Raw genomic sequence first — 112,496 nt, 5'->3', positions numbered from 1 at the left:
GGAAGCCGTAGCCGCGGGCACGCTGGTAGAGCGGCAGCCGCGACTGGCGTTCGGTGGGCTCTGAGATGGCCCACTGGTTGTTCTGGCAGAAGAACACGAGCGGCGCGTCGTACACCGACGCCCACACGAAGCCCTCGTGCACGTCGCCCTGCGAGGTCGCGCCGTCGCCGAAGTAGCAGATCGTGGCTTCACCGTCGTCGTCGCCGACTTTGCCCTCGAAGCGCTGGCCCATGGCATAACCCGCCGCGTTCAGCACCTGGTTGCCGATGACGATCGTGTACAGGTGGAAGCGGTTCGCGAGCGGGTCCCAGCTGCCGTGGTCGGTGCCGCGGAAGATGCCGAGCAGCTCCGTCGGCTTGACGCCACGGGTCCACGCGACACCGTGCTCCCGGTAGCTCGGGAACGCCATGTCCTGCGGTTTGAGTGCCCGGCCGGACCCGATCTGCGCGGCTTCCTGGCCGAGCAGCGGCACCCAGATGCCGAGCTGGCCCTGCCGCTGCAGTGCGTTCGCCTCACGGTCGACCCGCCGCGTCAGGACCATGTCGCGGTAGAGGTTCCGCAGGTCCTCGGCGGTGACGTCGGAGACGTAGGGGTCCCACTGGCTGTTGGGCACCCGCTCGCCTTCCGGCGTGAGGAGCTGCACCAGCTCCGGGCCACCCTCACTCGTTGCGCGCAAACCGGCGATCACCTGCTCCGCGGTCGGCTTGGCCGCGGTGGCGGCCGGTCCGACGCCGGGTTCCGGGTGCGTCCACTGTTCTGGGGACGACATTCGTTCTCCTAGTTGTCGACGCCGGGCGTTCGCTTGTGGCGTCCGCACGGCCGCGCCACCGGCGGTCCACCAGCCCGGGTAAAGGGAGGCTCGACCGTCGTTGGCACTGACGGTTTCGGGGTTCATCCTGGCATGCGTTGGCTCGATCCGGTGAGGTCCGAACGTCGGCATCTTGGCGTCCGCGACGCGCTGAGCTGCGGAAACCGTAGGACAACCGACATTAGGGCGTTCATCGGCGGGTCTGTCACCACCTACTGGCGGGCAGTGAACGCGGCAGCTCAGAGCAGTCGTCGGTCGCGGGTTCCGCTGACCCGCGCGACGCCGGTTCCGGCGTCCGGCTCACCAACTCGCGCATGGAAAGTGATCTGCGTCACCTTCCATCGTAGTCGTCTCCGCTCGACGACCGCCGGAGGCGAACTACCCTTGGGTGATGGCCGACTGGCGAGACGAGCGCGTGCGACGGGCCGAGGCTGCCCTGGAGGAGGCCGCGGACGCGGCCGAGGAAATCCTCTCGTCGATCGCCCCCCGCCAGCTGCCCGAGCCGGAGCCGGAGCCGTCGGTGCTGCGCGACGCCTGGTAGTGGCAGTATCGCCGGAGTGGACAACGCACAGGTACGCACGACTGATGATTCGCTCGGCGAGCTCCGCACGACTGATGATTCGCTCCGCAAGCTCCGCTCAACGGTCGAACGGACATGGGACGCGGAGATCCTGCCGAGCCTGTCCGAGCTGGTGAAGATCCCCGCCGTGTCGGTGGTGTTCGACGCGAAGTGGGCCGAGCACGGCCACCTCGACGCCGCCGCCGAACACGTCCGCGCCTGGCTCGCCGCCCGCGCGATCCCCGGCGCGACCGTCGAGATCCTCCGCCTCCCCGAGCGCACCCCCGTGGTGCTGATGGACGTGCCGGCGTCCGACGGCATGCCGGAGGACGGCGGGACCGTCCTCCTGTACGGCCACCTCGACAAGCAGCCGCCGGTCGGCGGCTGGGGTGAGGGCCTCGGCCCGTGGACCCCGGTCATCCGCGGCGACCGGCTGTACGGGCGCGGCGCCGCCGACGACGGCTACTCCGGTTACTCGGCGTCGGCCGCGATCGAGGCGCTGCAGGCCGCCGGCGGCAAGCACGCGCGCTGCCTGGTGCTGCTCGAGCTGAGCGAGGAGTCCGGCAGCCCGGACCTGGACGCGTACCTCGAGGCGTACCGCGAGCGGCTCGGCGACATCTCGCTGGTCGTGTGCCTGGACTCCGGCGGCCAGGACTACGAACGGCTGTGGCTGACCACCTCGCTGCGTGGTCTCGTGTCGACGACGGTGACCGTGCACGTCATGGACGCCGGCCAGCACTCCGGCTCGGCGAGCGGCATCGTGCCCAGCTCGTTCCGGATCATGCGGCAGCTGCTGGACCGCATCGAGGACGCCCGCACCGGCGAGATCCTGCTGCCCGAGCTGCACGGCCCCATCCCGCCGGAGCGCGACGCGGAGATGAAGGCCCTCGCCGACCTCGCCCCCGGCGCGGCCAAGGCGGCGTTCCCGCTGGTCGACGGCATGTCCGCGGCGTCGGACGACGACTACGAGCTGATGGCGAACAACTCGTGGCGACCCACCCTGTCGATCATCGGCGCGGCAGGCCTGCCGCTGCCGGAGGACGCGGGCAACGTCCTGCGCCCGTTCACGACGCTGAAGCTGAGCTTCCGCCTGCCGCCGACGGCCGACCCGAAGACCGCGCTCGCCGCGGTCGAGCGGGTGCTGACCACCGACGTGCCGTACGGCGCGAAGGTCACGCTCTCCGCGCCGGAGGAGGGGCCGGGCTGGAACGCGCCGCCGATCGCGCCGTGGCTGCGGTCCGCGCTGGACTCGCTGAGCGAGACCGTGTTCGCGGGCAGCCAGTGGCAGACCATGCGGCTCGGCGGGTCGATCCCGTTCATGGGCTCACTGGCGGAGGCGTACCCGAAGGCGCAGTTCGTGGTCACGGGCGCGCTGGCGAACGACAGCAACCCGCACGTGCCGGACGAGTGGCTGCACATCCCGCAGGCCAAGCGCGTCACGGAGTCGGTGGCGCACCTGCTGGACGCCCACGCGTCGGCGCTGTGACGATGTTCGCTCCGCAAGCTCCGCTCAGGGACGATGTTCGCTCCGCAAGCTCCGCTCAGGGACGATGTTCGCTCCACATGCTCCGCTCAGGGACGATGTTCGCTCCGCAAGCTCCGCTCAGGTGAACGGGTAGCGGTCACCCCAGGCCGGGGGCGCGTCACCGAACTCGGCGAGCGCGTCCCTGGTCAGCTGCTCGATCACGTCCCGCAGTTCCAGCTCCGCCAGCCATTCCGGCGGGATCGTCGCCGTGCCCCGCATGGCGCCGAGGAGGTTGCCGCAGATCGCGCCGGTGGAGTCACTGTCGCCGGAGTGGTTGACCGCGAGCAGCAGCCCGTCCCGCATGTCCTCCGCGGCGAGCGCGGCGGCGACCGCGATCGCGAGCGCCTCCTCACCGGTCCAGCCACCGCCGAGCTTCTCGGCGATCGACTCGGGCGTCGGCCTGCCGTGCGCCACGGCGGCGTCGAGCGCGGCGACCTGTTCCTCGTGGCCGTCCCAGGTCAGCAGCTTCGCCCTGGTGGCGGCGATGGCGTCGGGCAGCGCGGCGTCCTGCAGCAGCAGGTGGACCAGGTGCGCGAGCGCGCCCGCGGACAGGTAGCCGCTCGGGTGGCTGTGGGTCAGCAGGCCGTTGCCGACGGCGAACGCGAACGCGTCGTCGCCCAGCAGTGCGTAGGGCGCGACACGCATGACCGCACCGCAGCCCTTGGAGTTGTTGAGGCGGTTGTCGAACGAGCCGCGTGGCTGGCCGCGGGAGAAGGCGCGGAGTGCCTGGGTGACCGTGTTGCCGGGGGCGCGCATGGCGAACAGGCCCTTGTTGGTGATCAGCCAGCCGTCCGGTTCGGGTTTCGTGGCGAACACGCCGCCGTTGTCGGCCCAGCGCGTCTCCATGCCCTGCGTGTGCAGCCAGCGCTGGTAGGCGTGCTGCATCGGCGCGAACAAGTCGTCGTGCTCGCCGCGGTGGCCCCGGATGAGCCCTTCGAGGGTGAAGAGGGTCATCTGGGTGTCGTCGGTGATGGTGCCGCGGCCGCCGTACTCCTCTTCGTAGCCGGTGGTGCCGTCCGGCCCGAACTGGCGGCGGATGGTCTCGATGGTGAGGAACTCGACCGGCGCTCCGAGCGCGTCCCCCACCGCACCCGCCAGGATGCAGCCCAGAAATCGGTCGTCATCGATCATGGTGCAAGGCTACGATCTTTTGTATGCGCGCATGGTTCCGACATTGATCTGACCTAGCACCGAGGTTCCCGGCGACGCTGGTGGCGTCGCTCCTCCTGGTGCGCTTTTTCGACGAGACGGTGGCCTACCTGCCGTACGCGGCGGTGGAGTCCATCCGCGCGGACGTCGACCTGACGTACGCACAGGCGGGGTTCCTGCTGTTCCTGTACCCCGGCATAGGCCTGCTGACCACGCCTTTCGGTGTCCTGGTCGACCGTTGCAACAGGCGAGTGCTGGCAGCGATCGGCGGCCTGGGTTACGGCGTGGGCCTGTTCCTGTTCGCGGCGGCGGGCGACTTCTGGGCGCTGTTCGTCGCGGTCTGCGTGATGGGGACCCTCGGCGACCTGCTGGTGACCGCGGGAGAAGTGTCGCTGGTGGAGATCGCGGGCGACAACGCGGAACCCGCGCTGGCACGCGCGAACCTCCTCGCGGCGATGGGGGACCTGGCGGGCCCACTGCTGCTGGCGACGGCGTTGTGGTCGGGCCTCGGCTGGCGCGCCGCGTTCTGGGCGGCGGGCGTGATGATGGTGGCCTACGGCGTGCTGCTGGCGACCAGGCCGCTGCCCCGCCCGGAACCGGACGACGAGGAAAGCGCGTTCGGCGCCCTGATGTCGGTGATCCGCGACCGCCGGGTGATCGCGGCCGGGCTGCTGGTGGCGGTCATCGTGGCGTTCGATGACACGTTCATCGGTTTCGCGGTGGCGTTCCTGATCACCGACCAGGACCTGAGCCCGGCACTGGCGACGGTGGCGACGGGCGCGGGCCTGACGGGTGGCGTGGCGGCGGCCGCGTGGGCAAGCCGGACCACGCGCCGGCGAGTGGGCCTGCGAACCTGCGCGGTGGCGCTGACGGCGGGGGTCTTCCTGCTGGTCCTGGTCCCGACAACGGTGACGGCGGCGATCGCGATGGCACTCGTCGGTGCGGCGGTGAACCTGGCGTGGATCATCCTGCAGGCGCGGTACATGACGCTGCGCCCGGGCCAGGCGGGTGCCACGTCGTCGGTGGCGGAAGCGGTGGCCCAGATCGGCGTGACCACGCCGCTGGTGATCGGCCTCCTGGCGGACCACACCGGCCTGGGCCCGGCAATGTGGCTGTACTGCGCGATAGCGGTGGTGTTCATCGCCTCAGCGCGCTAGCTCGAGCACCTTGTCACCGATGTGCTGATGCGTCCCGGGCGCCGCGCTGATCCACCGCTCCCCCCGAACCCGCGAAACGGACAGCGCCCACCGCCCGTCGACGAGATCGAGAACGGTGAGCCACCGCTCAGACCGCTGCCGAACCCCGCTCACGTCCCGCCTGGCGGTGTAGAGCTTGGCAACGGAGACGCGCGAGGCCTTGAGGAGGGCGTCCAACCGCCGAGCCCCATCCGGCCGGGCCGATGACGATCGCCGCATGACGCTGCCGTCGGCCCGCCCCCGGGGCGCGTGAAAGTCAGCGTGGCGAACGGAAAACGGCTCCCCGTGGGCCACCCCGACATCAGGCAACCGCCACACGAGCGTCTCGACCATGCGGTCGGGATCGCACCGCTCGAACCGGACCCGCTCCCCGGACCGCACGACCAGCACGGCCTGCCGCCCATGTGCGGCAACGAGAACGGAGTAGGCCTCGTCAGAGCTGGTGACCCACCCGTAGTACTCGACAGAGGCCCGCTGAACGACATTCACAAGATCGAGAAACGAGTCGAAATCCCCGCGCTCCCCAAGCCCGGCGTCCCGCAACTCCTGCTGAACAACCCGAGCGGCCTGATCGGCAAACCGAGGCGACACATAACGCTCACCCCCGGCGAAAACAGTGTGCGGCTCCCCGAGATTCTCCTTCTGCATCAGACTGAGCAGAGGAAAGACGGAAAGCTCAACCTTACTCCCGGTCCGCATCAGTCCTCGTATTCGTCGTCGCCGATGACCGGAGGAGCGGTCAGCACCGCACTACCGAAGATCTCCTCGGAGTCCACCTCGATGAGCACCTTCCGCTCATGCTCGGCATCCTCGTCACCATTCCCCTTGTTTCCCAGCGGCGCACCCACCGCCCCCACCCCGCCACGCGCAGAACCAGCCCCAGCGGCACCACGCCGAACAGCGTTCTCCTCAGCGGAAAGCGGCCCAACCCCGACAGCACCCCCAGGCCCACGAACAACCCCAGTACCGCCCGCGCCACCGCCCCCGCGACCGTCGCCACCCATCCGAGGCACACCCCCACCCCCACCGCCGGAATACCCACCGACAGGAACCCCGCCAACAACCCCACCGGGCCCCGCGGAAACAGACCCCCCAACCCCAGGCAAAGAAGAAGAATACCCAGAAGAAGGAGAACCACCAACCACCCCAGGCCGATAGTCATTGGCCTGGGTCACCCCGCCCCCAGAAGGCAGAACCCCAGAAGACCCAGTAACCCCACCAGAACCCTCTTGAGGTCCACCAGATCCGGCCGGTTCCCCGGCAGAAGACCTCGGATAACCAGAAGAAGATCCACCAGGCCCGCTGTCTTCCCCTGGCCCGCCAAGCACCCCGTCCCCAGGCTTACCCCCGGGATGAGGCTCCCCAACCTCAATGCTGTCAGCAGACTTCACCGACACATCGCCCCCACCCCGACCGCCAGCGTGAAACTCCTGAGGCATATTCGTCTCGTTGTACTCGCTGGCCCCGTCATACTGCCCGAACACATCCATGTTGTGCTGAGCAATCCCCTGGTAAAACGCGACTTCCTTGGCGTGATCCACATCAAAGGGAACCGGCTCGTCCAGCGACTGCTGAGGCACATCAGGCACCGGCAGCACACTGTTGTAAGCCCTCTCAAAAGACCCGGCTTGCCGCGAGAGCAGGTCTTGCACGCGTTCGAGCTTGTCCGCGTTCGCGAGCACGTGGTCCCTGAGTGGCAGCGCTGCTCCATGAGCCGCCGCGCTCGCCTGCCCCTGCCATCCCGTTGCGATCAGGTCGGCGAGAGACGCGAGCAACTCCGCTCTGTCAGTCTCCTCTGGAAGCTCCATCTGGGTGCTGAACTGCGCGTTGTTGAGCGAACCCGAGCCCTTGCCGTCACGAAGTTGGTGATAGATCTCAGCTGGTGTCAGGAACGGTGTGTATCCGTCAGTCGAGGTATTCATGAGTTCGCCTTGATCGTTTTCAGCATCTCGCGTGTTGCCATCACGCCTGCCTCGCACGGGTCCGTCTTGCCGATGTTGGCCCGCGACAGATTCGTCAACGTCTGGAATGCGAGGTCGTCCGAGAGGCCGACCGTTATCGAGCACTGGCTCGTGGGCTTGTCCGTTCCCGTGTCGAATATCGCGGCAGGGAAACCCTCGAGATCGTCGATGGGCTTGAAGTACCGGTAGTACCCGGCGCTCTCCTCCGCGTAAGCGATGCTCAACCCTCGCCTGACGCTCGAAAGGAAGGAGATCCCCGTCGCTCCGCCGCTGTCCGGGTTGCGCCAGATGCACCCTCCGCCGAACTCCGTGTCCGCGGCCTGCCCATCCGGCGGTACGTTGAGTCTGCTCGCCTGGGCCGGGGTCAGTGCATCGCACGGGTTCTGTTCGAAGTGGGTCGCGTCGATGGGGTTCTCTACCTTCGGGGCGCCGTTCGTCGGCAGCTCGTCGGGAGGTGAGTCCCCGCTGGTCGGGGTATCGGTGGAATTCACCCGATCGGGTATTGGGGTGCCCGGGGCCGCGGTGGTGCAGGCGGCCAGGCCGACCAGGCTGACCGCGACGACGGCGGCACCTGTGAACCGGATGCTCACAGTCAGATCCCCGCCTGCGGTCCGGACTTGTTGATCAGGAGGACCGACTGGTGTTCCTGGCCTCGGTAATCGTCCAGGGTGTCCTGCAGGAGTTGGGCCTGTTCGATGCAGTACCAGTAGTTCCTGACCACGTACTCGTAGTACTCCTTGGTCGCGTTCGTGGCGGCGTCGGCCTGGCCCCTGCTCGCGAAGTCGAGGCCGGGGGGTGCGATCGGGTCGGTGGAGACGCGCTGGCTGGACGCCAGGTAGCGGTCCGCCAGCTCAGTCCACTTCGTGACCAGCGATGTCAGCGTTGCCTCGTCGTAGGCGAAGCCGGCGCTCGTGGACTCGACGGGCGTCGGGCTGCCCATCTTCTCCAGGCGTCGGTAGCCCTCGCTCTGCTCGAGTCTTCCGCTCATTCCTCTCGGCCTCCCCCAGATCCGCCTGTGACGTGGCGGATGCGCTCGGTAGTCGAGAATACGACATGCCGGTGCGCGCTGTGACCAATTCGCCGTCGAACCGCTCGCTCGGGTCAGTCTTCGTACTCGTCGTCGCCGATTACCTGGGGGGCGGTCAGTATGTCGCTGCCGAAGGTTTCTTCCGCGTCGGTTTCGATGAGGATCTTGCGCTCGTGTTCGGTGTCCTCGTCGTCCTTGCCCCGGCCTGCTCCCATCGGGGCGCCCACGGGGCCTCCCGCGCCCCCTGGGCGGATGCCAGCCGCGGCTTGTGCGGCCCTTCTAGCTGCGGCTTCTTCCGCTGCTACGGCACCTGCCGCCGCGCCGGGGCCGGGGCCCGGGGTGGGGCCGAAGCCGCGTGGGCCGCCGCCTCCTGGGCCGCTGCCATAGCCGCCGCCACCGCCTCCGCCGCCACCCCGGGGGCCGAAGCCGCCTCCGCCGTACGGGGCACCGCCGGTGTAGTTGCCCGGGTCCGCCGAGACCGGGGACGGGCGGTGCACGGGTGGGTACGACGGCGGGTAGGAGTACGGCGGTTGCGGTGACGGACGGTAGTCGTTGGGGGTGGTCTGCTGGCCGCCGGACGGGACGGTGCCGGGGTGACCGCCGCCGGTGGACGGGCCGCCGGCAGCCGGGCCGCCGCTTCCCGGGCCGCCTGGGTAGCCGCTCGGGCCCGCGCCGTAACCGCTGTAGTTCCCGGGACCGCCGCTGTGCTCACCGGGGCCGCCGCTCCTCGGGCCGGAGTCGCCGACCTCGATCGTGTCCGCGGGCGGGGTCACCGTCACGTCGCCCGTGGCGCGGTTCGTCGTGTTGTACTCCTGCGGCATGTGTGTCTCGTTGTACGAGCTCGCGCCGTCGTAGTCGCGGAACACGGCGAAGTTGTTCTGCGCCGCCGACTGGTAGTCCGCCGTGTCCTTGTCGATGTCGGTGTCGAACGGGAACGCGTCGGTCAGCGAGTTCTCCGGCGGCTTCTCCGGCACCGGCCGCACCCGGTTCGCCGCGTCGACGAACGATGCGCTCTGCCTGCTCAGCAGGTCCTGCGACACCCGAAGCTGGTCGGCGCCCCGCAGCGCGTACTCCGCCAGCGGGCTCACCGCGCTGTAGGCCCTGCCACCTGCCTCGCCCTGCCAGCCGGCCTGGATGGCGTTCGACAGCAGCATGATCTGGTCGGCGCGCTGGTTCTCGCGTTCCATCTCGTGCTGGGTCGCGTTCTGCGCCAGGTCGAGCGACTCCGCGCCGGGCCCTTCCTTGAGCCACCGGTAGATGTCGTCGGCGGTCACGAAGAACCCGTACTCGCTCATCACGCCCTCCCCGCCTGCCAGTCACCTGGCGGCTGCGCTCGGTAGTCGACAATACGACATACCCCGGTTCGAGGTGGGCCACTTCGGGCAACCGGCATCATGGGTGCCATGGGCTCAGACCACACCTCCGAGCACGACCGGCTGGCCGAATCGGAGGAGATGGCCTCGCCATGGCGGTTCTGGGGGCCGTACCTCGCCGCGCGCCAGTGGGGAACCGTGCGTGAGGACTACTCCCCGCACGGCGACGCCTGGGGCTACTTCACCTTCGACCACGCCAGGTCGCGCGCCTACCGGTGGGGTGAGGACGGCATCGCCGGGATCTGCGACCGGCACGGGTTCCTCAACTTCGCCGTCGCCATGTGGAACGGGCAGGACGACATCCTCAAGGAGCGCTACTTCGGGCTCACCAACGGTGAAGGCAACCACGGCGAGGACGCCAAAGAACACTGGTGGGTGCTCGACGGCACCCCAACCCATTCGTGGATGCGGGTCCTCTACCGCTACCCGCAGGCCGCGTTCCCGTACAAGGAACTCCGGGCCCGCGCTGCCGAGGCGCGACGCGACGAGCGGGAGCCGGAACTCGCGGACACCGGGGTGCTGTCGGGCAACCGGTTCTTCGACGTGCAGGTGACCTACGCCAAGGCGGCGCCGGACGACATCTGTGTCGACATCACCGTCACCAACCAGGGCCCCGACGCCGCGCCGCTCCACCTGTTGCCGCAGCTGTGGTTCCGCAACACCTGGTCCTGGGGCCGGGACGCGCGGCGGCCAGCGCTGATCGCGTCCACCGCGCAGGGCTGGACCCGCGTCGTCGCCGAGCACTCGCGGATCGGCCGGTACACGCTGCAGGCCAGCGGTTCGCCGACGATGCTCGTCACCGACAACGAGACCGACGAGGTCGGGCTGTTCGGGCGCGGGCGCAACCCCAGCCGGTACACCAAGGCCGGCATCGACGACCACGTCGTGAACGGGCTGCTCGACGCGTGCCAGGTCGTCGAGCCGGGGACCGCGTCGCAGCCGGGGACCAAGGCCGCGGCCTGGTACCACTTCGAGTCCGTCGCGCCTGGTGAGTCGGTGTCCGTGCAGTTGCGGCTCATCGCCGGGAACGGGCACGGGCGGGCGTTCGGCAGCACGTTCCGCGACACGATGGCGGCGCGGCAGCAGGAAGCGGACGAGTTCTACGGCTCCGTCATCGCCAACCAGGACCCGCGGGAGCGGGCGGTGGTGCGCAAGGCGCTCGCCGGTCTGTTGTGGACCAAGCAGATCTACCGGTTCCGGCTGCGGCACTGGCTGGAAGGTGATCCAGCCAACCCGCCGTCGCCCGGCGAGCGGCTGCGGCCGGGCGCGCGCAACGTCCACTGGCGACACCTCGACGTCGCCGACGTGCTCTCCATGCCCGACGAGTGGGAGTACCCGTGGTTCGCGGCGTGGGACCTCGCGTTCCACATGATCCCGTTCGCGATGGTCGACCCGGCGTTCGCGAAGGACCAGCTGCTGCTGATGTGCCGCGAGTGGATGATGCACCCGGACGGCCAGCTGCCCGCCTACGAGTGGGAGTTCGGCGACGTCAACCCGCCCGTCCACGCGTGGGCGGCGCTGCAGGTCTACTTCGCGGAGCAGCACCGGACCGGTGTCGGTGACCGGGTGTTCCTCGCGCGGGTGTTCCACAAGCTGCTGCTCAACTTCTCCTGGTGGGTCAACAGGAAGGACCCCGAGGGCAACTACCTGTTCGAGGGCGGCTTCCTCGGCATGGACAACATCGGGCCGGTCAACCGGTCCGAGCGGCTGCCGGAGGGGTGGCGGTTCGAGCAGTCGGACGCGACCTCGTGGATGGCGACCTACGCGCTGCACCTCATGCGGATCGCGCTGGAGCTCGCGCGGCACGACGAGGCGTACGAGGACGTCGCGACGAAGTTCGTCGAGCACTTCCTGTCGATCGCGCAGGTGTCGTCGCGCTTCGGGTCGGCGGCCCGCGGGATCTGGGACGAGCAGGACGGTTTCTGCTACGACCTCGTGTCCCGCACCCACGGTGACGGTTCGGTCGAGTCCGCGCCGGTGCGGGTGCGGTCGATGGTCGGGCTCATCCCGGTGCTCGCCACCGCCCGGCTCGAGCCGTGGGTGTTCGCCGAGCTGCCGCACTTCGCGGCACGGCTGAACTACCTGCTGCACCACCAGCCGGAGTTCGGCCAGTTCATCAACTGGCGAGCGGGTGGGGAACGCAGCGCGCTGCTGTCCCTGTTGGACGAAGGCAAGCTGCGCCGCGTGCTGGCCCGCATGCTCGACGAGGACGAGTTCCTTTCGCCGCACGGCATCCGCTCGCTGTCCGCCGCACACCGCGACGGCATGGTGGTCGACGTCGCGGGTCAGCAGCACTGGCTCCGCTACGAACCCGGCGAGTCGCACACGCCCATGTTCGGCGGCAACTCCAACTGGCGCGGCCCGGTGTGGTTCCCGACCAACGCGCTGCTGGTCCAGGCGCTCCACACGATCGACGCGTTCCACCGCGGCGACCTGGCGGTCGAGCTGCCGACCGGCTCCGGCCGGACCATGCCGCTCGGCGACGCCGCCGACGAGCTGTCCCGCAGGCTCGCCGCGCTGTTCCTCCCCGGCGAGGACGGCCGCAGGCCGGCCGACGGGAAGCGCGTCGAGGCCAGTGACTCCCCGCTGTGGACCGAGCACGTCACCTTCAGTGAGTTCTTCGACGGGGACACCGGCGAAGGCCTCGGCGCCACCCACCAGACCGGATGGACCGCGCTGGTCGCGGCGTTGATCACAGGGTGGCCGCGCGCATGGTGACACGTCCGTAACATGCTGAACCTGTGCTCAGCGCATCCCAAATGGCAGGATGCGCTGAATTCAGACCGCCAGTAAGGCTCGAGGAGTGAAGAAGACGTGTCCCGTACCCGCCTGTCCGTGCTGACCGTGCTGTGCACCGCCGCGACCTTGTTCGCGGCCGGCTGCGGCGCCACGACCGAGAACCCCGCCGACCAGGGCGGCGGCAACGGTGGTGGAAGCGAGTGCACCCCGGGTGAGCCGTCGGACGTGCCCGACCCGAAGCCGCTGGACGTGGACGTCGCCGCCGACAGTGCGCTCGGTGGGCAGGTGCCCGCCTCGGTCAAGGCCGACGGCAAGATCGTCATCGCCACCGACGCCTCGTACGCGCCCAACGAGTACACCCTCGAGGCCTCCGACGAGATCATCGGCATGGACATCGACCTCGGCAAGGCGCTCGGCAAGGTGCTCGGCACAGAGGTCGAGTTCGTCAACGCCTCCTTCGACGGCATCCTCGCCGGTCTCCAGGCCGGCCGCTACGAGCTCGGCATGTCGTCGTTCACCGACACCAAGGAGCGCGAGCAGACCGTCGACTTCGTGACCTACTTCGAGGCGGGCACCTCGACGATGGTCCGCAAGTGCAACCCGAAGAACATCCAGACCATCGAGGACCTGTGCGGCAAGACGGTCGGCGCCCAGAACGGCACCACCCAGCTCGACCAGCTCACCCAGCCCGACGTCGAGGGCTCGGTCGTCAAGGCGTGTGAGGACGCAGGCAAGGAGCCGCCGACCTCCCAGGGCTTCCCGAAGCAGACCGACGTCAACGCCGCGCTCGCCGCCAACCGGATCGACGCCTACATGGCCGACAGCCCGGTGGTCGACTACGCCGTGAAGAAGACCGGCAACGCCTTCGAGAAGACCGGCGACGACACCGACACCGCGCCGTACGGCATCGCCGTCCCGAAGACCGCGGGCACCATGAAGGAAGCCCTCCAGGCCGCGGTCCAGAAGCTCATCGACGACGGTGCGTACCAGGAGATCCTGGACAACTGGGGCACCGGCGGCGGCGCCATCACCGAGGCCAAGGTCAACGGGGCCATCTACTGAGCATGACCTCCCCCGAGACCGACGAGCGAAAGAACCGGATCCCGCCCGAGCAGATCGTGGCGGTGCCCGTGCGGCACCCCGGCCGCTGGGTCGCGGCCGCGGCGCTGCTCGTGCTGGCCGCGATGCTGGTCAACAGCCTGGTGACCAACCCAGCCTGGAGCTGGGACGTGGTGTGGCAGTTCCTGTTCTCCGACCGTGTCCTCAAAGGACTCTGGGTGACCATCGAGCTGACCCTGCTCGCCATGGTCATCGGCGTGGTGCTGGGCATCGTGGTGGCGGTCATGCGGTTGTCCCGCAACCCGATCGTCTCCACGATCGCGTGGCTCTACGCGTGGTTCTTCCGGGGCACCCCCGTTCTGGTGCAGGTCATCTTCTGGTCGTACATCGCAGTCCTGTACCCGACACTGTCGCTCGGGATCCCGTTCGGGCCGGAGTTCGTCTACTTCGACTCGAACCTGCTCATCCCGATCTTCGCCGGCGCCGTGCTCGGGTTCGGGCTCAACGAGGCCGCCTACATGTCGGAGATCGTCCGCGCCGGCATCCTGTCCGTCGACCAGGGACAGACCGAGGCGGCCGAGGCGCTCGGCATGACCCGGCTCAAGATCCTGCGCCGGATCGTGCTGCCCCAGGCCATGCGGGTGATCATCCCGCCGACCGGCAACGAGACCATCTCGATGCTCAAGACCACCTCGCTCGCGAGCGTGATCGCGGTCGGCGACCTGTTCACCCAGGTGCAGCTGATCTACGGCGGTAACCTCAAGTATGTGCCGCTGCTCGTGGTGGCGAGCATCTGGTACCTGGTGCTGACCTCGCTGCTGTCGATCGCCCAGTACTTCATCGAACGCCGGTACTCCCGTGGTGCGATCCCGGCCCGCCAGGGCGGTTTCCTCGGGTTTGGCCGGCCGAAATCGGGGCTGGCATGACCGAGCCGACCATCACGCCCATGGTCAAGTCGGAGGGCGTGCACAAGTACTTCGGGCGCCTCGAGGTGCTCAAGGGCATCGACCTGGAGGTCATGCCCGGCGAGGTGATGTGCGTGATCGGACCGTCCGGGTCCGGCAAGTCCACGTTCCTCCGCTGCATCAACCACCTCGAGAAGCTCACCGCGGGCAAGCTCTGGGTCGATGGTGAGCTCGTCGGCTACCGGCAGAAGGGCGACAAGCTCCACGAGCTGCGCGACAACGAGGTGGCCGCGAAGCGCCGGGAGATCGGCATGGTCTTCCAGCGCTTCAACCTGTTCCCGCACATGACCGTGTGCGAGAACGTCATGGAGGCCCCGATCCAGGTCAAGGGCGTCGCCAAGGCCAAGGCCAGGGAACGGGCCCTCGCGCTGCTCGAGCGCGTCGGCCTCGCCGACAAGCCGAAGGCCTACCCCCGCGAGCTGTCCGGTGGACAGCAGCAGCGGGTCGCGATCGCCAGGGCTCTCGCCATGGATCCCAAGCTGATGCTGTTCGACGAGCCGACGTCCGCGCTCGACCCCGAGCTGGTGGGCGAGGTACTCGCGGTCATGCGCCAACTGGCCGAGGACGGCATGACCATGGTCGTGGTCACCCACGAGATGGGCTTCGCCAAGGAGGTCGGCGACTCGCTGGTCTTCATGGACGGCGGCGTGGTCGTCGAGCAGGGCAGCCCCCGGGACGTGATCAGCAACCCGCAGCACGAGCGCACCAAGGCCTTCCTCGGCAAGGTGCTGACGTAGTGCGACCCCTCCCGGTCGGCGACGGCCGGGAGGGTGCTCGGGCAGTGGCCGCGGGACTGCCGGCCTGGCCCTGTAGTTGACCTGGGGATTCCGGGCGTTGGCGCGCGGAGTCGATCTTCGGGAGCCCTCCCATGAGCGGTGTGCAATCTTTGATCAGCACGTTGCTGTCGAGTGGGAACCGTCCGTGATCGTGTCGCGTCGGAGTGTCGCGCCATGCAGGTGTCGTGTACGAGGGGCCTCTGATGACTGAAGAGCCGCCTGGTCGCAGGCTGGACCCGTTCGACCCGCAGCCGCCCGAGTGGGCGAGGGTGCGGGCCGAGGAGGTCGTGCGGCAGATCTTCGCCTTCGAGCCCGGGCCCGCCGGGTGGGGTCCGGCGAGTGGCTGGGGCCGCAGACGAGCCACCACGCCGCCGGTTCTCCGGTTCACGGACAAGCACATCGTCGGTGTCCTCGACCTGCGGGCCGTCGAGTTCCCGCACCTGCTCGAGTTCGTGCGCTGCCGGTTCGAGGAGCCGCCGGACCTGCGGCAGACCAACCTCGCGGGCTGCGAGTTCGGGACGTGCAGGCTGCCCGGGCTCGAAGGGCGCAACCTCTACAGCGACAACGACCTGCGGTTCGTCGGTGGCACCCGCGTAGAGGGGCGGATCGACCTCACCGACGCCGAGATCAGCGGCTCGCTCGAGCTGACCGGCGCGAAGCTGACCAACGTCGGCGGGTACGCGCTGCACGCCGACCGGTTGCAGCTCGCGGGCGCGCTCCTGGCCGCGGACATGCAGGTGCGCGGCCAGCTGCGGATTCCCGGCCTGCGTACCGGCGGCAACGTCAACCTGTCCGGCGCCCTGCTCGACAGCCCCGAGGGCTACGCACTGGACGGGAACGGCATCCAGATCGGCGGCAACCTGCAGTGCGTCGCGACGAGTACGCGGCGGTTCACCTCGATCGGGCGGCTGTACCTGCCGAGTGCGCGGATCGACAGCGACTTCTCCCTGCGCGGTGCGCTGCTGCGGCCCGCGGACAAGGACTACAGCGACGGTGGCAACCAGCGGTTCTTCGACCAGCGCGCCACGTTGATCGCCGACCGGATGCAGGTGTCCGGCAACGTGGACCTCGACAAGGAGTTCACCAGCACCGGCACGCTGCGGATCGTCAACGCGCGCATCGGCGGGTCGCTGCGGCTCTCCGGCGCGACCGTCGACCTGTCCGGCGGCGTGGAGCCGTTCGAGGAGCGGACCGGCAAGACGGAGGCCCCCGGGCCGTACCGCTACCGCGCGCTGCACCTCGACGGCACCGAGATCGACGGCGGGATCGACGCGAGGAACACCCGGATCGCCGGGCAGGTGCGGCTGGTCGACGTGAACGCGCGTGGCAGCGTCGTGCTGGACGGCTCGATCCTGAGCAACCGCAACGGGGACGTGGTCGAGGGCCGCAGGTTCACCACCGGTGGCAACCTCGACGCGCGTGGCGTCGTGGTGTTCGGCTCGGTGCTGCTGCCGGAGGCCGGCATCGGCGCCAACTTCGACCTGCGCGCCTCCCGGCTCGTCAGCCCCGGCCGGTACCGGCGCGACCAGTCCCAGAAGCCGTCGGTCGACCTGCGGGTGGCCCAGATCGGCCGGGACCTCGTCTGTGCCCGCGGCGACGGCAAGTCGTTCTCGGCGCACGGTGAGATCCGGATCCGGCGCGCGGAGATCGGCAGGCAGACGAACTTCCAGGGCGCCGAGCTCGGCTCGAAGCTCAACGTGACCGCCATCAACGGCTTCGGGCTGATCACCCAGGAGCTGCGCGTCGACGTGGCCGCCCCGCCGCGCGGCCACGTGAACCTGCAGCACGCCCGCTGCGCGAACCTCGCCGACAACGACAAGTTCTGGGACGCCTCTGGGCACATCTCGTTGCACGACTTCCGCTACGACGCGCTCGCCAAGCCGATCGAGCTGGACGACGACGCGCAGGTCAAGCACCGGCTCAAGCTGCTGCGCAACGCCATGGGCGACAACTACCGGCCCGGGCCGTACGACCAGTTCGCCACGATGCTGCGCGCCAACGGCAACGAGGAGCACGCCTCGACCGTGCTCATCGACAAGCAGCGCTGGCGGTACGCGGCCCTGGCCGACGGCTACCGCCTGCTCGGCCTGCCGGTGATGCTGTGGAGCTGGCTGCAGCGGTGGATGGTCGGCTACGGCTACCGGCCGATGCGCGCGCTGCTGTGGCTGCTGGCGCTGCTGGTCGCGGGCTCCGTCTGGTTCTCGCTGCAGCCGACGCCGGTCGAGGCCAACGCCGACGACAAGCTCGTGTGGAACCCGGTGCTGTTCACGATCGACCAGCTGGTCCCGATCGTCGACTTCGGCCACAAGAACCGGTGGCACTTCGACGGGGCGTCGCAGTGGATCACGGCCGGGCTCGTGGCGTCGGGTTGGATACTCGCGACGACCGTCGCGGCAGGCATCACCCGGATGCTGCGCAGGTCGTCGACCTAGGAGCGTGTCGCTGTCTCGTGTCACGAATCCATCGTCGGCACCGCGACCGGCCCGGCGCACCCCTCAGCCCGTACGAATGGACCGTTCGCTCGGCCTCGTGCTGGCGGTAGGCCCCCGGCCGCCGAAATACTCTCCGCAGCGGCGGCGAAACCGGCCCGCCGAGGTGGCAGGGAGGATCGATGGACGAGCCGAGCGCGGCGGCGCGCACCGAGGTGCACGCGTCGCCGGAGGTGGTGTACGCGCTGGTCAGCGACCCGCCGAGGATGGCGGAGCTGACCGAGGAACTGGCGCGCGTCAGCTGGCTCGACGGGGCGCGGGAGGCCGCCGTCGGCGTCCGGTTCCGCGGGCACAACCGGATCGCGTGGCGCCGCTGGAGCACCACGGCCACGGTCACCGACGCGGAGCCGGGACGGCGGTTCGCGTTCGAGGTCTCCTCGGTCGCGGGCATCCCTGTCTCCCGTTGGCAGTACGACATAGAGCAGACCGGGAAAGGGTGCCGGGTCGAGGAGTCGACCTGGGACCGGCGGCCCGTCTGGTTCCTCCCGTTCGCCAACCTCGTGACGGGCGTGCGCGACCGTGCGGAACACAACCGGCACAACATCGAGCGCACCCTGTCGCGGTTGAAGGCGGCAGCGGAGGCGGCACACGGTTAGCACGGGGTCGCGGTTACCATTCTTCGGTGCCAGAGCTCAAACTCGAGATCCAGATGCTGCACGACAGGGTGCTCGTGCAGCTCACTCCCGAGGAAGGGGAACGGCGCAGCACCGGTGGCATCGTCATCCCGGCAACCGCGCAGATGGCGCGGCGGCTGGCCTGGGGTGACGTGTTGGGGGTCGGCACGAACGTGCGGAACGTCAAGGTCGGCGACCGGGTCCTGTTCAACCCCGAGGACCAGTTCGAGGTCGAGGTCCAAGGACAGACGTACCTGGTGATGCGCGAGCGCGACCTGCACGCCATCGCAAGCGAGCGGATCGAGCACGGCACGGGTTTATATCTCTAGGGGAAGGCAAGTCGTGGAGCACCAATGGCCGGAGTCGCACGCCGAACAGACAGACGTGCTCACACCGATCACACGTACCCATACCCCTGGTGACGAGCCGACCGTCAAGATCCAGGCACCCGGACAACCCGACGGGGACCAGGGCGCCAAGAGCAAGAGGCTGCGCAAGGCGGGCATCATCGCCGGTGCCGTCTTCGGTGCGCTCGTCGTCCTGTACGGCGTCGACCTGCTGATGAGCAGCGGCGAGGTGCCCCGCGGGGTCACGGTGGCCGGTGTCGACGTCGGCGGCCAGTCGCACGAGGACGCGGAGCGGACCCTGCGCGAGGCCATCGAGCCGCGCCTCGCCGAGCCGGTCAAGCTGCGCGGCGGCGACGTCGACGCCGAGGTCAAGTCGGCCGACGCCGGTCTGTCCATCGACTGGCGGGCGACCCTCGACCACACCGGCGAGCAGCCGCTGAACCCGATCACGCGGCTGATGTCCCTCTTCGGCAGCAGCGAGGAGAAGGGCGTCATCACCACCACGGACGACAAGAAGCTGGACGCTGCCATCGAGGCGCTCCGGCCGAAGATCGACCGTGAGCCCGCGGAGGGCACGGTCAAGTTCGAGGGCGTCAACCCGGTCGCGGTCGACCCGAAGCCGGGCCAGAAGCTCGACGCCGCCGGCGCGCGGCAGGCACTCGTCGACCAGTGGGCCACCGGCAAGCAGGTCGCACTGCCCGTGTCCGTCACGAAGGTCAAGACGACCGCGGCCGGTGTGAAGAAGGCGGTCGACGAGATCGCGAAGCCCGCGGTCGCCGCACCCGTGATCGTGCACGGCGAGGGCAAGGACGCCACGATCGAGCCGGCGGTGATCGCGGGCTCTCTGGTGTTCAAACCGGCCGCCAACGGCGGGCTGACGGCGAGCATCGACCAGAACAAGCTGGTCGGCGCGGTCGGCCCGCAGCTCGCGTCCACCGAGGTCGAGGGCAAGGACGCGCAGATCGTGTTCTCCTCCGGCGCGCCGACCGTCGAGCCGTCCGTCGACGGCAAGGGCGTCGACTGGGCCAAGACGCTGACGCCGGTGATGGACGTGCTGAAGAAGACCGACGGGCGGGAGCTGAAGGCCGTGTACGCGCCGAAGCCCGCGAAGGTGACCACCGATGCCGCGAACAAGCTCGGCATCAAGGAGGTCATCGGCGAGTTCACGACGCGCGGGTTCGCCTCGGACTCCGGTGTCAACATCCGCACGGTCGCCGAGGAGGTCGACGGCGCGATCGTGAAGCCGGGGGAGACGTTCAGCCTGAACGGGTACACCGGGCCGAGGACCAAGGCGCAGGGTTACGTCGAGGCGGGCGTGATCAAGGAAGGCGCCCCGGGCCGGGAGGTCGGCGGCGGCATCTCGCAGTTCGCGACGACCCTCTACAACGCGGCGTACTTCGCGGCCATGAAGGACGCGGGGCACAAGGAGCACAGCTACTACATCAGCCGCTACCCGGCGGCCCGTGAGGCGACCGTGTTCCAGAACCACGACGGCAGCAGCGTGATCGACCTGAAGTTCACCAACGACTCCGACACCGGGGTGGCCATCCAGACGATCTGGACGTCCTCCTCGATCACGGTGAAGTTGTGGGGCACGAAGAAGTACGAGGTCGAGTCGATCACCGGTGGACGGTCGAACCAGACCCCTCCGCAGGAGAAGCCGGGGCCTGCTGAGAACTGCCACGCCAGCAACGGCGCGCCCGGGTTCACGACTTCCGACACCCGGATCATCCGGGAGGTCGGTTCCGGTCGTGAGGTTTCCCGGAACACGCGGACCGTGAAGTACAACCCGCAGCCGAAGATCGTCTGCCCGCCGCCTCCCCCGGCTGGGTGAGGTGGCTCCCGGACGGGCGGGCCGGGCCCGGTGGGACGCGCCGGCTGAGGTGAGGGCCGGGTTTCCTGGCGGGTTCTGACCGAATCGTGGCCCGCGGGTGCTGCGTGGGCCCCTCGGGTTCAGCGTTGCACGCCTGAAGCCTCCGGGGTTCCGGAGGCTTCAGGGGCTAGTCAATTCGGTTCTAGGCGTGTGTGCGTGCCTTCGGGTAGAGCGACGCTGCCAGGGTTACCGCAACAACGGCGGCGATGATCTGGAAGATGTGGCGCCACCAGTCGATGCCTGGTGTGTCCTTCACCCCTACCCAGCCGGCGATCAGGTTGCCTATCAGTGCGCCGACGATGCCTGCCAGGATCGTCAGCCAGAACGGGATCTTCTGCTCACCCGGTGCCAGGAGCCGTCCCAGGACGCCCAGGACGATTCCTGCGATGAGAAGTCCGATGATTGCGCCTACTGACCACATGAGTGCTCCTCAACCCAAGGTGTTGGTGCAATCAGCAGTACCACCGATCGCCCCAGCTCACACTTCGAGCGTGACCGGGCCGTTTCCTTGGCCGAGACGACACCAGCCGCGGGTCGAATGACCCGCGGCTGGTGTTTTCGATCAGTTCTTCGTCAGAAGGCCGACTCGTCGATCTCCATCAGGCCGTTGTCCGCCGCTTCGACGATCTTGCGGCCCGCGGACAGTTCCGGCAGGACGTTCTTCGCGAAGAAGGTCGCCACGGCGACCTTGCCCTCGTAGAAGGCCTTGTCCTTCTCCGCGGCGCCCTCGTCCAGGCGGGCGATCGCGATCTCCGCCTGGCGCTGGAGCAGCCAGCCGATGAGCAGGTCGCCCACCGCCATCAGGAACCGCACGCTGTGCTGGCCGACCTTGTAGAGACTCGCGGGCTCGTTCTGCGCCGCCGTCAGGTAGCCGATCAGCGTGCCCAGCATGCCCTGCACGTCCTCGAGGGCCTGCTTGAGCAGCTGACGGCCTTCCTTCAGCCTGCCGTTGCCGCCCTCGGACTCGAGGAACGTCGTGATCTCGCCGGCCACGTAGGTCAGCGCCTGGCCCTTGTCGCGGACGATCTTGCGGAAGAAGAAGTCCATCGACTGGATGGCCGTCGTGCCCTCGTAGAGGGAGTCGATCTTCGAGTCGCGGATGTACTGCTCGATCGGGTAGTCCTGCAGGAAGCCGGAGCCACCGAGCGTCTGCAGTGACTGTGCCAGCTGCTCGTACGCCCGCTCGGAGCCGACACCCTTGACGATCGGCAGCAGCAGGTCGTTGACCCGCTCCGCCAGCTTCAGCGACTCCTCGTCGCCCTCGCCCGTCCACGCCTGGTCCTGGAAGGTCGCCGTGTACATGTACACGGCGCGCAGGCCCTCGGCGTACGCCTTCTGCAGCATCAGGCTGCGCCGGACGTCCGGGTGCGCGGTGATCGCCACGCGCGGCGCCGTCTTGTCCAGCATCTGCGTGAGGTCCGCGCCCTGCACGCGGTCCTTCGCGTAGCTCAGCGCGTTCAGGTAGCCGGTGGACAGCGTCGCGATGGCCTTGGTGCCCACCATCATCCGGGCGTACTCGATGACCTGGAACATCTGCGCGATGCCGTTGTGCACCTCGCCGACCAGCCAGCCCTTCGCGGGCGTGTCGTGCTGGCCCAGCGACAGCTCGCACGTCGTGGACGCCTTGATGCCCATCTTGTGCTCGATGTTCGTCACGAAGGCGCCGTTGCGCTCGCCCAGCTCGCCCGTCTCGCTGTCGAAGTGGAACTTCGGGACCACGAACATCGACAGGCCCTTGGTGCCCGGGCCGCCGCCCTCGGGGCGTGCCAGCACCAGGTGGATGATGTTCTCGGTCAGGTCGTGCTCACCCGAGGTGATGAACCGCTTCACGCCGTCGAGGTGCCACGAGCCGTCCTCCTGCTGGACCGCCTTCGTGCGGCCGGCGCCCACGTCGGAGCCCGCGTCCGGCTCGGTGAGCACCATCGTGGCGCCCCAGCCGCGGTCGATCATGAACTGGGCCCAGCGCTTCTGCTCGTCCGTGCCGTTGCGGAACAGGACCTGCGCCATGTTCGGGCCGGACATGTACATGAACAGCGGCGGGTTCGCGCCCAGCATCAGCTCGGCGGCCGCCCACTGCACGGTCGGGGGCAGGCCAAGGCCACCGAGGTCGTCGGACAGGCCGAGGCGCCACCAGTCGCCGTCCCACATCAGCTGGTAGGCCTTCTTGAACGACTCGGGCAGCTTCGCGGAGAAGGTCTTCGGGTCGTAGGTGGGTGGGTTGCGGTCCGCCTCGGCGAACGACTCCGCCAGCGGGCCCGTGGCCAGCCGGTTCAGCTCGGCCAGCACGCCGCGCGCGGTCTCCTCGTCGGACTCGGCGAGGACGCCCTTGCCCAGCCGCTCCTGGACGTTGAACACCTCGAACAGGTTGAACTCGAGGTCGCGGACGTTGCTCTTGTAGTGGCCCATCTCCTGGCTCCCTCATCTTCGCGGTTCCGCGAACACGTGCTACCCGTCGGTAACATCAGGATATTACTAGCGAGTAGAGCACGGCAAGGAGGCCAGTCGAGAAGATGGGTCAGTGCAGGTCAGAGGCGGTGTAAGTCGCCTCACGGGAGGTCGTTGCCACTGCGTGCGTGGGGTACGGCGTCGTCGAGGGTCAGTACGCCGGACCGGAACGCGACGGCCACCGCGTGCGTGCGGTCCCGCGACGCGAGCTTGCGCAGGATGCTCTTCACGTGCGTCCTGACGGTCTCGACGGACACGAAGAGGACATTCGCGATCGCCTGGTTCTCAAGTCCGTCGGCGATCAGCTGCAGCACCTGGTGCTCACGCTGCGACAGCGGCTGGCGGGGCCCGTTCGGGCGGCGGGGACCGGCGAGGGGCGCCGTGAGCGAGACGGCGAGGGCGGTGTCGAGGTAGCGGCCCTCGGAGTGCACCGTCTGGATGGCCTTCAGGACCTGCGGCGGCTGCGCGGTGCGGAGGACGACCCCGCGCACGCCGCCCGTGACGGCGTTCGCGACGTACTGGGTGGTCCTGCGCGCCTCGTCGACCAGCAGGACGACCCCGAGCGCCGGGTTGCCCGCGAGGAGGTGGCTCAGCTGGCCTCGTGGGTCGAGCGCGGCGTCGATGACCACGACGTCCGGCCGCATCCGTTCGCACAGCCGCACCCCGACCGACGGGTTCTCGGCGGCACCGACCCAGCGCAGCCCCGGCGTCCGGTGCACGAGCGCGGACAGGCCTTCGCGGACGAGCGGGGTGCCGTCGATGAGCGCGACGCCCACGGCGACGCCGTTCGCAGGGCGCCCCGGCGGGTGGTTGTTGTTCGGTGGCATCTCGTCCTCCCGGCCTTTACTGCTCCGGGACAGGGACGGTGCCGCTCGGCCAGCGTGACGCGATCGGTGAGTTTGTTCTCACGATCCATTCTGGATAGCGAACGCTTAGCACTCCGTGGGTTTGCGACGCTACTGTTAGTGGCACTGTGGAGTCCGAGATCGAGCGCAACGCGCAAGACTGGTTCAGGTTCATGGTCGACACGAACCTGGCCCCGGGTCTGCGCGCCCTCGGTTTCTTTGGAGTCGGCCGCCGCTTCCGCATCGAGGGACCGCACCACTGGGGCGAAGTCGCTGTGGAGCAGGCACGTTCGTTCACCGCGCGCGCGGTCCGCTTCACGCTGCACATCGGCGTCATGTCCCGCGACGAGTGGGCGGAGCAGTTGCGCGTGCGCCCGTACTACCCGGCGAACGAGGCGACGAAGGCGCAGTGGATGGGCTGGCAGGCCCCGATCGGCTCGGTCGTGGACGTGGGCGGTTTCCCCATCGGCGAGCTGTGGTGGGAGCTGGAGGTAGGCCGCCCGTTCCAGTCACTGGCAAGAGAAGTGCTGACCACAGTCCGCGAGTACGGCCTCCCCGCAATGCGAGAACGCATGCAAGCCTGACAAGGCGGATGCGACAACCCACGCTGGGTCTGGACCGACCACACCGCCGGAGGAAGGGCTCACGCTGGAGCGGGAGCAACCGCAGCTCTGGTAAGGAAGGACCCACGCCGGGCGGGGCCGACGCACCGCCGGTGGGAAAGAACCAGGCTGGGTCGGGAGTAACCGCACCGTGGGGTCTGGGGCTCGGCCCCAGAAGAAATGGCGAAGCGGAAAAGGCCCACGCACTCCGTGGGCACACGGAGGCCATCGCGAGCGGATGACGGGAATCGAACCCGCGTTCTCAGCTTGGGAAGCTGATGTTCTACCATTGAACTACATCCGCAGTGTGCAGCCAGATCTTACACAGTCCTGGTTCTCGCTAGGGTGAGCGGGTGTTGTTGAGCGATGGTGACCTCCGCAAAGAACTCGCCTCCGGTCGGTTGGGGCTCGATCCGCTGGATGAGGCGATGATCCAGCCGTCGAGTGTCGACGTGCGGCTTGATCGGTTCTTCCGCGTCTTCAACAACACGAAGTACACCCACATCGACCCCCGGCAGCAGCAGGACGACCTGACGACGCTCGTGGAGACGGGCGACGACGAGCCCTTCGTGTTGCACCCCGGGGAGTTCGTGCTCGGGTCCACCTTCGAGTCGGTCAACCTGCCGGACGATCTCGCCGGGCGGCTCGAGGGCAAGTCCTCGCTCGGGCGGCTGGGGCTGCTCACCCACTCCACGGCCGGGTTCATCGATCCCGGTTTCACCGGGCACATCACGCTCGAGCTGAGCAACGTCGCGAACCTGCCGATCACCCTGTGGCCCGGCATGAAGATCGGGCAGCTCTGCCTCTTCCGGCTCACCAGCCCGGCCGAGAACCCCTACGGTTCGACGGCCGCCGGGTCCCGCTACCAGGGGCAGCGTGGTCCGACGCCGTCACGGGCGTACCTCAACTTCCACCGCGTCGACACGCGCCGCTGACTCGCCGGACACCGGGGTGAGTGCCGCTCCGGCCGCTGGGAACAGTGCCGCCACGCCGAGTGCCAGTGGGTAGCCGAACGCGGTGATCAAGGCGCTGAACAGCGGTGCGGCGGCCATGGCTGCGATGTTCTGGCCCGTGTTCTGCACGCCCAGCGCGCGTCCTGCCCAGAACGGGCCTGCGAGTTCCGCCGTCGCGGTGAAGCCGAGGCCGTTGTCCGTCACCGACACGACCATCGCCGACAGCAGGGCGGCGATGGCGAGCCACGGCAGGTCCAGTGCGTCGCCAACGCCCCACAGCACCATCGTCGCCAGGGCGCCGAGTGCGATGAGGCGCATCGGGCCCATGCGGCTGCCAGCGCGGTCGGACCACACGCCTGCGGCGATCCGCCCCGCGGCACCCAGGACCTGTACCACCGCGACCAGTTGGCCTGCCGCCACCGGGTTCCAGCCGCGGGCCGACACGAGGTAGGTCACGGCGAAGGTCGCCGCCACGAACTGGGGTACGACCAGCATCGAGCTGGCCGTGTGCAGGCGGATGAGCGTCGTGGCCGTGGGACCGGTGTACGGGGACACCGCCGCCGACACGGTGCGTTCGGGGCGCGGCGGGTCCACGACCACGAACCACACGAGCGCCGCCGACAGCAGGCACAGGACCGCGGGCAGGGCGACGGCCGTCGCGAGGCCGAAGTGGTGTGCCAGGGGTGGCAGGGTCGCCGCCGCGATGCCGACGCCGACCGGCTGGGCGGTCTGCCGGATGCCCATCGCGAGACCGCGTTCGTGCGCGGCGAACCAGCCGAGCACGACCCGGCCGCTCGCCGCGTTCACCGACGCGGCGGCCGCGCCGGCGAAGAGCAGTCCGAGACCGAGCAGCACGAACCCCGGTAAGGCGAGGCTCGCGAGCAGCAGCACGCCGGTGAGTGCGAGACCGGCTGTCATCACGACCCGCTCGCCGAACCGGTCGGCGGCCGCGCCCCACGCGATCAACGCGAACAGCAGGCCGAGCAGCGGCGCCGAGATCAGCACGCTCGCCGAGGTCAGGGACAGTCCGTGGTCGGTCTGCAGTGACGGGATGAGGAACGGGAGGCCGTAGAGGAAGCTCGACGTGGTCGCCTGCGCGGTCAGTCCGGTGGCGAGGATGAACCAGCGTCGCATGTCCTGCACGGTAACTCCGTGCTCCTGAATGTTGGGAACATATTCCCAGTTGCTGGGAGCGGGGACAGGGGCAGCACCAGGGTCGGCTCGGGGGCGTCCCGGATGTCCGCGGCAGCGGGCAGGCCATAACTTCGTGTCACACAGGAAAGCTGAGCGGAGGCATGGCACATGGGGAGCAAGCGCGCGGTGGCGGGGATCACGGTCGGGGTGGCCGGTCTGTTCCTGGCCGGGTGCGGCTGGGTCGGCCAGAACAGCTTCGACGACCACGAGGCCCTGGGGCAGACGGTCACCGAACTCCGGTTCGCCAACGATTCGGGCGACGTCAAGGTCAGTGTCGGCGACACCGTCGAGGTGCGGCGCACGGTCAGGTACGGGGACGACAAGCCGGACAAGACCTACCGTGTGGAGAAGGACACGCTGCTCCTCGAGGAGTGCCCGGTCCGCAACTGCACGATCGACTACGAGGTGACCGTCCCGGCAGGCACCAGGGTCAGCGGGCACGTCGACTCGGGGAGCGTCGAGGTCGTGGGGATGGCGAGCGCGAACGTGGAGGCCGAGTCCGGCGACATCACGGTCCGCGACGTGGCGGGTGACGTGAACGCGTCGGTCCAGTCCGGGTCGATCGACCTCAGCGGCATCGGCGGCGCGGTCGTCGCCGGCGCGCAGTCGGGGGACGTGCAGGTGGGGCTCACCGCCGCGAAGAGCGTCGCCGTCGAGACCCAGAGCGGCAACATCGAGGTGGCCGTGCCGAGTGGGAAGTACCACGTCACGGCGTCGACCGAGAGCGGGAACCTGAAGAACGACCTGGGGGACGACCCGTCCGGCGAGCCGATCGACGTGAGCGCCCAGAGCGGTGACATCACCATTCGCGCCGCCTAGGGAACACGACGGGCAGGTCGCTCGTTGAGGGGTGAGAAAGGTTGAGCGAGAGGGACTCAAGTCTGGTTTGACGACTGATCAGGTCCGACGGCAAACTTGAGCGGTAGACACTCAACCCACTACGTGAGCAGAAAGCAGGAGGGAATCACATGGCGCGAGCGGTCGGTATCGACCTGGGGACGACCAACTCCGTCGTCGCTGTCCTCGAGGGCGGTGAGCCGACGGTGATCGCCAACTCCGAGGGTTCGCGGACGACACCGTCCATCGTCGCCTTCGCCAAGAACGGCGAGGTGCTGACCGGCCAGCCGGCGAAGAACCAGGCCGTGACCAACGTGGACCGCACGGTCCGCTCGGTCAAGCGGCACATGGGCACCGACTGGTCGACGGAGATCGACGGCAAGAAGTACAGCCCGCAGGAGATCAGCGCGCGGGTCCTCATGAAGCTCAAGCGGGACGCGGAGGCCTACCTCGGCGAGCCGATCACCGACGCGGTGATCACCGTCCCGGCGTACTTCGAGGACGCGCAGCGGCAGGCCACCAAGGAGGCCGGGCAGATCGCCGGCCTGAACGTGCTGCGGATCGTGAACGAGCCGACCGCCGCGGCGCTGGCCTACGGCCTGGACAAGGGCGAGAAGGAGCAGACCATCCTCGTGTTCGACCTCGGTGGTGGCACGTTCGACGTGTCGCTGCTGGAGATCGGCGAGGGCGTGGTCGAGGTCCGCGCGACGTCCGGTGACAACCACCTCGGTGGTGACGACTGGGACCAGCGGATCGTCGACTGGCTGGTCGACAAGTTCAAGCAGTCCTCCGGCATCGACCTCACCAAGGACAAGATGGCGCTCCAGCGCATCCGTGAGGCCGCCGAGAAGGCGAAGATCGAGCTGTCCAGCTCGAACAGCGCGGGCATCAACCTGCCCTACATCACGGTCGACGCGGACAAGAACCCGCTGTTCCTCGACGAGACGCTGACGCGCGCCGAGTTCCAGCGGATCACCAGCGACCTGCTGGACCGCACCCGCGCGCCGTTCAACAACGTGATCAAGGACGCCGGCATCAAGGTCGGCGACATCGACCACGTCGTGATGGTGGGTGGCTCGACCCGCATGCCCGCCGTGAGCGAGCTGGTCAAGGAGCTGACGGGCGGCCAGGAGCCGAACAAGGGCGTGAACCCGGACGAGGTCGTCGCCGTCGGCGCGACCCTGCAGGCCGGTGTCCTGCGCGGTGACGTCAAGGACGTGCTGCTGCTGGACGTCACCCCGCTGTCGCTGGGCATCGAGACCAAGGGCGGTGTGTTCACCAAGCTCATCGAGCGGAACACGACCATCCCCACCAAGCGGTCGGAGATCTTCTCCACCGCGGACGACGGCCAGACCACGGTCGGCATCCAGGTCTTCCAGGGTGAGCGCGAGATCGCGGTGCACAACAAGAAGCTGGGCACCTTCGACCTCACGGGCATCCCGCCGGCACCGCGCGGCGTGCCGCAGATCGAGGTCACCTTCGACATCGACGCGAACGGCATCGTCCACGTCAACGCGAAGGACCTCGGCACCGGCAAGGAGCAGTCGATGACGATCACCGGCGGCTCCGCGCTGCCGAAGGACGACATCGACCGGATGGTCAAGGACGCGGAGGCGCACGCCGAGGAGGACAAGCAGCGCCGCGAGGAGGCCGAGGTCCGCAACCAGGCCGAGACGCTCGTCTACCAGACGGAGAAGTTCGTCAAGGACAACGACGAGAAGATCCCGGCCGAGGTCAAGGACAAGGTCAACCTCGCAGTCAAGGAGGCCGAGGAGTCGCTGAAGGGCACCGACATCGCGGCCATCAAGACCGCGATGGAGAAGCTCGCGACCGAGTCGCAGGCCATGGGCTCCGCGATCTACGCGCAGTCCGGTGCCACGCAGGACGCGGGCGCTGGTGCCGGTGCGGCAGGCGGTGAGCAGGCCGGTGGCCAGCAGGCGCAGGGCGCCGAAGACGTCGTGGACGCCGAGATCGTCGACGAGGACGGCAAGAAGTGACGACTCCGTCCGAGCCGCGATCGTCCGACGACCACGGAGAGGAGCCACGCGTAGTGGTGCGCGACCGGCGTCGCATTGACCCGGACACTGGCGAGGTCCGGCCACCAGCCGCCGAACAGGAGGCGGGTGGGCCGGACCCCGAGGCCGGTGTCGCACCGGACGCCGCCATCGAGGCGGAGCTGGTGCCCAGCCAGGAAGCCGAGCTGAAGGCCCAACTCGACGAGCGGACCGCGGACCTGCAGCGACTGCAGGCCGAGTACGCCAACTACCGCAAGCGGATCGACCGCGACCGCGAGTCCGTGGTCAACACCGCGAAGGCGTCGGTCGCAGGCGAGCTGCTTGCGGTGCTCGACGACATCGAGCGGGCCGCTCAGCACGGTGACCTCACCGGTGCGTTCAAGGCCGTCGCGGACAAGCTCGTCGCGACCCTGGAGCGCACGGGCCTCGAGTCCTTCGGGCACGAGGGCGAGCCGTTCGACCCGTCGGTGCACGAGGCCGTCCAGCACGACACGTCACCCGACGTGGCGGGCCCGACGGTGACGGCGGTGCTGCGCCGCGGCTACCGGTTCGGCGACCGGATCGTGCGGGCCGCGCTGGTCGCGGTCACCGACCACGAGCCGGGGGCCTCGACCGTGCCGGACGAGCCGCCGAGCGAGTGGTTCGACCCGAACGACAAGTCGAACGACCAGATCTGAGCCGAGAGGAGGGGACGTCCGTGAGTGCGCGGGATTGGATCGACAAGGACTTCTACCGCGAGTTGGGCGTCTCGTCCGACGCCACCGACGCCGAGATCAAGAAGGCGTACCGCAAGCTCGCACGTGAGCTGCACCCCGACGCCAACCCGGGCAACGCCCAGGCGGAGGCGCGGTTCAAGGCGGTGTCCGAGGCTTACGGGGTTCTTGGCGACGCCGAGAAGCGCAAGCAGTACGACGAGGCCCGCCGGCTCTTCGGATCCGGCGGGTTCCGTCCGGGCGGCTTCGGCGGTTTCGGCGGAGGCGGCGGCGGGTCGACGTTCGACTTCAGCGACATCTTCGCCGGCCAGCAGGCCGGTGGCGGTGCTGGTGGTGGCGGCATCAGCGACCTGCTCGGCAACCTGTTCAACCGCCGCAGTGGCGGCACGACCTCGGCAGGCAGGCCGCGGCGGGGCGCCGACGTGGAGACCGAGGTGCGGATCGACTTCGTGGAGGCGGTGAAGGGCGCGACCGTGCCGTTGCGCCTGTCGAGCCCATCCACGTGCGAGACGTGCCACGGGAACGGTGCCAAGCCGGGCACGACGCCGCGCACGTGTCCCACGTGTGCCGGCGCCGGTCTGGTGAGCCGGTCGCAGGGCGCGTTCGCGTTCAGCGAGCCGTGCCGCGACTGCCGTGGGACGGGCCGGATCGTCGACGACCCGTGCCCGGAGTGCGGTGGCGACGGCGTCAGCACCAAGTCGCGGACGCTGACCGTGCGGATCCCGGCGGGTGTCGACGACGACCAGCGGATCCGCCTGGCTGGCCAGGGCGAACCCGGCAACGGGGGCGGGCACGCGGGTGACCTCTACGTCCGCGTGCACGTGACCTCTCACCCGGTGTTCGGCCGCAACGGCAACGATCTGACGCTCAAGGTGCCGGTGACCTTCACCGAGCTCGCGCTGGGCACGACACTGGAGGTGCCGACACTCGAGGGCAAGGTCGCCCTGCGGGTGGCTCCCGGCACGGCCAGCGGCCGGGTCCTGCGCGTGCGCGGCAAGGGCATCACCCGCCGCGACGGGCAGTCCGGCGACCTGCTGGTGACCCTGCAGGTGTCGGTGCCGTCGAGCATGGACGACACGGCCAAGGCCGCGCTGGAGTCGTACGCGGAGGCGACCGCGGGCAACGACCCGAGGCCGGAGCTGACGGCGATGCTGGCTGAACGGAGTCGGTGATGGCGGGTTTTCCGTTTCCGCCCGGTGCGGATGAGGACACACCTGTTTTCGTGATCTCGGTGGCCGCCGAGCTGTCCGGGCTGCACGCGCAGACCTTGCGCGGGTACGACCGGATGGGTTTGGTGTCGCCAGGGCGCACGTCCGGCGGCGGGCGGCGGTACTCCATGCGGGACATCGCGCTGCTTCGTGAGGTGCAGCGGTTGTCCCAGGAGCAAGGGGTCAACCTCGCGGGCATCAAGCGGATCATCGAGCTGGAGAACGAGGTCGACGCGTTGCGCGGCCGGCTCGCCGAGCTGACCGAGGAGCTGGCCGCCGTGCACGCGGCCGCTGAGCAGGCTGCCGCGGCCATCCACCGGTCGTACCGGAACGAGCTGGTGCCGGTTTCCCGGCAGACCGCGCTGGTGGTGTGGAAGCCGCGCAAGAAATGATGGCTTGACGTGAAGGGGGCCGTGCCTTGCGGGCGCGGCCCTTTCTATGTGCTGCAAGTCCTTCGCTCTGCGGCCCACAGCTTGAACACCAGAACGTTTCGTTGCTCTCCGTTGTAGTCCGGTGCCTGCTCGAACGTGCGCGGGCGGTCAGAGTCCGGCTGGAACACGCCTAGATAGTGCACCTGTCCGTTCCCCGAGTTCTCAAAGATCCGGATCGTCAGATCGCCGCGAAGGATGGCGGCTTTTCGTTTGGTCGCCAACCACGCCTTCGCCTGTGTAGCTGTACGAGCCGTCATCATTGCGGCCGTCAAAGACGAAGCGCCGGTTCCCCGTGGTGCGAGAAGTGAAGTCCTTCGGTGAGCGTCAGCTCCAGTGCCGTGAAAACCCAAAGGGCGCGCTGGAAGTACGGAATCGCGCGCAGCCAAGCTTGGTGATCTCGTAGTACCGGCGAGGTGGCCGCCCGTGGATGGTCGTCGGATCCTCCCAGCCATCGGTGAGCCATCCCTCTTCGAGCAGGCGCGAGAGCATCGGATAGAAGACCGGTGGTGATCGAGTGTCGAGTCAGTCCATCGTGAACGGGTCGTAGGTGATGCGGTCCAGTGCCGTGCCCGCCACCAGCATCCTCGACACCGTGGACCGGACCATCGCCGGTGAGCCCGACACGAGCACGTCGTGGTCCTGCCAGGCGCCGTAGCGGGTCACCACGTCGGCCAGCGTGCCCTTCTCCACCGCCGCCATCGTCGAGTCCGACTCCAGCACGGGGACGACCTTCATCCACGGGTTGGACGCCGCCGTGGCCTGGAGGTTTTCCAGGTCGTACAGGTCCGCGCGGACGCGGCCGCCGTAGAAGACCTGCACCCTCGGGTTCTCGCCCCAGGACGAGAGGTGGTCGATGATGGCGCGCATCGGGGCGATGCCCGTGCCGCCGGCGATCATGAGCACGTCGCGGCCCGACTCGCGGTTCACCGCCAGGCGGCCCATCGGGGGGCCGATCCGCCAGACGTCGCCGAGCTCGCCGTGGGTGACGATCGCCCGGGAGACCCAGCCGGTCTCGACCGCGCGGATGTGGAACTCCAGCAGGCCGTCCTCACGCGGGGCGGTGGCGGGGGTGAAGTAGCGCCACATCCTCGGGCGCTGCGGCACCTCGACGCTCAGGTACTGGCCCGCCTGGTACGGGACCGCGTAGTCCGGCTGCACCCGCACCACCGCGAGGTCTCTCGTCAGGCGGTGCCGTTCGACGACCGTCCCGTTCCACCAGGCCGGGCCGTCTTCGGCGTTCGCCGACTCCAGCATCGCCCTGGCCATGATCGTGTACGCCTCGGCCCAGGCCCGTTCGACGTCCTCGGTCCACGCGGCCTTCGCGTACTGCTTGACCGCGGACAGCAACGACATGCCGACGGCCTCGTAGTGGTTCGCGACCACGCCGAACTTGCGGTGGTCGCGGCCGAGCTGGCGCAGGAACGGCAGCAGGTCGTCGGGCCGGTCGACCATCTGGACGACGTGGACCAGGGCACGCAGCAGCCGCGATCGCTGCACCTGCATGTTGACCGGGAACATCTCGCGGGTGGCGGGCGCGATGCTGAACAGCGTCGCGTAGAAGTGCTGCGCCACCTGCTCTGCTTGCGGCTCGACAGCCGCGAAGCTCTCGCGGACCAGGCGCGCCATGGCGACGAGTGGTTCCTCGCCATGCGACTGGCTGTCCTGGCTCGGTAAGGGGCTCACAACGGCGTTGGCTGTCATGGTCGGGACACAGTCCACCTCTCGGCGTCCGGGGCTCGACGCCACGTCACCTCGGGCGTCGTCCGTCCCCGACATCGAGACACTAGACGGAAACTCACTCGTTGTCCGCCCTACTGACACTTTCGTGTGAGGCGCCACTACGTACGGTCGTCGCGTTGGGACGTTCGAGCGACATGCCCGGGGGATATGTTCGCATTTACCTCGCCGTTATGAAAACGTGTCCGCCGTGCGTCCTGATCTGGTGACTCCGACGGGTGTCGCGGACGCGGCTCTGCTCGACTTGGAGATCGCGGAACCCGCTGTCACGCCACCGCCACCACCACCCGTAGACCCTCCGACGGTGAAATTTCACCCGATCGGCCCAACTTCTTCGCCCGGTTGTGCGGGTGAGCGTCTACTCCAAACCGCCTATGGCACTACCGACCGAGCGGAGCGCTTCTACCGCGACCAGGTGCTCGACCACCTCAACCCCGAGATGGTCGAGTTCGTCGGCCGCATGGAGATGGCGTTCGTCGGCACCGCCGACGGTGCCGGCGAATGCGACGCCAGCTTCCGTGCCGGGCCGCCCGGCTTCCTGCACGTCCTCGACGCGCGCCGCGTCGCCTACCCGGAGTTCCGGGGCAACGGCGTGCTCGCGAGCCTCGGCAACATCAGCGAGAACCCGCACGTCGCCCTCCTGATGATCGACTTCGTCCGGGACCTGATCGGGCTGCACGTCAACGGCCGTGCCGCGATCGTCGACGACGTCGTGCTGCGCCGAGACCACCCCGCGCTCCCCGTCGCGGACGAACGCGGGCGGACCCCGGAACGCTGGGTCGTGGTGCACGTCGTGGAGGCCTACCTGCACTGCCGCAAGCACATCCCGCGGTTGCAGCCCGTCCCCCGCGACCGGGAGTGGGGCACCGACGACATGCGGCGCAAGGGTGGCGACTACTTCAACGTCCGCGCGCGCCAGAACGCTCCGGTGGTGCCCGGTCATCGCTGACTTTCTCGGCGGGTCCGCCCGGGTTTCCGTGCGTTCACTCGGGTGGCGGTAGCGGCGCGAGCGGGAAACCCTCGAGTCGACCGTCGGAATGCATCTTGCACACTTACCTGTGGATAGACACCTGGGGATTGTGGACAAGTGCGCACCTGCTGTGGACAACCCTGTTAGGACATGTGGGTGAGGTGCGACCAGACCATCGTGACCTTGCGCCAAGTCTGGGTTGAGCGGAACACGCTCAACTTTGCTGACGTTGTGCATAGTGAGTCAGAACGGTGCACGTGAGGGGACCCATGGACGCTTTCAACCCGACTACCAAGACCCAGCAGGCCATCTCGGCGGCCGCGCAGGCCGCGACGGTCGCGGGCAACCCGGACGTGAAGCCCGCGCACCTGCTGGGTGCGCTGCTCGCCCAGGGCGACGGCCTCACCGCGCCTCTGCTGTCGGCGGTCGGGGCTGACCCGAACGTGGTGCGCAAAGAGCTGGACCAGCTCGCGAACTCGTTACCGTCCGCGAGCGGATCGACCGTGTCCGCGCCGCAGCTGGACAGCGAGGCGCTGCGCTCGGTGACCCACGCGCAGAAGCTCGCGACCGAGATGGGCGACGAGTACGTCTCCACCGAGCACCTGCTGGTCGGCCTCGCCGCGCAGGGCGGGGCGGTCGCGAACCTGCTGAGCCGCCACGGCGCGACGCCCGAGGCGCTGCGTGAGGCGTTCGCCAAGGTCCGCGGCTCCGCGCGGGTCACGAGTCCCGACCCCGAGTCGACCTACAAGGCACTGGAGAAGTACGGCCTCGACCTCACCGAGCGCGCCCGCAAGGGCGAGCTGGACCCCGTCATCGGCCGGGACTCCGAGATCCGCCGGGTCGTGCAGGTGCTGTCGCGGCGGACCAAGAACAACCCCGTGCTGATCGGTGAGCCCGGCGTCGGCAAGACCGCGATCGTCGAGGGCCTCGCCCAGCGGATCGTGGCCGGTGACGTGCCGCAGTCGCTGCTCGGCAAGCGGGTGGTGGCCCTTGACCTCGGGTCGATGGTCGCCGGCGCGAAGTTCCGCGGTGAGTTCGAGGAGCGGCTGAAGGCCGTGCTCAAGGAGATCACCGAGTCGGCGGGCCAGGTCATCACGTTCATCGACGAGCTGCACACGATCGTCGGCGCGGGCGCGACCGGCGAGGGCGCGATGGACGCGGGCAACATGATCAAGCCGATGCTCGCCCGCGGTGAGCTGCGGATGGTCGGCGCCACCACGCTCGACGAGTACCGCCAGCACATCGAGAAGGACGCCGCGCTGGAGCGCCGCTTCCAGCAGGTGCTGGTCGGCGAGCCGTCCGTCGAGGACACCGTCGGCATCCTGCGCGGCCTCAAGGAGCGCTACGAGGTGCACCACGGTGTGCGCATCACCGACGGCGCGCTGGTCGCGGCGGCCACGCTGTCCGACCGGTACATCACCGCGCGCTTCCTGCCGGACAAGGCGATCGACCTCGTCGACGAGGCCGCGTCCCGGCTGCGCATGGAGATCGACTCCCGGCCGGTCGAGATCGACGAGGTCGAGCGGGCCGTGCGGCGCCTCGAGATCGAGGAGATGGCGCTCGAGAAGGAGGACGACCCGGCGTCGAAGCAGCGGCTGGCCGCGCTGCGTGCCGAGCTGGCCGAGAAGCGGGAGGCGCTGACCGCGCTGACCGCCCGCTGGCAGAACGAGAAGGGCGCCATCGAGAAGGTCCGCGACCTCAAGGAGCAGCTGGAGCAGCTGCGCGGCGAGTCGGAGCGGGCCGAACGCGACGGCGACCTCGGCCGGGCCGCCGAGCTGCGGTACGGCCGGATCCCCCAGCTCGAGAAGGAGTTGGAGGCGGCCACGGCGACCGCGGAGCGCGCCGAGGAGCAGGTCATGCTGAAGGAGGAGGTCGGCCCGGACGACGTCGCGGACGTCGTGTCGGCGTGGACCGGCATCCCGGCGGGCAGGCTGCTCGAGGGCGAGACCGCGAAGCTGCTGCGCATGGAGGAGGCCATCAGCAACCGGGTCGTCGGCCAGGCGGAGGCCGTGCGCGTGGTGTCCGACGCGGTGCGGCGCGCCCGTGCCGGGGTGGCCGACCCGGACCGGCCGACGGGGTCGTTCCTGTTCCTCGGCCCCACCGGTGTCGGCAAGACCGAGCTGGCGAAGGCGCTCGCGGAGTTCCTGTTCGACGACGAGCGCGCGATGATCCGCATCGACATGTCCGAGTACTCGGAGAAGCACTCGGTCGCGCGGCTGGTCGGCGCCCCGCCCGGGTACGTCGGCTACGACCAGGGCGGCCAGCTCACCGAGTCGGTGCGGCGGCGGCCGTACAGCGTGGTGCTGCTGGACGAGGTCGAGAAGGCGCACCCGGACGTGTTCGACGTCCTGTTGCAGGTCCTCGACGACGGTCGCCTGACCGACGGACAGGGCCGCACGGTCGACTTCCGCAACACGATCCTCGTGCTCACCTCGAACCTCGGTTCGCAGGCCATCGCGGACGTGACCCTGGACGAGCAGCAGCGCAAGGACGCCGTGCTTTCCGTGGTGCAGCGGCACTTCAAGCCGGAGTTCCTGAACCGGCTCGACGACGTGGTGGTGTTCCACTCGCTCGCGACCGAGGAACTGACGTCCATCGTGGAGATCCAGGTCGCGGCGCTCGGCCGTCGCCTCGCGGCGCGCCGCCTGACGCTCGACGTCAGCCCGGCGGCGCGGGAATGGCTGGCGCTCAACGGGTTCGACCCGGTGTACGGGGCGCGGCCGCTGCGGCGGCTGGTGGCCTCGGCGATCGGTGACCAGCTGGCGAAGTCGTTGCTGGCGGGCGAGATCCGGGACGGCGACACGGTCCGCGTGGACGTCACGCCGGACAACGCGGCCCTGATCGTCGGCCGCGCGCTGTAAGAAGACGCGAAGCGGCGCCTCCCCCCAGGAGAGGCGCCGCTTTCGTCATGCGCAGAACGTGATCTCGGGGTACTCCGGCGACGGTGCCGCCAGCAGTGGCCGCTCCTCGCCCTTCAGGTTCTGGTCGAGGAACGCACCGAGGTAGGCCCTGGTGATCGCCTGCACGCGGGTCGCGTCCACGGTCGGGTACTTGATCAGGTACAGGAACGGCCGGTCCAGGTTCTCGGACAGCGGGAGGTAGGCCCGGCCGTCGATGTCGAACCCGGCCTTGATGCGGTCGTCGGCGACCAGGGCCGTGGTGGCGCTGCCGCCACCCGCGGAGTGGCCGCCCATCGCGATCCGCGCCGGGTCGATCCGCCGGTACTTTCCGAGCAGCTCGTCGAGGACGAACGACACGTCCTTCGCGCGGCCCTGCGCGAGCTTCTCCCAGAACCCCGGCAGGTGGTCGATCGCGCAGGACGCGCACTCGAGGAACCGGCCGTCGGGGAAGCTCGTGCCGTAGTTCTCGTACGTGTGACCGACAACCGCGACGACGTAGCCGTTGCTCGCGAGGTCCTCGGCCAGCGCGGTGAGCGTCGCGCGGGGCTTGGTGTAGCCCGGCGAGAGCACCACCAGTGGCAGGTGGTGGCCTGCCATGCGGGCGTTCCGCACGGAGTTGGTGCGCACGGTGGTCAGCAGATCCGGTGGCAGATCGGTGAGACCGCCGTCCGCCAGCAGGGCCGCCGACTCGGCCGCCGTCACGTACTGGGTCTTCGTGCCGTGCGTGGTGGCCGTGGGGTAGAACAGCGAGACCATCAGCTCGCGGTAGGGCACCTCCGGCACCCAGGTGTCGGGCCTGGACGTGTCCTTCAGGTGCAGCGAGGTCGAACCGACCGGCCTGCGACCCGTCGGGTGCGGCAGCGAGAGGTTCTTCGGCAACGTGACCTCGGGGTACCGAGGGGACGGCTCGTCCAGCAGCGGCTGCGACCTCCCGCGCAGGTGCAGGTCCAGGAACGCCCGCACGTACGTGCGGGTGATGGCCTGCGTGCGGTCGGCCGTGATCGTGGCGCCGGTGTCGAGGTTCATCTGGTCCAGCAGGATCCCGACGTCGGTGAACGACACGTGCTTCGCGCCGTCCACCAAGAGCCAGCGCTTCCAGCCGGTCATGCCCGCCCAGCTGCGGTCCCACGTGTCGGCCGGGTTGCCGCTGCCCGGCGTGTACTGCTCGGCGCGGCCGAGGAACAGGAACGGCTTCGCCAGTCCGCTCTCGGGGATGATGTCGTAGGTGCTGCCGTCGATGTCGAACCCGGCGTTGATCCTCGGGTCGGTGAGCAGCGCGGGGATGCTGCTCGCGCCGCCGGCGGAGTGGCCGCCCATGACGATGCGCGCCGGGTCGATCTGCCGCCACCTTCCGAGCAGCTCGTCGAGCACGAACGACACGTCGGTGGCCCGGCCCTGGTTCAACCTGATCCAGTCCGACTCGTCCTTCTCCATCTCACAGGTCACGCACGTGGTGACGCGCCCGTCGGGGAAGGTCTGCGCGACGTTCTCGTAGGTGTGGTCGACGACCGCGACGACGTAGCCGTGGCTCGCCAGGTCCTCGGCCAGCGACGTGAGCGTGGCGCGGGGCTTGCTGTGGCCCGGTGACAGCACGACCAACGGCAGGCTGTGCGGCCGGCCCCCTGGCCGGGCGTCGCGGACGGCGTCGGTCCGCACCGTGCTGAGCAGGTCGGACGGAAGGTCGGTCAGTTCGCCGTCTGCCAGCAGCAGCCGCGATTCGGTCGGGGTCATGTACTGCGCCTTCTGCCCGTGCGCCGAGGTGGCCGGGTAGAACAGCGAGACCATCAGCTCCCGGTAGGGCACCGACGGCACCCACGGGTCGGGCCTCGACGTGTCCTTCAGGTACAGCGAGGTGGTGCCGACCGGGTGTTTCCCGGTCGGCGCGGGCAGGCGGAGCCCCGGGTCCGCGGCGGCGGGTGCGGCGGGCAGGGCGAGCGCGAGTGCCAGTGCGGTGAGTACGGCGACGGTACGCATGAATCCCCCTCAGACATGCCGGATACGGCGGAAGCAGAACCACGTCAACAGCCCGGAGAGCACGAGGAAGAACCCCAGTTCGATCCACTGCAGTGCCCAGAAACGGCTGGCAGGCTGGTAGGTGACGCGCTGCGTGTAACCCATGTCGCTCAGCTGTGCGAGGCACTGGGTGATGGTCTGGTGGTTGGGCGGGCCCGCGTCCCGGTCCGGCCTCGGAACACAGTCCTGCACGGCGTCCGGAAGTGGGGACACCACGGTGCCTGCCGCGTCGACCGTCTCGTTGTCCAGCATCCACGCGCCCGCGGGCTGGGACACGGTGATCCGCTCGATGACCCCCGACTCGTTCCCGATGATCTGGTGGATGCTCGACTCCGTGATCGGCACGGTGTCCACGGCCGCGGGCAGCACGTACGGCCGCACCAGGAACGGGACCGCGATGATCACGGCGGCGAAGACCGCGAGCGTGACGGCCATCGCGGCCACGGTCCTGCGCAACAGGATCCCCACCGCGACCCCGAGCACGAACGCGAAGGCGGCGTAACCGATCGGGACGATCCCGCGTGCGGCGAACACGACCGGTGCCATGCGGGTCAGCTCGGAGCTGCCGGGGTCCGCGACCGCCATGGCGTCGATGGGGCCGGCCCACCAGCTGACCGCCGTGCTCAGCAGCGCCGCCGCGGCCATCGCGGCCAGCGCGCCGATGCCCATCTTGGTGGTGAGCCAGCGTTTGCGGGTGATGCTCTGGTTCCAGACGACGTTGTGCGTGCCGGTCTCCAGCTCGCGCGTCACCAGCGGCACGCCCCAGAAGACGCCGATGACCGCGGGGAGCAGGTACAGCACGAGGATCGTGGCGCCGTACAGGACTTCCTGGTCGGAGTAGTCGGTGCGGCCCGGCAGGTCCGTGCCGGTGATCGCGAGCACCACGAGGATCGCCACGATCGCGGCGTACACCGTCGCCGCCGGGACGCGGAACTGGCGCCAGGTCAGCCAGGTCATCGCAGGACCTCCAGTGCGGGGCGGGCGGTGACCGGGTTGCTCATGTACTCGAGGACCAGGTCCTCCAGGGTGAGCTGCCCGACCGTCCACGAGGGGTCGAGGATCGGCCCGTCGGTGCGGACGACGACCGTGGTCTGGCGGTCGGTGTGGCTCGCGGAGATCACCTGCTGGTCCGACGGCAGAGTGTCGAGGTCGCGGCGCGGGCCGCTCAGCCGGTGGTGCGTGGCGCGCAGGTCCTCGACGTCGCCGATGATCCGCACCTGCGAGTCGACGAGCACGATCATGTGGTCGCACACCCGTTCCAGGTCGGCGACCAGGTGCGACGACAGGACGACCGACACGCCGTGCTCGGCGACCGACTCCATGAGGTCGGACAGGAACTCGCGGCGGGCGAGCGGGTCGAGCGCCGCGACCGGCTCGTCGAGCAGCAGCAGCTCGGGGCGCTTCGCGATGCCGAGCGTGAGCGCGAGCTGTGCCCGCTGACCGCCGGAGAGCTTCCCGGCCTGCTGCTTCGGGTCGAGCCCGATCCGTTCCACGCGCCGCTGCGCCAGCTTCTCGTCCCATCCCGGGTTGAGGTGGGCGCCGAGCCGCAGGTGCTCCTCGACGGTCAGAGCCGTGTAGACCGGCGTGCTCTGCGCGACGTAGCCGACCTTCGCGAGCTGGTCCGGGCCGCTGCCCGGCACGCCGCCGCAGACCTCGATGGTGCCGGTGGTCGGTTCGAGCATGCCCGCGGCGAGGTTCAGCAACGTCGACTTGCCAGCGCCGTTCGGGCCGACGAGACCGGTCACGTGACCCGCCTCGATGTCGATCGAGCAGCCGGCCAGCGCCCAGCGGCGCTTGTACTTCTTGCCCAGTCCCTCGGCCCGCAAGACGGTCACGCTATGTCCTCTCTCGCGGCGTTGCGAAACGTGGACATGAACAGCGCCTCGATGCTCTCGTCGTCGAGACCGGCCTTGCGTGCCTTGCCGAGCCAGCGCCGCAGGTCCTGGCGCAGCGGGCCGTGGGCGGCGAGCGTGTTGTCGGCGAGCGTCGCCGTCACGAACGTGCCGACCCCGGGCCGCGCCGCGACGAGCCCGTCGTGCTCCAGCTCCCGGTAGGCCTTGAGCACCGTGTTCGGGTTGATCGCGAGCGTCGCGACCACGTCCTTGACCTTCGGCAGCTGGTCGCCTTCGCGGAGCAGGCCCAGCCGGAGCGCGTGCCGCACCTGCTGGACCACCTGTTGGTAGGGCGACAGGCCGGACCTGCCGTCCAGGTGAAACTCGATCACGACTTCCTCCATTTATCTAGCTAACTAGCACTATAGAGAAACAGGCGGCCGCCGCGCCAGAGCGACCTGTGATCTTTGCTCCGGCGCCAGGACGGCTACTCTTTGCCGGGTGGGCATACCGGCATGGGTGTGGTTCGTCGTGGCGGTGGTCGCCGGGCTGGCCGGCGCCGCGCTGTTGCTGCGTGACCGCGCCCGCCTGACCTCGCGAAACCGGGAACGCCGCCGCTGGGCGGCGCTGCGTGGCTGGCAGTTCGCGGAAACCGACCACCTGCTGCCGACGCAGTGGACCGGTGGCGCCATCGCGTTCCACGGCGGCGGCGTCGCACACGACGTGGTCGCCGGGTCCACGTTCACCGCCGACGGCAGGCGCAAGGTGTACGTGTTCGACCTGGACGTCGGCGGCAGGGTCGTGGCGGTGATCGCGGCCGTGCAGTGCAGGCGCGTGCTGCCCGCGGTGGTCGAGCTGTGGCTGCCGAGCGCACCGTTCCAGCGCGACACGATGCCCGAGCTGCTCGGGCCGGTCGGCCAGCGCTACGCGTTCGTCTCGGACATCACCGCCGCCCGCGGCCTGATCACCCCGGACCTCGTGGACGCGACGGAGGAGATCGGCGCGGACATCCCGGTGGCGTGGATCGAGGAGGGCTGGGTGCTGGCGAGCGTCGCCCCGCACGCGTCCCCGTCCAGGCTGGAGCGGCTGCTGCGCGGCGTCGGCGAGATCGCGGACGTCATCGACCCCTTCGACGCCGAGGTCGACCCGGTCGGTGAGCACGAGCATCCGACCGGTCGGCACGGAGAACGCCCCGACTAACGTTGGACACATGCCAACAGCGCTCGTAACGGGGGCCACCGCCGGGATCGGTGCCGCCTTCGCCAGGAAGCTCGCTGCGGAGGGCTACGACCTGGTCATCGTCGCCCGCACCAAGGAACGGCTGAAGGAAGTCGCAAGCTCGCTCTCCGACCAGTACGGCGTCGCGGTCACCCCGATGGCCGCGGACCTGTCGGTCGGCAGGGCCCGCAAGCGCGTCGAGGAGCGGCTGCTGACCGGTGAGCCGATCGACCTGCTGGTCAACAACGCGGGCTTCGGCACCAGGGGCGCGTTCGCCACGACGGACGTCGACCACCTGCAGGCCCAGCTGGACGTGAACGTTGCCAGTGTGCTGCGGCTGACCCGCGCCGCACTGCCGGGCATGCTGTCGCGGGGCAGCGGCGCGGTGGTGAACGTGTCGAGCGTGGCGGGCTTCTTCCCGGCGACGGGCCCCACTTACGCGGCGACGAAGGCGTGGGTGACCACGTTCTCGGAGGGCATGGCGGCGAACCTCGCGGGCACCGGCGTGCGCGTGCTGGCCCTGTGCCCGGGTTTCACGAAGACGGAGTTCCACGCCCGGGCGGGCGACGACATGAAGGCGCTGCCCGACTCACTGTGGCTCAACGCGGACCGCGTGGTGGCCGACTGCCTGCGCGACCTGCGCAAGGGACGCCCGCGTTCGGTGCCCGGCCCGGTGTACAAGGCGCTGCTGGCGGTGCCCCGCCTGCTTCCGCGCGCCCTGCTGCGCCGCCTCGAAACCCGTGTCACCGCAGGCAGGGACCGCACCTGACTTTCCCGGAACCGGCTCGCGGGCCTGGGGAGGTCCCGTACGTTGTCGTGCTGTGAACACAACGCTGCTGATCATCGCCGCTGTGGTGGTCGTCGGCCTGGTGCTGTACTTCCAGTACCAGGCGCACAAGAAGAAGGTAGCGGCCTTCACGGCACTGGCGTCCGAACGAGGCTGGCGCTACACAGAACGTGACAGGGGCCTGGCGAACCGCTTCCTGGGCACCCCGTTCGGCGACGGCCACGGCCGCGACGCCCGGCACGTGCTGACGGGGACCTTCAGGGATCGCCCGATGCTGGCCTTCGAGTACTCGTACAAGGAGACTCACGGGAGCGGCGACGACCGCAGGACCGAGACGTACCACTACACGGTCGTCTCACTGGGACTCCCCGCGCCGAAGCCGACGCTGCAGGTGAACCGGGAAGGCCTGGGCCGCAAGCTGTTGGGCCTGGTTGGGGTGCGCGACCTGCAGCTGGAAAGCGAGGACTTCAACAAGACGTTCCACATCACCACGGAAAACGACAGGTTCGCCTACGACGTCCTGCACCCGCGCATGATGGAGTGGATGCTGGCTGATCAGCGCGCGCTGTCGACGCCGTTCCGCTTCGAACGCGGCGACCTGGTCACGTGGGACCAGTGCAAGATCGAGGTGTCCAATGTGGACGCCCTGCTGAACTACCTGTGCGACGTCGTGGACCGGGTCCCGTCCTTCGTGTGGAAGCCGTGACCTAACCGGCCTTGATGGTCTTCACGGTCTCACCGGCCACGTCCGCCGCCACCACACACGGATCTGTGGTACCGACCCTGTCGCTGGACTGCTGCACCACGACCTCGTACGAGAGCTCGTCACTGGCACCGACGACGACGGTGCAGATGCCGTCTGGCCGACGGTCGACTTGGCCCCGTATGACGGCTGGGTAGCCCGCGACCGTGAGTTCTTCGAAGAGCACCCACCGGCCGTCTTCGTTGACCGCGTACTCCGCGCTCAACCCGCGTGGGTTCTTGTCGAGGAAAACCACATCGGCCTGCGCCCGAGACTCCTCGTTCTTCCACTTGCACCCGTTGCCCAGTGTGTCGGTATAACCCTGCCCCGATGGGCTGATGCCGAAGATGCCCTCAGACTGGTCCGAGGTAAGCGTCAGACAGGGGTTTTCCTGGAACTTCGTAGTCTCAAGGGGATCGTTGACCTTGGGGGCGCCGTCGGTCGGCAACTCGTCAGAATCCGGTTCGTCTGAAGGAGTCGTCGACTCCGAGCTCGTGTCCGGGGTAACCGCAGGCGCGGGAGTCGCCTGACCACCTGTTGGCGATGTGCAGCCGGCCAGGAAGGCCAAGGCTGTCGTGCCGATCAGCAGGTGGAACGAACGTGGACGCAACTCTCAAACCTTCCGGTCATTCTTGTCGAACTCGGTCGCGTTGGTGTCTTCGACCCCCAGGTAGTCGTTCAACGCAGCCTGGAACAGGTGTGCTTGCTCATCGCAGTATCGGGCGTTGTGCGTGAGGTACGCGAGGTACGAAGCACCAGAACCGTTCGCGGCGGATGCATGGGCTTCGCTCGCGAAGTCGTGGCCAGGAGGTTTGATGAGCGCCATGCGTTCCGCTTGGCTGATCGAGTCGGCGTAGCTGTCGGCCAGGTCCTGCCACTTGCGGATCAGCGACCGCAGCTCGTCCGGGTCGAAGCTGAAGCTTCCCCGCGCCTGTGCCGCGTTCGCGATCTCGCGCAGGCCTTCGCCCTTGTGCAGTTCCCCCGCCACCCGACCTCCCCTGGCTGCGCTCCGTAACGAGCGTACCGCCGTGAGCCACCCTGGACCGGAGTATTCGGACAACGGCTGCGGGGCGCGGCTCGCGGTGACAAGCTGCCCCCATGACGCAGCCGCCCGGTTGGTACCCGGAGCAGCCTGGCTCCACCGTTCTTCGCTGGTGGGACGGCGCTCAGTGGACGCAGCACACACAGCAGAAGGCCCCCCGGAGCGACGCCTCCCCCTGGGAGGTGCAGGTCGGGCGCGGCCCCGATCCGGACAAGATCCGGGAGCAGACCCGCGCCGCCGGTGTGGGCCAGGCCGGGTACGGCGGCGGCACCCTCTTCACCGAACCCGTGCTCGTGGTCAACCAGAAGGTCAAGCTCATCGAGATGGCCAACGAGTACGCCGTCTTCGACCAGCACGGCAAGCAGATCGGGTCGGTGGCCCAGGTCGGGCAGAACGCGTTCAAGAAAGCGGTCCGGTTCTTCACCAGCTACGACCAGTTCCTCACGCACCGCCTGGAAGTGCGGGACATCGACCACCAGCCGGTGCTGATGCTGACGCGGCCTGCCAAGGTGTTCAAGTCCCGGATCATCGTGCAGCGGCCGGACGGCAACGAGATCGGGCAGATCGTGCAGGACAACGTGTTCGGCAAGATCCGGTTCTCATTCCTCGTCAACGAGCAGCAGGTGGGCGGGATCCAGGCCGAGAACTGGCGGGCGTGGAACTTCTCCGTCACCGATCACACCGGCGGTGAGGTCGCCCGCATCACGAAGACGTTCGAAGGCTTCGCCAAGACCATGTTCACCACCGCCGACAACTACGTCGTGCAGATCCACCGGCCGCTGCGGGAACCGCTCGCCAGCATGGTCGTGGCCTCCGCGCTGACCGTGGACACCGCGCTCAAGCAGGACGAGCGCGGGTTCGGATGATCTGGTGGATCGTCGGGGGCGTGGCCGCGGCACTGCTCGTGGTCATGTGGTTCCGCACCACCGGCAAGGAGGACCGGCGGACCGTCAGCTGGTGGGCCGGGCGCAACGGGTACCGCTACACCGCGGGCACCCCTGAACTGCTGGCGCACCTGCCCGGCGCACCGTTCGACCGCGGCTCCAGCCAGGAGCTGCACGACGTCCTCTCCGGCCCGATCGCGGGCAGGCCGGGGCTGATCGTCCAGTTCAGCTGGTTCCGCGTCGGGGGCGGACCGGACGGGCTGCGCAGCGGCATCTGCTCCGCCGCCGTCCTGGAACTACCCGCGCCGGTGCCGGAACTGGTGGTGCGCAAGGAATCCGGGCTCGGCCGCGACCTGCTGCTGGAGAGCGAGGAGTTCAACGCCGCCTTCCGCGTCGATGGCGCGCACGACCGGTTCAGCTACGACGTCCTCAACCCGCGCGTGATGGAGTGGCTCCTCGCCAACCAGGGCTTCTCGCTACGGCTCGGCGGCAACACCCTCGCCGTGTGGCGGGACGGGCCGCTGGACGGCGCCATGCGACTGGGCGAGCTGCGGGACTTCGCGGCCACGCTCTTCGGCATGATCCCCGGCTTCGTCCACACCGCCGGGTACCCCGCCACACCGTCGCCGAGGATCAGCGAGATCGACGACCTCGGGCCGACCCCGGTCGGCACGCTGCACCTGATGCAGCACCTCACGCACCGCGGTCACGAGGTCGAACGCTACGAGCACCCGCGCAAGCTGTGGGGCATCACCGAGACCGCGGTCTCCGTGAAGATCTCGGTGCCCACGATCTGGCCGGTTCTGATGATCGCGGCCAGGCGGATCGCGAGCGAGCGGGGCAGGCAGCCGAGGTTCGACGACGGTGTGACCTCCGGCGACCCACGGTTCGACGCGGTCTACCTGTGCGGCACCCCGCGCCCGGACTTCGCGCTCAAGGTGCTGACCCGCGACTTCACCGACCTCCTGCTGGACCGTCCGGCGACGCGGTCGGCGTGCGTGATCTTCCAGTCCGAGCCGCTGACGCCCGAGGACGACGGCGTGCCGGAGACCATCAAGCGTGGCGGGATCTGGGTCTCGGCCGTCGGTGAGCTCCGCGACCAGGCGCTGGCGGACTCGATCACCGAGCTGGCGTGCGACCTGATCGAGGCCCTGCCGGACGACGTGCTGACCTACCACGTCGGCGCGCCGGTGGACGTACCGCCGGACGGCCGGTGGGGCAACGAGCTGCCCGGCTACCTCGTGCAGCCGAGCCACCGGGTGTGACTTCTGGCGCGCCGCCGCCGCCATCGCCCCACGTCATGAGACAGTGTGGACCCGTGCGAACCGTTGACCTCTCAGCAAAGGGCGAGCTCGCCCGCCTCGTCACCGAGCTCTCCGTGGTACACGGGCGCGTGACGCTCGCCTCCGGCAAGGAGGCCGACTACTACGTCGACCTCCGCCGCGCGACGCTGCACCACGCGGCGGCCCCGCTCATCGGGCGTCTGCTGCGCCAGCTCACCGCCGACTGGGACTACGTCGCCGCGGGCGGTCTCACCCTCGGCGCCGACCCGGTCGCAGGCGCGATGATGCACGCCGCGGCGGCCGCCGGTGAGGTGCTGGACGTGTTCGTGGTCCGCAAGGAGAGCAAGGCGCACGGCATGCAGCGGCGCATCGAGGGCATCGAGGTCGCCGGGCAGCCGGTGCTGGCCGTCGAGGACACCTCGACCACCGGCGGCAGCGTGCTGACCGCGGTCGACGCGCTGGCGGAAGCCGGGGCGCGGGTCGTCGGCGTCGCCACCGTCGTCGACCGCGACACCGGGGCCCGTGAGGCCATCGAGGCACGGGGTCTCCCGTACCGCTACCTGCTGAACCTCGAGGACCTGGGTTTGTGAGACACACCGCGAGGCGGCCCTTCGCGGTATAGCCTCACCCGCGTGACCGCAGTCTTCATCATCCTGCTGGTAGTGGTGGCGATCATCGTGATCACCGTCGTCGCCTTCATCTCGATGTACAACAAGTTCGCGCGGCAGCGGAACACCATCGAGGAGTCCTGGCGCCAGATCGACGTGGAGCTGCAGCGCAGACACGACCTGATCGGCAACCTCGTCGAGGTCACCAAGGCGTCCGCCCAGTTCGAGCAGCAGACGCTGACCCAGGTCGTGCAGGCCCGCACGCAGGCGGTCGCCGCGCACGGTGCGGGCCCGGCCGCCCAGGGGCAGGCCGAGCAGGCGCTGAACGGCGCGCTGTCGAACTTCTTCGCGGTGGCGGAGCAGTACCCGAACCTGAAGTCGAACCAGAACTTCCTCGAGCTGCAGCAGCAGATGGTCGAGACCGAGGACCGGGTCGCCGCCGGCCGCCGGTTCTACAACGGCAACGTGCGTGCCTTCAACACGCGGTTCGACACGTTCCCGTCGAGTATGGTCGCGAACTTCGGCAAGTTCCAGAAGAAGGAGTACTACGAGGTCGACGACCCGAACGTGCGGGCGGCGCCGTCGCTCAGGGGCGCGTTCGACTCGTTGACGGGTCCGGCAGCGCCGACCCCGCCGCTCGGGCAGCCCGCGCTGGGCGCGCACCAGCCGCCACCAGCAGCGCAGCCACCGGAAGGCCGGCCACCGGAGGCTTGATTTTTCGGTAGCGTGGCGGTATGGCCGAATTACTCGCCGATGTCACGATGGTGGTGCATTTCCTCGCGCTGCTGTACATCGGCTTGGGCGGGTTCCTGGCCTGGCGCTGGCGAAGATCGATCTACGTGCACGTCTTCTTCGCGGCATGGGGTGTCATCGTCAACGTGCTGCCGCTTCCGTGCCCGCTGACCGCCCTGGAAGACTGGTTCCGCGGCATGCAGGGCCTCGGCCCGCTGCCGGGTGGTTTCAACGAGTACTACATCTACGACTCGATCATCCCCCGTCCGCTCCTGCCGGTCGTCGCGGTGGGCGCGGTCGTGCTGCTGGTCGTGTCGTACGTGGGAGTGTGGAAGCGGTGGCGGACGAGTCCGGTCCAACAGAGTGGGAGTTCGGCGAGCCCGTCGGCGTAGGACCGTGGCCGGGTGACTGGCCCGCCGACGACCGTTACGACCCGGCGCTGCTGACCGACGGCGACCGCCGCAACGTGGTCGACCACTACCGCTACTGGCGCCGCGACGCCGTGGTCGCCGACCTCGACACCCGCCGCCACGACTTCCACGTCGCCATCGAGAACTTCCGGCACGACCACAACATCGGCACGGTCGTCCGCACCGCCAACGCGTTCGCGGCCAGCGCGGTCCACATCGTCGGCCGCCGCCGCTGGAACCGGCGCGGTGCCATGGTCACCGACCGGTACCAGCACGTGCACCACCACCCGGACATGGCTTCCCTGCTGGACTTCGCGACCGAGGACGGCCTCGCGGTGGTGGCGGTCGACAACACCCCGGGCGCGGCCCGGCTGGAGACGGTGACGCTGCCGAGGCGGTGCGTCCTCGTGTTCGGGCAGGAAGGCCCTGGCCTGTCCGACGACGCACGCAAGCAGGCCACCCAGGTCGTGTCGATCGCGCAGTTCGGCTCGACCCGCTCCATCAACGCGGGCGTGGCGGCAGGCATCGTCATGCACGCGTGGATCCGCGACCACGCGGACCTGGACCGGGCCTGGTAGCCGGCCACCCCCTCGGCGCGGCCGGCCACCAGGGGACTGTTCCGCCTCCCCGGCCTTGACAGTGTCGGTCCCGACCCAGCGACGCCTGCGGACCGCAGGCGGTTGGTGGCTGAGTGCCGTCACGTTCCCCTGGGGTACCTGCTGATCAGCCACAGACTTCGCACAAAGATCCAGGGGACACGCATTAGTGGCTCTCCACCCTGGGGTCCGGCAGCAGCTTCCGCATCGACATGCCCAGCTCGATCAGGTGCTCGCGATGGCGGTCGTACAGCGCGGCGGCCTCGGCCAGCCTGCCCGTGCGGTGCAGCGTGGCCACGGCGAGCCCGACCACCTCGGTGTCCGCCAGCCGCTCGTGCGACAGCCGCACGAGGTCCGGGACGTGCTCCTCGGCGCGGCCGAGGCGGGACTCGGTGCGGATCAACGCGATCTCCGCGTTCCGGCGTTCCTCGAGGAGGGCGTGGCGGCAGCGGGCGATGCGCCGCCCGGACAACCCGGCCAGCGGTACCCCGGCGCACAGGTCGAGTACCTCGCGCAGCCGGGCGGCCGCGGTCCGGTCGTCGAGCCGGTCGGCCTCGGTGACGGCCGAGGTCAGGCGGTGCGCGTCGACCTGTTCCGGTGCGATGGTGAGGCGGCAGACCTGGTCGCGGTTGACCATCGTCTGCCGGAAACGCAGGGCCGCGAGCCGGCGGCGCAGACCGGTCAGGTGCTCCTCGATCTCGTCCGGTGCGTCCTCCGGCGCTTCGTCCCACATCCAGTCGGTCAGCTCGAGGCGGGAGACCGCCTTCCCCTTGGCCAGCAGCAACGGCACGAGCATCCGCCGTTCCAGCTCCGGGCCCAGGTCGACGGGCGTCCCCGCCGCGGTGGCCCCCACGATGCCGTGCAAGTGAAACATGACAGTTTCGGGCGAAAAAATGTCGGATACTTTCGTCATCTTCTGCCTTCGGGTTTCCATGGACCCATGCACCCAGTCATGAGCGGCCCCATGGAGAAATGGATCCGGGCGCACGTCACCTTCGTGAAGAGCACCTTCAGCGAGGGCGGCAACTGCGTGGAGGTGGCCAACGCCGGAGTAGTTGGAGTACGGGACTCCAAGGACCCCGACGGACCGCTGCTGTTCTTCACGCGCGGTGGCTGGGACGCCTTCGCCGGCGCGATGGGGCCGGGAATGGCGCCATAGCGCACCGTCCTACGTGGCGGAACGGGTGCGGAGGTCGGCCGCGACGAAGCGCAGGAACTCCCGCGCTTCGTCACCGCACAGCGCCGACCGCCGGAGCAGAGACCAGCGGGAACGGTAGAGATCCACGTGTTCCGCACTGTCGACCGCCATGTCCGCGTGGATCGTCTCGACCGTGACCGTCGCGTCCGCGCCGTCCTCGCCTTCGTAGATCACGAAGTTGTGCGTCGTGAGCGTGGTGGCCTCGACGTCAAGCGGGACCAGGCCCACGGTGACGTTGTCGAGCGTGCTGACCGAGTCGATCCGGTCGAGCTGTGCCAGTTGCAGGGCGACGGGTCCGGGTCGCCATCTCAGCGCGGTCTCGGTGATCAGGAAGTCGAACTGCCGGTGCTCTTCGTACAGCGCGAGCTGGCGGTGCAGCCTGCCCGCGACCTCGGCGGCGGGGTCCGAGCCGCCGTACTGCTGGTGGAACATGGCGATGACGCGGCGGGCGTACTCCGCGGTCTGCAGCAGCCCTGGCACCAGCGCGGGCTGGAACGTGTAGGTCCTGGCCGCGGTCGTCTCCAGGTCCTGCACGGTGTTCTGTAAGTTGCCGCGCCGTCGCAGAGCTTCCTGCCACGGGTGTATCTCGTCGTAGGCCGTCCCGGTCAAGGCGGTCAGCCGCTCCTGCGTCTCGACGGACACGCCCAGCTCCTTTCCCCATGCGGTGACTTCCGGGAGGGACGGGACGACCGCGCCCGACTCGATCCGCGACACCTTGGACTGGCTGATGCCGACGCGCTGTGCCAGCTCGCGGCCGGACACCCCGGCCAGGTCGCGCAGGCGCCGCAGTTCCGCCGCCAGCTGATGCCGTCCCGACCCGTCCGGGGTGTCCATGCTCGTGAACCCTCCCGTCATCCGTGCAGCGGGATGATCCAAGGTGATGCGTGATGATGCGAATTAGACCAGGCGTGCACGTGCATCGTCAACGGCTGATTCAGATTGATTCACCGGGCGGGTTCGACCTCGACGGGGATGCCGTTCAGCGCGGCGGTGCCGGACAGTGCGTCCAGGAGCTGGTCGTCGGCCAGGACGTTCGTGTTCACGCCCGCGTGCGCCGTCGCGACCGCGGTGCGGGTGCCGTCCACGTCGTGGCCCCAGCCGTGCGGGATGCTCACGACGCCCGCCCGGATCGCGTCCGTGACCTCCACCGGGATCTCGATCTTCCCGGCGCGGGACCGGACCACGGCCGTGCCACCGTCGACGAGGCCCAGCCTGGCCGCGTCCGCGGGGTTGAGCTGCGCGGTGCAGCGGTTCTTCCCGCGCACCAACGGTTCCAGGTTGTGCATCCACGAGTTGTTGGACGACAGCTGCCTGCGCCCGATCAGCAGCAGCTGGCCGTTCACCGGTGTCTCCAGCACCGCCGCCAGCCGAGGCACGTCGGTCGTGATCGCGGCCGGCGCCAGCTCGATCCGGCCGGACGGCGTGCGGAGCACGTCCGGGATCCGCGGCTTGAGCGGGCCGAGGTCCACACCGTGCGGCGCGGCCTCGAGGTCGGCGAGCGTCAGCTCGTAGGGGCCGCCGCGCAGCATGATGTCGATCAGCCGCTCCGGACCGCGCCGCTCGCCGATCGCGACGTCGAAGCGCTTGGCCATCTCGCCCGCGACGAAGTCGTCCAGCGCGTCCAGGTCCGCGGCCGCGCCCATGCCCGTGACGATGCCGGTGAGGCGCAGCAGCGTCTCCCACTCCTGCGGCACGTCGGCCGGCAGCGTGGCCGGGGTCCAGTTCGCGACGTTGCGGACCGCCAGCTGGTACAGCGCCAGGTCGTAGTGCGGGCGTTCGAGCGGTGTCGGCCCCGGCAGGACCACGTCCGCGTGCTTGCTCGTCTCGTTCAGGTACACGTCGACCGACACCATGAAGTCCAGGTGCCCCAACGCTTCCGTGAGCCTGCCCGCGTTGGGGGTGGACAGGCACGGGTTGCCGCACACCGTGATCAGTGCCCGCACCTGGCCATCGCCGGGCGTCAGGATCTCGTCGGCCAGCGTCGCCACCGGCAGCTCGCCGACCACCTCGGGCAGGCCGCGCACCCGGCTGTGCCACCGGCCGGTCTGGAAGCCGCGCCGCTTGGACGGCCGCGCGTTGGCCTGGCCCGCGGCCGCGAGCGGGAACATCGCGCCGCCCTCGCGGTCCAGGTTGCCGGTCAGCACGTTCAGCACGTCGATCAGCCAGCTCGCGAGCGTGCCGAACGCCTGCGTCGTGGTGCCGATCCGGCCGTACACGACGGCCCGTCCGGCCGCCGCCAGCTCGTGCGCCATGCGGCGGATGTCGTCGGCGGCGAGGTCCGTGTGCGCGGCGACGGTCTCGGGCGTGAACGGCGCGGCCAGTGCCCGCACCTCGTCGAGACCGTTGACCGGCAGGTCCCGCGTGTTCACCAGCGACATCGTGAACAGCTCGTTGACCAGCGCGAACAGCAGCAGCGCGTCGGTGCCGGGGCGGATCGCGTGGTGCTCGTCGGCCAGCTCGGCGGTCCTGGACCGCTTCGGGTCGACCACCACGAGCTTGCCGCCGCGCTCGCGCAGCGCACGCAGCTTGCCGCGCACGTCGGGCGCGGTCATCAGGCTGCCGTTGGAGACGAGCGGGTTCGCGCCCAGCATCAGCAGGTGGTCCGTGCGGTCCAGGTCCGGCACCGGGATCGTGAACCCGCCGCCGAACATGTGGCCGACCGAGAAGTGCTTGGGCACCTGGTCGACGGTGCCCGCGGTGTAGAAGTTCTTCGTGCCGAGCGCCTTGTAGAACGCCGGGCCGTACAGCGAGGTCGGCGTGTTGTGCACCGACGGGTTGCCCGCGTACACCGCGACCGCGTCCCGCCCGTGCTCCGCCATGATCGACGGCAGCCTGCGCTCGATCTCCGCGAACGCCTCGTCCCAGGTGGTCTCGACCAGCTCGCCGTCGCGCCGCACCAGCGGCCTGCGCAACCGGTCCGGGTCGTGGTGCAGCGCACCGAGCGACGCGCCCTTGGGGCAGATGAACCCGTGGGAGAACACGTCGGCGTCGTCGCCGCGCACACCCGTGACACGGCTGTCCTCGATCGTCACCGCCAGCCCGCAGGTCGCTTCGCACAGAGGACACGTCACCGGCGTGGTGGTCATGGCCCACTGTGACACAGGACGGTGACATCACCCTCCTGGCGGAAACATCGGAACCGATTCAGCACTCACGATGTAGAGGTGACGCAACGGGCCGGCTATGCGGACGGCACAACCGAAGGCTCGCCATCTCTCTGGGGGGCGCGGTCGGCCGTCGCGGAACGTGCCGTTCTGGCCCGGCACCTGCGGCGGGTGTGGGCGCTGCCCGGCACCCGGCTGGGTGTCGCGGGCTGGCCGCAGTCGATCGGCAACCGCCTGCACGGCCACTGGAACTACTGGTGGCAGGCGCACCTGCTGGACTGCCTCGTCGACGCGCAGGAACGGCAGCCGAACGCCGCCCGCGCCGCCACCATCCGCAGGCTCGTCCGCGGCGTGCGCCTGCGCAACCTCGGCACCTGGACCAACGACTACTACGACGACATCGCATGGCTCGGCCTCGCGCTCATGCGTGCGCGCGACTGCGAGGACGTGCCGATCACCAAGGCCATGACCGCCATCGCCGCGCAGCTGCGGGCCGGGTGGACCGACCACGGTGGCGGCGGCATCTGGTGGCGGCGCAAGGACATGTTCAAGAACGTCCCCGCGAACGGCCCCGCCGCGATCCTGTTCACCCGCTGGGCGACCCGCGGCGGCCAGCGCGCGGACCGCCAGCGCGCGCGGTCCATGACGGAGTGGATGTCGCAGGTGCTGGTCGACCCGGCCACCGGCCTGCTGTGGGACGGCGTGTACGTGGAGCCGGACGGGTCGATCAAGGACATCGTCCGGGTCATCTACACCTACTGCCAGGGCGTGTACATCGGCGCGTGCGTCGAGCTGGCCGACGGCGACACGTCGGGCGTGTGGGTGGAGCGGGCCGAGCAGACGATCCGCGCGGTGGCCACGCACCTCAACGACGACAACGTGCTGCGCGGGCGTGGTGGCGGGGACGGCGGCCTGTTCGCGGGCATCCTCGCCAGGTACCTCGCACAGGCGGTGCTGCGGCTGCCCCCGTCCCCGGCCACGGCGACCGCGCGTGACCTGGTCCTCGGCTCGGCGCTGGCGGCGTGGCGGAACCGGGCACTGGCACGGTCGGGACCGCTGTTCGGTCCGGAGTGGGCGCAGCCGGCGCAGGTGCCGAGGGCGGCCGGGCACCGGCGGGTGGAACGGGACCTGTCCGTACAGCTGTCGGGGTGGATGGTGCTGGAAGCCGCGGCACTGCTGGAGCGGTCCGCCGGATAGGTTTCCCGCGTGTCTGTAGTGATCGTGACCGGCGGGAGCCGGGGCATCGGAGCGGCAGTGGCCCGGCAGCTCGCCCAGCGCGGGTACGCCGTGGCGATCGGCTACGCGGGCGACCACGACGCGGCGCGCGGCGTGGTCGCATCCTGCGAGGCAGTGGGCGCGCAAGCGCTTGCGGTCGCGGGCGACGTCGCCGACGAGGCCGACGTGCGGCGGCTGTTCGACTCGGCGGCGACGCTGGGTCCACTGGCCGGCGTGGTGTGCAACGCGGGCATCACGGGTAACACCCCTGGGCGACTGGACGAGCAGGACGCGGCCACGGTGCGGCGCGTGCTGGACGTGAACGTGATGGGGGTGTTCCTGTGCAACCGGGAGGCGGTGCGACGGCTGTCGACCCGCCACGGCGGGAGCGGCGGCGCGATCGTGAACGTGTCGTCGACGGCCGCGGGCCGGGGGTCCCCCGGCGAGTGGGTCCACTACGCGGCGAGCAAGGCGGCGGTGGAGTCCATGACCTACGGTCTCGCGCAGGAGGTGGCGGCCGAAGGCGTGCGGGTGAACGCGGTGGCGCCTGGCCTGGTCCACACAGACCTGCACGCGGCGGCCGGTCTCCCGAACCGGCCCGCCGAGCGGGCGCCCATGATTCCGATGAAACGCGCGGGGGAACCGTCGGAAATCGCGGAAGGCGTCGTGTGGCTGCTGTCCGACGCCGCGTCGTTCGTGACGGGTGCCACTCTGCCGATCAGCGGCGGCTACTGACCGGATATCGGCCTGCAGAAGATCCGATAACGGCGCGGGTTTTGCCGGACCCCTGCGGCAGTATGGCGGAGTCGGCCCGCCTCCGCTTGGGTCGGGAAGGACTCTGATGCCCACGTTGACCGGTGTTCACCACGTCGCCCTGACCGTCACCGACGTGGATCGCAGTGTCCCGTGGTACGAGCGGGTGCTGGGGTTCGAGTCAATCGGCTGCGATGACGACCACCCGACCGGGATGCGCAAGGCTTTCCTGCGCGGCCCGGGGTTCGGCATCACGCTCACGCTCGTACAGCACCCGGTGTCCGAGTACTCCCTGTTCGACGAGCGCAGGCCAGGCCTCGACCACCTGACCTTCTCCGTGCCGAACCGCACCTGCCTCCGCGAGTGGACCGACCGCCTCACAGAGCACGGCGTGACGTTCTCCCCGATAACGGAGGAGCACACGGCCCCGGGCACGGAAGTCATCTCCCTGCGCGACCCGGACGGCATCCAGCTGGTCCTGTGGGCCCGCGAAGACTGAGCTGTCCGCCCTCGTAGGTGAGCGGCGTCAGTCCGACACCGAGCCTGCCGTCACGGTGGCTTCCACCGGCGGCTTGTGCATCTCCTGCCGGTAGCGGATCACGCCGTAGGCGGTCCCGAACACGAAGAACGCGATGCTGCCCCACAGCGCGACCGCCTTCAGCCACGGCATGTGCTCCAGCAGCCCGGCACCGTAGTACCCGAGCAGCACCAGCGTCGGCACCCACGCCAGCCCGCCGATCGTCGTGGCCAGCACGAACCTGCGCTTGTCCATCTTGGCCGCGCCCGCGATCAGCGGCGCGAGCGTGCGGATCCACGGGATCCACCGCGCCAGCACGATCGCCCAGAAGCCGCGCCGGTCGAGGAACTCCCTTGCCTTGTCGAGGTTCTCGAGGTTCAGCACGCGCCCACCGCGTCGCGCGATGATCGTGTGCCCCGCCTTGTGGCCGATGTAGTAGCCGACCATGTTGCCGATCACCGCGGTCAGCATCGCGGCCGCCGACAGGGCCCACGCGTGGAACTCGCCGTCGTGTTCCGCCAGCACGACACCCGCCGCGAACAGCAGCGAGTCGCCGGGCAGGAACAGACCGACGATGAACGCGCACTCGGTGAACACGAACCCGAGCACGATGATCCACACCATGACGGGTCCGGCGGATTCGAGAACACCGGTTGCCACACTCACGACACGCAGCCTACGTGTCCGGGTGCGCCGCCATCCCGCGAACGTTCCCGAGTTCGCCGGATCTCCACCGGCCGGTCAACTGGCGGTCGCGATCACGCCCTGGTCAGCGGCCAGTTCGCGGACGAACCCACCGACGTAGGAGATCGCCGTCCTGCCCTCCGGGAGCAGCGGGTAGAACGCCGGGAAGACGTGCACCTGACCCGGCCACACCTGCAGTTCACAGTGGACGCCCGCGGCCCGGATGCTCTCCGCCATCCGTTCCGAGTCACCCAGCAGGCACTCGGTGTCGCCGACCTGGATCAGCACCGGCGGCCAGCGCCGCTTGTTCGCCTTCAGCACGTTCAGCCTGCTGTGCGTGAGCGCGTACTCGCCCGCGTACGTCCGGCCACACTCCATCGCCCGCTGCGGCGGCACGAACGGGTCGCGCCGCACCCGGTCCCGGTCGGCCAGCTCCGCGCAGGTCAGGTCCAGGAACGGCGAGAACATGACCGCCGCGGCAGGCATCGGCAGCCTGCGCCGCGACAGGTCGGCGAGCAGGCCGGCGACGAGGTGACCACCCGCGGAGTCGCCCATGACCGTGATCGACTCGGGGGCGTGGCCGGTGCGCAGCAGCCAGCGGTACCCGGCCAGTGCGTCGTCGGCCGCCGCGGGGAACGGGTGCTCCGGCGCGCGGCGGTAGTCCACCAGGAACGCGGGCCGCCCTGTCGCCGCGGACAGCGCCGCGACCAGGTGTTTGTGGGTGCGCTGCGAGCCGAACACGAAGCCGCCGCCGTGCAGGTAGAGCACCACGCCGTTCGCCTGATCGGTATTGCGGCCAGTGATCCACAGGCCGCGGACGTCACCGTCCGCAACCGGCCTGACCCGGGAGCCGCGGGGCATCGGGGCGAGCCCGACGGTGTCGAACATGTCGCGCACGACCCGCAGGTGCGGCCACGCGGTGATCCGCAGCCGGTCGCCGATCGGTCGAAGCCCGCTCATGAGGAGTTGTGCCAGCGCCCGGCTCTGCACGCTCGGGCTCGTGGGCACCGCCGGCCGCGTCATCGCACCCCCGCCCCTCCGTGAACCGTCGACATTGACGTATCAACCACTGTAAATGATCGACGTACTGGTCCGAACCATCAAAAGTCGTACACCGTGATCTCGGTTTGGTGTCGCTCTTCGTGTCGGTCGAGTGTTGGTCGAGAGGGACTCGAATTCCCCTCGAAAACGGTTACGGTTGAGGTGTGAGCACTCTCCTGGACGAGCTCCGTACCGCTGTGGGTGACGGCGCGGTGCTCGTTGACGCCGACGTCACTGAGAGTTACCGGCGCGACATGATGCCGCTGGCGCCGCACGGCGCCCCGCTCGCGGTCGTGCTGCCGAAGGCCGCGACGGAGGTGCAGGCCGTGGTCCGCGCATGCGCTGCCGCAGGCGTGCCGATCGTGCCGAGAGGCGCGGGCAGCGGCCTGTCGGGCGCGGCGAACGCGATCGAGGGCTGCGTCGTGCTCGCGATGACCAAGATGAACGAGATCGTCGAGATCGACGCCGACAACCGGCTCGCGGTGGTGCAGCCGGGGGTGGTCAACCTGGACCTGCGCGGGGCGGTGGAGAAGCACGGGCTGTTCTACCCGCCGGACCCGTCGAGCTACGACTGGTGCACGATCGGCGGCAACCTGTCCACGAACGCGGGCGGCCTGTGCTGTGTGAAGTACGGCGTGACGACGGACTCCGTGCTGGGCCTGGAAGTGGTGCTCGCGGACGGCGAACTGCTCAAGACCGGTCGCCGCACGGTGAAGGGCGTCGCGGGCTACGACCTGACGAAACTGTTCATCGGCAGCGAAGGCACGCTCGGCGTGATCACGCAGGCGACGCTCGCGCTGCGCCCGCTGCCACAGGCGCCGGGCACGATGGTGGCGGCGTTCTCGGCGGTGGAGACCGCGGGCGAGGCGGTGAGCCGCATCGTGCGCGAGGGCATCGTCCCCTCGCTGATGGAGATCATGGACGCCACGTCGATCGCGGCGGTCGAGGCGCACCTGAAGACGGAACTGGGCGCGGGTGCCGGTTGTGCCGCGCTGCTGATCTGCCAGTCGGACTCCGGCGGTGAGGCGGCACGGCAGGAACTGCGCGCGATCGAGCAGGTGTGCGAGGACGTCGGCGCCGACCTGGTGCACTCGACGTTCGACCTGGCGGAGGGCCAGATGCTGCTGGCCGCGCGCCGGGCGGTGCTGACCGCGCTGGAGGTCTACGGCGCGTGGATGACCGACGACGTCTGCGTCCCGAGGACCCGCATCGCGGAGCTGATCGCGGCGTGCGAACGAATCGCGGCGGAGGTGCGGCTGCGCGTCGCGGTCGTCGGCCACGCGGGCGACGGCAACATGCACCCGACGATCGTCTACGACCCGACGTCGGAGGACGAGTTCGCGCGCGCCACGGTGGCGTTCAACGACATCCTGGCCGTGGGCCTCGCCCTGGGCGGCACGGTCACGGGCGAACACGGCATCGGCAAGATCAAACGCGACTGGCTGGAGAAGGAAATCGGCCCGATCGCGATGCGCACCCACCGCGCGATCAAGGCGGCCCTGGACCCGGACAACGTCTTCAACCCGGGCTCGATGTTCTCAATGCCGACCTAGCCGACCTGGTCAACCTCGGTCGGCCTCCGGCCCCCGGATTCCAGCGTAACGACGAGCACCGACAGAACCGCGAAGTTGTCCACAGCCGCACCAGTTATCCACAGCCGACCCAAATCCTCAGCGACTCCCGGCCCCCACTGGTAGACTGGCACGGCGGGACGCCCCCGGGATCGGGTGGGGGTTGGGTAAACGCGCGCGCGAGCTGAGCTGGGCGTTCTGTTCGGATGTGGCTTCGTTGGCCCGAGGTGGACGCAGACAAAAGGCGGCTCGCCGGTGTCGGCAAGCCGCCTCATGGCCGGGTCTCGGGTCAGATCCGCTCGATGATCTCCGTTGCCGCGTCCGCGCTCGCCTCCGGCAGCCGCTTCTTCTCGCGGCGCGCCTTGATCACCTCGATGATGATCGGGACGACCGAGAGCAGCACGATCAGGATCAGCATCGCCTCGATGTTCTTCTCCACGAACGGGATCTCACCGAGGAAGTAACCGAGGACCGTCAGGCCGGCCGCCCACGCGACGCCACCGATCGCGGAGTACGTGAAGTACTTCTTCGCGTCCATGCGCCCGACACCGGCCATCGCGGTGATGAACGTCCGCACGATCGGCACGAACCGCGCCATGACGATGGCCCGCGCGCCGTACTTGTCGAAGAACTCGTGCGTCTTGTCGACGTACTCCTTCTTGAACAGCTTGGAGTTCGGCTTGCTGAACAGCGCGGGCCCCGCCTTCGCGCCGATCCAGTAACCGCACACGTTGCCCACGAACGCGCACACCGTCACCAGCACGCACACCAGCCACAGGGGTGTCGCGATCGCCCCGGTCGCCACGAACAGGCCCGCCACGAACAGCAACGAGTCCCCGGGCAGGAAGAAGCCGACCAGCAGGCCGCACTCCGCGAAGATGATCAGGCACAGCACGGCGAGTGCCCAGCCGCCCATGCCACGCAGGATGACCTCCGGGTCGAGCCAGGAGGGCAAAAAGGACATTGTGTGCACGGTGGCGGCGGCGATCGTCACGCCAACGAAGGGTACGCGTGCACTCTGTGTGTCTTATAAGAGCGTCAGCAGCCCGACGACCGCGCCCGCCGCCAGGCCCAGGACCAGCGACAACAGCAGGATGAGCACCGCGGGGATCTGCCGGGAGACCTCGGCGAGCCGCGTCGTCGCCGACTCGGCCGCCGGCGCCGCCGGGGTGAGGCCGGCGAACTCGCTGCCGGACAGCAACCCGTAGCCCACCGGCGACGTGTCCGCGGGGGCACGGGTCGCCTGTGCGCGCAGGGCTTCGGAGAGGAGGCGTTCGGGGTCGTCAGCGCTCACGACACGGACGGTACCCACTCCCCGCGCCGCATGACGGATTTCGGGTGCAGCGCGTCGTCCAGCAGCACCACGTCGGCGGCGTACCCCGCGGCGAGCCTGCCGGTCACGTTGCCGAGACCGAGCAACTCCGCGGGCCGGGTGGCGGCGGCCGCGACCGCGTCCAGCACGCCGAGCCCGCAGCTCTGCACGAGGTTGCGGAACGCGGCGTCCATGGTGAGCGTGCTGCCCGCGAGCGAGCCGCCGCCCGCGAGCGTCGGCACGCCGTCGGTCACGTTCACCTCGAGCCCGCCGATGTCGTAGACCCCGTCGCCCGCGGCCGCGGCGGCGATGGCGTCGGTGATGAGCACGGTCCGGCCCGCGCCCGCGTGCCGCGCGGCGAGCCGCACGACGGTCGGGTGCAGGTGGACGAGGTCGCAGATCAGCTCGACGGTCACGCGTTCGTCGTCGAGCAGCACGCCGATGGGACCGGGTTCGCGGTGGTGCAGCGGGCGCATGCCGTTGAACAGGTGCGTCGCGACGCTCGCGCCCGCGTCGACGGCCGGGACGACGTCCTCGGCGAGCGCGTCGGTGTGCCCGATCGCGGCGATGACACCCGAGTCGACCAGCCGCTTCACCGCGGGCACGGCGCCTTCGAGCTCCGGCGCGACGGTGACCATGCGGATGGTGCCGCGGCCTGCGGCGAGCAGCGCGTCGACGGAGACCGGGTCCGGCGGGCGGAGGATCGCGGGGTCGTGGGCGCCGCAACGGGCGGCGGACAGGAACGGCCCTTCGAGGTGCACGCCGGCGACGAGCCCGTCCTGGACGAGGTCGGCGAGTGCCGCGACCTGCTCGACCAGTTCGGGGACGGGCCGCGTGACGAGGCTCGCGAGCATGGTGGTGGTGCCGTGGGCGGTGTGCGCGTCGACGACCTGGCGCACGTCGGCGGGGTCGGCGCTGGTGAACGCGGCACCGCCACCGCCGTGGCAGTGGATGTCGACGAAGCCGGGGAGGACCCAGCTGCCGGACGCGTCGGTCACCGTGGCGCCGGGCCGGACGGGCGGCTCACCGGTACCGACCGAGCTGATCCTGCCGTCGTCGACCAGGACCCAGCCCGGGTCGAGCACGCCATCGGGCGTCGCCACCCGGCCCCCGGTGATCAGCTGCACAGCCATTCCTCACCCCTCGAACACTGACACTATTGGTCTATACCATAGCGCCTCGGAACCACTTGGGGATTATTCACAATGTATCAATGCAGTCGCGTTATCACCTAACGAATCCCGCGTGCGACTGGGTGAAAAATCGCTCGCGCCGAGGCGGGAGTCAGGGCTCGGTCATCGAGAGTCGATCATGAACGAAGCCCGCAACCGGTTCCGCGACAAGAAGTCCACCGCGAGCCCGCGGAGTGAAGAAGCGCGCCACCGTCCGGTACCCAACCCCCACCCTGTCCCGGGGGCGTCCCGCCGTGCCAGTCTACCGGCTGGGGTCGACGGACCAGGCGTTGTCGATCTTGGTTGTGGACAACCGGGCGGGCTGTGGATGATTTCCGTGCAAAAGCGACATTCCGCCCGCCACCCAGGACTGTTACGTAGCCCCCACCCACACCGGGGGCACCCCTGTCGCCAGTCTATCGGGGGTGGGGGGCGGTTCGGGGGTTCGCGGGCTGGGCTGTGGATAACTGGTGTCGCTGTGGACAACCCTCAGTTCGGGGTCCGCATGATCTTCTGCAGTGCGTCCAGTGCCCGGCTCGCCGTGGACTTGACCGTGCCCTTCGAGATGCCGGCCGCGTCGGCGATCTCCGCTTCCGACAGGTCGCCGTAGTAACGCAGCACCAGCACCTCCCGCTGCCGGGGCGGCAGCTGCGACAGCGCGCGCACCACCGACTGGTGCTCGGCCGTCAGCATCGCCAGGCTCTCCGCCGAGCGGGCGTTGACCTGGTGCGGTGGCGTGTACTCGCGGGCCGTCTTGCGGCGGCGCAGTACGGAGCGGGAACCGTTGACCACCGCGGTGCGCAGGTAGCCGACGGCGGCCGCCGCGTCGCGGAGGTTGCCCCAGTTGCGGTGGAGGCCCGTGAACGCCTCCTGCACGACGTCCTCCGCGGTCGCCGGTTCGTCGACCAGCAGCAGCGCCAGGCGCACCAGGCGCATGCGGTGGGTGCGGTACAGGTCCTCGAGCGTCAGCGGCGCCTGCTCCGCCTGTGGCACCGGGAAAGTGCCGGTGTCGATCGCGCGCAGGTGGCCGAGCGTTCGCTCGACTGTGCGTTCCGCGCTGAGGTCCCCAGTCACATCAGAACTCTATCGGCAGCGGTACCGTGCCGCCATGGCCTGGTACACGGTGGAGACCACCTATGTCGACGACCGCGCGAAGCTCGAGGACAGCCGGCCGCGTCACCGTGCGTACCTGCGGGCACTGGTCGAGGAGGGCAAGGTCGGTGCGGCCGGGCCGTGGGCCGACGACTCCGCCGGGTTCGCGATCTACCAGGTCGCCGACCGGGCCGAGCTGGACCGGTTGCTGGCCGACGACCCGTACACGGTGGACGGAGTCGCCGCCGGGCGGACCGTGAACGAGTGGAAGCTCGTCCTCGGTTCAGTAGGCGCCGCCTAGCTTTCCGTGGTCCCAGCTGACGATCTTCGTCGGCCGGCAGACCAGGCCGACCCGCTTCGGGGCCTGCAGCCGCACGAACTGGCTCCCCGCCGTCGCCACCTGTGGGTTCGGGCTGTAGCGGTGCATCAGCTGCTGCCCGATCATCGTGATCTTCTCGGTGTTCGTCACCAGCTCCACGTCGCACTCCATGGAGACGCCGCGCAGCTTCTCGTACGAGTCACCGGTTTCGACGAGGATCGTCGCCTGCGGGAGGCGCTGCAGGTTCAGCGCCTTCTGCGACTTGGCGTACGTCCACGTCTCGATCACGTCACCGCGCGGGACGTACCACAGCGCCGTCAGATGCGGTCTCCCGTTGGGCCCGATCGTCGCGATGTTCGCCGTCTTGCCCTCCTGGAGGAAGGCCTCGATCTCCTCGGGCGTCATCTGCACCTGGCCACGTCGCGACATGGAACTCGTTATAGCGCACGCTCCCGCTCCGCCGCAGCTTTCGCGCCGGGGCCGACGAGGCTCGACTCGGCCGCGCCGCGCTTCTCGATGTCCGCCAGCGCGGCCTTGTCCGCGGCGGGCATGATCTTCCGCGCGTACAGCTCGACCACCCTCGGTACCAGTGCGCGAAACAGCTTCACGACACCCACCCAACCTGGCACGTGCACGACCCGCGACCGGCGGGCCAGCCCCGCCGAGATCAGGTCCACCGCCAGCGACAGGGGGTAGGTCCTGCTCGCGAGCCCGCCCGCGCTGCCGCGCAGCCTGCCGAACACCGGGTGCTCGTCGGCGTTGTTGACCATGTCGGTCGCGATCCACGTCGGGTGCACGACACCCACGTCGACGCCGAGGTGCTTCACCTCCGCGCGCAGCGAGTTCGCGAACGCCTCCACCCCCGCCTTCGCCGCCGAGTACGCGGCGTTGCCGGGGATGTGGATGATCGCGGCCGCGGACGACACGAGCATCGCGTAGCCCTTGGACTCGATCAGGTGCGGCAGCGCCACCCGGACCGTCTTCCACACGCCGAGCAGGTCCACGTTGATCACGCGCTCGAACGCGGCCGGGTCGATGGACCGCGTGAAGCCGGTCGCCGCGATGCCCGCGTTGGCCACCACCACGTCGATCCGGCCGTAGCGCTCGGCGATCGCCGAGGTCGCCTTCTCCAGGTCGGTCCAGCTGGTGACGTCGGCCTCCCAGGCGCCGGCGTCCGGACCGCACTCGGCGGCGACCTTCGCCAGCTCCTCCGCCTCGAGCCCGACGAGCGCCACCTTCGCGCCCTTGGCGGACAGATCACGTGCGAGCCCGGCTCCGATGCCCCGTGCCGCACCCGTGATGACCACGACTTTCCCGCGCACGTTCTTGCCCATGCCAGCGAACCTACCACGAGTAACCTACTCCCAGTAAGTGGCAATTGTGCATGGAATGTTTACGCAGAACGGCTGTATGTCACACCCCCTGGCGCGGCCAGGATCGAAGGTCATGGAGCAGACCTTCGACCGTCGATCCGTACTGCGTGCGGGTGCCGCCACCGCCGGTGTGGTCCTCGGCGCCACCGCCCTTCCCACCACCAGCGCCACTGCCGACGAGCCGGTGTTCGCACACGGCGTCGCGTCCGGCGACCCCCTGCCCGACGCCGTCCTGCTCTGGACCCGCGTCACCCCGACCCCCGACGCGACCCCGGGCTCGGGTGTCGGCCCCACCGTGGACGTGACCTGGGAGGTCGCCGCCGACCCGGCGTTCGCGGCCGTCGTCGCCTCCGGTGCGCAGACCACCGGCCCCGGCCGCGACCACACCGTGAAGGCCGATGCCACCGGCCTGAACCCGGCGACCACGTACTACTACCGGTTCCGCCTGGACGGCGCCGTGTCCGCGACCGGCACGACCCGCACCGCGCCCGCGCTGACCGCGGCCGTCGCCCGGCTGCGGTTCGGCGTGGTGTCCTGCTCCAACGTCCCGGCCGGCCACTTCGCCGCCTACCGCTACCTGGCGGAACGCGGCGACCTCGATGCCGTGCTCCACCTCGGCGACTACATCTACGAGTACGCGGGCGACTTCAACGACTCCGTCGTCCGCCCGCACGACCCGCCGCGCGAGATCCTCACGCTCGCCGACTACCGCCGCCGCCACGCGCAGTACAAGTCCGACGAGCACCTCAAGCGCCTGCACGCGACCGTCCCGTTCATCGCGACCTGGGACGACCACGAGGTCGCGAACGACGCGTGGTCCGGCGGCGCCGAGAACCACCAGCCCGACACCGAGGGCGACTACGCGGCCCGCAAGGCCGTCGCGCACCAGGCGTACTTCGAGTGGATGCCGGTCCGCAACGAGGCCGACCGCATCTACCGGCGCCTGCGGTTCGGGCTGCTGGCCGAGCTGTCCATGCTGGACCTGCGCAGCTACCGGTCGCGGCAGGTCGGCATCGGCGACGGCGGCACCGACGACCCGAACCGCACGCTCACCGGCGCCGAGCAGATGGCGTGGCTCGAGAACGGGCTGATCACGAGTGGTGCCCAGTGGAAGCTCGTCGGCAACTCCGTGATGGTCGCGCCGCTGCAGCTGCCGCCGCTGTCCCCGGAGCTGCTCGGCCCGCTCGCCGAGCTGCTGGGCCTGCCGGAGGAAGGCATCTCGCTCAACCCGGACCAGTGGGACGGCTACGCGGTCGACCGGCGGCGCCTGCTCGCGACGCTCGCGAACCACGGCGTGCGCGACACGGTGTTCCTGACCGGCGACATCCACTCGTCGTGGGCGAACGACGTGCCGCGCGACGCCGGGCTGTACCCGCTGCTGTCGAAGTCGGTCGCCACCGAGTTCGTGTGCACGTCGGTGACCTCGGACAACTTCGACGAGATCCTCGGGGTGCCGCCGCGCACCACGTCGATCGTGCTGGAGACGGCCGTGCAGGCGCTGAACCGGCACATCAAGTACTGCGAGCTGGACTCCCACGGCGCGTCCGTGCTCGAGGTGACTCCGGCTGGGACCCAGATGGACTGGTACTACCTGGCGAACAAGGCCGACCCGGCGAGCACGCTGACCTGGGGCCGGTCGTTCCGGACCCGTGCCGGGACGCAGCGGGTCCAGTCCGTCGGCACGCCGATCGCGCCATGACCGCGATCTCCCGTCGATCGCTCTTGGGCGGGGCGGCCGGTGCGGCCGCCCTCACGGCGTTCTCCTCGGCGATGTCGGAAGCGGTCGCGCGGGCGGCGTCGGACCTGCGGGTGTACGTGCTCGTGGTGGACGGCTGCCGCCCGGACGAGGCCGTCGGCGCGTACCTGCCGACGGTGCGATCCCTCGCCGCACAGGGGACCTCGTTCACCGCGGCCCGGTCGGTCACCGTGGCCGAGACCATCCCCAACCACGTCGCGATGATGTCCGGCGTGTGGCCCGCGCGGTCCGGTGTGCCGGCGAACTCCGTGTGGGACCCGGCGCTCGGCGAGGTGCGTGACCTGGGCCTGGCCACGGACCTGCTGGTGCCGACCGTGCTCGACCGGCTGACCGGGGAGCTGGGGCTCGCGACCGCCAGTGTGCTGTCCAAGGACTACCTGTTCGGCGTGTTCGGGACGCGGGCGACGTACCGGTGGACGCCGGAGCCGATGCTGCCGGTCACCGACCACGCGCCGGACGTGTTCACCATGGACGCCCTGGTCCGCGTGATCGACGACCACGACCCCGCGCTGGTGTTCGCGAACCTCGGCGACGTCGACCGGTTCGGGCACGCGGACCTGTCGGGGTCGTCGTTGCGCCTGCTGCGGACGCTGGCGTTGATCGACACGGACGCACAACTGGCCAGGTTCGTCGCGCACCTGCGGTGGCGCGGGCTCTGGGAGCGGTCGGTCGTGATCCTGCTCGCGGACCACTCGATGGACTGGTCGCTGCCGTTGTCGCTGGTGAACCTGGCGTCCCGGCTGGACGACGACGCCTTCCTAGCCGGGCGGTGTCAGATCGCCCAGAACGGCGGCGCGGACCTCCTGTACTGGACCGGGCCACCGGACGAGCGTGCCGCCGCGGTCGAGCGGATGCGGTCGATCGCGCTGGCGACGCCCGGCGTGCTGTCCGTGCACGACCCGGCCGGGCTGAATCTCGGCGCGAACGCCGGTGACCTCGTCGTGTACTGCAAGGCGGGCTGGCGGTTCACGGATCCGACGGTGATCTCGAACCCCGTTCCCGGGAACCACGGGCACCCGGCGACCGAGCCGATTCCGCTGGTCGTGTCGGGCGGGCATCCGCTGGTGCGGCGTGGAGTGGTGTCGTCGGCGCCCGCGCGGACGCTGGACGTCGCGCCGACGGTGGCCTCGCTGTTCGGGTTGCAAGCCCCGTCCGGTGGGTGGGACGGGGTGCCGTTGTCCCCTGCGTTCGCGGGGGTCCCCGCGTAGTCTTCGATATATGTCGAAGACTTTGGGAGTGTGGGACCACGCGGCGGCGCCGTGGCTGCGGGACCCCGCGGTGCTGGCGGAGCTGGAGCGACTCGGCTACGAGACGGTGTGGCTCGGCGGTTCCCCTGCCGCCGACCTCACGTCGGTCGAGCCGACCCTGGCCGCGTCGACGTCGCTGAACGTCGCGACCGGGATCGTCAACGTGTGGGACGGCGAGCCGGACGCGGCGGCCTACACGCGGGTGACCGAAGCCCACCCCGGACGCTTCACCCTCGGCATCGGCGTCGGCCATCCGCAGGCCGTCGGCGCGCGCTACACCAAGCCGTACGACAAGCTCGTGAGCTACCTCGACGGACTCGACGAGGGCGGGGTGCCGGTGTCCGGGCGCGTGCTGGCGGCGCTGGGCCCGCGCGTACTGCGGCTGGCGAAGGACCGGACCGCGGGCGCGCACCCGTACCTCACGACCCCCGAGCACACCGCGCAGGCCAGGGAGATCCTCGGCGAGGGTCCACTGCTGGTGCCGGAGCAGAAGGTCGTCCTGTCGACCGATCCGGCCGAGGCGCGGGCCATCGCGCGGGGTGTGCTCGCCATGTACCTCAAGCTGACGAACTACACGAACGCGTGGCTGCGGCTCGGGTTCACCGAGGCGGACCTGGCCGACGGCGGCAGCGACCGGCTGGTCGACGCGCTCGTCGCGTGGGGCGACGCGGACGCCATCCGCGAGCGCATCGCCGCGCATTGGGACGCGGGGGCCGACCAGGTCGCGCTCCAGGTGCTGAACCAGGACAAAATGGACGTGGTCAGGGCACTGGGGCCGGTACCGGCGGGTACGTCTTTCTGAATCGGTCATCCTCCCGGCGCGCTGCGAGTCCTTGCTCGTAGGATCGGGCGGGCGGCCCTAACCAGCCGGCCCTGTCCAGCCATGAGGAGGACGTACCGATGCCCATCGCCACACCCGAGGTCTACGCCGAGATGCTGGACCGGGCGAAGGCGAACGAGTTCGCATTCCCCGCCATCAACGTGACCTCTTCCGAGACGCTCAACGCGGCACTCCGCGGCTTCGCCGAGGCCGAGAGCGACGGGATCATCCAGGTCTCCACCGGGGGGTCCGAGTTCGCTTCCGGTACCAAGGTCAAGGACATGGTCACCGGGTCGGTCGCGCTCGCGGAGTTCGCGCACGTCGTCGCCGCCAAGTACCCGGTCAACGTCGCGCTGCACACCGACCACTGCCCCAAGGACAAGCTCGACGGGTTCGTCCGGCCGCTCATCGCGATCTCCCAGGAGCGCGTCGCCGCCGGGCAGGAGCCGCTGTTCCAGTCGCACATGTGGGACGGGTCGGCCATCGACCTCGACGAGAACCTCACGATCGCGTCCGAGCTGCTCGACCAGGCGGCCAAGGCGCGGATCATCCTCGAGGTCGAGATCGGGGTCGTCGGCGGCGAGGAGGACGGCGTCGCCCACGAGATCAACGAGAAGCTCTACACCGCCGAGGGTGACTTCCTGAAGACCATCGACGCGCTCGGCGCCGGGGAGAAGGGCCGCTACCTGCTGGCCGCGACCTTCGGCAACGTGCACGGCGTCTACAAGCCGGGCAACGTGAAGCTGCGCCCGGACGTGCTCAAGCGCGGCCAGGAGGTCGCCGCCGAGAAGCTCGGCCAGGCCGCCGGTTCGAAGCCGTTCGAGCTGGTCTTCCACGGCGGGTCCGGGTCGCTGCTCGAGGAGATCCACGAGGCGCTGTCCTACGGCGTGGTGAAGATGAACATCGACACCGACACCCAGTACGCGTTCACGCGTCCGGTCGCCGCGCACATGTTCTCGAACTACGACGGCGTCCTGAAGATCGACGGCGAGGTCGGCAACAAGAAGACCTACGACCCGCGTTCGTACCTGAAGGCGGCGGAGCAGGGCATGGCCGCGCGCATCACCCAGGCGTGCGAGCAGCTGAAGTCCGCCGGCCGGATGCTGGCAGGCTGAGCCGATGACTCTGCAGGAGAACCTGTTCGGCGGCCCGCCCGCCACGCACCTGCCGGACCGGCCGGAGGCGCAGGCCGCGCTCGAGGGCGGTACCGACCCGGCCAAGGTCGTGACCGAGTGGCCCGACTTCTCCGAGGGCTGGGCCGCGCTGGCCGAGCTCGCGCTGACGGAGAACAACGCGGTCGCGGCCTACGCCTACGCCCGCACCGGCTACCACCGCGGTCTGGACCAGCTCCGCCGCGCCGGCTGGAAGGGGCACGGCCCGATCCCGTGGTCCCACCGGCCGAACCGCGGCTTCCTCCGCGCGCTGGCGGCGCTCGCCCGCGCCGCGCAGGCGATCGGGGACACCGAGGAGTGGGAGCGGTGCTCGACGTTCCTCGCCGACTCCGACCCGGACGCACCGGCCCAGCTCGGACTGGCGTAAACACACGGAAAGGGCCGCCCACACGTCGTGGGCGGCCCTTCTTCCTTGGTGCGTCAGCAGGTTCCGAGCATCTCCTCCAGCGCGCCCTGTTCGGCGTCGGTGACGGTCAGCTCGTAGCGGTACTTCACGTGCGTGTACGCGCTCGCGTACTGGCACCAGTTGGACTGCAGCGGCGGCTTCCACTGGTCCGGCGTCTGGTCGCTCTTGGACTGGTTCACGTTGTCCGTCACCGCCCACAGCTGCGGTGAGCCGAGGTCGTTCGCGAACGCCTCGCGCTGCGCGGTGGTCCAGTCCGCGGCGCCGGAACGCCACGCGGCCGCCAGCGGCACCATGTGGTCGATGTCCACATCGGACGTCTCGGTCCACGTGTCGCCGTCGTACGGGCTGGTCCAGCTGCCGGACGTCGCGGCGCAGTCGTCGCCGACCTCCACCCCGTCGCCGTCGCGCCGCAGGACCATTTCCCTTGTGTTGCAAGCGCCTTCGACGGTGTGCCAGTGCGGGAACTTCTCCCGGTCGTAACCGTCCATGGAGCCTTCCGGCGCCACCGTGAGTGCGGCCAGCTCACTCGCCGCCGTCGCTGGGTCCGGTATATCCGGTGGGGTCGCGCTCGCTGTCCCGCTGCCGAGACCGATCATGGTCCCGGCAGCGAGCACCAGCGAGGCGACGAGTGCTTTCCCCGACATCGCGCCTCCAGTGGTGAAGTTGTCGCATCGACTGTGCGACACGGCGATCACCATGGGCAACGGCCATCAGGGAAACACTGGGGAAAGCAGACTTCCGTAGGGGGCCGAACGGGTCAGCAGTAGCCGAGCATCGTGGTCAACGCCGACTTCTCCGACGAGTTGACCGTCAGCGAGTAGCGGTACTTCACGTGGACCCACATCTTCGAGTAGGTGCACCAGTACGCGGTCCTCGGCGGCTTCCACGTAGCGGGCGACTGGTCGCCCTTGGACGAGTTCACGTTGTCGGTCACCGCGATCAGCTGCGGGTTCGTCAGGTCGTTCGCGAACTGCGTGCGCCGCGTCTGGGTCCAGCCCGACGCACCGGTGCGCCACGCGTTCGCCAGCGGGATGACGTGGTCGATGTCCACATCGGACGCCGCCCGCCACGTCGCGCCGTCGTAGGGGCTGTACCAGCTGCCGGACGTCGCCGCGCACGACGAGTCGGTGACCACCCCGGAACCGTCCCGTTTGAGCACGGTCTCGCGGGTGTTGCAGGTGCCGCTCACCGTGTTCCAGTGCGGGAACTTGTCACGGGAGTAGCCGCTGCTGGAACCGTCGGCCGCGACGCGGAGCGCTGCCAGCTCCGAACGGGCCGTCGACTCACTGGGGATGCCGGGCGGGGTCGCGGCTGCCGACTGTGGTGATGCGGCCGGTAAGGCCACCGCCAGAGCCACGACGAGGACGAAGACAGCCAACAGGCTGCGTGCAGGGTTCATGACCATCACTGTCGCGCAGCGAGATGGCCTGGCGGCGAAGCGTTACCGAACAGAAAAGGGCGGTGCCGGAACCCCCTCGCGGTCCGCCACCGCCCTGATCTCGACCTATACCGGGCAGGGCGGCCGATTGGCCGCAGCCGGATCCACCCAGTAGCCGAACCGCGGTTGCGTCGGACTGACCAACGCCGCCGAGCAGCCACGTGCCCGGATCGTCTCATTCGAGTAGCCCACTCCGGTATGCAAACCGGAAGTATTTTGCAGTTGCACCACCGGTTCGTCGAAGTACACGTGCTCGCGGTTCTTCGGCAGGAGACACGTCGACGGCACGAAGCCCCACACGCCGTACGACGCACCCGGCCGCGGCGCGCTGACCAGCGCCACCGCGCCGTCCGTGGTCACGTACCGGTAGCTCACCTTCGACATGTCCAGCCCGGGCACGGCCTGTGCGGGGTCGACGCGGTCCGGCCCGTCGGGCACGCGCGTGTAGTTCAGCGACAGCACGCAACCCGCCGCCAGGTGCACGCCCGTGCCGAACGTGATCCGCCGCCACTTCCCGTCCACCAGCCGCAACGACCGGAACGGCGCGTTGATCGCGCCGACCCAGTCGCGCCAGCGTTCGGTGTCGTCGCCGCAGCGCTCCGGCACGCCGTCCAGGCCACCGGACTGGCTCGCCCTCGTCAGGTGGCCCCGCATGACCCAGCCGGTCGTCGTCGCCATCGCGTGGTCCGGGGTCACGCGGACCCGCACCCATTCACCGCAGTAGCCCTGCACGTCCGCCCGGTCGCCCTTGGCCGCGTTCGCCAGCACCAGGCGACCCGGGTTGTCGCGCACGGTGGCGCGGTCGGCGGAGATCGTGTCCGCTGGCGCCGCGTCCGCGTGGCCCGGCAGCAGGGCCACCAGCAGGGCGGCGAGCAGCGCGATTCGTAGCTTCATGCCGCCATTGCATCGCCGGTGCCGCGCGGGGTCAGCCCGCGTTGCGCGGGCGGGCAAGAAGGTTGCTCAGCAGATCGCGCGCAGGTCCTCGGTGTGGCGGTACCAGGTCCACCGCGTCACCGCGCGCGGGTACTCGACGCCGTCGCGGACCGGCCGGGTCTCGTCGATGCCGAACTGCACCGCGCGGCCCGCGAACGTGGCGGGGCGCCGCAGCCTGCCGCGCACCACCTTCACCGACACGCCCGACGGTCCCGGCGTCACCTCGATCCGCGACGCGTCACCACGCAGCGCGACGGCGTCGTCGCAGTAGACGGTGCCGCGGGCGGGCGCGACCACGCCGAGACCGAGCAGCACGCCACCGTTGTCGTCCCGCACCAACGGCAGACTGCGGTCACTGCCCGTGAGCGCGAGGTCCACGCCGTTGAGCGGCAGACCCCACAGCTGGGCGACGTGCGACAGCTTCCGGTCCACCGGCACGAAGCCGACCGCAATGTCGTCCACCCGTTCGGTGCGCATGAGGCGGAGGACGACAGCGGCCAGGTCGGCGTCGGTGCCGTGCACCACGACGCGGTCGATGTCGTCGGCCTTCAGCAGCGGGTCGACGTCGTTCTTGGTGGGTGTGGCAGGGATCTCGTGGGCCCCCGATCCCGAGGCCGAAGCCAGTTTTCGCCAGTCACCGCTGGTGACGGCGGTCCCGCAACCCAGTATCAGCGCACCCATCCCGGGCCTCCTGGTCTACGCTCAATCACCGGCATTTCGCCCATCCGAAATGCGCCCACTTCGTGTTCCGTTGACATCGGGGAGTTTCACATGCCGGCCATCGTGCTCATCGGCGCCCAGTGGGGCGACGAAGGTAAGGGCAAGGCAACGGACCTGTTGGGCGAGAAGGTCCAGTGGGTCGTGCGCTACCAGGGCGGCAACAACGCCGGCCACACGGTCGTGCTCCCCGATGGACAGGACTTCGCTCTCCACTTGATCCCTTCGGGCATCCTGACCCCCGGCGTCACCAACGTTATCGGCAACGGCGTGGTGGTCGACCCCGGCGTCCTGCTGAAGGAACTGGCAGGCCTGGAGGGCCGCGACGTCGACACCTCGCGCCTGCTGATCTCCGCCGACGCGCACTTGATCATGCCGTACCACGTGGCCATCGACAAAGTCACCGAGCGGTACCTCGGCAAGGCCAAGATCGGCACCACCGGCCGCGGCATCGGCCCGGCGTACCAGGACAAGGTGTCGCGCGTCGGCGTCCGCGTCCAGGACCTGCTCGACGAGAAGATCCTGCGGCAGAAGGTCGAGGCCGCGCTCGACGTCAAGAACCAGATCCTGATCAAGGTCTACAACCGCAAGGGCCTCGACCCCGAGCAGGTCGTCGACTCGGTGCTGGAGTCCGGCGAGAAGTTCGCCCACCGCATCGCCGACACCCGCCTGCTGCTGAACGAGGCACTGGAGCGCGGCGAGACGGTGCTGCTGGAAGGCTCCCAGGGCACCCTGCTGGACGTCGACCACGGCACGTACCCGTTCGTCACGTCGTCGAACCCGACCGCGGGCGGCGCGGCGGCCGGCTCGGGCATCGGCCCGACCCGGATCACGACGGTCATCGGCATCCTGAAGGCCTACACGACCCGCGTCGGCTCGGGCCCGTTCCCGTCCGAGCTGCACGACGAGATGGGCGAGCGCCTGCGCAAGACCGGCGGCGAGTTCGGCGTGACCACGGGCCGGTCCCGGCGCACCGGCTGGTTCGATGCGGTGATCGCCAGGTACGCCGCGCGGGTCAACGGCATCACCGACTACTTCCTGACCAAGCTCGACGTGCTGTCCGGTTTGGACCGGGTGCCGATCTGCGTGGCGTACAAGGTGAACGGCGAGACGATCTCGGACATGCCGATGACGCAGACCGATGTGCACCACGCGGTGCCGGTGTACGAGGAGATGCCCGGTTGGTGGGAGGACATCTCCGAGTGCCGGACCTTCGAGGAGCTGCCCGCGAACGCGAAGGCGTACGTGGCGCGGCTGGAGGAGCTGTCGGGCGCGAGGTTCTCGGCGATCGGCGTCGGCCCCGGCCGTGAGCAGACGATCGTCCGCCACTCGATGACCGGCTGACGTGCCGCAGCGGAAGGCGTGTTCGGCAGGCCTGAACGCGCCGCCGCGGTAGCGGCCCCCGTTCCCGAGCCCAGACATGCGGAAAGGCGCGTCCAGGACGCCGAAGCGTCCCGAACGCGCCTCCAAAACCCGCGCATCAAGCCCGCGAACCCGGCCGGATGGCAACCCCCACCCTGTCCCGGGGGCGTCCCGCCTTGCCAGTCTATCAGTTGTGGGCGGCGAAAGGAAGAGCGCGGGCTGAACTGTGGACAACTACCCGGGCTGTGGACAACTCAGGCCGCCGCCAGCTGCTCCTGGGCCACCGCCACGTCCGGGTTGTCCGTGAACAGCCCGTCGATCCCCGTCGCGCGGAACACCTCGATCTCCGCGAACAGGTCCCCGTACTGCGAGGGCACCGCCGACGAGCGGAAGTCGGCGGGCAGGAACGAGTTCTCCACCCGGAACGTGTACGGGTGCACGACGAGCCCCGCCCGGTGCGCGTCCCGCACCAGCGACGTCGGCGTCGTCAGGAAGCCAGCCGCGTCGCGCGGGATGACCTGGCCCTTCTCCGGTCCGAGGCCCTTCGCGTACTTCGCCACGTCCCGCAGCCCGCGCGGCGACACGATGTCGGCGTACGTCCTCGGGTCACCCGAGTCCACGAAGTCGAACGGCGCACCGCTCGCCGACGTCAGCTGCACCAGCGGCACCCGCAGCACGCGGCGCAGCTCGATCAGGTTCGTCACCTCGAACGACTGCACGTACACCTTCGCCGACGACCGGTTCAGCCCGTTGCGGTTCAACGTCCGCACCAGCGCGGGCTCCAGCGCGAGGCCCTGCTTCTCGAAGTACGTCGGGTGCTTGGTCTCGATGTAGATCCCGATCTCCCGGTGCAGCTCCCGCGACAGCCGCTTCCCCAGGTCGATGACCTCCTGCAGCGTCGGCACCTCGTACCGTCCGTTGTAGATCGTGTTGTGCTGCCGGATGTCCGGGATCCGCTCGACAGCGCGCAGCGTCTTCAGCTCGGCCAGCGTGAAGTCCTCCGCGAACCAGCCGGTCACGTTCACACCGTCCAGCGACTTCGTCTTCTTGCGGTCCGTGAACTCCGGGTGGTCCGCGACGTCCGTCGTGCCGCCGATCTCCGGCTCGTGCCGGGCGACCAGCACGCCGTCCTTCGTGGTCACGAGATCGGGCTCGATGTAGTCGGCGCCCATCCGCGCCGCGAGCTCGTACGACGCCAGCGTGTGCTCCGGCCGGTAGCCGGACGCGCCGCGGTGGCCCACGATCGTGAAGCTGTCCACGCCGCCGTGCGACGGGGCAGCGGGCGCGCGGTCGGCGATCGCCGGCGCCGCGCTCACCAGGGCCAGCGCGGCCGTCGCCGTGACGGCCATGCGCACTAACTTCGAACTCACGGTCTCCTCCTAGCCTCGAGTGGCCCGCGCATCGTCGTCGACCTGAGGAAACTCCGTCGAAGGAGCAGGTGACGAAGCGATGACGCATTCGATCTTCTATGTGACACCTGTCACCGGTAGGTTGCCGGTGGTGACCACGTCTACGGAAGACCTGGACGCCGACCGGCCCGCCATGGCCGTCGGCGAGCACGACGAGGAGCGCCCCGCGCGGACCCTGTCCGGCCGCTGGGAGCTGTTCGTCTGGGCGGCGTCGATCGCGATCGCGCTGCTGGTGCTCAAGCAGGTCTTCCTGCCGTTCGCGACCGGCAACCAGTACTACCTGGTGATCTTCCTCGGGGTCACGCTGCCGCTGGTGTTCCTGTGCTACCGGACACGCGGCAGCGCCGGCAGTGCCGATGACGGAGCCGGCCACACTGACAACCCAGGCCCACTCGACTGGGCGTTCGCCGCCATCGCCCTGCTCGTGGGCCTGTACCCGGTGATCCCGCTCGCGATCGGCGACGCGGGCGGCGGGTTCGACGCGTTCCTCGACCGCCAGGGCATCCTGTCCACATCGGACGTCGTGGCGGGCGCGCTGCTGCTCGTGCTGATCCTGGAGGCGACGCGGCGGACCACCGGGCTCGTGCTTCCCCTGGTCTGCCTGGCGTTCCTCGGGTACTCCTACTACGGCGGCTACCTGCCCCAGAACTGGGACATCGCGCACGCGGGCGTCGACTTCAGCCAGATCGTGAACGCGCTGTACAACGACCAGAGCGGCTTCTACGGCATCCCACTCGACGTCGCCGCGACCTACATCGTGCTGTTCACGATCTACGGCGCCGTGCTGTCCACGTCCGGCGCCGGGAAGTTCTTCGTGGACATCTCCTTCGCCGCGTTCCGCAAGTCGCGCACCGCACCCGGCCGCACCGCCGCCATGTCCGGCTTCCTGCTCGGCACCGTCTCCGGTTCCGGCACGGCCACCACGGTCAGCCTGGGCGCGATCACGTGGCCGGTGCTGCGGAAAGCCGGTTACCCCAAGGAGAACGCGGGCGGCCTGCTCGCCGCGTCGGGCATCGGCGCGATCCTGTCGCCACCGACACTGGGTGCGGCGGCGTTCATCATCGCCGAGTACCTGGAGACGTCGTACCTGACGGTGCTGCTGTGGGCGATCATCCCGACCGTCCTGTACTACCTCGGGATCGTGTTCGCGGTGGAGGCGGACGCCCGCCGGTTCGGCGCGAAGTCGGTGGACGTCGACACCCCGCCGGTCGGGAAGCTGTTGCTGCGCGGCGGTTACCACTTCGCGTCGCTCGGGATCATCGTCGTGTTCCTGGCGCTGGACATCCCGCCGTTCACCGCGGTCGTGTACGCGACCGGCGTCGCGGCGCTGTTCGCGTTGATCTCGCAGCTGGTCACCGGCGGTTCGGTCCTGACATGGCTTCGCGGCGTGGCGGACTCGCTCGCGGCAGGCATTCGCGGCGCGCTGCCCGTGATCGCGGTGTGCGCGGCGGCGGGCATCATCACGTCGACGATCACGAAGACCGGGCTGGGTCAGGAACTGGCGGCGGCCCTGGTGGACGCGGCGCGGGCGCTGGGGCCGAACGAGACCGTGATCCTGATGCTGACGGTGGTGTTCGCGGCCGTCGCGGTGAGCGTGCTCGGGCTGGCGGTGCCGGTGACGGCGTCGTTCATCATCTCGTGGGTCGTGCTCGGGCCCGCGCTGTCCGACCTCGGTGTGGAACCCGCCGAGGTCGCGATGTTCATCTTCTACTACGCCGTGCTGTCGGAGGTGACGCCGCCGACCGCGCTGGCCGCGGTGGCGGCGGCCGCCATCACCGGCGGGTCGGTGATGAAGACGATGTGGCAGACGTGGAAGTACACGCTGCCCGCGTTCCTGGTGCCGCTCGCGTTCGTACTCACGGACAACGGATCGGCCCTGTTGCTGCAGCAGGGTTTCGTGACCGTGGTGTGGGTGACGCTGGTGTCCGCGCTGGGGGTGGCGGCGCTGGCGGTGGTCACGAGCGGCTGGCTCGTCGGCCCCGCGCGCTGGCCGGAGCGGGTGCTGTGCGTGCCCGCGGCGCTGCTCTTGCTTTACCTGCAGCCGCTGTCGATCGCGATCGGCGTCGGTTTCGCAGTGGTGGCGGTCGTCGTGCACCTGCTCGGCCGCCGAACCTCGAATGAACAGGAGCCCGATGATGCGACCCCTGAAGATCGCGGCGGCGACGCTGAGCCTGCTGCTGGTGACGGCGGCGTGCGGCGGGAAGCAGACGAACAACAACACGGCTGAGCAGGAGTCCGGCGGTTGCGAGGCGAGCGAGGGCCGGATCACGATCGCGACCGGCAACACGGGCGGCGTGTACTACACGCTCGGCGGTGGCCTGGCGCAGCTGATCAGCAACAACACGCCGTTGAAGGCCAGTGCCGCGGAGACGGGCGCGTCGGTGCAGAACATCCAGCAGCTCGTGGCGGGCGACTACGACATCGCGTTCGCACTGGCCGACACGGCGGCGGACGCGGTCGAGGGCAAGGCGTCGTTCGACGGCAAACCGCAGGACGTCAAGGCGCTGGCGCGGATCTACCCGAACTACACGCAGGTCGTCGTCCGTGCCGACAGCGGGATCAACAGCGTGGCCGACATGAAGGGCAAGAGCATCTCGACGGGCTCCCCGAAGTCCGGCACGGAGGTGATCGCGAACCGGCTGCTGGAGGCGGCGGGCCTGGCGGGCTCGGACATCTCGGCCCAGCGACTGGCCCTGCGCCCGACCGTCGACCAGATGAAGGCAGGCCAGATCGACGGCCTGTTCTGGTCCGGCGGCCTGCCGACCCCGGAGCTCACGGACCTCACGACGTCCCTTGGCGACGACGTGAAGTTCCTGGACATCAGCGACCTGCTCGAGAACATGAAGAAGGTCAACGAGGTCTACGAGGAAGGCGCGATCCCGGCCGACACGTACAGCCTGCCCGCCGACGTCCCGACGATCGTCGTCCCGAACCTGCTGCTGGTGACGACCGACTTCCCGGCGGGCAACGCGTGCGCCATCACCAACCTGGTCTTCGACAAGAAGGCCGACCTGGCGAAGGTCCACAAGGCCGCGAACGCCCTGGACCGCGAAACCGCGGTGGACACCGGCCCGGTGGAACTGCACCCAGGCGCGGCTCAGGCCCTGGAAGCGACCAAGTAGTCCACAGCCGCACCAGTTATCCACAGCCCACGCAAATCCCCAGCAACTCCCGATCCCCACTGGTAGACTGGCACGGCGGGACGCCCCCGGGATCGGGTGGGGGTTGGGTAAACGCGCGCGCGAGCTTTCGGCCGGGCCGGACGGCGGAGTGTCGTCCGGCCCGGCCGTTCACGCGTCAGCGAGCCCTCGTCTTCGTGCTGCATCTCCGGGCCGTCCAGCCAGCCCAGCTCGCCGCCCGGGGGCCTGCCGGGAAGCCGTCGACCGGTCCCGGCCGGAAGATTCTTTCAGCACGTCATGGCCCTGACGGCGGCCCGCCGGAACGCGGCATCTACGCTGTGTCATCGTGCGTGTCCTGGTGATCGGGTCCGGTGCGCGCGAGCACGCTCTGGTGCTCGCCCTCTCCCACGACCCCGCGGTGACGGCGCTCGCGTGCGCCCCCGGCAACGCGGGCACGGCGGCCGTCGCCGAGTCCTACGGTGCCGACGTCACCGACCCTGCTTCCGTCGTCGCTGCCGCCCGGGAGTGGCACGCCGACCTCGTCATCGTCGGCCCCGAGGTGCCGCTGGTCGCCGGCGCGGCCGACGCGGTCCGCGCGGCGGGCATCGCGTGCTTCGGCCCGTCCGCCGCCGCCGCCCGCATCGAGGGCTCGAAGGCGTTCGCGAAGGACGTCATGATCGCCGCGGGGGTCCCCACCGCCCACAGCGAGATCGTCGACAACCCGGCCAAGCTCGACGCCGCCCTCGCCCGCTTCGGCCCGACGTGGGTCGTGAAGGACGACGGCCTCGCGGCGGGCAAGGGCGTGGCGGTCACCAGCGACCTCGCCGCGGCCCGCACCCACGCGATGACCCTCCTCGACGGCGGCCACCCGGTACTCCTCGAGTCCTACCTGGACGGCCCGGAGGCGTCGCTCTTCTGCCTCGTCGACGGCACCACCGTCGTCCCGCTGCTGCCCGCACAGGACTTCAAACGCGTCGGCGACGACGACACGGGCCCGAACACCGGCGGCATGGGTGCGTACGCCCCACTGCCCTGGACACCCCCCGACCTGGTCGACGAGGTCGTCACCAAGATCATCCAGCCGGTGGTCGACGAGCTGGCCGAGCGCGGCGCCCCGTTCTCCGGCCTCCTGTACGCGGGCCTGGCGCTCACCAGCGAAGGCCCGCAGGTCATCGAGTTCAACTGCCGCTTCGGCGACCCGGAGACCCAGGTCGTACTGGCCCTGCTCCGCACCCCGCTGGCGGGCCTGCTGAACGCGGTCGCGACCGGCACCCTGGCCACCCAGCCCCCACTCGACTGGCACGACGGCTACGCGGTCACCGTGGTGATCGCCGCAGAGGGTTACCCAGGCCGAGCCCGCTCAGGCGACGTCATCACGGGCGCGGAAGCCCACGGCGTACTCCACGCAGGCACCCGCCGCCGAGACGACGGCGCGATCGTGTCCGCCGGCGGCCGCGTGCTGTCGGTCGTAGGCACGGGCGCCACCCTGCAGGACGCCCGCGAAGAGGCATACCGCCTGGCCCAGGACGTACACCTGACCGGCTCCCACCACCGCACCGACATAGCCGCCCGAGCCGCGAAGGGCGAGATCACCGCACAGTGACGGTTCAGCCGATCAGCGGAACCGGACCTGCCACTTCTTCGTCAAAGTTCAGGTGGGTGCCGCGCGCCATTGGTAGCCTGCAGAAAGAGACCGGATCGTCACGATCAGTGGGGAGCGAACGGGATGTATCTCGCCGGAGACGTGGGCCGAGGCATCAACGCCGCCTTCAAGCAGGTCGAGCAAGCAACCCAAAGCATCAGTTCGGGCACCTTCACGGTCTCGAAGGACAACATTCTGGCGGCAGGTCGGATTATAGAATCGCAGGCCACGACGCTGTTCGAGCTTTGGAAGACTCGCTCGCGCGACCTTCGGGTGTTGCCGCCGGGTGACGACGCGGTCAGCGAGCGCATGGCGCTGGCGTGGAACGACCGCCTGTTCGAGGACGATGACTCGTACCGCAACCGGATCCGCGACTACATCCTTGGCCTGCGAAAGCTCGCGGTCCAGCTCGGCGATGCCGCGAAGGCGTATGGCTACACCGAGGACGAGATCTCTGCGGCGTTCGGAAAAACGGGTGCGTAGGTCTGCGGTTCTGCTGGCGGCCGTGCTTGCCATGGCCGGCTTTCTCCCGGCTTGCACCACGTCAGAAGCCGGAACGCCATCGCCGAGCGCCGACTCCGGTTCGACGGCGACCAATGAGCCGCCGTCGTCGACTGGTTCGAGTCCGACGTCGGTGGACGTTCCACCTCGCCCGCGAGACCTGTCTCTGGACGGGCTTGACCCCTGCACATTGTTCACCGATGCGCAGCGTGCGCAGCTTCGGGCCGATGACGTGCGTTCTGATGACGGTGGGTCGTCCGGCACCATTTACAAGGACATGAAGCAGTGCACCCTTGACGTCACTGCCGCAGAACCCTTCAACAGTTACGACGTCGTCGCGGTCACGGATGTCGACTTCAGTTTCTGGCTCGAAGAGGATTCGAACGCCGATGCTGAACTGATCTCGATCGCCGGGTTTCCGGCCGCCCAGTTCCACATCAAGGGCGGTGGCACGCACGACTGCGCCATCGCGGTGGGTGTGGCGGAGAACCAGCACCTTCATATCGAGATGTTGCCGCTGAGTGACGATGTCACCGGCGACGAGATCTGCCAGGGAAGTAGGCAAGCTGCCGAGATGGCACTGCAGACGCTGCAGACGCTGAGGTGAGGAAGTAGCTATGGCCGGGGACTACGGACTGAGCGATTTGCGCTTCGCCGGGTACGACAACGAGGCGCTTGCACGAGAGGTTGATGGTCTGCGTAATGGGCGAGGCCCAGGCACGCTCGAGGACGCGGTCGACGCCTTGGTCGCGCTGGCTGGTGGGCTCGCTGACACCGACAAGACCTTGCGGAACCAGCTCAAGGAGATCGGCGTCACGTGGCAGGGCGAGGCGGCGGATGGCGGCACCGCGGCCACCGAGTCCGCCTCGATCTACGCCGAGGATGCGCAAGGGCCCGTGACCGAGTCGGCCGCTGGCGTCGGGATGCAGGGGGCGGTCTTCGGGATCACGAAGAACTCCGCTCCGGAATCGGGTGCACTCCGCGGGCCGACAGAGGAGAACGGCATCGACAAGGTGGCGGGGTTCTTCGGGCACACGACCGATCACGCGCAGCAGGTCAGGGAGACGAACGCGGCCCGTGACGCGGCGGTGGACTCCATGACCGGCTACCAGAACAACAGCTCCGACGCGCTCGGCCAGGCGCAGACGTTGCCGGTGCCGCCGGGGATGAACCTCGTCGCGCAGCCGGTGGACACCAGTACTCACATCTCGTCCGTCGGGGTTTACAACTCGGGTTCCGGGTACAGCCCCGCTGGTGTCGGTACCGGGCCCGGCGGTTCCTCGACGACCTTCTCGCCTGGGCCCGCCGGCGGGAACGTGCCTCAGCTGCCCACGACCGGGCCGAACCCGCCGCTCAACGCGCCGCCCATCACCGGTACCGGGCCGACGCCGAACAACCCCTTCCTGCCCAGTGCGGCGAACCCCCTCAACCCGGCCCTCCGCGCGAACCCGATGCTCATGGCCGAAGCCGCCACCCTCATGGGCGCGGGCGGCGCGGGTGGTGCTGGTGCGGGTGCCGACGGTGAACGTCTCGCCCGCAGTGGTGGCCGGGGTGGCGCCGGCGGCGCCCTCAAGAACGGTGTACCTCTCGGTGCGGCACCCGAGGAAGAAGCCAGGGCCGCGCGCAACGCCGAGAAGTTCGGCGCGCGCACAGGCCGGCCGGGTGGGTCGATCATGCAGCCCGCCGCGGCGGGGGCAGGGCGCAGGGAAGAGGGCGAGGAGGACCAGGAGCACGTCCGGCGCTACGGGGTCGAGTCGAGCGATGTGTTCGACGACGAACGGGTCGTGGCGCCGGAGTCGATCGGCGACGATGACGACCGGTAGATGATCAGCGGCACCATCGTCCTCTCCAAGCTCGAGTTCGACGTTCTGTGGGAGCACGAGAAGCTCCCACAGAAGCACGAGGCGCTCACCGTGCCGAGCCCCGGACGCACACACACCGAGCGGCGGCAGCTTGTCGCGCAGGCGTTCGCGGATCTCGAGGAGCGCGGGCTCGCCGACCGCGACCGAGCCACGCCCGAGCTGCTGGACCGGCTGAACCTGCTCGCCTACCCGCAGCTCGCGATAGACAGCTGGGTCTGGACCGACCACCGCATCTCCTCGCTCGCGGTGGTTTCCGGTAGTTCGGCGCTGCTGTGTGCCGTCGACGGGCCCGAGGTCTGGCTCATCCCCGCCCGCGAGACCGCCATCGCCGAGGCCGCGGTGTCGGTCGCGGGGGACGTGGTCGCGGGGCCGGGGCTGTCGGTGAGCGTGCCGTCCGATGTGCTCGGCGCGGCCGACGCCGAGGCGCGTGGGGACGTGCGTGAGTTCGCCGCCGCGTTGAGCCGGTCCGGAGTGTCCGGGCCGGACGCCAAGACGATGGCGGACATGGTGCGGGACATGAACGTGCGCGGTCAGTTCTGCGTCTCACGCATGCACCGGGACCAGCGAATGGTCCGCGCTGACCGGGTTGTCGCTTTCCACGACACACCTCGCGGGCGTTATGTCCACCTCGCGAAGCCGAATGTGGACGGTCGCATGTGGAGCACCGTCACCCCTGCCGACAACCGGCGTCTCGCGAGCTGTGTGCAAGAGCTGATGGCCGAGGTCTGACCGTCCTGGGGTGAGGGAACCGCGCCGCGGCACGTGCCGTCAGAACGGGGCGCGCTAAAGGGGGCGACATGACGAAGTACGACATCGACGCCATCAACGGCTGCATGCAGAAGGCGCTCGACTACAAGCCGAAGTTCGGCGAGATCTCCGATACGTTCCCCGAGCTGTGCACGGCGTCGACGGTCTACGGCAAGCTGCCGAGCTCCGCAGGGCTGGCGAGCGCGGTGGACGCGCTGAACGACCTCATGCACGACGAGCTCAACGCCGCGGAGGACCGGCTCAACGGAGTCGCCGGCGCGCTCGACGCGGTCGCGCAGACGGTCCAGAACAACGAGGACGAGGGCGTGCGCACCTACGGTGCCCAGCCGCGGTACGTGCAGGTCTAGGAGGGGACACGGTGGGTTCGGCTGACACTCTGGCCGGCTACGCGGGAGGCGAGGCGGTCGCGACCGCCGCCGCGAAGGTGAAGGACGCGGACACCGAGGCGATCACCTCGGCCGCGACCCGGCTCGCCACGGCCGCGGGCAACCTGTCCTCGTACAGCGGCGAGGTCGCGGGCGGCGTAACCAAGCTCGACGAGGCGTGGGAGGGCCGCTCCGCCGACGAGTTCGTGGCGTACATGACCAGGTTCAGGACCGCGGGCACCGACATCGGCACGGCGATGACCGACGCCTCGACCGCGCTCACCAGCGTCGCCACCGCGCTCACCGGCGCGAAGAGCTACCTCTCGTCGCGCTGCGACCAGGCCCTCACCGACATCACGACGTGGACGACGAACCACCCGGACGCCACCCCGGAGGAGTTCGACGCGATGACCACGCGGGTGTGCTCGGACGCCGCGGCGGACATCGACACGCACCTCGAGGGGACCGAGCAGACGCTCGGCTCGGCGCTGGGCACGATCAACGGCAGCACGTCGCCCGCGTCGACGTTCTCGGCGCTGTCACAGCCGAACACGCAGCCGTTCACGCCGCAGAGCGGTCAGCCGATCGAGTGGAACGTGACGCCGCCGCAGACCACGAGCCCATCGTCGGCGGACGCGGCGGACTCCGTGGGCAACGGCAGCCAGCAGCCGTCGCAGAGCAACTCGTCGTCGACCGGGTCCGGCGGTTCCGGGGGCGGAGGCGGTGGTCTCGGCTCGTCCGGTGGTCCGCCCGCCGGTGGCCCGCCGCCCGGCAACGTGCAGGAGTGGATCAACCAGGCGATCGAGATCCTCCGGCAGAACGGCATCAACGTCGGACCAGAGGACGCGCAGCGGATCTGGCAGATCATCCAGCACGAGTCCGGCGGCAACCCGCACGCGATCAACAACTGGGACTCCAACGCCGCCAAGGGGACGCCGTCGAAGGGCCTGATGCAGTGCATCGACCCGACGTTCGACTCGTACAAGCTGTCGGGGCACAACGACATCTGGAACCCGGTCGACAACATCTGCGCCGGCGTGAACTACGCGATCTCGCGGTACGGGTCGCTGGCCAACGTGCCGGGCATCAAGGCGACCGCGGGCGGCGGGTCCTACGTCGGGTACTGATTGGTTGGTCACTGGATTATCTGCTGCCGGATCTACCGGCGTAACCTGGGGTTATGGATCTCGCGTTCCTGCTCGCCCATGCGAGTCACGTGTTGTCGACCGAGCTGACCGCGGAGTTGGCGGGGCTGGGGATCACCCCGCGAGGCAGCTGTGTGCTGTCGGCCGCGCTGACCGGCGAGAAGACGCAGATCCAGCTGGCCGACACGTGCGGTCTCGACAAGACGACCATGGTCGTGACGGTCGACGAGCTGGAGAAGGCCGGGTTGGTGGAGCGGCAGACTTCGCCTGTCGACCGGCGCGCCCGGATCATCGTGGTGACTCCGCAGGGGCGTGAGGTCCACGCGAAGGCCGCCGATGTGGTGGCCCGGGTGTACGAGGACGTGCTGTCCTCGCTGCCGGCGGACGAGCGGGACGGGCTTGTCCGGGGGTTGAGCCGGTTGGTCGAGAACCGGTTGTCGACGCCGGTGGCTTGTCAGCGAGCACCCCGTCGACGGATGTGAGCCCGGGCACGTTCCCTGCTGCCACTACATCATCGATTTAGTCCCGATGTAGGCAATCCCACACGAGATCGTCCGCTAGTAGACGATCTGTTACGGTCCCTCTTGTGGAGAATCAAGAGGGGGCCATGTCCCAGATCGTTGGTCAGCGGCGGGATTCGCGGTGGTACGCGCTCGTCGTGCTGTGCGTGGGGATGCTGATGATCATCCTCGACGGAACCATCGTCAACGTCGCTCTTCCCGTCATCCAGGCCGATCTCGGCTTCACCCAGTCCGGGCTCGCGTGGGTGGTCAACGCCTACCTCATCCCCTTCGGCGGCCTGCTGCTGCTCGCAGGCAGGGTCGGGGATCTGATCGGGCGCAAACAGATGTTCCTCGGTGGCGTCGCCGTCTTCACCGTCGCGTCGCTGCTGTGCGGGCTCGCCACGTCCCAGGGACTGCTCATCGCCGCGCGGTTCGTGCAGGGGGTCGGGGGTGCGATGGCCGCCGCCGTCATCCTCGGGATGATCGTCACCATGTTTCCCGAGAAGCGGGAGCAGGCGCGGGCCATCGCCGTCTTCAGCTTCGTCGCCGCGGCCGGGGGGTCGATAGGGCTGCTGGCTGGCGGGGTGCTCACCGAGGCCATCAGCTGGCACTGGATCTTCTTCGTGAACGTGCCGATCGGGCTGGTCGCCTTCGCGCTGGCCATCAGGACCGTGCCCGGTGAGCGCGGTATCGGGCTGCGCAGCGGGGCGGACGTCGTCGGCGCGGTGCTCGTCACCGCCGGGCTCATGATCGGCGTCTACACGATCGTCAAGGCCGCCGACCACGGCTGGGTCTCCGGCCACACGCTGGGCTTCGGTGCGCTCTCCATCGCGCTGCTCGCCGGGTTCGTCGTGCGGCAGGCGACTGTCGCCAACCCACTCCTGCCGCTGCGGATCCTGCGGGACCGCAACGTCGCGGGCGCCAACCTGATCCAGGTGCTGATGGTCGCCGGGATGTTCGGCCTGTTCTTCCTCGGCGCCCTCTACCTGGAACGGGTCCTCGGCTACGACCCGCTCCAGATCGGGCTCGCGTTCCTGCCCGTCGCCGTCGGGATCGGTGGTCTGTCGCTGGGGGCGTCGGCGCGGGTCAACGCGCGGTTCGGGGAGCGGCCGGTGCTGATCACGGCACTCGTGCTGGTCGCGGCCGGGTTGCTGCTCTTCACGCGGGCGCCTGCCGACGCCGACTACCTGCTCGACGTCTTCCCGTCCGTCGCGCTGATGGGGATCGGCGCCGGGCTCGCGTTCCCCGCGATGATGACGCTCGCCATGTCCGACGCCACCAAGGACGACTCCGGCGTCGCGTCCGGGCTGGTCAACACGACCCAGCAGGTCGGTGGGGCGCTGGGACTGTCGGTGCTCGCCACCCTGGCCACGTCGTACACGAACGAGTCGGGTGACGCCCTTGGCGGTTACCGGCTCGCGTTCGCCGTCGCCGGCGGGCTCGTCGCGGTCGCGGCGCTGCTCGCGGTGGTCGTGCTCCGGCAGCCGAAGGCCGTCCGCGAGGAGCTGGTGCCCGTGCCGGTGGGTTGATCGCGTGCGGCGATCGGCGGCAGGCTGGGGTCATGTCAACCCGTCTGCTGCAGGTCGCCCAGCGCGCGAACATCCCACCCTTCCACGTGATGGACGTGCTGTCCGCGGCCAACGCCCGGCAGCGCGCGCAGGGGGACGTGGTGTCGCTGGCCGCCGGGCAACCGTCGGCCGCGGCACCACGCGCCGTTCTCGACAAGGCCGCGCAGGCCCTGCAGGGCCCCCTCGGCTACACGGAACAGCTGGGCATCCCCGAGCTGCGGGAGGCCATCGCCCGCCACTACGACCAGCGGTACGCGCTCGACGTCTCCGGCGGGGACGTCGTCGCCACCACCGGCTCCTCCGGCGGTTTCCTCCTCGCGTTCCTCGCCGCGTTCGACGCGGGTGACCGGGTCGCGCTCGTCCGGCCCGGCTACCCGGCCTACCGCAACATCCTCACCGCGCTCGGCTGCGAGGTGGTCGAGCTGCCGTGCGGCGCCGACACCCGCTTCCAGCCCACGGTCGAGATGCTCGAACGGGCCGGCCCGCTCGACGGGCTGGTCATCGCGTCGCCTGCCAACCCCACCGGCACCGTGCTGCCCGTCGGTGAGCTGGCCGCCATCGCGGGCTGGTGCGCCGACCACGGCGTCCAGCTGGTCAGCGACGAGATCTACCACGGCATCTCGTACGGCGAGGAGGCCACGGCGTCCGCATGGCAGTTCTCCCGCGAGGCGATCGTGGTCAACTCGTTCTCCAAGTACTTCGCGATGACCGGCTGGCGCCTCGGCTGGCTGCTGGTCCCGCAGCGCCTCATGCGCGCGGTCGACTGCCTGACCGGCAACTTCACCATCTGCCCGCCCGCGATCGCGCAGCACGCCGCGACCGCCGCGTTCCGGTACGACGAGCTGGACGGACACGTCGCCGCCTACCTCGGGAACCGGAACCGCCTGGTCACGGGCTTGGCGGACCTCGGCATCGACAGGGTCGCCCCGGTCGACGGCGCGTTCTACGTCTACGCCGACGTGTCCCACCTGACCACCGACACCATGGCGTGGTGCCAGCGCCTCCTGGCCGAGACGGGCCTGGCGATCGTGCCCGGCATCGACTTCGACCCCGAGCTGGGTCACCACTTCGTCCGGCTCTCCTTCGCGGGCCCGGCCGAGGACATCGAGACCGGCCTGGCGCGCCTGGGCGGCTGGCTCGCACCCTGAGCCGCGAACCAGTGGATATCCCCGATGTACCAGCACAGTCACGGTGGTTGACTGGTGGAACCGCCGATGAGCGCCAGTCGTTCACCCGGTGAGACCCCGGAGAGGAACCTCAAATGCTGCTGAAGATCATCGGCGCGATCATCGTCATCTGGGTGGCGTTCGCGGTGATTGGCCTCGTGTTCAAGGTGCTGGGCTTCCTGCTCGTCGCCGCCGCCGTCGTCACCATCGGTGCCATCGGGTACAGCGCGATCAAGGGCGGCTCCGAGAAGAAGCAGATCCGCTAGGCGTGCAGCTTCGCGACCCGGGACAGCACCTCGTTGATGTCCTTGGTCGTGAGGTCGCGGTGCGGGATGAACCGCACGCGCCCGCCGACCGGCACCCCGAGCACGCCGACCCGCTTGAGCCCGGTCAGCGTCGCCTCGGTGTCGGGCGTCGACGCGAGCACGATGTTCGACTCCGGCTCGTTGACCTCCCAGCCGAGGTCCCTGAGCCCCTTCGCGAGCTTCCTGGCGTTGGCGTGGTCCTTGGCGAGGTCCTGGACGCGGTCCAGCGCGACCAGGCCGGCCGCGGCCACGATGCCGCCCTGCCGGACCCCGCCGCCCAGCATCTTCCTGACGCGGCGGGCCTCCTCGACGAACGTCGACGTGCCGCCGACCAGCCCGCCCATGGGCGCGCCGAGCGCCTTGCTCAGGCAGACCTGCACGGTGTCGACCCCGACCGTCAGCGCGGCGGGCGGCACCTCGAGGGCCACCGACGCGTGCCACAGCCGGGCCCCGTCCAGGTGCACCCGCAGGCCCACGTCCCGGGCGGTGGCGACCAGCTTCGCGTGCTCGTCCGGTGGCGTGACTGTGCCCCCGGCCGCGTTGTGCGTGTTCTCCAGGCACAACAGCGTGGTCCGCAGCGTGTAGTACGGGCCGCTCCGCGCGGACTGCCGCACCGACTCGACCGGCATGCGGCCGGGCCAGTCGCCCCAGTCCACCGCCTCCGGCATGCCGCCGGCGAGCCACGCGGGCGCACCCAGTTCGTCGTCCAGCACGTGCGCGCCGCGGGGCGCGATGAACCGGTCACCTCTGCGCAGGTGGACCATCAGTGCGACGAGGTTCCCCATGGTCGCGCTCGGCACCCAGAGGGTCGCGTCGACGCCGAGCATGTCGGCGGCGCGCTCCTCCAGTGCCTGCATCGTGGGGTCTCTGTCGAGCACGTCGTCGCCGACCTCGGCGCGCGACATGGCGAGCCGCATCGGCTCGTCCGGTTGGGTGACAGTGTCCGAACGAAGGTCGATCTCTCGCACTTTGGTCACGATCTGATCACACCACACCGCCGCGCGGGCATCCTCATTGGTGTCCCGGACGTCTTGAGGGGTGGCGTACGTCACGACGAAGTGGTCGTGCAACCTTATGGGCCGGACGTTCCGTCCCCCGTATGCAGACGACGAGCAGAGAGAGTCCGCGTGGATCAGCGCGACGAGCAGGACTTCGCGGAGTACTTCGCGGCTCGGCGAGACGCCGTGCGCAGGTCCGCGTACCTGTTGTGCGGTGACTGGCACCGTGCGGACGATCTCGCGCAGACCGCGTTCGTCGCGCTGCACCGGCGGTGGCGCAAGATCCGGGACCGTGGGGCCCTGGACGCCTACGTACGCAGGACGCTGGTGCGTGCGGTGATCGACGAGTCCCGGCGCCCGTGGCGGCGGGAGCGGTTCGTCGAGGAGCTGCCGGAGACGCCGCAACAGGGCGGCGAGATCGGCGACTCCGTGGCGACGAGGTCCGCGCTGCTCGACGGTCTGCGGGCGGTCCCGCCCCGGCAACGGGCGGTGCTCGTCCTGAGGTTCCTCGAGGGACTTGACGTAGCCGGCACGGCCGAGGCGCTCAAGTGCTCCGAGGGCACCGTGAAGAGCCAGACAGCCAGGGGGCTGAACGCGTTGCGTGAGGCCCTGGGAGACACGATCGATGACCTGCGGTCGGCGTCATGAGAGTGCGGAGGAGGTGGCGGAATGGATGAGAACAAGCTTGCTGACCTGCTGAAAGACGCGGTGGCGGAGACTCCGCCGCCGACCTTCACCGCCTCCGACGTCAGCCGGGAATCGGACCGCCAGCGCGTCCGTCACCGGAATGGCGTACTCGCAGGTTCCGCCTTTGGTGTGGCCCTCCTCGCGGGCGCGACGGCGCTCGGCGTGGCATTGTGGACAGGGCCGGGGGTGGCCACTGACGCGATGGATGCGGAAAGTGCCGCGTCAGGCGGTAACGGAAACGCTGCTCCATACGAGTTACCAAACGAGGACAACAACGCGGCCGCGCCGACAGAGCGTGGCGGCGCTGAGGACTTCCCGTCGGAGACGCCCAAGCAGGGGGGCTATCCGGACGGGAGTGGCGGGCCTGCGGGGCCCGCCGGCACCCCTCGTGGGTGCGAACAGGTGGACCGGGAGCTCGCTGCTGCCCTCGCGGGCGAGCTCCCGGCCGCCGCTAACGTCGACTTCGCCGACGCGATCCCGGTTTCCGTGACCTGTCCCCAGGACGCCATCGGCGCCGCCTACGACCTTCCCGGTGGCCGCGTCAGCGTCATCGTCATTCCGGACGATGTGATGCTGACCACACAGACCTCGGGTGGAACGCGGGCCGAGGCGCCCACGGACGACGGTCGCCGGGTGTTCGTGGTGAGTGAGCCGGTCAGCCCGGGCGGCACTGCCCCATTCGGGTCCGACATCCAGCGGATCGCCACCGAGCTGGGGCAGCTGTACTGAGCGTCGCCCGCCCGGTCGTACGATGCCCCGCAAATGACAGCCGCCAGTACTCCCAAGGGTGAGCGGCGTCGCCAGGCACTGGTCGAGGCCGCGGCGGCGCTGCTGGTCGAGGGCGGCTTCGAAGGGCTGCGGCACCGGGCGGTCGCCGAACGCGCCGGCCTCCCGCTGGCGTCCACGACCTACTACTTCGACTCGCTCGACGAGCTGATCGCCGCCGCCGTCGAACACCACGGCCGCACCGAGCTGGAGCGCGGCCGCGCACAGCTCGCCGTGCTGTCCGCCGAACACCGCGACCTCGACTCCGTCATCGACCTCGTGCTCGACCAGCTCCTCGGCAGGCCCGCGGGCGACCGCGACGCGGAGTCCGTGCTGTTGCGGTACGAACGCCTGGTGGCGACCGGTCGCCGCCCCTACCTGCGGCCGCTCATGCGTACCCTCGGGACGGAGCTGCGCGGTCTCCTCGCCGAGGTCCTCGCCCGTTCCGGCAGCCCCGTCGACGAACGCCGGCTCGAGCAGCTGATCGCGCTGGTCGACGGCGCCGTCGTCAACGCGCTGATCGAGATCGATCCGGACCCCCGCGCGGTCGCGCACCGCATGCTCCGGGAGTCCTTGCAACCTTGACGGTCCCCGCGTCGTGAGTAACCGGCGAAGGGGGTCCGATGCGACAAGCCGACGAGGAGAGCTTTCGCAGGTTCGCCGTGGCACACGCGGGGAAGCTGCGCAGGTCGGCGTACCTGCTGTGCGGTGACTGGCATTTCGCGGAAGACCTGATGCAGAACACTCTCATCAAGATCTACCGGTCCTGGTCACGGGTGCAGAAGGACGAGAGCCTCGCCAACTACGGCCGCACTGTTCTGCTGCGCACCTGGCTCGACGAGAAACGCAGACCGTGGCGCCGTTCCGAGCAGACCGCGGCCGCGGTGCCGGATCGGAGTGACGACGCGCGCGGCCCCGGCGACAGCCCGGAACGGCTGTGGGCGCAGGACCTCGTACACCAGGGCTTGCTGCGGTTGCCGCCACGGCAACGCGCCGTGCTGGTCCTGCGCTACTTCGAACAACTGTCCGTCGCCGAGGCGGCCGCGGTCATGCGCTGCACGGAGGGGACGGTCAAATCGCAGACGGCTCGCGGGCTCGACGCGCTGCGGGCCTCCGTGTCTCACCTGGTGGGGAGGGTGGCCTCATGAGCGGAGCTTGCGAAGCGAACCATCGGACACAGGGCGACCGCGAGCGGCTCCCCGGAGCCTGCGAGGGGGCGTCATGAGCGAAGAGGACGTCCGCAGCGGGTTACGGGACGCGGTGGCCGACGAGCCACCGCTGCACTTCGACCCCGACGAACTGGTCGCGACCGCACGCAGCCAGGTCCGGCGGCGCGCTCTCGTCGCGGCCGGGCTGGCCACGGTCGCCATCGCGGTGGCCGCGGTCGCGGTACCCGCGATGGTCGGCCGCGACGGCTCGGGCACCACACCTGTCGCCGACCGGCCGGCATCGAGCACGCCGTCCCCGTCGCCGTCCACATCGGCTGTGCCGTCCCCGCGCCCCGACCAGTGGCCGCCGCCGGGGGTGGAACCTGTCACCCGCACCGTGGACGAGCTGCGGCAACGCGGCAAGGAAATGGGCGAGCACTTACGCGGCTCGCTGCCCGCGACCCTGCCCTCCGCGACGGATTTCGTGCACGGCGAGTTCGGCGGCGAGGCCGAAGGCGAGTACTACCCGGAACAGACCAGCATCAACGCGGCGATCAGCTTCACGATCGACGGCAGGCGGTACTCGATCGTGGTCACCAGCTGGCTGCCGGGCTCGACCGGCTCACCGGCCGAGACCTGCGTCGCGAACTGCCACCGGCTCCCCGACCAGGCCGCCGGCGCGCTCTACGACCAGACGGAGGACTACGACCAGGGCGTCATCGAGACCGTCTTCCACTTCCGCGACACCGGCGCGATGGTGTCGGTCGCCGCCTACAACTACGACATGACCAGCGGTGCCATGCCGACCTACCACCAGTCGCTGCCGGTGTCGCTCGACCAGCTGGTGGCGATCGCGACCGACCCAGAGCTGGAGCTGTAGGTGCTCGAGCATCAGCTCGCGGAGCGGTTCCGCGCGGCCGTCGACGACGAGCCGCCGTTCGCGCTGGACCCCGACGAGCTGGTGGACCGGCTGCTGCGCAGACGCCGCCGCAGGCTCGGCATCGCCACCGCGCTCGGTGTCGTGGTGGTCGCGACGGTGGCGGTCGGCGGTGGCGCGATCGGTGGCGCGGGCGGTAGTGCGGTCGGTGGCGTGTCGGTGGGTGGCGCGTCGGCCGGTCAGCGGACGGCGACCCCGCCGCCCGCTCCCACCACCGCCTCCGCGCCCGTCGACGTCACCATCGCCGCCACGGTGCCTGCCGGCGCTTCCGACGTCGTGGCTGAGCAGCGGAAACAGGAGTCCGCGCGCTCGGTGTCGGACTTCCTCGTCGACGCGGTGCCGACCGACCGGGGCACGCTGGAGATCAGGCGGGACGGGGACGTGCTGTTCCACGCGGACCTGGCCGGGCTCGACGCGTACGTGTTCCGGCCGACCGAGCCGGTGCTGCTGAAACCGGGCCAGCGGGTGCTGGTCGCGGTGAAGTGCGCCCGGACCCTGTCACGCGCGGGCGGATGCCATGTGGACGTCACGTTCCCGGTGCTCGTGGTAGCCCGTTAAGCTGGCCAAACGTGACGTCCAAGCCGCGTATCCCCAACGTCCTCGCCGGTCGCTACGCCTCCGTGGCGCTTGCCGAGCTGTGGTCCCCCGAGCACAAGATCGTGCTGGAGCGCAGGCTGTGGCTCGCCGTGCTCAACGCCCAGGCCGACCTCGGCATCGACGTCCCCGACGGGGTGCTCGCCGACTACGAACGGGTCATCGACCAGGTCGACCTGGAGTCGATCGCGGCCCGTGAACGGGTGACGCTGCACGACGTCAAGGCCCGCATCGAGGAGTTCAACGCGCTCGCCGGGCACGAGCACGTGCACAAGGGCATGACGTCCCGCGACCTGACGGAGAACGTGGAACAGCTGCAGATCCGCCGGTCGCTGGAGCACGTCCGGGACCGCACGGTCGCCGTGCTCGCGCGGCTGGCGACGCTCGCGACCGGGCACGGCGAGCTGGTGATGGCTGGCCGTTCGCACAACGTGGCCGCGCAGGCCACGACCCTGGGCAAGCGGTTCGCGTCCGCCGCGGACGAGCTGCTGGTGGCGTTCGAACGGCTCGACAGCCTGGTCGAGCGGTACCCGCTGCGCGGCGTCCAGGGGCCGGTCGGGACCGCGCAGGACATGCTGGACCTCCTCGGCGGCGACGCGTCGAAGCTGGACACGCTGCAGCGCAAGATCGCCGAGTACCTCGGCTTCTCCCGGGTCTTCGACAGCGTCGGCCAGGTGTACCCGCGGTCGCTGGACTACGACGTGGTGTCCGCGCTGGTGCAGGTGGCGGCCGCGCCGTCGAGCCTGGCCAAGACCATCCGGCTGATGGTCGGCCACGAGCTGTCGACCGAGGGCTTCCGCCCGGGTCAGGTGGGTTCGTCCGCGATGCCGCACAAGATGAACACCCGCTCGAGCGAGCGCGTGAACGGCTTCGCGGTGATCCTCCGCGGCTACGCGTCGATGGTCGGCGAACTGGCCGGTGACCAGTGGAACGAGGGCGACGTGTCCTGTTCCGTGGTGCGCCGCGTCGCGCTGCCGGACGCGTTCTTCGCGCTGGACGGCCTCATCGAGACGTTCCTGACCGTGCTGGACTCGTTCGGCGCGTACCCGGCGGTGGTCGCGCGCGAACTGGACCGCTACCTGCCGTTCCTCGCGACGACGAAGGTCCTGATGGCGTCGGTGCAGGCCGGCGTGGGCCGCGAGACGGCACACGAGGCGATCAAGGAGCACGCGGTCGCGGTGGCGCTCGCGATGCGCGAGCAGGGCATCGAGCGCAACGACCTGCTGGACCGCCTGGCGGCGGACGACCGCATCCCGCTGGACCGGCAGGCACTGGACGCGCTGCTGGCCGACCGCCTGCCGTTCACCGGCGTGGCGGGCGCACAGGTCGCCGCGGTGGCGAAGCGGGTGTCGGACGTGGTGTCCCGCTTCCCAGAGGCCGCGAAGTACGTTCCCGGCGCGATCCTGTGAGCATTGTGGTCTTCCACAGTGGAACGTACGGGAAACCGCACTGACGAACGCCTTTTCCGCAACTACTCTCGCTCCCGTGGCAACCGTCTCAGATCTTCTGCTCTACCCGGTCAAAGGCTGCGCCGGCGGCCCGCTCACGCGGGCGCGGGTACTGCCGACCGGGGTGGCGCACGACCGCACGTTCATGTTCGTCCGCGCGTCGGACGGCGTGTTCCGCAGCCAGCGCAGCACCCCGAAGCTGTCCGTGATCAGGCCCGACCTGGCCACGGACGGCGAGAAGCTGACGCTGTCCGCCGACGACGTGCAGTCACTGGCCGTCGACGTCACGACGGACGGCAGGCGCTTACCGGTGAGCGTGCACGGCGTCTGGGACGGCGAAGGCGTCGACCAGGGCGACGAGGCGGCGGAGTGGGCGAGCACCCTCGTAGGTGAGCCACTGCGCCTGGTCCGCGTGCCCCCGGACCACCACCGGGCAGTGGACGAGTGGCACGGCCACATCACCTTCACCGACTCGACGCCCCTGCACCTCACCTCGCTGTCGTCCCTGGACGACCTGAACGCGCGGATCCTCGAGAAGGGCGCCGAGCCGGTCCCCATGGCCCGCTTCCGTCCGAACATCGTGATCTCAGGCTGGGACCGGCCCTACGCGGAGGACGACATCCGCGAGTTCAGCATCGGCACCACCCGCCTCCGCTGGGTGAAACCGGACGTCCGCTGCCAGGTCACCATGGTCGACCAGCCAACCGGCGAACGCGCGGGCCCAGAACCACTACGCACCCTGGCCGACTACCGCCGCGAACCGGAGGGCGGCGTGAGTTTCGGCATCAAGGTCGCGGTGATCACCCCGGGAGAAATCGAAGCAGGGGACGAGATCATGGTGCACTGAATGGGTTTGGAAGGTCCCGCTCCGGGCTCGCGGGTCTCCTGCTCCGCTCGGGTGCCCGATTCCTGGGGGCATGGGACTTCGGCCTGCTCCGGCCATTCCGGCTGCCGATTCCGGAGGTGCCTTCGGGGCTCGGGGTTCCGGCGTTGCACCGGGCTGTGGCTTTCGGAAGTTCGGCGTTCGGAGGCTCCGGGCGCCCGGCTCTCGAGGCGCGGGTTGGCCGTTCGCGGGCTTCGGGTTCCCGGCCAGCACCACGCGGGCACGAAGCGTCCGGGAATCTTGGTGCCGCCGGTGTTGCTAGGCGGCTCGGGCCGGTTGGTGGGTGAGCAGGGCCTGGTAGGTGAGTGGGGTCGCGTCGTGGTGGAGGGCGATGTCGATCGCGTCCAGCAGAGCCTGGCGCGGGCCTGAGCGGGCCAGGTCCGTCGTGTCGACCGCCAGGCGGATCAGCTGGCCTTTGCGGGCGGCTCGGGAGGTGCCCATCACCAGGGCGAAGCACCACCACGGTTCGGTCCGTTCGCCGAAGCCGAAGCCCTGCACGCGTCCTCTGTGGACATAGTCGGTGCGCAGGTCGCGGGTGCCCATCAGGTCTGCGCACAGGGTGAAACCCTTGTGCCGCAACGCCAGCAGCGTGCCAGGGGACGCCACCCAGCGCGGCGGCACGAAGGCGTCGGTCGTCAGGTTCAGGCGTTCCATCGTGGCGGCCGCGGCTGTCAGGCGCAGTGTGGCCTCGTGCGCAGGCAGCGACGCGAACTCGGCTCGGCGGCGGATGGTGCGGGTCCTGGCGTCGGCAGGGTGGTCGTAGCCGTGTTGGAGCAGTGCGTTGCCTGCGGCTCGTTGCCCGCGCACCCATTCCAGCACCGCTTTCGGCTGGTCCGCGCCCGCGATCTTCGGCGCGAACAGCATCGAGAGCGGCACGCCCCGGGACGCCAGCTCGTCGCTCAGGTCGGCACTGCGTTCCAGGGTCCATGCGTTGATCCCGGACAGCGAAACCATCAGTTGAGCGGTCACGTACCCCATGAGGCCATGAGTCGATGACTTCGGGCTGACACCGAGGTGACATGTCGCCGAACTGGGCACCGGCTTCACCCGGAATTCATGCCCCGCACGAGTGCGTGCCATTGTTTGTCGATGAGCTACGACTGGATCTCGTTCACGACCGACTACGGCATCGATGACGGATTCGTCGGGGTCTGCGAGGGGGTGGTCGCGCGGATCGCGCCCCGGCCGCGGGTCATCCACATCAGCCACACCGTGCCGCCGCAGGACGTGCGGCGTGGCGCCGCGATCCTCGCCCAGGCCGTGTCGTACCTGCCGCCTGCCGTGCACTTCGCGGTGGTCGACCCCGGGGTGGGGACCGACCGGCGCGGTGTCGTCGTGGTCGCGGCGGAAGGTGCGCTCGTCGGGCCGGACAACGGACTGCTCGTGCCTGCCGCCGAACTGCTCGGCGGGGTGCGGGCCGCGTATGAACTGGTCAACCCGGCCTACCGGCTGTCGACGGTGTCGGCGACCTTCCACGGCCGGGACGTGTTCGCGCCGGCTGCCGCGCACCTCGCCGCCGGGGTGGCGCCCGAGAGCTTCGGACCCGCCGTCGACACGGCCGACCTGGTGCGGCTGCCGGAACCGGAAACGACCGTGGAGCCAGGGAAGCTGACCACCGAGATCCGGTACGTCGACACCTTCGGCAACATCCAGCTCGCCGCCACCGGCGCCGACCTGGACGCGAGCGGCGCCACGGCGGGCACCACCGCACACGCGCACCTCAACGGCCGGTCCGTGAAGGCGACCGTGGGCCGCACGTTCGCGGACGCCATTCACGAGGGGCTGATCGTGTACGTCGACTCGGGCGGCCGCGTCGCGCTGGCGGTGAACGGCGGCTCCGCGGCCAACGACTTCGGCGGCCAGCCAGGCGACCCGGTGCTGCTGCTGTTCGCGAGGTAACGAACACGTCAGAAGCCGGCGCGGGCAAACAAGCTCGCGCGCGCGTTACCCAACCCCCACCCTGTCCCGGGGGCGTCCCGCCGTGCCAGTCTACCAGTGGGGGCCGACGTTACGCGGTCTTCGACGGTGAGCTGTGGATAACTCGCCGCCCTGTGGATAACTCGTCGTTGGGCACGGGGGCCTGTCGGTGCCCCCGCGTACGCTGGTCAACGGGGCCGGAGGCCATCCGCAACGAACAGGCGTTCGATCCACAGGCTTGTCCACACCTGTGGACAACTTCTCAGAACGACGTCAGCTCGGCCGTCAGCGGCCGGAAGTCCGCATCCGGGACCAGCCGGGTGATCCAGTTCTGTTGGCCGCGGAAGCCCAGTTCCGACAGCAGCGCCTCGTGAATGGGCACCGCCACCCGCGGCCCCACCGCGCGCAGGAAGTCGATCATCTCGCCCGTCTTCAGCCACGGGGCCGACATGGGCAGCCCCAGGACGTCGACGCGCTGCTCAGGCACGAACAGCGCGTCGCCGGGGTGGTAGAAGGCGCCGTGGTCGACGAGGTAGCCCGCGTTCGTCGGCATCGGCAGGTCCTCGTGGATGGTCGCGTGGCGGCCGCCGACCACCGACACCGCGCTGCCGCCGAGCGTGAGGGTGTCGCCCGGCCGGGCGACCGACGTCGGCCTGAGGCCGAGTTTCTCCAGCTCCGCCACCGAGTCCTCGTCGGACACCAGCGCCGCGCCGGGATTGGCCGCCACCAGTGCGGGCAGGCGGTCACCGTCCAGGTGGTCCGGGTGCTGGTGCGTGATCAGGATGGCGTCGAGGTCGGTGACCGTTTCGAAGCCGTTCGAGTACGTCCCTGGGTCGAAGAGCAGCCGTGCCGAGCCGGTCGAGAGCAGCACGCACGAGTGCCCGTAGTGAGCGATCTGCACACCACAGAGGCTAGTCGCGGTGGACGCTACCGGCGGGTAGCCTTGGCGGCGTACGCGACCAGGGAGGCTCGTCATGACCGCCGTGCAAGCGAAGCAGGACACCTTCGACTCGCTGAGTCCCACGACGGACGAGGTCGTCGGCACGTACCCGGTCCACACCGCGGACGACGTCACCGCCGCGGTCGCCCGGGCGCGGGACGCCGCGCGGTGGTGGGCTGACCTCGGCTTCGCCGGACGGGCCGAGCGGCTGCAGCGCTGGAAGGGCGTCATCACCCGCCGCGCCGCGCAGCTCGCGGAGGTCGTGCACGCCGAGACCGGCAAGCCGCACGCCGACGCCATGCTGGAGATCGTCCTCGCGATCGACCACACCGCGTGGGCCGCGAAGAACGCACCCAAGGTGCTGGGCCGCAAGCGCAGGTCCGCCGGTCTGCTGATGTCCAACCACGCGGCGTCGGTCGAGTTCCAGCCGCTCGGGGTCGTCGGCGTGATCGGCCCGTGGAACTACCCGGTGTTCACCCCGATGGGGTCCATCGCCTACGCGCTCGCCGCCGGCAACGCGGTCGTGTTCAAGCCGAGCGAGTACACGCCGGGCGTCGGCAAGTGGCTCGCCGACTCGTTCGCCGAGGTCGTGCCGGAGCGGCCGGTGTTCCAGCTGATCACGGGCTACGGCGAGACGGGCGCGGCGCTGTGCCGGTCCGGTGTGGACAAACTCGCGTTCACCGGTTCGCCAGGCACCGGCAAGAAGATCATGGCCGCGTGCGCCGAGACGCTGACCCCGGTGCTCATCGAGGCGGGCGGCAAGGACGCGCTGCTGGTCGACGCGGACGCGGACCTCGACGCGGCGGCCGACGCCGCGGTGTGGGGCGGCATGTCCAACGCGGGCCAGACGTGCGTCGGTGTCGAGCGGGTCTACGTGCACGAACGCGTCTACGACGATTTCGTCGCGAAGGTCGTGAAGATCGCCAAGGACGTGCGCGCGGGCGACGACCCGGAGGCGAAGATCGGCCCGATCACCATGCCGGGCCAGCTGAAGATCATCCAGCGGCACATCCACGACGCACTCGCCCGCGGCGGCCGCGCGCTGGTCGGTGGCAAGGACGCGGTCGGCGACAAGTACGTGCAGCCCACGGTGCTGGTCGACGTGCCGGAGGACTCGGAGGCGGTGCGCGAGGAGACGTTCGGCCCCACGCTGACGATCGCGAAGGTCACCGACATGGACGAGGCGATCACGAAGGCCAACGACACCAGGTACGGCCTGGCGTCGACGGTGTTCTCGAAGCGCCGCGGCGTCGAGCTGGCGCAGCGCCTGCGTGCCGGCATGACGTCGGTGAACAGCGTGATCAGCTTCGCGGGCATCCCGTCACTGCCGTTCGGCGGCGTCGGCGAGTCGGGCTTCGGCCGCATCCACGGTCCGGAGGGCCTGAAGGAGTTCACCCGCCCGAAGGCGATCGCGCGTCAGCGGTTCAAGGCGCCGCTGGTGCTGACAACGTTCAGCCGCACGGCGAAGACGGACGCGACGGTGGCCAAACTGATCACGCTGCTGCACGGCAAGCGCCGCTGAGGGCGGCCGTCGGCCCCCCGATCACCAGCGTAGGCGGAAGGACCGACATTTCCGTCCCCGGCGGACGAGGTTGTCCACAGCGACGACGGTTGTCCACAGGCCGCTCGCCGGTGGGACGGAACTGTCGGTGCCGTGCCGTAGCGTGGTTCGAGGGGCCGGAGGCCAAGCCAGGACGCGTCTCCGGCGCCAACTTCCGATGCCTGCCACGACCTGTAGGCCTTGCTGAACGAGCCGTCGGCGCGGGGGCTGCACCCGCGCACATCCCGTGCGGAAGGTGGCGAGGGCCACCTCGGGAGAAAGGTGGCGTGAGGGGCCACGACAATCTGCCGCGGTTATCCACAGGCCGCGGCCGTCGGCCCCCGACATCCAGCCTAGAGGGCGGCACCGACAACCGAGCCGAGTTGTCCACAGGTGTGGACAACCCTGGGGATGAATCGAACAGGCGTTCTCAGTTGGTGGATCGGACGAGGTCAGCCGCCTTCTCCGCGACCATGATCGTCGGCGCGTTCGTGTTGCCGCGCGGGACTGTTGGCATCACCGACGCGTCGACCACCCGCAGCCCATCGATCCCGTGCACCTTCAGCTCCGCGTCCACGACCGAACCCATCGCGCACGTGCCGACCGGGTGGTACAGCGTCTGGGTGATCTCCCTCAGGTGCTCCCGCAGCTCATCCTCCGTCGGCTCCGAGGTCGCCGGTCGGTACGGGCCTGCCAGGTACCTCGCCAACGGGCCGACCGAAGCGATCTCCCCCAGCGTCCGCATCGCCGCGAGCATGGCGTCGAGGTCCGCGGGGTCCTCGTAGTACGCCGGGTCGATCAACGGGCGCCAGCGTGGGTTCGACGAACGCAGCCGCACCCGGCCCCTCGACGCCACGTCCACCAGCGTCGCGCCCGCGGTGAAACCCGGGACCGTCGGCTCGCGCATGCCGTTGTCGTAGAACAGCGTCGGTGCCACGTGTACCTGCATGTCGGGACCGGCCAGACCGTCGCGCGTGTGGAAGAACGCGCCCGCCTCGCCAACGTTCGACGCCAGTGGGCCGCGGCCCGTCGCCTGCCAGCGGAGCAGGCGGCCCGGGGTGGTCAGGTTCACCAGATCGGTCGTGCCCTTGGTGCGCCACAGCATCGGGGCGGCCGGGTGGTCGTGCAGGTTGTCGCCCACGCCCGGGAGGTGGTTGACCACCTCGATGCCCATGTCGTTCAGGTGGGATGCCGGGCCCACGCCGGAGAGCATGAGCAGCTGCGGGGAGTTGACGGCGCCGCCGCACAGGAGGATCTCCGTCGACGCGCCTACCTCGAACTCCTCGCCGTGCCTCGAGTAGGACACCGCCGTCGCTCGGTTGCCCTCGAACACGATGCGGTTGACCAGTGCGTTCGTGCGCACGGTCAGGTTGGTCCTGGTCATCGCCGGGCGCAGGTACGCGTCGGCCGTGGACCAGCGTCGGCCGTTGCGGCACGTCACCTGGTACAGGCCCGCGCCTTCCTGCGTCTCGCCGTTGAAGTCGTCCGTCGGCTTCATGCCCCACGTGACCGCCGCCTCGACCCACGCGTGCGACAGCTCGTGGGTGTACCTGCGGTCCTCGACGTGCAGTGGACCGTCGGTCCCGTGGTACGGCCCGGTCAGCCGCGTGTTGTGCTCGGCCTTCGTGAAGTACGGCAGCACGTCGTCGTACTTCCAGCCGTCCGGCCACGCGTCGTAGTCCGCGCGGTTGCCGCGGATGTAGATCATCGCGTTCATCGACGAGCAGCCGCCCAGCATCTTCGCGCGGGGCCAGTACGCCGCGCGGTCGCCGAGGTTCTTCTGCTCGACCGTCTCGTAGTTCCAGTCGAACCTGGTCTTGAAGAGCGTCGAGAACGCGGCCGGGATGTGCACCTCGTCGGCGTCGTCCTCGCCGCCCGCCTCGAGGAGCAGCACCCTGGCCGCCTCGTCCTCGCTGAGCCGGTTCGCGAGCACACACCCCGCGCTACCAGCACCGATCACGACGTAGTCGAAGGTCTCGGCCATCCCCCGACCCTGCCACCTTCACTACAGCTTCGCGAGTAGTTCTTTCTCCTCCGCCGGGGAAAGGCCCGCTTTTCGCTCCCGGTCGAGGCCCAGGTCCTTCTCCCTGGCCAGCGCGTCCAGCACCGCGTCCGCGAACGGCGCGAACCGCAGACCTGCGGCGATCGACGGCGCCGGGTCGTGCGACTTCAGGCCCTCGTAGCCCGGTGGCAGCCACAGCGGCAGCGACTTCGGGCCGCTCCACGGGTTCACGCCCTCCGAGGTCAGCCACTCCGGCGCCGCCCGGACGATGTCGCCGTCGAAGCCGGTCACCGACGCGATCTCCTCGATCATCTCGAGCGTCGGCCGCCGCGGGCCGACCGCGTCGTAGGTGCCGGACGTGCCCTGCTCCGCCGCGTCCACGATCCACCGCGCGAAGTCCTTCACGTCGATGGTCTGGATCGGGGACGTCGTGTCCGGCACCAGCACCGTGCCGCCCCGCGCGAACCGGCCCGGCCAGTAACCGAACCGGTCGCTCCGGTCCCACGAACCGGTGATCAGGCCGGGCCGGACCACGAACGCACGGTCACCCATCGCGGCCAGCACGGCGTTCTCGCTCGCGACCTTGATACCGCCGTACAGGAGCACGCCGTCCTCGCCGCGGGCCATCATCTCGTCGCGCGTCGCGTGTTCCTCCAACGCCGGGACCAGCGGCCCGGTCGCCGGCGTCTGGCCCGGCGTCTCGTTGTCCGCGTACACGTTGATCGTCGACACGAACGTCCAGTGGCCCGCGTCGCCGAACGCCTCGAGCGCCCGCCGCACCCACGGGTACGACAGCGGCGACACGTCCACCACCGCGTCGAACGTCTCGCCCGCGAGCGGCGCGAGGCCGTCCTCGGCGTCCCGGTCGACCTTCACCAGGGTCGCCCCGTCCGGGACCGCGCCGGACTCGCCCCGCGCCGCGCACACCACGTCGTGCCCCCGCCGCGACCCCTCGGCCGCGACCGCGTACCCGACGAAGATCGTTCCTCCCAGCACCAGAATCCTCATGCGGCCCACACTGTCCGGTGCCAGGGCCGCACCGCCAGTCATCTCGCGCTGGGCGAACTACTCACAACCGGCGGAGAACGAAGTCGTTCGCGGTGCCGCCCGCGATGAACGCGTCGAGCCGGCCGTCCACCACGTAGATCCCGTACGGCGTCTCCGCTGCCGTCGTCGGTGCCGGGTCCGGCCACGGCGTCGTCCGCAGCCGCACCGCCGCGTTGCCTGCCAGCACCAGCTCGTGCACCGCGACCTCCGCGCCCGGCAAGCCGCTGAGCCGGTTGGTGACCACGACCAGCGTGCCGTCGCGGCGCAGCACCATGCCGTCCGCGCCGACGAGTGGCCGCGCCAGCCGCAGTTCGGTCAGCCCGCCGCCGGACAGCCGGTAGAGCTTGCCCGTCGTGTAGTTGGCGACCACGAGGTGGCCGCGCGGGTGCCACACGATCCCGTTGGCGCCGGGGGACGGCGTCAGTCGCGGGTCGCTGACCAGCGTCGTCACGTGCCCCGCCAGGTCCACCTTGTAGACGGCACCCGCGCCCGTGTCGGACACGTACGCGTTGCCCGCCGGGTCGAGCGCGACGTCGTTGGCCGCGTGCCCGTCGCCCGACAGGTCGACCAGCTGCTCACGCTCGCCGGTCCGCAGGTCGTACACGGCGAGGAAGCTCGGTCCCGGCGCGAACGGGCTGCCGATCGCGGCGACGATCCGGTGCCCGCGGGCGTCGACCTCGAGGCCGACGAACCCCGGCAGCTCCGGGTCGGACACCACGGTTCTCGCCACGCCGTCACGGCCGACCGCCGAGATCAACGCGGGTGTCGTGAGCGACCCGACCAGCAGCGACTGCCGGGTCGGGTCCCAGGCCACGCCCTCCGGGAACAGGTTCCGCGCCGCCGGTGCCATGACCGGCGGCAGGCCGCGTCCGGTGGCCGCGGCGGGCACGGCGGTGCCGACCAGCCCGGCCACCAGCGCGGCGGTGATGAGTAGTGCACGCATCTGTCTCCCCTTTCGACGGACACCATCGATGCTGTCCACGTCGTGGGCCGACGTCCAGCGGTCACCGCAACCCTGGGTCTGACAGACCCAGGCTCGCGGCGCCGGGGCCGTGAATACTCGACGGCCGAGGTCGTGAACTCCGTCGCGACCGCGCTCGCGCTGGACTCGGCAGAACGCTGCTACCTGCACAACCCTCGCCCGCCCCGGCCGTGCGATCGAGCCGGTCCGCACGGCGGTGCCCGCGACGTTCCAGCTGGTGCTCGACAACCTGCAGGTCCCGGCCGCGATCTACAGCCGCCACGGTGACATCGTGGCGTGGAACGCCCTCGCCGCGGCCCTGCTGGTCGACTTCGGCGCGCTGCCGCCCGAGGAGCGCAACAGGCCGCGGCTGGTGTTCCTGAACGACGAGGTGGCGTCCCGGTTCGTGCATTGGGAGAGCAAGGCCAGGGACCTGGTCTCGCAGCTGCGGATGGCGGCGGGGTGCAGTCCGGGCGATGAGAGACTCGCCACGCTCATCGGTGAGCTGAGCATGCGCAGCCCCGAGTTCGCGCGGCTGTGGGCCACCCACCACGTGCGGGAGAAGGTCCGCGGCGGGCACCGCTATCGCCACCCGGTCGTTGGCGAGTTCTACTTGCGGTACGAGGCTTTCCGGCCGCCTGATGCCCCGGACGTGGCACTCGTGTGCCAGGTGGCGGAGCCGGGCACACCGGATGAAGAGGCACTTCGGTTGCTCGCGTCGTGGATGGCGGACTCGACCGATCGGGTGAACGTGCAGCTCAGGTAGTCTCGCCGCGTAGAGACACCCTCGAAACGGGAGCTGCCTGTCGTGGCCCGAGTCGTCGTCGACGTCATGCCCAAGCCCGAGATCCTCGACCCGCAGGGTCAGGCCGTGGCCAATGCCCTTCCCCGCCTCGGCTTCACCGGCATCTCCGATGTCCGCCAGGGCAAACACTTCGAGCTGGAAGTCGACGACAGCGTCGACGACGAGACGCTCGCCAAGATCGCCATCGGGTTCCTCTCGAACCCGGTGATCGAGGACTTCGTGGTCCGGAGGCTCTCGTGAGCAAGATCGGGGTCATCACCTTCCCCGGGACGCTCGACGACACCGACGCGGCACGTGCCGTGCGGTACGCGGGCGGCGAGCCCGTGGCTCTCTGGCACGGGGACGCCGACCTGCGCGGTGTGGACGCGGTGATCGTCCCCGGCGGGTTCTCCTACGGCGACTACCTGCGGGCCGGTGCCATCGCCAGGTTCGCGCCCGTGATGGGCGAGGTCGTCACCGCCGCCCGTGGCGGCATGCCGGTGCTCGGCATCTGCAACGGCTTCCAGATCCTGTGCGAGGCCGGGCTGCTGCCGGGTGCGCTCCTGCGCAACGCGGGCCTGCACTTCGTGTGCCGCGACCAGAAGCTGCGCGTCGAGCGGACCTCCACGGCGTGGACCGGCGGCTACGCGGACGGCGCGGAGATCGTCATCCCCGTCAAGAACATGGACGGCCGCTTCGCCGCGTCCAGGTCCACTGTGGATGAGCTGGAGGGCGAGGGCCGGGTGGTGTTCCGGTACACCGATGTCAACCCGAACGGCTCGTTGTCCGACATCGCCGGGATCTCCTCGGCGGACGGCCGGATCGTCGGCCTCATGCCGCACCCGGAGCACGCGATCGACGCGCTCACCGGGCCCGGTGACGACGGCCTCGCCATGTTCCGCTCGGTGCTGGGGACGGTGCTCGCATGACGACGACCGTGCACGTGGACACGACCGGCCACGCGGCGTCCACTCCGGACACCCCGCAGCCGTACCGCGAGCTGGGCCTCAAGGACGACGAGTACACCCGCATCCGCGAGATCCTCGGCCGCCGCCCGACCGACGCCGAACTGGCCATGTACTCGGTGATGTGGTCCGAGCACTGCTCGTACAAGTCGTCGAAGGTGCACCTCAAGTACTTCGGCGAGACCACGACCGAGGAGATGCGCGCGAAGATGCTCGCCGGCATCGGCGAGAACGCCGGTGTGGTCGACATCGGCGACGGCTGGGCCATCACGTTCAAGGTCGAGTCGCACAACCACCCGTCCTATGTGGAGCCGTACCAGGGCGCGGCGACCGGCGTCGGCGGGATCGTGCGCGACATCCTCGCGATGGGCGCGCGGCCCCTGGCGGTCATGGACCCGCTGCGGTTCGGCGCCGCGGACGCACCCGACACGCGGCGCGTGCTGCCCGGTGTGGTCGCGGGTGTCGGCGGCTACGGCAACTGCCTGGGCCTGCCCAACATCGGCGGCGAGGTCGTGTTCGACCCGTCGTACCAGGGCAACCCGCTGGTCAACGCGCTGTGCGTGGGTGCGATGCGGGTCGAGGACCTGCACCTCGCGCACGCGTCCGGCGCGGGCAACAAGGTGATCCTGTTCGGTGCGCGGACCGGCCTCGACGGCATCGGCGGCGTTTCCGTGCTGGCGTCCGACACCTTCGCTGGTGACGAGGGCGGCACTGAGCCGATGCTCGACCCTGCAAGCAGGTCTTCGGCGCCGATGCTCGACCCTGCAAGCAGGTCTTCGGCGCGCAAGAAGCTGCCGAGCGTGCAGGTGGGCGACCCGTTCACGGAGAAGGTGCTGATCGAGTGCTGCCTGGAGCTGTTCCGGGAGGGCATCGTCGTCGGCATCCAGGACCTCGGCGGTGCCGGGTTGTCGTGCGCCACGTCGGAGCTGGCGTCGGCCGGTGACGGTGGCATGCACGTGTACCTCGAGCGCGTTCCCTTGCGTGCCACGGGGATGACGCCGGCGGAGATCCTGTCGTCGGAGTCGCAGGAACGCATGTGCGCGGTGGTCGCACCGTCCGATGTGGATGCGTTCATGCGGGTGTGCCGCAAGTGGGACGTCATCGCGACGGAGATCGGCGAGGTCACCGATGGCGACCGGCTGGTGATCACGTGGCACGGCGAGACCGTGGTCGACGTGCCACCGCGCACGGTCGCGCACGAGGGCCCCGTGTACGAGCGGCCGGTCTCCCGGCCGCCGGTGCAGGACGACATCGTGGCCGCCACACCGGACGCGCTTCCTCGTCCGTCCACTTCGGACGAACTGCGGGCGGAGATCCTGCGCATGGCCGGTTCGCCGAACCTGTCGTCGCGGCGGTGGGTGACCGAGCAGTACGACCGGTACGTGCGCGGCGGCACCGTGCTCGCGCAGCCGTCGGACGCGGGCATGATCCGCATCGACGAGTCGACGGGCCGCGGCGTGGCCATGTCCTGTGACTGCAACGGCCGCTACACCTATCTCGACCCCTATGCCGGCGCGCAGCTGGCGCTGGCGGAGGCGTACCGGAACGTGGCCACCTCGGGCGCGCGCCCGGTGGCGGTGACGAACTGCCTCAACTTCGGTTCGCCGGAGGACCCGGGCGTGATGTGGCAGTTCCAGCAGGCCGTGCGTGGCCTGGCGGACGGCTGTGCCGAGCTGGGCATCCCGGTGACCGGCGGCAACGTGAGCTTCTACAACCAGACCGGCACGACGGCGATCCTGCCGACCCCCGTGGTCGGCGTCCTCGGCGTCATCGACGACGTGGCGTCGCGGATCCCGACCGGCCTCGGCGCCCCTGGCGACACCCTGATCCTGCTGGGCGAGACCCACGACGAGCTGGCCGGTTCGGAGTGGGCACACGTCGTGCACGGCCACCTCGGCGGGCAGCCCCCGGTCGTGAACCTCGCCCGTGAAGCGGTGATCGCCGCGGTCCTGCGGGACGGTGGGGTGTCGGCGGCACACGACCTGTCCGAGGGCGGGCTCGCGCAGGCACTGGTGGAGTCGACCCTGGTCACGGGCCGCGGCTGCGACGTGGAACTGACCGGCGACCCGTTCGTGGCGCTGTTCAGCGAGTCGTCGGCGCGGGTGCTGGTGTCGGTCCCGGACCCCGACGCCTTCACGGCCCGCTGTGCCGAGGCAGGCCTGCCGTGGACGCGGCTGGGTGCGGTGTCGGCGACGTCGTCCCTGCGCATCGAGGGTGTCGGCGAGCTGGCGCTGCCGGAGCTGTCGGAGGTCTGGGAGGGCACGCTGCCCGCGCTGTTCGGCTAGTCGAACTCGGCGGCCGTGCAGTCGTCCACCTCGGGGAGCCGGTTGGTGGGGCAGGTCAGGAACCAGCTGGCCACCCACCCCCGGTTCCCTCCCGGCGCGTCCACGTACACCCACCAGGAGTTCTGCCCGACGAGCTGACCGCGGCTCTGGCAGACGGGGTAGAGGTTGTCGCCGGGTTCGAGCCCGTCGAGGACGTTCGGGCAGTTCCCGGTACCCGGGTTGGCGTTGCAGTCCGTCCCACCGTCCCGCAGCCGGACCCCGGCCTCCCGCACCGTGTACGACCCGGGCACGTAGACCGACCCGTCGGTCGGCTCGCACCCGGTGACCAGCGTGAGCAGCACCAGGACTCCGGCTAACGGACCACCACGCATGAGCCGACCTCCCGCAACACCGCGAACCACGTTCAGGTGATCGCAGAGTCACCCACATGCGTAACGCACTGTCAAGATCGGGCACTGCCGACGAGGCTCACGTGGCTCAAGCTGATCAAGGCGTTGCGGCGGGACCGGTAGTGCGGACCAGGCGGCCCGCGGGGTTCTGCTGCCAGCCAGGTGGTGGCTTCAGCGGGCCGGTGAAGTTCGTGTGCGAGAAGTCCGCGGTGGTGGCGAACTCGGTGTTCTCGAAGGACGTTCGGCTCGTGAACTCGGCGTTCTCGAACTTCGTCGTCTGGTGGAAGACGGTTTCCTCGAAGCTCACCAGCGAGTGAAAGCGGACCTTGCTGAACCACGCCCGGTCGTGGAACTCCATGTGGTGCAGCCACACGTTGCCCCAGCTGCGGGACTCCGTGAACCAGGCCGGGCCGCGGATTTCGCAGTGGTGGAACGAGTTCGACTGGTACAGCTTCAGCGTTCGCGCGCTGAGTTTGCCGATGATCCGGTGCGACAGGTCGCAGTACTCGAGCGTCGCGCCGGTCAGGTCGAGGTCGTAGGTGGGGGCGTCGGGGGTGCCCACGGTCGGGAGCAGGTCGGCCAGCAAGCGTTGTGCCGTAAGGCGGACCACGCGCCAGCGGTCGGACTCCGCCAGGTCGAAATCGGGTTTCGGGTCGGCGAAGTCGGGGTCGTCCCTGCGGGCCGTGACGTACTCCGGGTGTTCGAACGGGCGGCGCAGGTACGAGCAGATCACGTCCAGCACGTCCTGCGTGTACGACGGCCGTGCGCGTGCCACACCGGCCAGTGCGTGCAGCGCGCCCACCCTGACCTGGTCCGTCTCGTGGCCGAGCATCTCCACCGCGCGGAGGAAGCGGTCGTCCGCGGCGCGTTCGCGTTCGTGGTCCGCGCGGGCGTTCTCCAGTATCTGGCGGTCGTGTTCCAGTTGCTGGCGGCCCTCGTCGACGCGGCGTCTGCGGTCGTTGAGCCACAGGGCGTACAGCGCGACGACCGACCCGGCGGCCAGGCCGCCCGTCTTCAACGCGTCCGCTCTCGTCGACTCCGGCAGCAGCCAGCCCGTGACCACGGCGAGCGCGCCGAACGCCAGCAACATGGTCGCGATCAGGCGGGACGACAGTGCGAACACGACGATGCCGCCGATGATCGCCACAGACCCGGCTATGAGGAGTGTGACGGCCACCGGCGGCATCCGTTCTACGAAAGGGAACTCAGCTGGCGAAGAAGGTGTAGATGCACCACGCGCCGTCCTCGAGGAAGGCGCTGGTGCGGCCCGTCACGGCCGCGCCGGCGAGCGTGCCCTTGAGGTCGGAGCCGACGTACGCCTCGTCGGCCGTGGTGCCCGCCGGGTCCATCTCCAGGACGGCGCCCTGCGTGGCGGCCTCGGTGATGTCCGACTGGCTGGTGCTGTCGGAGCACGACATGGCCGCCGCGCCCGCACCGTCGCCGCCGTTCACCTTGTCCAGGAAGGACTGGACGAACTGCTCGCCCTCGGAGTCGCCGGTCGCGCCGCCGCCGCCCGGGTCGGTCACCGTGGTGTCGTTGGCCGTGGTCTCCTCGGTGGTGGTGGAGTCGTCACCACCGGTCGGCTTGCCCGCCTCGATGTCCTGCCAGCACCAGTCATCGCCGTCCTTCTTGAGGGTGACCGTGTCGTCCTCGGTCTTGCCGTCGAAGGAGATGGTGACCGTGAAGGTGACCTCGTCGTCGGACTCGTCCTTGACCTCACCGAACTCGGCGCTGTCGATGTTGTCGATGGCGTCGATCGCCGAGTCCACTGTGTCCGTCGCGGCCGAGCACTTCAGCGTGCGCAGCGCGGACTTGTCCTGGTCGTCCGCGGCGGCGACGAGCTTGTCGATGGTCTCCTGCGAGCCGTTGTCCTTCTTTTCCGTCGGCTTCTCGCTGCTGCTGTCACCGGACCCCGCGTTGTTGGAGCCTTCCTTGTCGTCGGACAGGAAGAACCCGGGCGCCACGAAGCCGGTGATGCCGAGGCCACCGAGGAGGAGCACGACGATCGACACGATGGCGATGATCGGGCCGGTCTTGCTCTTGGGCGGCTCCGGTGGACCCCCGAGCCCGCCGTACTGCTGGTACCCGCCCCCGTACTGAGCGTTCGGGTCGTAGGCGCCGAACTGGCCGGTCTGCGGCTGTTGGTACCCGCCCCCGTACTGCGGCTGCTGTTGAGGTTGCTGCTGTCCGTAGGGATCCGGCTGCTGGCCGTAAGGTCCCTGCGGTGGGTAAGTCATTGTCCCTCCCCGATCACGGTCTTCGCGTGTCCGACGTGGTCACGGGGGTCCTCGTTCCCTCAACTCACGCGTCGCTCACGCGGAGCTTAAATGTACGAAGGGGACCTTCGCTCCAGGTGGTGGAGGAAGGTCCCCATCGGACAGGGAACGGGTGGGATCAGTCGCTGTTCCTCGCGAACACCTGCAGGCGGCTGTAGTCACCGTTGAAGGAGTTCTGGTCGATCGGCGTGGAGCTGTACTGCCACACCGTGTAGAAGCTCCAGCCGATCGGCAGCGTGCCGACCGACGACGAGTACCGCGCCACCCACAGCGGGTTGGTGGAACCGAAGCTCGACCCGACGCACTGGTTCCACCAGCTGGTGGACGTGTAGATCGCCGGGTACTTGTTCCACCGCGCCTTGTAGGTGTTGCTGAAGTCGCGGATCCAGTTGGTCATCGCCGACTGGGACAGCCCGTAGCAGGTCGCGCCGTACGGGTTGTACTCCATGTCGAGCGCACCGGGCAGCGTCTTGCCGTCACCCGACCAGCCGCCGCCGTTGCTCGAGAAGAAGTTCGCCTGCGTGGCGCCGGACGACCGGTCCGGCAGCGCGAAGTGGTACGCGCCGCGGATGAAGCCCTGGTTGTAGGAACCGTTGTACTGCTGCGCGAAGTACGGGTTCCGGTACCCGGTGCCTTCGGTCGCCTTCACCCACACGAACCGCTTGCCCGCGTTCCACTGGGCAGGCCAGTCCACGTTGCCCTGGTGGCCGCTCACGTCGATGCCGGCCACGGAGGCCTGGGCGCCGATGTCGGACGGGACACTCCTGGGCATCTGAGCTGTGCCCTCGTGCTCGCGGATCTGCGAGCCCATCGGGTGGTCGTACTTCTTGACGTACGCGTCGATCGCCGCCTGGTCGCCTGCAGGGGTGGCAGCCGGGTCGGCCTGTGCGGGACTTGCCAGTCCCGCCAGTAACACAG

General features: G+C 69.7%; 113 protein-coding genes, 1 tRNA gene and 1 pseudogene (2 of these 115 running past the window's edge). 68 read left to right on the top strand and 47 right to left on the bottom strand.

Annotation, left to right across the window (positions count from 1 at the left end; all coding sequences use genetic code 11):
• Window positions 1–769, bottom strand: partial view of a pyruvate dehydrogenase (acetyl-transferring) E1 component subunit alpha gene (gene pdhA, locus FHR82_RS13895; RefSeq protein WP_184810803.1) — the 5' portion only. The gene continues 437 nt to the left of window position 1, outside the view; the window shows 769 of its 1,206 coding nt (coding positions 1–769); the start codon lies at window positions 767–769; its stop codon lies off the left edge, out of view.
• Between the two features lie 430 nt (window positions 770–1,199).
• Between pdhA and FHR82_RS13890 the strand changes: the two genes are divergently transcribed.
• Both FHR82_RS13890 and FHR82_RS13885 read left to right on the top strand, forming a co-directional pair.
• Window positions 1,200–1,349 carry a hypothetical protein gene (locus tag FHR82_RS13890; protein WP_184810802.1) on the top strand — a complete coding sequence of 50 codons (150 nt, stop codon included), beginning with the start codon at window positions 1,200–1,202 and terminating at the stop codon, window positions 1,347–1,349.
• 127 nt (window positions 1,350–1,476) lie between these two features.
• Window positions 1,477–2,853: a M20/M25/M40 family metallo-hydrolase gene (locus FHR82_RS13885; RefSeq protein ID WP_311771133.1), complete on the top strand. Its 1,377-nt coding sequence runs from the start codon at window positions 1,477–1,479 to the stop codon at window positions 2,851–2,853.
• A gap of 117 nt (window positions 2,854–2,970) precedes the next feature.
• On the opposite strand, the gene FHR82_RS13880 is transcribed toward FHR82_RS13885, so the two are convergent.
• Window positions 2,971–4,023 (bottom strand): ADP-ribosylglycohydrolase family protein, encoded by a 1,053-nt coding sequence (locus FHR82_RS13880; protein ID WP_184810800.1) that lies wholly within the window; start codon window positions 4,021–4,023, stop codon window positions 2,971–2,973.
• 98 nt (window positions 4,024–4,121) lie between these two features.
• On the opposite strand from FHR82_RS13880, the gene FHR82_RS13875 reads away from it, so the two are divergent.
• A complete protein-coding gene (locus FHR82_RS13875; protein WP_184810799.1) occupies window positions 4,122–5,198 on the top strand; it encodes an MFS transporter in 1,077 nt (358 codons plus the stop codon).
• On the opposite strand, the gene FHR82_RS13870 is transcribed toward FHR82_RS13875, so the two are convergent.
• The 6 genes and pseudogenes from FHR82_RS13870 to FHR82_RS13850 all read right to left on the bottom strand — a co-directional run bounded on the left by FHR82_RS13870 (window position 5,187) and on the right by FHR82_RS13850 (window position 9,520).
• A complete protein-coding gene (locus tag FHR82_RS13870; RefSeq protein WP_184810798.1) occupies window positions 5,187–5,885 on the bottom strand; it encodes an ESX secretion-associated protein EspG in 699 nt (232 codons plus the stop codon). The genes FHR82_RS13875 and FHR82_RS13870 overlap by 12 nt on opposite strands.
• A 50-nt stretch (window positions 5,886–5,935) precedes the next feature.
• Complete coding sequence (locus FHR82_RS13865; protein WP_184810797.1) at window positions 5,936–6,085, bottom strand: hypothetical protein; 150 nt, start codon at window positions 6,083–6,085, stop codon at window positions 5,936–5,938.
• Between the two features lie 741 nt (window positions 6,086–6,826).
• Window positions 6,827–7,159 (bottom strand): annotated as a pseudogene (locus FHR82_RS48275) (PPE domain-containing protein); the annotation flags it as partial.
• The gene (locus FHR82_RS13860) at window positions 7,156–7,788 is read right to left on the bottom strand and encodes a DUF3558 domain-containing protein (RefSeq protein WP_184810796.1); all 633 of its coding nucleotides are present in this window, start codon (window positions 7,786–7,788) and stop codon (window positions 7,156–7,158) included. The gene FHR82_RS13860 and the pseudogene FHR82_RS48275, both read right to left, overlap by 4 nt.
• Window positions 7,789–7,790: 2 nt before the next feature.
• On the bottom strand, window positions 7,791–8,186 hold the full coding sequence (locus FHR82_RS13855; protein ID WP_184810795.1) for a hypothetical protein: 396 nt from the start codon (window positions 8,184–8,186) through the stop codon (window positions 7,791–7,793).
• Window positions 8,187–8,299: 113 nt separating this feature from the next.
• Entirely contained in the window at window positions 8,300–9,520 is a 1,221-nt protein-coding gene (locus FHR82_RS13850; RefSeq protein ID WP_184810794.1) for a hypothetical protein, read from the bottom strand.
• A 108-nt stretch (window positions 9,521–9,628) separates the two neighbouring features.
• On the opposite strand from FHR82_RS13850, the gene FHR82_RS13845 reads away from it, so the two are divergent.
• From FHR82_RS13845 to FHR82_RS13810, 8 genes are all read left to right on the top strand, one after another.
• Window positions 9,629–12,316 carry an MGH1-like glycoside hydrolase domain-containing protein gene (locus FHR82_RS13845; protein ID WP_225944018.1) on the top strand — a complete coding sequence of 896 codons (2,688 nt, stop codon included), beginning with the start codon at window positions 9,629–9,631 and terminating at the stop codon, window positions 12,314–12,316.
• Between the two features lie 96 nt (window positions 12,317–12,412).
• Window positions 12,413–13,399, top strand: coding sequence for an ABC transporter substrate-binding protein (locus FHR82_RS13840; RefSeq protein WP_184810792.1), 987 nt, complete (start codon window positions 12,413–12,415; stop codon window positions 13,397–13,399).
• 2 nt (window positions 13,400–13,401) lie between these two features.
• Entirely contained in the window at window positions 13,402–14,322 is a 921-nt protein-coding gene (locus tag FHR82_RS13835) for an amino acid ABC transporter permease (protein ID WP_184810791.1), read from the top strand.
• An 11-nt stretch (window positions 14,323–14,333) separates the two neighbouring features.
• Entirely contained in the window at window positions 14,334–15,098 is a 765-nt protein-coding gene (locus tag FHR82_RS13830; protein WP_446471771.1) for an amino acid ABC transporter ATP-binding protein, read from the top strand.
• Window positions 15,099–15,340: 242 nt separating this feature from the next.
• Complete coding sequence (locus FHR82_RS13825; RefSeq protein WP_184810790.1) at window positions 15,341–17,569, top strand: translocation/assembly module TamB domain-containing protein; 2,229 nt, start codon at window positions 15,341–15,343, stop codon at window positions 17,567–17,569.
• A 179-nt stretch (window positions 17,570–17,748) separates the two neighbouring features.
• Window positions 17,749–18,222 (top strand): SRPBCC family protein, encoded by a 474-nt coding sequence (locus tag FHR82_RS13820; protein ID WP_184810789.1) that lies wholly within the window; start codon window positions 17,749–17,751, stop codon window positions 18,220–18,222.
• A 53-nt stretch (window positions 18,223–18,275) separates the two neighbouring features.
• Window positions 18,276–18,569, top strand: a complete 294-nt coding sequence (locus tag FHR82_RS13815) for a GroES family chaperonin (protein WP_184811505.1) — start codon at window positions 18,276–18,278, stop codon at window positions 18,567–18,569.
• A gap of 55 nt (window positions 18,570–18,624) precedes the next feature.
• The gene (locus tag FHR82_RS13810; RefSeq protein ID WP_311771060.1) at window positions 18,625–20,421 is read left to right on the top strand and encodes a VanW family protein; all 1,797 of its coding nucleotides are present in this window, start codon (window positions 18,625–18,627) and stop codon (window positions 20,419–20,421) included.
• A gap of 181 nt (window positions 20,422–20,602) precedes the next feature.
• Here FHR82_RS13810 and FHR82_RS13805 read toward each other — a convergent pair whose 3' ends face one another.
• The 3 genes from FHR82_RS13805 to FHR82_RS13795 form a co-directional block, all read right to left on the bottom strand.
• On the bottom strand, window positions 20,603–20,881 hold the full coding sequence (locus tag FHR82_RS13805; protein WP_184810787.1) for a GlsB/YeaQ/YmgE family stress response membrane protein: 279 nt from the start codon (window positions 20,879–20,881) through the stop codon (window positions 20,603–20,605).
• Window positions 20,882–21,033: 152 nt separating this feature from the next.
• Window positions 21,034–22,866 carry an acyl-CoA dehydrogenase gene (locus FHR82_RS13800; protein WP_184810786.1) on the bottom strand — a complete coding sequence of 611 codons (1,833 nt, stop codon included), beginning with the start codon at window positions 22,864–22,866 and terminating at the stop codon, window positions 21,034–21,036.
• Between the two features lie 140 nt (window positions 22,867–23,006).
• Entirely contained in the window at window positions 23,007–23,732 is a 726-nt protein-coding gene (locus FHR82_RS13795) for a LuxR C-terminal-related transcriptional regulator (protein WP_184810785.1), read from the bottom strand.
• 146 nt (window positions 23,733–23,878) lie between these two features.
• Here FHR82_RS13795 and FHR82_RS13790 point away from each other — a divergent pair, with 146 nt between their 5' ends.
• Window positions 23,879–24,334 carry a DUF4304 domain-containing protein gene (locus FHR82_RS13790; protein ID WP_184810784.1) on the top strand — a complete coding sequence of 152 codons (456 nt, stop codon included), beginning with the start codon at window positions 23,879–23,881 and terminating at the stop codon, window positions 24,332–24,334.
• Window positions 24,335–24,585: 251 nt separating this feature from the next.
• On the opposite strand, the gene FHR82_RS13785 is transcribed toward FHR82_RS13790, so the two are convergent.
• Window positions 24,586–24,656: transfer RNA gene (locus FHR82_RS13785), tRNA-Gly, on the bottom strand.
• Window positions 24,657–24,705: 49 nt separating this feature from the next.
• Here FHR82_RS13785 and dcd point away from each other — a divergent pair.
• Entirely contained in the window at window positions 24,706–25,287 is a 582-nt protein-coding gene (gene dcd, locus FHR82_RS13780; protein WP_184810783.1) for a dCTP deaminase, read from the top strand.
• On the opposite strand, the gene FHR82_RS13775 is transcribed toward dcd, so the two are convergent.
• Window positions 25,243–26,439, bottom strand: coding sequence for an MFS transporter (locus FHR82_RS13775; protein ID WP_184810782.1), 1,197 nt, complete (start codon window positions 26,437–26,439; stop codon window positions 25,243–25,245). The two genes, dcd and FHR82_RS13775, sit on opposite strands and share 45 nt — an antisense overlap.
• Window positions 26,440–26,607: 168 nt before the next feature.
• Between FHR82_RS13775 and FHR82_RS13770 the strand changes: the two genes are divergently transcribed.
• From FHR82_RS13770 to FHR82_RS13750, 5 genes are all read left to right on the top strand, one after another.
• On the top strand, window positions 26,608–27,318 hold the full coding sequence (locus tag FHR82_RS13770) for a DUF4097 family beta strand repeat-containing protein (protein WP_184810781.1): 711 nt from the start codon (window positions 26,608–26,610) through the stop codon (window positions 27,316–27,318).
• A 149-nt stretch (window positions 27,319–27,467) separates the two neighbouring features.
• Window positions 27,468–29,333 (top strand): molecular chaperone DnaK, encoded by a 1,866-nt coding sequence (gene dnaK / locus FHR82_RS13765; protein ID WP_184810780.1) that lies wholly within the window; start codon window positions 27,468–27,470, stop codon window positions 29,331–29,333.
• A gap of 56 nt (window positions 29,334–29,389) precedes the next feature.
• Entirely contained in the window at window positions 29,390–30,028 is a 639-nt protein-coding gene (gene grpE, locus FHR82_RS13760; RefSeq protein ID WP_376706404.1) for a nucleotide exchange factor GrpE, read from the top strand.
• A 20-nt stretch (window positions 30,029–30,048) separates the two neighbouring features.
• Window positions 30,049–31,236, top strand: a complete 1,188-nt coding sequence (gene dnaJ / locus FHR82_RS13755; protein ID WP_184810778.1) for a molecular chaperone DnaJ — start codon at window positions 30,049–30,051, stop codon at window positions 31,234–31,236.
• Window positions 31,236–31,664, top strand: a complete 429-nt coding sequence (locus FHR82_RS13750; RefSeq protein WP_184810777.1) for a heat shock protein transcriptional repressor HspR — start codon at window positions 31,236–31,238, stop codon at window positions 31,662–31,664. The genes dnaJ and FHR82_RS13750 overlap by 1 nt, the downstream gene beginning before the upstream one ends.
• Before the next feature lie 363 nt (window positions 31,665–32,027).
• Here the strand turns inward: FHR82_RS13750 and FHR82_RS48020 are convergent, their stop codons facing one another.
• Entirely contained in the window at window positions 32,028–32,192 is a 165-nt protein-coding gene (locus FHR82_RS48020; protein ID WP_184810776.1) for a helix-turn-helix transcriptional regulator, read from the bottom strand.
• A 33-nt stretch (window positions 32,193–32,225) separates the two neighbouring features.
• On the bottom strand, window positions 32,226–33,329 hold the full coding sequence (locus tag FHR82_RS13740) for a globin domain-containing protein (protein WP_184810775.1): 1,104 nt from the start codon (window positions 33,327–33,329) through the stop codon (window positions 32,226–32,228).
• Between the two features lie 526 nt (window positions 33,330–33,855).
• Here FHR82_RS13740 and FHR82_RS13735 point away from each other — a divergent pair.
• The gene (locus FHR82_RS13735) at window positions 33,856–34,389 is read left to right on the top strand and encodes a pyridoxamine 5'-phosphate oxidase family protein (RefSeq protein ID WP_311771059.1); all 534 of its coding nucleotides are present in this window, start codon (window positions 33,856–33,858) and stop codon (window positions 34,387–34,389) included.
• A gap of 290 nt (window positions 34,390–34,679) precedes the next feature.
• Entirely contained in the window at window positions 34,680–37,271 is a 2,592-nt protein-coding gene (gene clpB / locus FHR82_RS13730; RefSeq protein ID WP_184810774.1) for an ATP-dependent chaperone ClpB, read from the top strand.
• Between the two features lie 45 nt (window positions 37,272–37,316).
• On the opposite strand, the gene FHR82_RS47400 is transcribed toward clpB, so the two are convergent.
• The 4 genes from FHR82_RS47400 to FHR82_RS13710 are packed head-to-tail and all read right to left on the bottom strand — an operon-like array spanning window position 37,317 to window position 41,547.
• Window positions 37,317–39,284: an alpha/beta hydrolase gene (locus FHR82_RS47400; RefSeq protein WP_184810773.1), complete on the bottom strand. Its 1,968-nt coding sequence runs from the start codon at window positions 39,282–39,284 to the stop codon at window positions 37,317–37,319.
• Window positions 39,285–39,293: 9 nt separating this feature from the next.
• The gene (locus FHR82_RS13720; protein ID WP_184810772.1) at window positions 39,294–40,280 is read right to left on the bottom strand and encodes an ABC-2 membrane transporter-related protein; all 987 of its coding nucleotides are present in this window, start codon (window positions 40,278–40,280) and stop codon (window positions 39,294–39,296) included.
• A complete protein-coding gene (locus FHR82_RS13715; RefSeq protein WP_184810771.1) occupies window positions 40,277–41,158 on the bottom strand; it encodes an ABC transporter ATP-binding protein in 882 nt (293 codons plus the stop codon). The genes FHR82_RS13720 and FHR82_RS13715 overlap by 4 nt, the downstream gene beginning before the upstream one ends.
• Window positions 41,155–41,547, bottom strand: a complete 393-nt coding sequence (locus FHR82_RS13710; protein WP_311771058.1) for a GntR family transcriptional regulator — start codon at window positions 41,545–41,547, stop codon at window positions 41,155–41,157. The genes FHR82_RS13715 and FHR82_RS13710 overlap by 4 nt, the downstream gene beginning before the upstream one ends.
• Window positions 41,548–41,656: 109 nt before the next feature.
• Here FHR82_RS13710 and FHR82_RS13705 point away from each other — a divergent pair, with 109 nt between their 5' ends.
• Genes FHR82_RS13705 through FHR82_RS13695 form a run of 3 tightly spaced genes read left to right on the top strand, consistent with a single transcriptional unit; the run spans window position 41,657 to window position 43,866 of the window.
• Window positions 41,657–42,355 (top strand): TtfA family protein, encoded by a 699-nt coding sequence (locus FHR82_RS13705; protein WP_184810769.1) that lies wholly within the window; start codon window positions 41,657–41,659, stop codon window positions 42,353–42,355.
• Between the two features lie 10 nt (window positions 42,356–42,365).
• Complete coding sequence (locus FHR82_RS13700) at window positions 42,366–43,142, top strand: SDR family NAD(P)-dependent oxidoreductase (RefSeq protein ID WP_184810768.1); 777 nt, start codon at window positions 42,366–42,368, stop codon at window positions 43,140–43,142.
• 52 nt (window positions 43,143–43,194) lie between these two features.
• Window positions 43,195–43,866, top strand: coding sequence for a hypothetical protein (locus FHR82_RS13695; protein WP_184810767.1), 672 nt, complete (start codon window positions 43,195–43,197; stop codon window positions 43,864–43,866).
• A gap of 1 nt (window position 43,867) precedes the next feature.
• On the opposite strand, the gene FHR82_RS13690 is transcribed toward FHR82_RS13695, so the two are convergent.
• Together FHR82_RS13690 and FHR82_RS13685 are read right to left on the bottom strand one after the other, a co-directional pair.
• Window positions 43,868–44,470, bottom strand: coding sequence for a DUF3558 domain-containing protein (locus FHR82_RS13690; RefSeq protein WP_225944932.1), 603 nt, complete (start codon window positions 44,468–44,470; stop codon window positions 43,868–43,870).
• Between the two features lie 45 nt (window positions 44,471–44,515).
• Window positions 44,516–44,890, bottom strand: a complete 375-nt coding sequence (locus tag FHR82_RS13685) for a PE domain-containing protein (RefSeq protein WP_184810765.1) — start codon at window positions 44,888–44,890, stop codon at window positions 44,516–44,518.
• A gap of 110 nt (window positions 44,891–45,000) precedes the next feature.
• Here FHR82_RS13685 and FHR82_RS13680 point away from each other — a divergent pair, with 110 nt between their 5' ends.
• From FHR82_RS13680 to FHR82_RS13660, 6 genes are read left to right on the top strand one after another with little or no spacing between them, the layout of a single operon-like run.
• Complete coding sequence (locus tag FHR82_RS13680; protein ID WP_184810764.1) at window positions 45,001–45,810, top strand: LURP-one-related family protein; 810 nt, start codon at window positions 45,001–45,003, stop codon at window positions 45,808–45,810.
• Window positions 45,807–47,093, top strand: coding sequence for a hypothetical protein (locus FHR82_RS13675; protein WP_184810763.1), 1,287 nt, complete (start codon window positions 45,807–45,809; stop codon window positions 47,091–47,093). The genes FHR82_RS13680 and FHR82_RS13675 overlap by 4 nt, the downstream gene beginning before the upstream one ends.
• 35 nt (window positions 47,094–47,128) lie before the next feature.
• Window positions 47,129–47,701 (top strand): orotate phosphoribosyltransferase, encoded by a 573-nt coding sequence (gene pyrE, locus FHR82_RS13670; protein WP_184810762.1) that lies wholly within the window; start codon window positions 47,129–47,131, stop codon window positions 47,699–47,701.
• 42 nt (window positions 47,702–47,743) lie between these two features.
• Window positions 47,744–48,433: a LemA family protein gene (locus tag FHR82_RS13665; protein ID WP_184810761.1), complete on the top strand. Its 690-nt coding sequence runs from the start codon at window positions 47,744–47,746 to the stop codon at window positions 48,431–48,433.
• 20 nt (window positions 48,434–48,453) lie between these two features.
• A complete protein-coding gene (locus FHR82_RS46025; protein WP_225944017.1) occupies window positions 48,454–48,843 on the top strand; it encodes a DUF2784 domain-containing protein in 390 nt (129 codons plus the stop codon).
• Complete coding sequence (locus FHR82_RS13660) at window positions 48,789–49,439, top strand: TrmH family RNA methyltransferase (RefSeq protein ID WP_311771057.1); 651 nt, start codon at window positions 48,789–48,791, stop codon at window positions 49,437–49,439. The genes FHR82_RS46025 and FHR82_RS13660 overlap by 55 nt, the downstream gene beginning before the upstream one ends.
• A gap of 184 nt (window positions 49,440–49,623) precedes the next feature.
• Here FHR82_RS13660 and FHR82_RS13655 read toward each other — a convergent pair whose 3' ends face one another.
• Window positions 49,624–50,322, bottom strand: coding sequence for an AfsR/SARP family transcriptional regulator (locus FHR82_RS13655; protein WP_184810759.1), 699 nt, complete (start codon window positions 50,320–50,322; stop codon window positions 49,624–49,626).
• A gap of 99 nt (window positions 50,323–50,421) precedes the next feature.
• Between FHR82_RS13655 and FHR82_RS13650 the strand changes: the two genes are divergently transcribed.
• Window positions 50,422–50,616, top strand: a complete 195-nt coding sequence (locus FHR82_RS13650; RefSeq protein ID WP_184810758.1) for a DUF397 domain-containing protein — start codon at window positions 50,422–50,424, stop codon at window positions 50,614–50,616.
• A gap of 9 nt (window positions 50,617–50,625) precedes the next feature.
• On the opposite strand, the gene FHR82_RS13645 is transcribed toward FHR82_RS13650, so the two are convergent.
• Window positions 50,626–51,510, bottom strand: coding sequence for a helix-turn-helix domain-containing protein (locus FHR82_RS13645; RefSeq protein ID WP_225944016.1), 885 nt, complete (start codon window positions 51,508–51,510; stop codon window positions 50,626–50,628).
• An 89-nt stretch (window positions 51,511–51,599) separates the two neighbouring features.
• A complete protein-coding gene (locus tag FHR82_RS13640) occupies window positions 51,600–53,741 on the bottom strand; it encodes a molybdopterin-dependent oxidoreductase (RefSeq protein WP_184810757.1) in 2,142 nt (713 codons plus the stop codon).
• Between the two features lie 168 nt (window positions 53,742–53,909).
• Here FHR82_RS13640 and FHR82_RS13635 point away from each other — a divergent pair, with 168 nt between their 5' ends.
• The 3 genes from FHR82_RS13635 (at window position 53,910) to FHR82_RS13625 (ending at window position 56,226) form a co-directional block, all read left to right on the top strand.
• Entirely contained in the window at window positions 53,910–54,956 is a 1,047-nt protein-coding gene (locus FHR82_RS13635) for a glycoside hydrolase family 76 protein (protein WP_221463850.1), read from the top strand.
• A 9-nt stretch (window positions 54,957–54,965) separates the two neighbouring features.
• A complete protein-coding gene (locus tag FHR82_RS13630; RefSeq protein WP_184810755.1) occupies window positions 54,966–55,709 on the top strand; it encodes an SDR family oxidoreductase in 744 nt (247 codons plus the stop codon).
• A gap of 106 nt (window positions 55,710–55,815) precedes the next feature.
• Entirely contained in the window at window positions 55,816–56,226 is a 411-nt protein-coding gene (locus FHR82_RS13625) for a VOC family protein (protein ID WP_184810754.1), read from the top strand.
• Between the two features lie 27 nt (window positions 56,227–56,253).
• Here FHR82_RS13625 and FHR82_RS13620 read toward each other — a convergent pair whose 3' ends face one another.
• Together FHR82_RS13620 and FHR82_RS13615 are read right to left on the bottom strand one after the other, a co-directional pair.
• A complete protein-coding gene (locus tag FHR82_RS13620) occupies window positions 56,254–56,919 on the bottom strand; it encodes a DedA family protein (protein ID WP_225944930.1) in 666 nt (221 codons plus the stop codon).
• Window positions 56,920–56,985: 66 nt separating this feature from the next.
• On the bottom strand, window positions 56,986–57,951 hold the full coding sequence (locus FHR82_RS13615; protein WP_184810753.1) for an alpha/beta hydrolase: 966 nt from the start codon (window positions 57,949–57,951) through the stop codon (window positions 56,986–56,988).
• Window positions 57,952–58,133: 182 nt separating this feature from the next.
• Here FHR82_RS13615 and FHR82_RS13610 point away from each other — a divergent pair, with 182 nt between their 5' ends.
• Window positions 58,134–59,522, top strand: a complete 1,389-nt coding sequence (locus tag FHR82_RS13610; RefSeq protein WP_184810752.1) for an FAD-binding oxidoreductase — start codon at window positions 58,134–58,136, stop codon at window positions 59,520–59,522.
• Window positions 59,523–59,829: 307 nt separating this feature from the next.
• Here FHR82_RS13610 and FHR82_RS13605 read toward each other — a convergent pair whose 3' ends face one another.
• From FHR82_RS13605 to FHR82_RS13590, 4 genes are all read right to left on the bottom strand, one after another.
• On the bottom strand, window positions 59,830–60,504 hold the full coding sequence (locus FHR82_RS13605; protein ID WP_184810751.1) for a VTT domain-containing protein: 675 nt from the start codon (window positions 60,502–60,504) through the stop codon (window positions 59,830–59,832).
• A 63-nt stretch (window positions 60,505–60,567) separates the two neighbouring features.
• Window positions 60,568–60,834: a hypothetical protein gene (locus tag FHR82_RS13600; protein ID WP_184810750.1), complete on the bottom strand. Its 267-nt coding sequence runs from the start codon at window positions 60,832–60,834 to the stop codon at window positions 60,568–60,570.
• The gene (gene nagA, locus FHR82_RS13595; RefSeq protein WP_184810749.1) at window positions 60,831–61,985 is read right to left on the bottom strand and encodes an N-acetylglucosamine-6-phosphate deacetylase; all 1,155 of its coding nucleotides are present in this window, start codon (window positions 61,983–61,985) and stop codon (window positions 60,831–60,833) included. The genes FHR82_RS13600 and nagA overlap by 4 nt, the downstream gene beginning before the upstream one ends.
• A 528-nt stretch (window positions 61,986–62,513) precedes the next feature.
• Window positions 62,514–63,098 carry a SigE family RNA polymerase sigma factor gene (locus FHR82_RS13590; RefSeq protein ID WP_184810748.1) on the bottom strand — a complete coding sequence of 195 codons (585 nt, stop codon included), beginning with the start codon at window positions 63,096–63,098 and terminating at the stop codon, window positions 62,514–62,516.
• Between the two features lie 34 nt (window positions 63,099–63,132).
• Here FHR82_RS13590 and FHR82_RS13585 point away from each other — a divergent pair, with 34 nt between their 5' ends.
• Window positions 63,133–63,417 (top strand): YciI family protein, encoded by a 285-nt coding sequence (locus tag FHR82_RS13585; protein WP_184810747.1) that lies wholly within the window; start codon window positions 63,133–63,135, stop codon window positions 63,415–63,417.
• Here the strand turns inward: FHR82_RS13585 and FHR82_RS13580 are convergent.
• Both FHR82_RS13580 and FHR82_RS13575 read right to left on the bottom strand, forming a co-directional pair.
• Window positions 63,400–63,864: a pyridoxamine 5'-phosphate oxidase family protein gene (locus tag FHR82_RS13580; RefSeq protein ID WP_184810746.1), complete on the bottom strand. Its 465-nt coding sequence runs from the start codon at window positions 63,862–63,864 to the stop codon at window positions 63,400–63,402. The two genes, FHR82_RS13585 and FHR82_RS13580, sit on opposite strands and share 18 nt — an antisense overlap.
• Before the next feature lie 8 nt (window positions 63,865–63,872).
• Window positions 63,873–64,769, bottom strand: coding sequence for a short-chain dehydrogenase/reductase (locus FHR82_RS13575; protein WP_184810745.1), 897 nt, complete (start codon window positions 64,767–64,769; stop codon window positions 63,873–63,875).
• Window positions 64,770–64,881: 112 nt separating this feature from the next.
• Between FHR82_RS13575 and FHR82_RS13570 the strand changes: the two genes are divergently transcribed.
• From FHR82_RS13570 to FHR82_RS13550, 5 genes are all read left to right on the top strand, one after another.
• Entirely contained in the window at window positions 64,882–66,507 is a 1,626-nt protein-coding gene (locus FHR82_RS13570) for an alkaline phosphatase D family protein (protein ID WP_184810744.1), read from the top strand.
• On the top strand, window positions 66,504–67,772 hold the full coding sequence (locus FHR82_RS13565; protein WP_184810743.1) for an alkaline phosphatase family protein: 1,269 nt from the start codon (window positions 66,504–66,506) through the stop codon (window positions 67,770–67,772). Before FHR82_RS13570 ends, FHR82_RS13565 begins: the two co-directional genes overlap by 4 nt.
• Window positions 67,773–67,782: 10 nt before the next feature.
• A complete protein-coding gene (locus FHR82_RS13560; protein ID WP_184810742.1) occupies window positions 67,783–68,613 on the top strand; it encodes an LLM class F420-dependent oxidoreductase in 831 nt (276 codons plus the stop codon).
• A gap of 98 nt (window positions 68,614–68,711) precedes the next feature.
• Window positions 68,712–69,746, top strand: coding sequence for a class II fructose-bisphosphate aldolase (fbaA, locus tag FHR82_RS13555; protein WP_184810741.1), 1,035 nt, complete (start codon window positions 68,712–68,714; stop codon window positions 69,744–69,746).
• A gap of 4 nt (window positions 69,747–69,750) precedes the next feature.
• On the top strand, window positions 69,751–70,170 hold the full coding sequence (locus FHR82_RS13550; protein ID WP_184810740.1) for a DUF3151 domain-containing protein: 420 nt from the start codon (window positions 69,751–69,753) through the stop codon (window positions 70,168–70,170).
• A gap of 53 nt (window positions 70,171–70,223) precedes the next feature.
• On the opposite strand, the gene FHR82_RS13545 is transcribed toward FHR82_RS13550, so the two are convergent.
• The 4 genes from FHR82_RS13545 to FHR82_RS13530 form a co-directional block, all read right to left on the bottom strand.
• A complete protein-coding gene (locus FHR82_RS13545; protein WP_184811501.1) occupies window positions 70,224–70,853 on the bottom strand; it encodes an HNH endonuclease family protein in 630 nt (209 codons plus the stop codon).
• Between the two features lie 113 nt (window positions 70,854–70,966).
• Window positions 70,967–71,608 carry an HNH endonuclease family protein gene (locus FHR82_RS13540; RefSeq protein ID WP_184810739.1) on the bottom strand — a complete coding sequence of 214 codons (642 nt, stop codon included), beginning with the start codon at window positions 71,606–71,608 and terminating at the stop codon, window positions 70,967–70,969.
• A gap of 105 nt (window positions 71,609–71,713) precedes the next feature.
• Window positions 71,714–72,541: a hypothetical protein gene (locus FHR82_RS13535; RefSeq protein WP_184810738.1), complete on the bottom strand. Its 828-nt coding sequence runs from the start codon at window positions 72,539–72,541 to the stop codon at window positions 71,714–71,716.
• Window positions 72,542–72,607: 66 nt separating this feature from the next.
• Window positions 72,608–73,261: a hypothetical protein gene (locus FHR82_RS13530; protein ID WP_184810737.1), complete on the bottom strand. Its 654-nt coding sequence runs from the start codon at window positions 73,259–73,261 to the stop codon at window positions 72,608–72,610.
• 90 nt (window positions 73,262–73,351) lie between these two features.
• Here FHR82_RS13530 and FHR82_RS13525 point away from each other — a divergent pair, with 90 nt between their 5' ends.
• Window positions 73,352–74,641 carry an adenylosuccinate synthase gene (locus FHR82_RS13525; protein WP_184810736.1) on the top strand — a complete coding sequence of 430 codons (1,290 nt, stop codon included), beginning with the start codon at window positions 73,352–73,354 and terminating at the stop codon, window positions 74,639–74,641.
• Between the two features lie 272 nt (window positions 74,642–74,913).
• Here the strand turns inward: FHR82_RS13525 and FHR82_RS13520 are convergent, their stop codons facing one another.
• Window positions 74,914–76,008 carry a glycerophosphodiester phosphodiesterase gene (locus FHR82_RS13520; RefSeq protein ID WP_184811500.1) on the bottom strand — a complete coding sequence of 365 codons (1,095 nt, stop codon included), beginning with the start codon at window positions 76,006–76,008 and terminating at the stop codon, window positions 74,914–74,916.
• A gap of 193 nt (window positions 76,009–76,201) precedes the next feature.
• Here FHR82_RS13520 and FHR82_RS13515 point away from each other — a divergent pair, with 193 nt between their 5' ends.
• From FHR82_RS13515 to FHR82_RS13455, 13 genes are all read left to right on the top strand, one after another.
• The gene (locus FHR82_RS13515; RefSeq protein WP_184811499.1) at window positions 76,202–78,295 is read left to right on the top strand and encodes a TRAP transporter permease; all 2,094 of its coding nucleotides are present in this window, start codon (window positions 76,202–76,204) and stop codon (window positions 78,293–78,295) included.
• Window positions 78,201–79,190 carry a TAXI family TRAP transporter solute-binding subunit gene (locus FHR82_RS13510; RefSeq protein ID WP_225944015.1) on the top strand — a complete coding sequence of 330 codons (990 nt, stop codon included), beginning with the start codon at window positions 78,201–78,203 and terminating at the stop codon, window positions 79,188–79,190. Before FHR82_RS13515 ends, FHR82_RS13510 begins: the two co-directional genes overlap by 95 nt.
• Window positions 79,191–79,533: 343 nt before the next feature.
• Window positions 79,534–80,790, top strand: a complete 1,257-nt coding sequence (gene purD / locus FHR82_RS13505; RefSeq protein ID WP_184810735.1) for a phosphoribosylamine--glycine ligase — start codon at window positions 79,534–79,536, stop codon at window positions 80,788–80,790.
• Window positions 80,791–80,913: 123 nt separating this feature from the next.
• Window positions 80,914–81,312, top strand: coding sequence for a hypothetical protein (locus tag FHR82_RS13500; protein WP_184810734.1), 399 nt, complete (start codon window positions 80,914–80,916; stop codon window positions 81,310–81,312).
• Window positions 81,313–81,343: 31 nt separating this feature from the next.
• Window positions 81,344–81,937: a DUF3558 domain-containing protein gene (locus tag FHR82_RS13495; protein WP_225944928.1), complete on the top strand. Its 594-nt coding sequence runs from the start codon at window positions 81,344–81,346 to the stop codon at window positions 81,935–81,937.
• Window positions 81,938–82,073: 136 nt separating this feature from the next.
• Complete coding sequence (locus tag FHR82_RS13490) at window positions 82,074–83,153, top strand: hypothetical protein (RefSeq protein ID WP_184810732.1); 1,080 nt, start codon at window positions 82,074–82,076, stop codon at window positions 83,151–83,153.
• Window positions 83,154–83,921, top strand: coding sequence for an ESX secretion-associated protein EspG (locus FHR82_RS13485; protein ID WP_184810731.1), 768 nt, complete (start codon window positions 83,154–83,156; stop codon window positions 83,919–83,921).
• 68 nt (window positions 83,922–83,989) lie between these two features.
• A complete protein-coding gene (locus FHR82_RS13480; protein ID WP_184810730.1) occupies window positions 83,990–84,307 on the top strand; it encodes a hypothetical protein in 318 nt (105 codons plus the stop codon).
• An 11-nt stretch (window positions 84,308–84,318) separates the two neighbouring features.
• A complete protein-coding gene (locus FHR82_RS13475; protein WP_184810729.1) occupies window positions 84,319–85,452 on the top strand; it encodes a WXG100 family type VII secretion target in 1,134 nt (377 codons plus the stop codon).
• Between the two features lie 53 nt (window positions 85,453–85,505).
• Window positions 85,506–85,952, top strand: a complete 447-nt coding sequence (locus FHR82_RS13470; RefSeq protein ID WP_184810728.1) for a MarR family winged helix-turn-helix transcriptional regulator — start codon at window positions 85,506–85,508, stop codon at window positions 85,950–85,952.
• A gap of 125 nt (window positions 85,953–86,077) precedes the next feature.
• Complete coding sequence (locus tag FHR82_RS13465; RefSeq protein ID WP_184810727.1) at window positions 86,078–87,502, top strand: DHA2 family efflux MFS transporter permease subunit; 1,425 nt, start codon at window positions 86,078–86,080, stop codon at window positions 87,500–87,502.
• Between the two features lie 32 nt (window positions 87,503–87,534).
• On the top strand, window positions 87,535–88,689 hold the full coding sequence (locus tag FHR82_RS13460) for a pyridoxal phosphate-dependent aminotransferase (protein WP_184810726.1): 1,155 nt from the start codon (window positions 87,535–87,537) through the stop codon (window positions 88,687–88,689).
• Between the two features lie 113 nt (window positions 88,690–88,802).
• Complete coding sequence (locus FHR82_RS13455) at window positions 88,803–88,973, top strand: hypothetical protein (protein ID WP_184810725.1); 171 nt, start codon at window positions 88,803–88,805, stop codon at window positions 88,971–88,973.
• Here FHR82_RS13455 and FHR82_RS13450 read toward each other — a convergent pair.
• Complete coding sequence (locus FHR82_RS13450; protein WP_184810724.1) at window positions 88,970–89,989, bottom strand: threonine aldolase family protein; 1,020 nt, start codon at window positions 89,987–89,989, stop codon at window positions 88,970–88,972. The two genes, FHR82_RS13455 and FHR82_RS13450, sit on opposite strands and share 4 nt — an antisense overlap.
• A gap of 150 nt (window positions 89,990–90,139) precedes the next feature.
• Here FHR82_RS13450 and FHR82_RS13445 point away from each other — a divergent pair, with 150 nt between their 5' ends.
• From FHR82_RS13445 to FHR82_RS13410, 8 genes are all read left to right on the top strand, one after another.
• Window positions 90,140–90,658, top strand: coding sequence for a SigE family RNA polymerase sigma factor (locus FHR82_RS13445; protein WP_184810723.1), 519 nt, complete (start codon window positions 90,140–90,142; stop codon window positions 90,656–90,658).
• A gap of 21 nt (window positions 90,659–90,679) precedes the next feature.
• Window positions 90,680–91,426 (top strand): hypothetical protein, encoded by a 747-nt coding sequence (locus FHR82_RS13440; protein WP_184810722.1) that lies wholly within the window; start codon window positions 90,680–90,682, stop codon window positions 91,424–91,426.
• Between the two features lie 33 nt (window positions 91,427–91,459).
• Window positions 91,460–92,047 carry a TetR/AcrR family transcriptional regulator gene (locus FHR82_RS13435; protein ID WP_184810721.1) on the top strand — a complete coding sequence of 196 codons (588 nt, stop codon included), beginning with the start codon at window positions 91,460–91,462 and terminating at the stop codon, window positions 92,045–92,047.
• 38 nt (window positions 92,048–92,085) lie between these two features.
• Window positions 92,086–92,610, top strand: coding sequence for an RNA polymerase sigma factor (locus FHR82_RS13430; protein WP_184810720.1), 525 nt, complete (start codon window positions 92,086–92,088; stop codon window positions 92,608–92,610).
• A 73-nt stretch (window positions 92,611–92,683) separates the two neighbouring features.
• A complete protein-coding gene (locus tag FHR82_RS13425) occupies window positions 92,684–93,490 on the top strand; it encodes a hypothetical protein (RefSeq protein ID WP_184810719.1) in 807 nt (268 codons plus the stop codon).
• Window positions 93,491–94,105 (top strand): hypothetical protein, encoded by a 615-nt coding sequence (locus FHR82_RS13420; RefSeq protein ID WP_184810718.1) that lies wholly within the window; start codon window positions 93,491–93,493, stop codon window positions 94,103–94,105.
• Between the two features lie 11 nt (window positions 94,106–94,116).
• The gene (purB, locus tag FHR82_RS13415; protein ID WP_311771055.1) at window positions 94,117–95,550 is read left to right on the top strand and encodes an adenylosuccinate lyase; all 1,434 of its coding nucleotides are present in this window, start codon (window positions 94,117–94,119) and stop codon (window positions 95,548–95,550) included.
• 76 nt (window positions 95,551–95,626) lie between these two features.
• The gene (locus FHR82_RS13410) at window positions 95,627–96,436 is read left to right on the top strand and encodes an MOSC domain-containing protein (RefSeq protein ID WP_184810716.1); all 810 of its coding nucleotides are present in this window, start codon (window positions 95,627–95,629) and stop codon (window positions 96,434–96,436) included.
• A gap of 294 nt (window positions 96,437–96,730) precedes the next feature.
• On the opposite strand, the gene FHR82_RS13405 is transcribed toward FHR82_RS13410, so the two are convergent.
• Window positions 96,731–97,450 carry a DUF2334 domain-containing protein gene (locus FHR82_RS13405; protein ID WP_184810715.1) on the bottom strand — a complete coding sequence of 240 codons (720 nt, stop codon included), beginning with the start codon at window positions 97,448–97,450 and terminating at the stop codon, window positions 96,731–96,733.
• A 111-nt stretch (window positions 97,451–97,561) separates the two neighbouring features.
• Between FHR82_RS13405 and FHR82_RS13400 the strand changes: the two genes are divergently transcribed.
• On the top strand, window positions 97,562–98,371 hold the full coding sequence (locus tag FHR82_RS13400; protein ID WP_184810714.1) for an SAM hydrolase/SAM-dependent halogenase family protein: 810 nt from the start codon (window positions 97,562–97,564) through the stop codon (window positions 98,369–98,371).
• A gap of 280 nt (window positions 98,372–98,651) precedes the next feature.
• Here the strand turns inward: FHR82_RS13400 and FHR82_RS13395 are convergent, their stop codons facing one another.
• The gene (locus tag FHR82_RS13395) at window positions 98,652–99,290 is read right to left on the bottom strand and encodes an MBL fold metallo-hydrolase (RefSeq protein WP_184810713.1); all 639 of its coding nucleotides are present in this window, start codon (window positions 99,288–99,290) and stop codon (window positions 98,652–98,654) included.
• Between the two features lie 73 nt (window positions 99,291–99,363).
• Between FHR82_RS13395 and FHR82_RS13390 the strand changes: the two genes are divergently transcribed.
• Window positions 99,364–100,851: an aldehyde dehydrogenase family protein gene (locus FHR82_RS13390; protein WP_184810712.1), complete on the top strand. Its 1,488-nt coding sequence runs from the start codon at window positions 99,364–99,366 to the stop codon at window positions 100,849–100,851.
• A 448-nt stretch (window positions 100,852–101,299) separates the two neighbouring features.
• Here FHR82_RS13390 and FHR82_RS13385 read toward each other — a convergent pair whose 3' ends face one another.
• The 3 genes from FHR82_RS13385 to FHR82_RS13375 form a co-directional block, all read right to left on the bottom strand.
• Complete coding sequence (locus FHR82_RS13385) at window positions 101,300–102,853, bottom strand: GMC family oxidoreductase (RefSeq protein ID WP_184810711.1); 1,554 nt, start codon at window positions 102,851–102,853, stop codon at window positions 101,300–101,302.
• A gap of 21 nt (window positions 102,854–102,874) precedes the next feature.
• Complete coding sequence (locus FHR82_RS13380; RefSeq protein ID WP_184810710.1) at window positions 102,875–103,879, bottom strand: Rossmann-fold NAD(P)-binding domain-containing protein; 1,005 nt, start codon at window positions 103,877–103,879, stop codon at window positions 102,875–102,877.
• 61 nt (window positions 103,880–103,940) lie between these two features.
• Entirely contained in the window at window positions 103,941–104,861 is a 921-nt protein-coding gene (locus FHR82_RS13375) for an SMP-30/gluconolactonase/LRE family protein (protein ID WP_184810709.1), read from the bottom strand.
• 235 nt (window positions 104,862–105,096) lie between these two features.
• On the opposite strand from FHR82_RS13375, the gene FHR82_RS13370 reads away from it, so the two are divergent.
• From FHR82_RS13370 to FHR82_RS13355, 4 genes are read left to right on the top strand one after another with little or no spacing between them, the layout of a single operon-like run.
• On the top strand, window positions 105,097–105,645 hold the full coding sequence (locus tag FHR82_RS13370) for an MmyB family transcriptional regulator (protein WP_184810708.1): 549 nt from the start codon (window positions 105,097–105,099) through the stop codon (window positions 105,643–105,645).
• Window positions 105,646–105,687: 42 nt separating this feature from the next.
• Window positions 105,688–105,924, top strand: coding sequence for a phosphoribosylformylglycinamidine synthase subunit PurS (gene purS, locus FHR82_RS13365; protein WP_184810707.1), 237 nt, complete (start codon window positions 105,688–105,690; stop codon window positions 105,922–105,924).
• Entirely contained in the window at window positions 105,921–106,592 is a 672-nt protein-coding gene (gene purQ, locus FHR82_RS13360; RefSeq protein WP_184810706.1) for a phosphoribosylformylglycinamidine synthase subunit PurQ, read from the top strand. The genes purS and purQ overlap by 4 nt, the downstream gene beginning before the upstream one ends.
• Window positions 106,589–108,913 (top strand): phosphoribosylformylglycinamidine synthase subunit PurL, encoded by a 2,325-nt coding sequence (locus tag FHR82_RS13355; protein ID WP_184810705.1) that lies wholly within the window; start codon window positions 106,589–106,591, stop codon window positions 108,911–108,913. Before purQ ends, FHR82_RS13355 begins: the two co-directional genes overlap by 4 nt.
• Here the strand turns inward: FHR82_RS13355 and FHR82_RS13350 are convergent.
• From FHR82_RS13350 to FHR82_RS13335, 4 genes are all read right to left on the bottom strand, one after another.
• Window positions 108,910–109,284, bottom strand: coding sequence for an SH3 domain-containing protein (locus tag FHR82_RS13350; RefSeq protein WP_184810704.1), 375 nt, complete (start codon window positions 109,282–109,284; stop codon window positions 108,910–108,912). The genes FHR82_RS13355 and FHR82_RS13350 overlap by 4 nt on opposite strands.
• A 115-nt stretch (window positions 109,285–109,399) precedes the next feature.
• Window positions 109,400–110,479: a pentapeptide repeat-containing protein gene (locus FHR82_RS13345; protein WP_311771054.1), complete on the bottom strand. Its 1,080-nt coding sequence runs from the start codon at window positions 110,477–110,479 to the stop codon at window positions 109,400–109,402.
• Window positions 110,480–110,507: 28 nt separating this feature from the next.
• A complete protein-coding gene (locus FHR82_RS13340; RefSeq protein WP_184810703.1) occupies window positions 110,508–111,539 on the bottom strand; it encodes a hypothetical protein in 1,032 nt (343 codons plus the stop codon).
• Window positions 111,540–111,696: 157 nt separating this feature from the next.
• A protein-coding gene (locus tag FHR82_RS13335) for a lysozyme (protein ID WP_184810702.1) crosses the window boundary here: on the bottom strand, window positions 111,697–112,496 show its 3' portion. Its footprint extends 64 nt past the window's final position; only the last 800 of its 864 coding nucleotides appear in the window; its start codon lies off the right edge, out of view; it ends in the stop codon at window positions 111,697–111,699.

The sequence above is a fragment of the Actinophytocola algeriensis genome (assembly GCF_014203735.1).
GTDB classification, from domain to species: domain Bacteria; phylum Actinomycetota; class Actinomycetes; order Mycobacteriales; family Pseudonocardiaceae; genus Actinophytocola; species Actinophytocola algeriensis.
This window is presented reverse-complemented; position numbering and strand designations above follow the sequence as displayed.

Excerpts from the sequence above, each read along its gene's own strand:
- FHR82_RS13560 (WP_184810742.1), top strand. The coding sequence starts at position 67,783 with ATGTCGAAGACTTTGGGAGTGTGGGACCACGCGGCGGCGCCGTGGCTG.
- FHR82_RS13815 (WP_184811505.1), top strand. The coding sequence starts at position 18,276 with ATGCTGCACGACAGGGTGCTCGTGCAGCTCACTCCCGAGGAAGGGGAA.
- FHR82_RS46025 (WP_225944017.1), top strand. The coding sequence starts at position 48,454 with ATGGCCGAATTACTCGCCGATGTCACGATGGTGGTGCATTTCCTCGCG.
- FHR82_RS13390 (WP_184810712.1), top strand. The coding sequence starts at position 99,364 with ATGACCGCCGTGCAAGCGAAGCAGGACACCTTCGACTCGCTGAGTCCC.
- nagA (WP_184810749.1), bottom strand. The coding sequence starts at position 61,985 with ATGGCTGTGCAGCTGATCACCGGGGGCCGGGTGGCGACGCCCGATGGC.
- FHR82_RS13530 (WP_184810737.1), bottom strand. The coding sequence starts at position 73,261 with ATGGGTGCGCTGATACTGGGTTGCGGGACCGCCGTCACCAGCGGTGAC.
- FHR82_RS13615 (WP_184810753.1), bottom strand. The coding sequence starts at position 57,951 with ATGACGCGGCCGGCGGTGCCCACGAGCCCGAGCGTGCAGAGCCGGGCG.
- FHR82_RS13625 (WP_184810754.1), top strand. The coding sequence starts at position 55,816 with ATGCCCACGTTGACCGGTGTTCACCACGTCGCCCTGACCGTCACCGAC.
- FHR82_RS13645 (WP_225944016.1), bottom strand. The coding sequence starts at position 51,510 with ATGACGGGAGGGTTCACGAGCATGGACACCCCGGACGGGTCGGGACGG.
- FHR82_RS13650 (WP_184810758.1), top strand. The coding sequence starts at position 50,422 with ATGGAGAAATGGATCCGGGCGCACGTCACCTTCGTGAAGAGCACCTTC.
- FHR82_RS13795 (WP_184810785.1), bottom strand. The coding sequence starts at position 23,732 with ATGCCACCGAACAACAACCACCCGCCGGGGCGCCCTGCGAACGGCGTC.
- FHR82_RS13545 (WP_184811501.1), bottom strand. The coding sequence starts at position 70,853 with ATGTCGGGGAAAGCACTCGTCGCCTCGCTGGTGCTCGCTGCCGGGACC.
- FHR82_RS13800 (WP_184810786.1), bottom strand. The coding sequence starts at position 22,866 with ATGGGCCACTACAAGAGCAACGTCCGCGACCTCGAGTTCAACCTGTTC.
- FHR82_RS13355 (WP_184810705.1), top strand. The coding sequence starts at position 106,589 with ATGACGACGACCGTGCACGTGGACACGACCGGCCACGCGGCGTCCACT.
- FHR82_RS13455 (WP_184810725.1), top strand. The coding sequence starts at position 88,803 with ATGCTGCTGAAGATCATCGGCGCGATCATCGTCATCTGGGTGGCGTTC.
- FHR82_RS13525 (WP_184810736.1), top strand. The coding sequence starts at position 73,352 with ATGCCGGCCATCGTGCTCATCGGCGCCCAGTGGGGCGACGAAGGTAAG.
- FHR82_RS13570 (WP_184810744.1), top strand. The coding sequence starts at position 64,882 with ATGGAGCAGACCTTCGACCGTCGATCCGTACTGCGTGCGGGTGCCGCC.
- FHR82_RS13375 (WP_184810709.1), bottom strand. The coding sequence starts at position 104,861 with ATGCGTGCACTACTCATCACCGCCGCGCTGGTGGCCGGGCTGGTCGGC.
- FHR82_RS13750 (WP_184810777.1), top strand. The coding sequence starts at position 31,236 with ATGGCGGGTTTTCCGTTTCCGCCCGGTGCGGATGAGGACACACCTGTT.
- FHR82_RS13585 (WP_184810747.1), top strand. The coding sequence starts at position 63,133 with ATGGCCTGGTACACGGTGGAGACCACCTATGTCGACGACCGCGCGAAG.
- FHR82_RS13440 (WP_184810722.1), top strand. The coding sequence starts at position 90,680 with ATGGATGAGAACAAGCTTGCTGACCTGCTGAAAGACGCGGTGGCGGAG.
- fbaA (WP_184810741.1), top strand. The coding sequence starts at position 68,712 with ATGCCCATCGCCACACCCGAGGTCTACGCCGAGATGCTGGACCGGGCG.
- FHR82_RS13460 (WP_184810726.1), top strand. The coding sequence starts at position 87,535 with ATGTCAACCCGTCTGCTGCAGGTCGCCCAGCGCGCGAACATCCCACCC.
- FHR82_RS13605 (WP_184810751.1), bottom strand. The coding sequence starts at position 60,504 with ATGTCCTTTTTGCCCTCCTGGCTCGACCCGGAGGTCATCCTGCGTGGC.
- FHR82_RS13720 (WP_184810772.1), bottom strand. The coding sequence starts at position 40,280 with ATGACCTGGCTGACCTGGCGCCAGTTCCGCGTCCCGGCGGCGACGGTG.
- clpB (WP_184810774.1), top strand. The coding sequence starts at position 34,680 with ATGGACGCTTTCAACCCGACTACCAAGACCCAGCAGGCCATCTCGGCG.
- FHR82_RS13350 (WP_184810704.1), bottom strand. The coding sequence starts at position 109,284 with ATGCGTGGTGGTCCGTTAGCCGGAGTCCTGGTGCTGCTCACGCTGGTC.
- FHR82_RS13880 (WP_184810800.1), bottom strand. The coding sequence starts at position 4,023 with ATGATCGATGACGACCGATTTCTGGGCTGCATCCTGGCGGGTGCGGTG.
- FHR82_RS13775 (WP_184810782.1), bottom strand. The coding sequence starts at position 26,439 with ATGCGACGCTGGTTCATCCTCGCCACCGGACTGACCGCGCAGGCGACC.
- FHR82_RS13640 (WP_184810757.1), bottom strand. The coding sequence starts at position 53,741 with ATGACCACCACGCCGGTGACGTGTCCTCTGTGCGAAGCGACCTGCGGG.
- pyrE (WP_184810762.1), top strand. The coding sequence starts at position 47,129 with ATGAGACAGTGTGGACCCGTGCGAACCGTTGACCTCTCAGCAAAGGGC.
- FHR82_RS13470 (WP_184810728.1), top strand. The coding sequence starts at position 85,506 with ATGGATCTCGCGTTCCTGCTCGCCCATGCGAGTCACGTGTTGTCGACC.
- FHR82_RS13850 (WP_184810794.1), bottom strand. The coding sequence starts at position 9,520 with ATGAGCGAGTACGGGTTCTTCGTGACCGCCGACGACATCTACCGGTGG.
- FHR82_RS13700 (WP_184810768.1), top strand. The coding sequence starts at position 42,366 with ATGCCAACAGCGCTCGTAACGGGGGCCACCGCCGGGATCGGTGCCGCC.
- FHR82_RS13580 (WP_184810746.1), bottom strand. The coding sequence starts at position 63,864 with ATGTCGCGACGTGGCCAGGTGCAGATGACGCCCGAGGAGATCGAGGCC.
- FHR82_RS13495 (WP_225944928.1), top strand. The coding sequence starts at position 81,344 with ATGGCCGGCTTTCTCCCGGCTTGCACCACGTCAGAAGCCGGAACGCCA.
- FHR82_RS13500 (WP_184810734.1), top strand. The coding sequence starts at position 80,914 with ATGTATCTCGCCGGAGACGTGGGCCGAGGCATCAACGCCGCCTTCAAG.
- FHR82_RS13890 (WP_184810802.1), top strand. The coding sequence starts at position 1,200 with ATGGCCGACTGGCGAGACGAGCGCGTGCGACGGGCCGAGGCTGCCCTG.
- FHR82_RS13340 (WP_184810703.1), bottom strand. The coding sequence starts at position 111,539 with ATGACTTACCCACCGCAGGGACCTTACGGCCAGCAGCCGGATCCCTAC.
- dnaK (WP_184810780.1), top strand. The coding sequence starts at position 27,468 with ATGGCGCGAGCGGTCGGTATCGACCTGGGGACGACCAACTCCGTCGTC.
- FHR82_RS13870 (WP_184810798.1), bottom strand. The coding sequence starts at position 5,885 with ATGCAGAAGGAGAATCTCGGGGAGCCGCACACTGTTTTCGCCGGGGGT.
- FHR82_RS13435 (WP_184810721.1), top strand. The coding sequence starts at position 91,460 with ATGACAGCCGCCAGTACTCCCAAGGGTGAGCGGCGTCGCCAGGCACTG.
- FHR82_RS13400 (WP_184810714.1), top strand. The coding sequence starts at position 97,562 with ATGAGCTACGACTGGATCTCGTTCACGACCGACTACGGCATCGATGAC.
- FHR82_RS13680 (WP_184810764.1), top strand. The coding sequence starts at position 45,001 with ATGACGCAGCCGCCCGGTTGGTACCCGGAGCAGCCTGGCTCCACCGTT.
- FHR82_RS13805 (WP_184810787.1), bottom strand. The coding sequence starts at position 20,881 with ATGTGGTCAGTAGGCGCAATCATCGGACTTCTCATCGCAGGAATCGTC.
- FHR82_RS13465 (WP_184810727.1), top strand. The coding sequence starts at position 86,078 with ATGTCCCAGATCGTTGGTCAGCGGCGGGATTCGCGGTGGTACGCGCTC.
- FHR82_RS48020 (WP_184810776.1), bottom strand. The coding sequence starts at position 32,192 with ATGCTCTCGCGCCTGCTCGAAGAGGGATGGCTCACCGATGGCTGGGAG.
- FHR82_RS13740 (WP_184810775.1), bottom strand. The coding sequence starts at position 33,329 with ATGGCGCGCCTGGTCCGCGAGAGCTTCGCGGCTGTCGAGCCGCAAGCA.
- FHR82_RS13675 (WP_184810763.1), top strand. The coding sequence starts at position 45,807 with ATGATCTGGTGGATCGTCGGGGGCGTGGCCGCGGCACTGCTCGTGGTC.
- FHR82_RS13550 (WP_184810740.1), top strand. The coding sequence starts at position 69,751 with ATGACTCTGCAGGAGAACCTGTTCGGCGGCCCGCCCGCCACGCACCTG.
- FHR82_RS13430 (WP_184810720.1), top strand. The coding sequence starts at position 92,086 with ATGCGACAAGCCGACGAGGAGAGCTTTCGCAGGTTCGCCGTGGCACAC.
- FHR82_RS13845 (WP_225944018.1), top strand. The coding sequence starts at position 9,629 with ATGGGCTCAGACCACACCTCCGAGCACGACCGGCTGGCCGAATCGGAG.
- FHR82_RS47400 (WP_184810773.1), bottom strand. The coding sequence starts at position 39,284 with ATGCGTACCGTCGCCGTACTCACCGCACTGGCACTCGCGCTCGCCCTG.
- FHR82_RS13770 (WP_184810781.1), top strand. The coding sequence starts at position 26,608 with ATGGGGAGCAAGCGCGCGGTGGCGGGGATCACGGTCGGGGTGGCCGGT.
- FHR82_RS13855 (WP_184810795.1), bottom strand. The coding sequence starts at position 8,186 with ATGAGCGGAAGACTCGAGCAGAGCGAGGGCTACCGACGCCTGGAGAAG.
- FHR82_RS13535 (WP_184810738.1), bottom strand. The coding sequence starts at position 72,541 with ATGAAGCTACGAATCGCGCTGCTCGCCGCCCTGCTGGTGGCCCTGCTG.
- FHR82_RS13385 (WP_184810711.1), bottom strand. The coding sequence starts at position 102,853 with ATGGCCGAGACCTTCGACTACGTCGTGATCGGTGCTGGTAGCGCGGGG.
- FHR82_RS13575 (WP_184810745.1), bottom strand. The coding sequence starts at position 64,769 with ATGGGCAAGAACGTGCGCGGGAAAGTCGTGGTCATCACGGGTGCGGCA.
- FHR82_RS13835 (WP_184810791.1), top strand. The coding sequence starts at position 13,402 with ATGACCTCCCCCGAGACCGACGAGCGAAAGAACCGGATCCCGCCCGAG.
- FHR82_RS13485 (WP_184810731.1), top strand. The coding sequence starts at position 83,154 with ATGATCAGCGGCACCATCGTCCTCTCCAAGCTCGAGTTCGACGTTCTG.
- FHR82_RS13520 (WP_184811500.1), bottom strand. The coding sequence starts at position 76,008 with ATGGCCGTCACGGCGACGGCCGCGCTGGCCCTGGTGAGCGCGGCGCCG.
- FHR82_RS13425 (WP_184810719.1), top strand. The coding sequence starts at position 92,684 with ATGAGCGAAGAGGACGTCCGCAGCGGGTTACGGGACGCGGTGGCCGAC.
- FHR82_RS13515 (WP_184811499.1), top strand. The coding sequence starts at position 76,202 with ATGGCCGTCGGCGAGCACGACGAGGAGCGCCCCGCGCGGACCCTGTCC.
- FHR82_RS13480 (WP_184810730.1), top strand. The coding sequence starts at position 83,990 with ATGACGAAGTACGACATCGACGCCATCAACGGCTGCATGCAGAAGGCG.
- FHR82_RS13540 (WP_184810739.1), bottom strand. The coding sequence starts at position 71,608 with ATGAACCCTGCACGCAGCCTGTTGGCTGTCTTCGTCCTCGTCGTGGCT.
- FHR82_RS13380 (WP_184810710.1), bottom strand. The coding sequence starts at position 103,879 with ATGAGGATTCTGGTGCTGGGAGGAACGATCTTCGTCGGGTACGCGGTC.
- FHR82_RS13825 (WP_184810790.1), top strand. The coding sequence starts at position 15,341 with ATGACTGAAGAGCCGCCTGGTCGCAGGCTGGACCCGTTCGACCCGCAG.
- FHR82_RS13565 (WP_184810743.1), top strand. The coding sequence starts at position 66,504 with ATGACCGCGATCTCCCGTCGATCGCTCTTGGGCGGGGCGGCCGGTGCG.
- FHR82_RS13510 (WP_225944015.1), top strand. The coding sequence starts at position 78,201 with ATGATGCGACCCCTGAAGATCGCGGCGGCGACGCTGAGCCTGCTGCTG.
- FHR82_RS13820 (WP_184810789.1), top strand. The coding sequence starts at position 17,749 with ATGGACGAGCCGAGCGCGGCGGCGCGCACCGAGGTGCACGCGTCGCCG.
- FHR82_RS13405 (WP_184810715.1), bottom strand. The coding sequence starts at position 97,450 with ATGGGGTACGTGACCGCTCAACTGATGGTTTCGCTGTCCGGGATCAAC.